At 68.1% G+C, this 109485-nt stretch carries 115 protein-coding genes, 2 tRNA genes and 1 pseudogene (1 of these 118 running past the window's edge); 59 read left to right on the top strand and 59 right to left on the bottom strand.

Translation table 11 applies throughout. The features are described from left to right. Positions 1-83 precede the first annotated feature (83 nt). Both tig and GGR46_RS03280 read right to left on the bottom strand, forming a co-directional pair. The gene (tig, locus tag GGR46_RS03285; RefSeq protein WP_183994528.1) at positions 84-1676 is read right to left on the bottom strand and encodes a trigger factor; all 1593 of its coding nucleotides are present in this window, start codon (positions 1674-1676) and stop codon (positions 84-86) included. 71 nt (positions 1677-1747) lie between these two features. Further along, positions 1748-1832: transfer RNA gene (locus GGR46_RS03280), tRNA-Leu, on the bottom strand. Between the two features lie 112 nt (positions 1833-1944). On the opposite strand from GGR46_RS03280, the gene GGR46_RS03275 reads away from it, so the two are divergent. The 3 genes from GGR46_RS03275 to GGR46_RS03265 are packed head-to-tail and all read left to right on the top strand — an operon-like array spanning position 1945 to position 3053. Continuing rightward, entirely contained in the window at positions 1945-2124 is a 180-nt protein-coding gene (locus GGR46_RS03275; protein ID WP_183994526.1) for a hypothetical protein, read from the top strand. 13 nt (positions 2125-2137) lie between these two features. Then, the gene (locus GGR46_RS03270) at positions 2138-2320 is read left to right on the top strand and encodes a hypothetical protein (protein ID WP_183994524.1); all 183 of its coding nucleotides are present in this window, start codon (positions 2138-2140) and stop codon (positions 2318-2320) included. Positions 2321-2348: 28 nt separating this feature from the next. After that, positions 2349-3053, top strand: a complete 705-nt coding sequence (locus GGR46_RS03265; RefSeq protein WP_246425881.1) for a Crp/Fnr family transcriptional regulator — start codon at positions 2349-2351, stop codon at positions 3051-3053. Between the two features lie 81 nt (positions 3054-3134). Here GGR46_RS03265 and GGR46_RS03260 read toward each other — a convergent pair whose 3' ends face one another. From GGR46_RS03260 to GGR46_RS03220, 9 genes are all read right to left on the bottom strand, one after another. Continuing rightward, positions 3135-3728, bottom strand: a complete 594-nt coding sequence (locus GGR46_RS03260) for a hypothetical protein (RefSeq protein ID WP_183994520.1) — start codon at positions 3726-3728, stop codon at positions 3135-3137. Positions 3729-3730: 2 nt separating this feature from the next. Continuing rightward, positions 3731-4909 carry a M48 family metallopeptidase gene (locus GGR46_RS03255; RefSeq protein ID WP_183996692.1) on the bottom strand — a complete coding sequence of 393 codons (1179 nt, stop codon included), beginning with the start codon at positions 4907-4909 and terminating at the stop codon, positions 3731-3733. Beyond that, positions 4909-5679 carry a hypothetical protein gene (locus GGR46_RS03250; RefSeq protein WP_183994518.1) on the bottom strand — a complete coding sequence of 257 codons (771 nt, stop codon included), beginning with the start codon at positions 5677-5679 and terminating at the stop codon, positions 4909-4911. The genes GGR46_RS03255 and GGR46_RS03250 overlap by 1 nt, the downstream gene beginning before the upstream one ends. A gap of 151 nt (positions 5680-5830) precedes the next feature. Next, a complete protein-coding gene (locus GGR46_RS03245) occupies positions 5831-6451 on the bottom strand; it encodes a peptidylprolyl isomerase (protein ID WP_183994516.1) in 621 nt (206 codons plus the stop codon). A gap of 49 nt (positions 6452-6500) precedes the next feature. Beyond that, a complete protein-coding gene (locus GGR46_RS03240) occupies positions 6501-7091 on the bottom strand; it encodes a hypothetical protein (protein WP_183994514.1) in 591 nt (196 codons plus the stop codon). A 24-nt stretch (positions 7092-7115) separates the two neighbouring features. Further along, the gene (gene gatB / locus GGR46_RS03235) at positions 7116-8621 is read right to left on the bottom strand and encodes an Asp-tRNA(Asn)/Glu-tRNA(Gln) amidotransferase subunit GatB (protein WP_183994512.1); all 1506 of its coding nucleotides are present in this window, start codon (positions 8619-8621) and stop codon (positions 7116-7118) included. Between the two features lie 122 nt (positions 8622-8743). Then, positions 8744-10228 carry an Asp-tRNA(Asn)/Glu-tRNA(Gln) amidotransferase subunit GatA gene (gatA, locus tag GGR46_RS03230; RefSeq protein WP_183994510.1) on the bottom strand — a complete coding sequence of 495 codons (1485 nt, stop codon included), beginning with the start codon at positions 10226-10228 and terminating at the stop codon, positions 8744-8746. Beyond that, complete coding sequence (gene gatC, locus GGR46_RS03225) at positions 10228-10515, bottom strand: Asp-tRNA(Asn)/Glu-tRNA(Gln) amidotransferase subunit GatC (RefSeq protein WP_183994508.1); 288 nt, start codon at positions 10513-10515, stop codon at positions 10228-10230. Before gatC ends, gatA begins: the two co-directional genes overlap by 1 nt. Positions 10516-10557: 42 nt before the next feature. Further along, positions 10558-12354: a DUF4153 domain-containing protein gene (locus tag GGR46_RS03220; RefSeq protein WP_183994506.1), complete on the bottom strand. Its 1797-nt coding sequence runs from the start codon at positions 12352-12354 to the stop codon at positions 10558-10560. A gap of 173 nt (positions 12355-12527) precedes the next feature. Between GGR46_RS03220 and GGR46_RS03215 the strand changes: the two genes are divergently transcribed. Both GGR46_RS03215 and ruvX read left to right on the top strand, forming a co-directional pair. Further along, positions 12528-13637 carry a DUF3089 domain-containing protein gene (locus GGR46_RS03215; RefSeq protein ID WP_183994504.1) on the top strand — a complete coding sequence of 370 codons (1110 nt, stop codon included), beginning with the start codon at positions 12528-12530 and terminating at the stop codon, positions 13635-13637. Positions 13638-13744: 107 nt separating this feature from the next. Next, positions 13745-14206, top strand: a complete 462-nt coding sequence (gene ruvX / locus GGR46_RS03210) for a Holliday junction resolvase RuvX (protein WP_183994502.1) — start codon at positions 13745-13747, stop codon at positions 14204-14206. Here the strand turns inward: ruvX and GGR46_RS03205 are convergent. Continuing rightward, entirely contained in the window at positions 14203-15024 is an 822-nt protein-coding gene (locus tag GGR46_RS03205; protein ID WP_183994500.1) for a hypothetical protein, read from the bottom strand. The genes ruvX and GGR46_RS03205 overlap by 4 nt on opposite strands. Positions 15025-15129: 105 nt before the next feature. Here GGR46_RS03205 and GGR46_RS03200 point away from each other — a divergent pair, with 105 nt between their 5' ends. Together GGR46_RS03200 and GGR46_RS03195 are read left to right on the top strand one after the other, a co-directional pair. After that, on the top strand, positions 15130-16119 hold the full coding sequence (locus GGR46_RS03200) for an aspartate carbamoyltransferase catalytic subunit (protein ID WP_183994498.1): 990 nt from the start codon (positions 15130-15132) through the stop codon (positions 16117-16119). 118 nt (positions 16120-16237) lie between these two features. Continuing rightward, the gene (locus GGR46_RS03195) at positions 16238-17428 is read left to right on the top strand and encodes an amidohydrolase family protein (RefSeq protein WP_183994496.1); all 1191 of its coding nucleotides are present in this window, start codon (positions 16238-16240) and stop codon (positions 17426-17428) included. Between the two features lie 130 nt (positions 17429-17558). Here the strand turns inward: GGR46_RS03195 and GGR46_RS03190 are convergent, their stop codons facing one another. Continuing rightward, positions 17559-18179 carry a DJ-1/PfpI family protein gene (locus GGR46_RS03190; protein ID WP_183994494.1) on the bottom strand — a complete coding sequence of 207 codons (621 nt, stop codon included), beginning with the start codon at positions 18177-18179 and terminating at the stop codon, positions 17559-17561. Between the two features lie 88 nt (positions 18180-18267). Between GGR46_RS03190 and GGR46_RS03185 the strand changes: the two genes are divergently transcribed. Continuing rightward, positions 18268-18666: a hypothetical protein gene (locus tag GGR46_RS03185; protein ID WP_183994492.1), complete on the top strand. Its 399-nt coding sequence runs from the start codon at positions 18268-18270 to the stop codon at positions 18664-18666. Between the two features lie 71 nt (positions 18667-18737). On the opposite strand, the gene GGR46_RS03180 is transcribed toward GGR46_RS03185, so the two are convergent. From GGR46_RS03180 to GGR46_RS03160, 5 genes are all read right to left on the bottom strand, one after another. After that, the gene (locus GGR46_RS03180) at positions 18738-19130 is read right to left on the bottom strand and encodes a DUF1801 domain-containing protein (RefSeq protein ID WP_183994490.1); all 393 of its coding nucleotides are present in this window, start codon (positions 19128-19130) and stop codon (positions 18738-18740) included. Beyond that, complete coding sequence (locus GGR46_RS03175; RefSeq protein WP_183994488.1) at positions 19127-19312, bottom strand: hypothetical protein; 186 nt, start codon at positions 19310-19312, stop codon at positions 19127-19129. The genes GGR46_RS03180 and GGR46_RS03175 overlap by 4 nt, the downstream gene beginning before the upstream one ends. A gap of 144 nt (positions 19313-19456) precedes the next feature. Beyond that, the gene (locus tag GGR46_RS03170) at positions 19457-20860 is read right to left on the bottom strand and encodes an SPOR domain-containing protein (protein ID WP_183994486.1); all 1404 of its coding nucleotides are present in this window, start codon (positions 20858-20860) and stop codon (positions 19457-19459) included. A gap of 11 nt (positions 20861-20871) precedes the next feature. Beyond that, positions 20872-21459 carry a hypothetical protein gene (locus GGR46_RS03165; RefSeq protein WP_183994484.1) on the bottom strand — a complete coding sequence of 196 codons (588 nt, stop codon included), beginning with the start codon at positions 21457-21459 and terminating at the stop codon, positions 20872-20874. Further along, the gene (locus GGR46_RS03160) at positions 21459-22172 is read right to left on the bottom strand and encodes a ParA family protein (protein WP_183994482.1); all 714 of its coding nucleotides are present in this window, start codon (positions 22170-22172) and stop codon (positions 21459-21461) included. The genes GGR46_RS03165 and GGR46_RS03160 overlap by 1 nt, the downstream gene beginning before the upstream one ends. Before the next feature lie 176 nt (positions 22173-22348). Here GGR46_RS03160 and GGR46_RS03155 point away from each other — a divergent pair, with 176 nt between their 5' ends. Continuing rightward, positions 22349-23287 (top strand): SPOR domain-containing protein, encoded by a 939-nt coding sequence (locus tag GGR46_RS03155; RefSeq protein ID WP_183994480.1) that lies wholly within the window; start codon positions 22349-22351, stop codon positions 23285-23287. 217 nt (positions 23288-23504) lie between these two features. Further along, entirely contained in the window at positions 23505-24296 is a 792-nt protein-coding gene (locus tag GGR46_RS03150; protein ID WP_183994478.1) for a MipA/OmpV family protein, read from the top strand. A gap of 53 nt (positions 24297-24349) precedes the next feature. On the opposite strand, the gene serB is transcribed toward GGR46_RS03150, so the two are convergent. Continuing rightward, complete coding sequence (gene serB, locus GGR46_RS03145; protein WP_183994476.1) at positions 24350-25228, bottom strand: phosphoserine phosphatase SerB; 879 nt, start codon at positions 25226-25228, stop codon at positions 24350-24352. On the opposite strand from serB, the gene miaA reads away from it, so the two are divergent. The 6 genes from miaA (at position 25221) to GGR46_RS03115 (ending at position 31066) form a co-directional block, all read left to right on the top strand. Further along, positions 25221-26150 (top strand): tRNA (adenosine(37)-N6)-dimethylallyltransferase MiaA, encoded by a 930-nt coding sequence (gene miaA / locus GGR46_RS03140; protein ID WP_183994474.1) that lies wholly within the window; start codon positions 25221-25223, stop codon positions 26148-26150. The two genes, serB and miaA, sit on opposite strands and share 8 nt — an antisense overlap. Positions 26151-26230: 80 nt before the next feature. Beyond that, the gene (ilvB, locus tag GGR46_RS03135) at positions 26231-27982 is read left to right on the top strand and encodes a biosynthetic-type acetolactate synthase large subunit (RefSeq protein WP_183994472.1); all 1752 of its coding nucleotides are present in this window, start codon (positions 26231-26233) and stop codon (positions 27980-27982) included. 4 nt (positions 27983-27986) lie between these two features. Further along, on the top strand, positions 27987-28502 hold the full coding sequence (ilvN, locus tag GGR46_RS03130) for an acetolactate synthase small subunit (RefSeq protein WP_183994470.1): 516 nt from the start codon (positions 27987-27989) through the stop codon (positions 28500-28502). A gap of 165 nt (positions 28503-28667) precedes the next feature. Then, positions 28668-29687 carry a ketol-acid reductoisomerase gene (gene ilvC, locus GGR46_RS03125; protein ID WP_183994468.1) on the top strand — a complete coding sequence of 340 codons (1020 nt, stop codon included), beginning with the start codon at positions 28668-28670 and terminating at the stop codon, positions 29685-29687. A gap of 92 nt (positions 29688-29779) precedes the next feature. Beyond that, the gene (locus GGR46_RS03120) at positions 29780-30394 is read left to right on the top strand and encodes a YceI family protein (protein WP_183994466.1); all 615 of its coding nucleotides are present in this window, start codon (positions 29780-29782) and stop codon (positions 30392-30394) included. 69 nt (positions 30395-30463) lie between these two features. Continuing rightward, positions 30464-31066 carry a TMEM175 family protein gene (locus GGR46_RS03115; protein ID WP_183994465.1) on the top strand — a complete coding sequence of 201 codons (603 nt, stop codon included), beginning with the start codon at positions 30464-30466 and terminating at the stop codon, positions 31064-31066. Positions 31067-31352: 286 nt separating this feature from the next. On the opposite strand, the gene GGR46_RS03110 is transcribed toward GGR46_RS03115, so the two are convergent. Beyond that, a complete protein-coding gene (locus tag GGR46_RS03110) occupies positions 31353-34034 on the bottom strand; it encodes a TonB-dependent receptor (RefSeq protein ID WP_183994463.1) in 2682 nt (893 codons plus the stop codon). A 232-nt stretch (positions 34035-34266) separates the two neighbouring features. Here GGR46_RS03110 and folE point away from each other — a divergent pair, with 232 nt between their 5' ends. From folE to GGR46_RS03090, 4 genes are read left to right on the top strand one after another with little or no spacing between them, the layout of a single operon-like run. After that, positions 34267-34887: a GTP cyclohydrolase I FolE gene (gene folE / locus GGR46_RS03105; RefSeq protein WP_183994461.1), complete on the top strand. Its 621-nt coding sequence runs from the start codon at positions 34267-34269 to the stop codon at positions 34885-34887. Then, on the top strand, positions 34887-35651 hold the full coding sequence (locus GGR46_RS03100; protein ID WP_183994459.1) for an SDR family oxidoreductase: 765 nt from the start codon (positions 34887-34889) through the stop codon (positions 35649-35651). The genes folE and GGR46_RS03100 overlap by 1 nt, the downstream gene beginning before the upstream one ends. After that, positions 35644-35997, top strand: coding sequence for a dihydroneopterin aldolase (locus GGR46_RS03095; protein WP_183994457.1), 354 nt, complete (start codon positions 35644-35646; stop codon positions 35995-35997). Before GGR46_RS03100 ends, GGR46_RS03095 begins: the two co-directional genes overlap by 8 nt. A gap of 24 nt (positions 35998-36021) precedes the next feature. Beyond that, on the top strand, positions 36022-37149 hold the full coding sequence (locus GGR46_RS03090) for a zinc-binding dehydrogenase (RefSeq protein ID WP_183994455.1): 1128 nt from the start codon (positions 36022-36024) through the stop codon (positions 37147-37149). A 24-nt stretch (positions 37150-37173) separates the two neighbouring features. Here the strand turns inward: GGR46_RS03090 and GGR46_RS03085 are convergent, their stop codons facing one another. The 3 genes from GGR46_RS03085 to GGR46_RS03075 form a co-directional block, all read right to left on the bottom strand. Further along, positions 37174-38997 (bottom strand): PI-PLC domain-containing protein, encoded by a 1824-nt coding sequence (locus GGR46_RS03085; RefSeq protein ID WP_183994453.1) that lies wholly within the window; start codon positions 38995-38997, stop codon positions 37174-37176. A gap of 91 nt (positions 38998-39088) precedes the next feature. Further along, positions 39089-40747 (bottom strand): 2-isopropylmalate synthase, encoded by a 1659-nt coding sequence (leuA, locus tag GGR46_RS03080; RefSeq protein ID WP_183994451.1) that lies wholly within the window; start codon positions 40745-40747, stop codon positions 39089-39091. Between the two features lie 163 nt (positions 40748-40910). Then, positions 40911-41147, bottom strand: a complete 237-nt coding sequence (locus GGR46_RS03075; protein ID WP_183994449.1) for a hypothetical protein — start codon at positions 41145-41147, stop codon at positions 40911-40913. Between the two features lie 284 nt (positions 41148-41431). Between GGR46_RS03075 and GGR46_RS03070 the strand changes: the two genes are divergently transcribed. Further along, positions 41432-41689, top strand: coding sequence for an SWIB/MDM2 domain-containing protein (locus tag GGR46_RS03070; RefSeq protein WP_183994447.1), 258 nt, complete (start codon positions 41432-41434; stop codon positions 41687-41689). An 86-nt stretch (positions 41690-41775) separates the two neighbouring features. Beyond that, the gene (locus GGR46_RS03065; RefSeq protein WP_116840469.1) at positions 41776-41955 is read left to right on the top strand and encodes a hypothetical protein; all 180 of its coding nucleotides are present in this window, start codon (positions 41776-41778) and stop codon (positions 41953-41955) included. Positions 41956-41967: 12 nt separating this feature from the next. Here the strand turns inward: GGR46_RS03065 and GGR46_RS03060 are convergent, their stop codons facing one another. Beyond that, on the bottom strand, positions 41968-42378 hold the full coding sequence (locus GGR46_RS03060) for a hypothetical protein (RefSeq protein ID WP_183994445.1): 411 nt from the start codon (positions 42376-42378) through the stop codon (positions 41968-41970). A 76-nt stretch (positions 42379-42454) separates the two neighbouring features. On the opposite strand from GGR46_RS03060, the gene GGR46_RS03055 reads away from it, so the two are divergent. Next, complete coding sequence (locus GGR46_RS03055) at positions 42455-43618, top strand: BaiN/RdsA family NAD(P)/FAD-dependent oxidoreductase (RefSeq protein WP_183994443.1); 1164 nt, start codon at positions 42455-42457, stop codon at positions 43616-43618. Between the two features lie 232 nt (positions 43619-43850). Next, positions 43851-45239 carry a methyl-accepting chemotaxis protein gene (locus GGR46_RS03050; protein WP_183994441.1) on the top strand — a complete coding sequence of 463 codons (1389 nt, stop codon included), beginning with the start codon at positions 43851-43853 and terminating at the stop codon, positions 45237-45239. Between the two features lie 148 nt (positions 45240-45387). Here the strand turns inward: GGR46_RS03050 and GGR46_RS03045 are convergent, their stop codons facing one another. Further along, positions 45388-45777 carry a winged helix-turn-helix transcriptional regulator gene (locus tag GGR46_RS03045; RefSeq protein ID WP_183994439.1) on the bottom strand — a complete coding sequence of 130 codons (390 nt, stop codon included), beginning with the start codon at positions 45775-45777 and terminating at the stop codon, positions 45388-45390. A gap of 82 nt (positions 45778-45859) precedes the next feature. Here GGR46_RS03045 and GGR46_RS03040 point away from each other — a divergent pair, with 82 nt between their 5' ends. The 6 genes from GGR46_RS03040 (at position 45860) to GGR46_RS03015 (ending at position 53368) form a co-directional block, all read left to right on the top strand. Further along, positions 45860-46705, top strand: coding sequence for an SDR family oxidoreductase (locus GGR46_RS03040; RefSeq protein ID WP_183994437.1), 846 nt, complete (start codon positions 45860-45862; stop codon positions 46703-46705). A gap of 296 nt (positions 46706-47001) precedes the next feature. Next, positions 47002-48735 (top strand): DEAD/DEAH box helicase, encoded by a 1734-nt coding sequence (locus GGR46_RS03035; protein WP_183994434.1) that lies wholly within the window; start codon positions 47002-47004, stop codon positions 48733-48735. Next, positions 48732-49181, top strand: a complete 450-nt coding sequence (locus tag GGR46_RS03030) for a YaiI/YqxD family protein (protein WP_183994432.1) — start codon at positions 48732-48734, stop codon at positions 49179-49181. Before GGR46_RS03035 ends, GGR46_RS03030 begins: the two co-directional genes overlap by 4 nt. 58 nt (positions 49182-49239) lie before the next feature. After that, the gene (locus GGR46_RS03025; RefSeq protein ID WP_183994430.1) at positions 49240-51702 is read left to right on the top strand and encodes an aminotransferase class I/II-fold pyridoxal phosphate-dependent enzyme; all 2463 of its coding nucleotides are present in this window, start codon (positions 49240-49242) and stop codon (positions 51700-51702) included. Then, positions 51699-52766: a glycosyltransferase family 2 protein gene (locus GGR46_RS03020; protein ID WP_183994428.1), complete on the top strand. Its 1068-nt coding sequence runs from the start codon at positions 51699-51701 to the stop codon at positions 52764-52766. The genes GGR46_RS03025 and GGR46_RS03020 overlap by 4 nt, the downstream gene beginning before the upstream one ends. Before the next feature lie 101 nt (positions 52767-52867). After that, on the top strand, positions 52868-53368 hold the full coding sequence (locus GGR46_RS03015; RefSeq protein ID WP_221262539.1) for a cupin domain-containing protein: 501 nt from the start codon (positions 52868-52870) through the stop codon (positions 53366-53368). Between the two features lie 21 nt (positions 53369-53389). Here the strand turns inward: GGR46_RS03015 and GGR46_RS03010 are convergent, their stop codons facing one another. Then, positions 53390-53971, bottom strand: a complete 582-nt coding sequence (locus tag GGR46_RS03010; RefSeq protein WP_246425880.1) for a DUF308 domain-containing protein — start codon at positions 53969-53971, stop codon at positions 53390-53392. Positions 53972-54064: 93 nt separating this feature from the next. Between GGR46_RS03010 and GGR46_RS03005 the strand changes: the two genes are divergently transcribed. Next, positions 54065-54643 (top strand): TetR/AcrR family transcriptional regulator, encoded by a 579-nt coding sequence (locus GGR46_RS03005; protein ID WP_183994426.1) that lies wholly within the window; start codon positions 54065-54067, stop codon positions 54641-54643. A 34-nt stretch (positions 54644-54677) separates the two neighbouring features. On the opposite strand, the gene GGR46_RS03000 is transcribed toward GGR46_RS03005, so the two are convergent. The 6 genes from GGR46_RS03000 to GGR46_RS02975 all read right to left on the bottom strand — a co-directional run bounded on the left by GGR46_RS03000 (position 54678) and on the right by GGR46_RS02975 (position 58704). Beyond that, on the bottom strand, positions 54678-55691 hold the full coding sequence (locus GGR46_RS03000; protein WP_183994424.1) for an inorganic phosphate transporter: 1014 nt from the start codon (positions 55689-55691) through the stop codon (positions 54678-54680). A 15-nt stretch (positions 55692-55706) separates the two neighbouring features. Further along, a complete protein-coding gene (locus GGR46_RS02995; protein ID WP_221262538.1) occupies positions 55707-56807 on the bottom strand; it encodes a DUF47 family protein in 1101 nt (366 codons plus the stop codon). A gap of 249 nt (positions 56808-57056) precedes the next feature. Further along, a tRNA-Arg gene (locus GGR46_RS02990) sits at positions 57057-57133 on the bottom strand. A 34-nt stretch (positions 57134-57167) separates the two neighbouring features. Next, positions 57168-57626, bottom strand: a complete 459-nt coding sequence (locus tag GGR46_RS02985; RefSeq protein WP_183994422.1) for a DUF1178 family protein — start codon at positions 57624-57626, stop codon at positions 57168-57170. Positions 57627-57641: 15 nt separating this feature from the next. Beyond that, positions 57642-57899: a glutaredoxin 3 gene (grxC, locus tag GGR46_RS02980; RefSeq protein ID WP_183994420.1), complete on the bottom strand. Its 258-nt coding sequence runs from the start codon at positions 57897-57899 to the stop codon at positions 57642-57644. Positions 57900-57933: 34 nt separating this feature from the next. Next, positions 57934-58704 carry a ComF family protein gene (locus tag GGR46_RS02975; protein ID WP_246425879.1) on the bottom strand — a complete coding sequence of 257 codons (771 nt, stop codon included), beginning with the start codon at positions 58702-58704 and terminating at the stop codon, positions 57934-57936. Between the two features lie 42 nt (positions 58705-58746). Here GGR46_RS02975 and GGR46_RS02970 point away from each other — a divergent pair, with 42 nt between their 5' ends. From GGR46_RS02970 to GGR46_RS02960, 3 genes are all read left to right on the top strand, one after another. Further along, positions 58747-59592, top strand: a complete 846-nt coding sequence (locus tag GGR46_RS02970; RefSeq protein ID WP_246425878.1) for a methyltransferase domain-containing protein — start codon at positions 58747-58749, stop codon at positions 59590-59592. Positions 59593-59930: 338 nt separating this feature from the next. Next, complete coding sequence (locus tag GGR46_RS02965; RefSeq protein ID WP_183994416.1) at positions 59931-60842, top strand: hypothetical protein; 912 nt, start codon at positions 59931-59933, stop codon at positions 60840-60842. After that, the gene (locus tag GGR46_RS02960) at positions 60839-61096 is read left to right on the top strand and encodes a hypothetical protein (RefSeq protein ID WP_183994414.1); all 258 of its coding nucleotides are present in this window, start codon (positions 60839-60841) and stop codon (positions 61094-61096) included. The genes GGR46_RS02965 and GGR46_RS02960 overlap by 4 nt, the downstream gene beginning before the upstream one ends. A gap of 22 nt (positions 61097-61118) precedes the next feature. Here GGR46_RS02960 and GGR46_RS02955 read toward each other — a convergent pair whose 3' ends face one another. Further along, positions 61119-61526: a (deoxy)nucleoside triphosphate pyrophosphohydrolase gene (locus tag GGR46_RS02955; protein ID WP_183994412.1), complete on the bottom strand. Its 408-nt coding sequence runs from the start codon at positions 61524-61526 to the stop codon at positions 61119-61121. 94 nt (positions 61527-61620) lie between these two features. On the opposite strand from GGR46_RS02955, the gene GGR46_RS02950 reads away from it, so the two are divergent. From GGR46_RS02950 to GGR46_RS02940, 4 genes and pseudogenes are all read left to right on the top strand, one after another. Then, positions 61621-61776, top strand: coding sequence for a Flp family type IVb pilin (locus GGR46_RS02950; RefSeq protein WP_425506512.1), 156 nt, complete (start codon positions 61621-61623; stop codon positions 61774-61776). 131 nt (positions 61777-61907) lie between these two features. Next, positions 61908-62075 (top strand): Flp family type IVb pilin, encoded by a 168-nt coding sequence (locus GGR46_RS02945; RefSeq protein ID WP_183994408.1) that lies wholly within the window; start codon positions 61908-61910, stop codon positions 62073-62075. Positions 62076-62155: 80 nt separating this feature from the next. Continuing rightward, a pseudogene (locus GGR46_RS25910) lies at positions 62156-62326 on the top strand (Flp family type IVb pilin). 67 nt (positions 62327-62393) lie between these two features. Beyond that, positions 62394-62546 (top strand): hypothetical protein, encoded by a 153-nt coding sequence (locus GGR46_RS02940; RefSeq protein WP_183994406.1) that lies wholly within the window; start codon positions 62394-62396, stop codon positions 62544-62546. 136 nt (positions 62547-62682) lie between these two features. Here GGR46_RS02940 and GGR46_RS02935 read toward each other — a convergent pair whose 3' ends face one another. The 4 genes from GGR46_RS02935 to GGR46_RS02920 form a co-directional block, all read right to left on the bottom strand. Then, entirely contained in the window at positions 62683-63630 is a 948-nt protein-coding gene (locus tag GGR46_RS02935; RefSeq protein ID WP_183994404.1) for an acetyl-CoA carboxylase carboxyltransferase subunit alpha, read from the bottom strand. Positions 63631-63707: 77 nt separating this feature from the next. Then, a complete protein-coding gene (locus GGR46_RS02930) occupies positions 63708-64640 on the bottom strand; it encodes a tyrosine-type recombinase/integrase (protein WP_281396480.1) in 933 nt (310 codons plus the stop codon). After that, a complete protein-coding gene (locus GGR46_RS02925) occupies positions 64637-66454 on the bottom strand; it encodes a hypothetical protein (protein ID WP_183994402.1) in 1818 nt (605 codons plus the stop codon). Before GGR46_RS02925 ends, GGR46_RS02930 begins: the two co-directional genes overlap by 4 nt. Beyond that, positions 66435-66572 carry a hypothetical protein gene (locus GGR46_RS02920; protein WP_183994400.1) on the bottom strand — a complete coding sequence of 46 codons (138 nt, stop codon included), beginning with the start codon at positions 66570-66572 and terminating at the stop codon, positions 66435-66437. The genes GGR46_RS02925 and GGR46_RS02920 overlap by 20 nt, the downstream gene beginning before the upstream one ends. A 75-nt stretch (positions 66573-66647) precedes the next feature. Between GGR46_RS02920 and GGR46_RS02915 the strand changes: the two genes are divergently transcribed. Together GGR46_RS02915 and aroB are read left to right on the top strand one after the other, a co-directional pair. Further along, positions 66648-67187 carry a shikimate kinase gene (locus GGR46_RS02915; RefSeq protein ID WP_183994398.1) on the top strand — a complete coding sequence of 180 codons (540 nt, stop codon included), beginning with the start codon at positions 66648-66650 and terminating at the stop codon, positions 67185-67187. Continuing rightward, complete coding sequence (gene aroB, locus GGR46_RS02910) at positions 67184-68272, top strand: 3-dehydroquinate synthase (RefSeq protein ID WP_183994396.1); 1089 nt, start codon at positions 67184-67186, stop codon at positions 68270-68272. Before GGR46_RS02915 ends, aroB begins: the two co-directional genes overlap by 4 nt. 120 nt (positions 68273-68392) lie before the next feature. Here aroB and GGR46_RS02905 read toward each other — a convergent pair whose 3' ends face one another. Beyond that, positions 68393-70321, bottom strand: coding sequence for a TonB-dependent siderophore receptor (locus GGR46_RS02905; RefSeq protein WP_183994394.1), 1929 nt, complete (start codon positions 70319-70321; stop codon positions 68393-68395). Positions 70322-70464: 143 nt separating this feature from the next. Between GGR46_RS02905 and GGR46_RS02900 the strand changes: the two genes are divergently transcribed. The 3 genes from GGR46_RS02900 to GGR46_RS02890 all read left to right on the top strand — a co-directional run bounded on the left by GGR46_RS02900 (position 70465) and on the right by GGR46_RS02890 (position 75423). Further along, the gene (locus GGR46_RS02900; protein WP_183994392.1) at positions 70465-71325 is read left to right on the top strand and encodes a LytR/AlgR family response regulator transcription factor; all 861 of its coding nucleotides are present in this window, start codon (positions 70465-70467) and stop codon (positions 71323-71325) included. A 107-nt stretch (positions 71326-71432) separates the two neighbouring features. Continuing rightward, positions 71433-73448: an ATP-binding protein gene (locus tag GGR46_RS02895; protein WP_183994390.1), complete on the top strand. Its 2016-nt coding sequence runs from the start codon at positions 71433-71435 to the stop codon at positions 73446-73448. Positions 73449-73539: 91 nt separating this feature from the next. Continuing rightward, positions 73540-75423, top strand: a complete 1884-nt coding sequence (locus GGR46_RS02890) for a M1 family metallopeptidase (RefSeq protein ID WP_183994388.1) — start codon at positions 73540-73542, stop codon at positions 75421-75423. 97 nt (positions 75424-75520) lie between these two features. On the opposite strand, the gene GGR46_RS02885 is transcribed toward GGR46_RS02890, so the two are convergent. The 8 genes from GGR46_RS02885 to radA form a co-directional block, all read right to left on the bottom strand. Then, on the bottom strand, positions 75521-76177 hold the full coding sequence (locus GGR46_RS02885) for a class I SAM-dependent methyltransferase (RefSeq protein ID WP_343057966.1): 657 nt from the start codon (positions 76175-76177) through the stop codon (positions 75521-75523). Next, positions 76141-76479 carry a DUF423 domain-containing protein gene (locus tag GGR46_RS02880; protein WP_183996678.1) on the bottom strand — a complete coding sequence of 113 codons (339 nt, stop codon included), beginning with the start codon at positions 76477-76479 and terminating at the stop codon, positions 76141-76143. The genes GGR46_RS02885 and GGR46_RS02880 overlap by 37 nt, the downstream gene beginning before the upstream one ends. After that, complete coding sequence (locus GGR46_RS02875) at positions 76479-78260, bottom strand: monovalent cation:proton antiporter-2 (CPA2) family protein (RefSeq protein ID WP_183994386.1); 1782 nt, start codon at positions 78258-78260, stop codon at positions 76479-76481. The genes GGR46_RS02880 and GGR46_RS02875 overlap by 1 nt, the downstream gene beginning before the upstream one ends. Further along, a complete protein-coding gene (locus tag GGR46_RS02870; RefSeq protein WP_183994384.1) occupies positions 78260-78685 on the bottom strand; it encodes an iron-sulfur cluster assembly scaffold protein in 426 nt (141 codons plus the stop codon). Before GGR46_RS02870 ends, GGR46_RS02875 begins: the two co-directional genes overlap by 1 nt. A 42-nt stretch (positions 78686-78727) precedes the next feature. Beyond that, the gene (locus tag GGR46_RS02865; protein ID WP_183994382.1) at positions 78728-79300 is read right to left on the bottom strand and encodes a CvpA family protein; all 573 of its coding nucleotides are present in this window, start codon (positions 79298-79300) and stop codon (positions 78728-78730) included. Between the two features lie 93 nt (positions 79301-79393). Next, on the bottom strand, positions 79394-79957 hold the full coding sequence (locus GGR46_RS02860; RefSeq protein ID WP_183994380.1) for a lipocalin family protein: 564 nt from the start codon (positions 79955-79957) through the stop codon (positions 79394-79396). Positions 79958-79999: 42 nt separating this feature from the next. Beyond that, the gene (locus tag GGR46_RS02855) at positions 80000-80551 is read right to left on the bottom strand and encodes a hypothetical protein (RefSeq protein ID WP_246425877.1); all 552 of its coding nucleotides are present in this window, start codon (positions 80549-80551) and stop codon (positions 80000-80002) included. Positions 80552-80638: 87 nt separating this feature from the next. After that, a complete protein-coding gene (radA, locus tag GGR46_RS02850; protein WP_183994378.1) occupies positions 80639-82009 on the bottom strand; it encodes a DNA repair protein RadA in 1371 nt (456 codons plus the stop codon). Between the two features lie 93 nt (positions 82010-82102). Between radA and GGR46_RS02845 the strand changes: the two genes are divergently transcribed. Continuing rightward, positions 82103-83245 carry a glycosyltransferase family 4 protein gene (locus GGR46_RS02845; RefSeq protein ID WP_183994376.1) on the top strand — a complete coding sequence of 381 codons (1143 nt, stop codon included), beginning with the start codon at positions 82103-82105 and terminating at the stop codon, positions 83243-83245. Between the two features lie 33 nt (positions 83246-83278). Here the strand turns inward: GGR46_RS02845 and GGR46_RS02840 are convergent, their stop codons facing one another. The 3 genes from GGR46_RS02840 to ubiM form a co-directional block, all read right to left on the bottom strand. After that, entirely contained in the window at positions 83279-83602 is a 324-nt protein-coding gene (locus GGR46_RS02840; RefSeq protein ID WP_183994374.1) for a DUF2218 domain-containing protein, read from the bottom strand. Positions 83603-83673: 71 nt separating this feature from the next. Then, on the bottom strand, positions 83674-84264 hold the full coding sequence (locus GGR46_RS02835; protein ID WP_425506511.1) for a PadR family transcriptional regulator: 591 nt from the start codon (positions 84262-84264) through the stop codon (positions 83674-83676). Between the two features lie 279 nt (positions 84265-84543). Beyond that, positions 84544-85716 carry a 5-demethoxyubiquinol-8 5-hydroxylase UbiM gene (gene ubiM, locus GGR46_RS02830; protein WP_183994372.1) on the bottom strand — a complete coding sequence of 391 codons (1173 nt, stop codon included), beginning with the start codon at positions 85714-85716 and terminating at the stop codon, positions 84544-84546. A 106-nt stretch (positions 85717-85822) separates the two neighbouring features. Here ubiM and GGR46_RS02825 point away from each other — a divergent pair, with 106 nt between their 5' ends. Genes GGR46_RS02825 through GGR46_RS02810 form a run of 4 tightly spaced genes read left to right on the top strand, consistent with a single transcriptional unit; the run spans position 85823 to position 88577 of the window. Continuing rightward, the gene (locus GGR46_RS02825; RefSeq protein ID WP_183994370.1) at positions 85823-87151 is read left to right on the top strand and encodes a replication-associated recombination protein A; all 1329 of its coding nucleotides are present in this window, start codon (positions 85823-85825) and stop codon (positions 87149-87151) included. Then, the gene (locus GGR46_RS02820) at positions 87148-87369 is read left to right on the top strand and encodes a DUF7336 domain-containing protein (RefSeq protein WP_183994368.1); all 222 of its coding nucleotides are present in this window, start codon (positions 87148-87150) and stop codon (positions 87367-87369) included. Before GGR46_RS02825 ends, GGR46_RS02820 begins: the two co-directional genes overlap by 4 nt. A gap of 3 nt (positions 87370-87372) precedes the next feature. Then, positions 87373-87720 (top strand): hypothetical protein, encoded by a 348-nt coding sequence (locus tag GGR46_RS02815; protein WP_183994366.1) that lies wholly within the window; start codon positions 87373-87375, stop codon positions 87718-87720. Beyond that, a complete protein-coding gene (locus GGR46_RS02810) occupies positions 87663-88577 on the top strand; it encodes a hypothetical protein (RefSeq protein WP_343057964.1) in 915 nt (304 codons plus the stop codon). The genes GGR46_RS02815 and GGR46_RS02810 overlap by 58 nt, the downstream gene beginning before the upstream one ends. Before the next feature lie 31 nt (positions 88578-88608). Here GGR46_RS02810 and GGR46_RS02805 read toward each other — a convergent pair whose 3' ends face one another. The 4 genes from GGR46_RS02805 to GGR46_RS02790 all read right to left on the bottom strand — a co-directional run bounded on the left by GGR46_RS02805 (position 88609) and on the right by GGR46_RS02790 (position 91384). Further along, positions 88609-89259: a DsbA family oxidoreductase gene (locus GGR46_RS02805; RefSeq protein ID WP_183994363.1), complete on the bottom strand. Its 651-nt coding sequence runs from the start codon at positions 89257-89259 to the stop codon at positions 88609-88611. A 59-nt stretch (positions 89260-89318) separates the two neighbouring features. Continuing rightward, entirely contained in the window at positions 89319-89660 is a 342-nt protein-coding gene (locus tag GGR46_RS02800; RefSeq protein ID WP_183994361.1) for a hypothetical protein, read from the bottom strand. Between the two features lie 140 nt (positions 89661-89800). Further along, positions 89801-90769: a quinone oxidoreductase family protein gene (locus GGR46_RS02795; RefSeq protein ID WP_183994359.1), complete on the bottom strand. Its 969-nt coding sequence runs from the start codon at positions 90767-90769 to the stop codon at positions 89801-89803. A gap of 48 nt (positions 90770-90817) precedes the next feature. After that, positions 90818-91384, bottom strand: a complete 567-nt coding sequence (locus GGR46_RS02790; protein ID WP_183994358.1) for a TetR/AcrR family transcriptional regulator — start codon at positions 91382-91384, stop codon at positions 90818-90820. Positions 91385-91465: 81 nt separating this feature from the next. On the opposite strand from GGR46_RS02790, the gene GGR46_RS02785 reads away from it, so the two are divergent. Further along, positions 91466-92704: an MFS transporter gene (locus GGR46_RS02785; RefSeq protein WP_221262536.1), complete on the top strand. Its 1239-nt coding sequence runs from the start codon at positions 91466-91468 to the stop codon at positions 92702-92704. A gap of 40 nt (positions 92705-92744) precedes the next feature. On the opposite strand, the gene GGR46_RS02780 is transcribed toward GGR46_RS02785, so the two are convergent. Continuing rightward, positions 92745-93191, bottom strand: a complete 447-nt coding sequence (locus GGR46_RS02780; protein ID WP_183994354.1) for a DUF1348 family protein — start codon at positions 93189-93191, stop codon at positions 92745-92747. A gap of 189 nt (positions 93192-93380) precedes the next feature. On the opposite strand from GGR46_RS02780, the gene GGR46_RS02775 reads away from it, so the two are divergent. From GGR46_RS02775 to GGR46_RS02765, 3 genes are all read left to right on the top strand, one after another. Next, positions 93381-94421, top strand: coding sequence for an alpha/beta fold hydrolase (locus GGR46_RS02775; protein ID WP_425506509.1), 1041 nt, complete (start codon positions 93381-93383; stop codon positions 94419-94421). A gap of 5 nt (positions 94422-94426) precedes the next feature. Continuing rightward, positions 94427-94960 carry a cytochrome P460 family protein gene (locus tag GGR46_RS02770; protein ID WP_183994352.1) on the top strand — a complete coding sequence of 178 codons (534 nt, stop codon included), beginning with the start codon at positions 94427-94429 and terminating at the stop codon, positions 94958-94960. 122 nt (positions 94961-95082) lie between these two features. Next, positions 95083-95739, top strand: coding sequence for an NADPH-dependent F420 reductase (locus GGR46_RS02765; protein ID WP_183994350.1), 657 nt, complete (start codon positions 95083-95085; stop codon positions 95737-95739). Positions 95740-95753: 14 nt separating this feature from the next. On the opposite strand, the gene GGR46_RS02760 is transcribed toward GGR46_RS02765, so the two are convergent. The 4 genes from GGR46_RS02760 to GGR46_RS02745 all read right to left on the bottom strand — a co-directional run bounded on the left by GGR46_RS02760 (position 95754) and on the right by GGR46_RS02745 (position 98816). Further along, positions 95754-96110 carry a hypothetical protein gene (locus tag GGR46_RS02760; RefSeq protein ID WP_183994348.1) on the bottom strand — a complete coding sequence of 119 codons (357 nt, stop codon included), beginning with the start codon at positions 96108-96110 and terminating at the stop codon, positions 95754-95756. A 183-nt stretch (positions 96111-96293) separates the two neighbouring features. Beyond that, positions 96294-97082, bottom strand: a complete 789-nt coding sequence (locus GGR46_RS02755; RefSeq protein ID WP_183994346.1) for an alpha/beta fold hydrolase — start codon at positions 97080-97082, stop codon at positions 96294-96296. A gap of 25 nt (positions 97083-97107) precedes the next feature. Next, entirely contained in the window at positions 97108-97518 is a 411-nt protein-coding gene (locus GGR46_RS02750; protein ID WP_183994344.1) for an organic hydroperoxide resistance protein, read from the bottom strand. A gap of 26 nt (positions 97519-97544) precedes the next feature. Beyond that, a complete protein-coding gene (locus GGR46_RS02745) occupies positions 97545-98816 on the bottom strand; it encodes an alpha/beta fold hydrolase (protein WP_183994342.1) in 1272 nt (423 codons plus the stop codon). Between the two features lie 192 nt (positions 98817-99008). Between GGR46_RS02745 and GGR46_RS02740 the strand changes: the two genes are divergently transcribed. From GGR46_RS02740 to GGR46_RS02710, 7 genes are all read left to right on the top strand, one after another. Next, positions 99009-100118: a redoxin domain-containing protein gene (locus GGR46_RS02740; RefSeq protein WP_183994340.1), complete on the top strand. Its 1110-nt coding sequence runs from the start codon at positions 99009-99011 to the stop codon at positions 100116-100118. A gap of 12 nt (positions 100119-100130) precedes the next feature. Next, a complete protein-coding gene (locus GGR46_RS02735; RefSeq protein WP_183994338.1) occupies positions 100131-100964 on the top strand; it encodes an oxidoreductase in 834 nt (277 codons plus the stop codon). Between the two features lie 254 nt (positions 100965-101218). Beyond that, positions 101219-103963, top strand: coding sequence for a winged helix-turn-helix domain-containing protein (locus GGR46_RS02730; protein WP_183994336.1), 2745 nt, complete (start codon positions 101219-101221; stop codon positions 103961-103963). Positions 103964-104047: 84 nt separating this feature from the next. Then, positions 104048-104425: a BlaI/MecI/CopY family transcriptional regulator gene (locus tag GGR46_RS02725; protein ID WP_183994334.1), complete on the top strand. Its 378-nt coding sequence runs from the start codon at positions 104048-104050 to the stop codon at positions 104423-104425. 2 nt (positions 104426-104427) lie between these two features. Continuing rightward, positions 104428-106077 carry a M56 family metallopeptidase gene (locus tag GGR46_RS02720; RefSeq protein WP_183994332.1) on the top strand — a complete coding sequence of 550 codons (1650 nt, stop codon included), beginning with the start codon at positions 104428-104430 and terminating at the stop codon, positions 106075-106077. 92 nt (positions 106078-106169) lie between these two features. Then, complete coding sequence (locus tag GGR46_RS02715) at positions 106170-107120, top strand: hypothetical protein (RefSeq protein ID WP_183994330.1); 951 nt, start codon at positions 106170-106172, stop codon at positions 107118-107120. Positions 107121-107150: 30 nt separating this feature from the next. Then, positions 107151-109199, top strand: coding sequence for a TonB-dependent receptor plug domain-containing protein (locus GGR46_RS02710; RefSeq protein ID WP_183994328.1), 2049 nt, complete (start codon positions 107151-107153; stop codon positions 109197-109199). A 232-nt stretch (positions 109200-109431) separates the two neighbouring features. On the opposite strand, the gene GGR46_RS02705 is transcribed toward GGR46_RS02710, so the two are convergent. Then, a protein-coding gene (locus GGR46_RS02705; RefSeq protein ID WP_183994326.1) for an Nramp family divalent metal transporter crosses the window boundary here: on the bottom strand, positions 109432-109485 show its 3' portion. 1266 nt of this gene lie beyond the right edge of the window; the window shows 54 of its 1320 coding nt (coding positions 1267-1320); the start codon falls outside the window, past its right edge; its stop codon occupies positions 109432-109434.

Genomic DNA, 109485 nt, shown 5'->3' with positions numbered 1-109485 from the left:
GTTTCGACTGCAATTTACGGACAAAAGCAAAGGCCCCCGCTCCGCGGGGAGCGAGGGCCTGAACTTGTCCGAAGTGGAAAGCCTCAGTCGGCCTTCTTCTTCGCCGGAGCCTTCTTGGCGGGCTTGGCCTCGGCCTCGGCCTCGGCGTCGTCCGCCTTCTTGGCAGCGGCCTTCTTGGCGGCCGGCTTCTTGGCCGGCTCTGCCTCGGCTTCCGCAGCCGGCTCGGCATCGGCCTTCTTGGCCTTGGCCGGCTTCTTCTCGGCCTTGGCCTCGCCGTCCTCGGCCTTCTTCGACTTGCGCGGCTTGTGGTTGTCGTGATCGTGGCTGTGCGTGCCGGTTTCGAATCCGTCATCGCTCTCGATCGCAGCTTCCAGCTCGTCGCGGGTCACTTCGCGATCCGAGATCTCGGCCTTGTCGAACAGGAAGTCGACCACCTTGTCCTCGAACAGCGGCGCGCGCAGCTGAGCGGCAGCCATCGGCTCGTTGCGGACATACTGGTAGAAGCGCTCGCGATCGTTCGGGCTGTACTGGGCAGCAGCCTGGGCGATCAGCTGGTTCATCTCGTTCGAGGTGACCTCGACGCCATTGGCGGTGCCGATCTCCGACAGGAGCAGGCCCAGGCGCACGCGGCGCTCGGCGATCTTCACATAGTCTTCGCGCTCGGCTTCCAGCTCGGCCTTGGCAGCGGCCGGGTCGGCCTCGTGCTCGGCTTCGTGCTGGAGCTGGTGCCAGATCTGGTCGAACTCGGCCTCGACCATCGAGGGCGGAACCTCGAAGTCATGGCCGGCGGCGAGCTGGTCGAGCAGCTTGCGCTTCATATAGGTGCGGGTCAGGCCGTTGAGCTGCTGCTCGAGCTGGCCCTTCAGCAGGCCGGTGAGCTGCTCGAGGCTCTGCAGGCCCAGCGTCTTGGCGAAATCGTCGTCGATGACCGTTTCACCAGCCGTCTTCACCGCGGTGATCTTGAGCGCGAACTGCGCCGGCTTGTCGGCCAGGTCAGGGACGCCGTAGTCCGCCGGGAAAGTGACGTCGATCGTCTTCTCGTCGCCGGTCTTCACGCCGACGAGCTGGTCCTCGAAGCCCGGGATCAGGCGGCCCGAACCGATCTCGACCGACATGCCCTCGCCGGTGCCGCCGTCAAAGGCGACGCCGTCGACGGTGCCGACGAAGTCCATGGTCACCTGGTCGCCCTCGGCGGCCTTGTGCTTGGCCGGGGCGTCGGTGAATGCCTTCTGCTGGCCGGCGAGCTGCTTGAGCTGCTCGTTCACTTCGTCCTCGCTGACCGGAACGGTCAGGCGCTCGAGCTTCAGGCCGTCGATCGCGGGAGTCGGAACGTCCGGCAGGACTTCCAGCTCGACCTTGATCTCGGCGTCGCCGCCGGGCGCATACTCGCCTTCCAGGCTCACCGACGGCGACACGGCCGGGCGCAGCTTGTGGTCGGCGATCAGCTTCTGCACGCCTTCCTGGATCGAGTTGTTGAGCGCGTCCTGCGCGATCGCCTCGCCGTGCATCTTGCGGACCAGATTGGCCGGCACCTTGCCCGGGCGGAAGCCCGGCATGCGCACCTGCGGGGCGACCCGCTTGACCTCGGCATCGACCTTCTTGTCGATGTCCTTGGCAGTGATCTTGAGCGTGTAGGCGCGCTTCAGGCCCTCGTTCAACGTCTCGACAGTCTGCATTTTTCTCAGGCTTCCAAACTTCAAGAATAGGAGTCGCGGCGTCCGGTGACGCGGGAAACGAGCGGCGATGCTGGTGCGGGCGAAGGGACTCGAACCCCCACACCTTTCGATACCAGAACCTAAATCTGGCGCGTCTACCAGTTCCGCCACGCCCGCACAGGGCACCGCCGGTCGGCGGGCTCTATAGCAGTCAGGTGCTTCATCGCAAGGGTCGAGGCAACTTCATTGCAACACGAGGCGTTGTCCTTCCGAAACAAGGAGACCGAACGTGCCCGTTGAGCCGCCCGTCCAGCCGACCGTGCCACCCGCCGAGCAGCCCCCGGCGCCGCAGCCCGGCCAGCCGACGAGCCCTCCGCCGGAGCTCGATCCGCCCGCTCCGGACATCGACGTGCCGGCACCCCAGCCGGCCATGCCCGATGTTCCCGCGCCGGGCCAACCCATCGCCTGAAAGGAGAGAGAGGATGAACGACGACAAGCGTGAAGACCCGCGCTCCGATCTCCAGCAGATCGTCGAAGCGCGCGCCGATGCCGTCAAGCGCGGCGAAGGCGGCAGCGGCCATTCGCCGCTGGACGATCCCGGCGCCTCGGACGGCGTCGGCGGCACCGCCGGCGACGTGAAGAACCAGGACGCGGACGCGCAGTAACCCCCGGCCGCCCATGATCGACAAACATATGAAAAAGCTCCGGCTGCGCTGCGAAGTCAGCGCGTCGGAGGAGGAGGCGCTGCGCGCCGTGCTCCAGGGCCCGTTCGACCATCAAGCCGAACAGGTGATCGTGCGGCGCGGAGAGCGGCTGAACAGCTCGATCCTGCTGCTCGAGGGGCTTCTCGCGCGGTACAAGGACCTGAGCGACGGCCAGCGCCAGATCACCCACATCCATGTGCCCGGCGATTTCGCCGACCTGCATGGCTATACCTTGGGGTATCTCGACCACAATCTGATCACCCTCACCCCGTGCCGCATCGCGCGCGCGCCGCACACGGGGCTGCTGGCGATCACCAACCGCTTCCCCCACCTAACCCGCGCCTTCTGGTTCTCGACCAATCTCGATGCGAGCATCCACCGCGAATGGGAAGTCTCGCTTGGCCGGCGCAAGGCGATCGAGCGTGCCGCGCACCTGCTGTGCGAGCTCCAGTCGCGCCTGCTCGTGGTCGGCGCGGCGGAAGGCGACAGCTTCCGCCTGCCGATCACCCAGAATCAGTTCGCCGAATGCCTGGGCCTGACCGGCGTGCACGTGAACCGGGTTCTGCGGGAGCTGCGCGAAGCGGGCCTGGCCGATTTCCGCGGCGGTCGGGTGACGATCCACGACCGACCGGGACTGGAAGGGCTGGCCGAGTTCGACCCGCTCTATCTGTATCTGGACCGGCCGGCGAATTAGCCAGGCAATCAGGAAGCGTCTCGGAAGCACTGTCGCCATCCCCGCTCGGCGGGAATGGCGACATTCTCCGCTCGCGGCTTCCTACAGCTTCGCGCTGTCCATGATCTTGCGCACTTCCTCGACGCTCGTCGGGAAATAATGGATCGCCGGCCCAGTGAAGTTGATCAGGTAGAGCTGACCGTTGATCACCGCCGCACGCGCCTCGCCGTTGCGGCGCAGATCGTCGCCCTGCACCGAATAATGATAGGTGAAGCGCACGCCCTGGTGCCCCGCGAGTGTTGCCGGCTCGACATTGTCGATCTCGAACAGCGAGGTGTCGAGCGTGATGCGCCAGGTCGCCTCGAACAGCTGGACGATCTCCGGCGCGAGCATCTGCGCCTTGAAGGTCGGCAGCGGCCTGTCCTTCTTCTTGCGGTCCTTGAGGATCGTCTCGCCCGGCGCGATGCCGGCGAAGAAGCTCAGCTCATTGAGCTGCAGTCCGTCGAGCGTCCACATCTCGCCCTTCTTGGACGGCCGGGACGAGGACCGGTTCCAGTTCTGGCCCGGGGTGACCGTGAGGGCGCTCTTCGCGACGGCGACCGGCGCCCCCGCGGCCATCACCTTCCAGCCCGCCACGGCTGCGGTCGGTGCGGCAAGCAGCGCCGCGGCGATCAGCAATTTCATGGAACCGCGCATCTTCAACCTCCAGCAAGCATCGTGATCATGGACTTGTCCGGCGCCTGGGGCCGGATCTCGAGATAATGGCGGAGCGCCTGCCGCCCCTCTTCGGCGCCGCTCGTGCGCAGCAGCGACAGCCCCAGCCCGCGCCAGGCTTCGGCGACCGGTCGCTCGGTCGCCAGCGCACCGCGGTAGAAATCGACCGACTTCTCGAAGTCGCCCGTGCCCGCCCGCGTCCGATAGAGTTCGCCGCGCGCGTAGAGCAGCTCGCTCGTCCAGCCATGTTCGGCCAGCCGGCCGAGCAGGAATTCGGTGCCGCCGAAGTCGTTGAGCTTGACCTGGTCGTCGATCAGCGAGGCCCACCAGTCGGTCATCGCCATACGATAGGGCTCGACACCTTCGATCCCCGGCCCCGCCGCGCCGACCGGCGCCTTGCGCGCCAGCTCGCCGAGATAGGCCATGCGATCGGCGGTCGCCGGATGCGAATCGAGGAATCCCCCGCCCTGGTGGCGCCGCTTCTTCTGCTGACGGGCGAGTGCGGTGGCATCGCCCTCCGCGATCACCTGGGACCAGACCGCCGAGGCCGCACCGGGCGTGTAGCCGCCGCTGCGCATGTAATCGAGCGAGGTCACATCCGCCTCGCGCTCCATGTCCTGGCCGAAGCTGAAGATCGAACCGAGGATGCCGATATTCGCCAGCGCCCCGAGCAGCCCGAAGAAGGAAAGCCAGGCCATCGCATCGGTCTTGCCACGAAAATTGCGGAAGTTCTGCAGCGAGTGCTTCTTCTCGAAATGCGCGAACTCATGGCCCAGCACCGCGGCGAGCTGCGCCTCGTTGCGGAGCCTCAGCAGCGTGCCGGTCCAGAGCTGGAGCGCCCCATTGGGCATCATGGTCGCGTTGAAGTGCGGGGTGCGGATGATGTAGATGCGTACCGCCGCGCAGCGGTCCTCGCCGACCTCGCGGCACAGCACGCCGCGCACATAGGCGTTGAGCGCCGGGTCGCGCACCACGAAGCGCGAGGTCTTCAACGCGCGCTCCGCCTCGTCCATCTCCATCCACAGCCCGCGCTCTTCCGCCGATTCCGGCTGGTACGCAGCCGGGATCGGCTTCACCTGGGCTTGCTGTGCCTGTGCCGCGATCGGCGACAGAACCAGCGAGGCGGCGGCGAGCAGCGCAGGGCAACGCCCGCGCGGCGACATCACTTGGTCGCCGGCGCGGGAACAGCGGCGGGCACGGCGCCCGCGCGGGCCGGGAAGTCCTCGAGCAGCTGGCCGATGCGCTTGTCGGCACCATCGGCCTCGCGCACGTCGCCGCCCATCTTCACATCGGCATTGATCCAGACCAGCTCGCCGGTCTTCAGATCGACCAGCCCTGCATAGCCCATATGGACGCCCGAACTGATGCCGACGCCGAACATCGCGCCGAAGATCTGCGCTGCCTTGCGTCCGGCCGAACCGTAGCTGTCATAGGTATAGACGAACAGCGCATAGTCCGCTGGCGCGCCCGCGCCGCCGGCATCGCGCAGCGCGCTCACCCCATCGCCCAGCGTCCAGTTGAAGTCGGCGCGCTTGGTCGGCAGGCGGTTGCCCGCGAACAGCTTGTGGGCGATCACCGAATTGGCGACCGCACGGAACAGGCCGCGATAATCGGCGAGCAAGGTCGCCTTGTCGCCTTCCAGCTCCGGCATCATCACCAGCTCGTTCGCACGCCTGGTCTGCGCGGAGGAAAGCGCAGCGGCGAGCAGGGTGCGCGCCTTTTCGGTCCATTCGGCATTGGGCTCGTTCATGCCGCCAGTCGATTGCTCGCCGACCGAAACGTCGGGGCGGAAGACCAGGATCTTTACCGCGCCATCTTTCGGGAAAGCGAAGCCGCTCTTGGAGGCCGATGCCTCCGCACCGAACTGGGCATGCGCAGCAGGCGCGCACAACAGCAGCATGCCGGCAAATGCCGACACCAAAAGCCGAAGCATTGGACATCCCCCCATTTCACCGAATCCCCCGATTCGGCTTCCCCTTTTCGGGAGATTAACCAAGCAATTCGCGGGAGCAAGGACCGGTGACTATTTTATGTCCGATCCGGATGTTCCAATTCGGGCAGCGATCCCCGCAAGATCTTGTGAACTAGGGCTTCACCCGCCGCGCGCTCAGGATCTTCACGGGTGCCGCCGGGATCTCGCCCTTGAAGAACCCGCCCAGCGTGGCGCTGGGCGAGTTGGGGGCGTCGAAGATCTTCACCACCACGTCCTTGCCGTCCACGACATGTGCGAAGGCCGCATAGCCGAGATTGTCGCCCGGCTTGCTCGGGTCGGCGTCGAACGAAGGCTGGTCGCCCAGCACGATGGTGAAGTCGCCGCTCGCGGTGCCGGGCGCGCGGCGCGGAGTCGAGAGGGTGAAGTCGGTATGCTTGATGCCGGTCAGCGTGGTCGGCTCGTGCTTGATCGGCGGCAGCACCTTGCCGCGCGCATTGTTCACCCCGAACTGCACGAAGCCGAAATGGTCGATCACCTTCACCACCCGGTAGAAGGCGGTGCCGTCGAGCCGCTTCTGATCGACATAGCGCAGGAAGTTGTTGCCGCTGATCGGCGCGCGGACATTGTCCACCTCGACCGTGACCGTCCCCGCCGACGTGACGATAGCGACGCGCGGCAGCGGGACGGCGGGGCTCGGTGCAGGCGCTGCAGTCTGAGCCAGGGCCGGAGCAGCCCCCAGGGTAAACAGAAAGGCCAGCACGGTCCTGATCATCGGAAACCTCCAGAGTTTCGGACGATCCTACCGGGCGCCGCGCGAAATTCTAGCTTCCCGCCTTGCCCGCCGGGCAGGAATATGCCTGGCTATAGGGTTTGTCCCAGCAGCGCAGCAGCCGGTCGAGCACGTTGAGGTTTAGCGGCCAGCTGATCCGCCAGGGCTTGCCGTCGGGCATCAGGATCGGCTTGCCGTCCGGCCCCTTCGCCTCTTCCTCGAAATCGGCCGGGCGCGGCAGGGCGGCGAGCCTGGCCCGCTCCGCTTCCAGCCCGGCGCGGTCGCGGCGCAGGAATGCGATGCTGCCGTCCACATAGGGGCGCCAGCTGCCGCCATGATCCTGGTCGGCCGGCTTGTACGACTGGCGGAACAGCGCGATCGCCGCATCGGTCTCGCCGATTTCGGCGCGCAGCTGGCCCTCGTGCCAGTAGAGGATCATGCTCTCCGCCTTGTGCGCCAGGCGCCAGTCGCGGATCAGGTCGGCCGCCTCGCGCCCGCAGCCCCTGGCCGACAAGGCCCGCCAGCCACCCTGCAGATCCTGGTCGAAGCTGTTCTCGTCGAGCGCGAGCAGCGCCGCGCGGTCATGCCCGCAATCCGGCTCGGGCGAGGGAAGAAATAGCAGCGCGAAAGCAAACCCGATCATCTTCCCCTCCCCCTCGGCGCCGGCTTAGCCCGCCAGCGCCTTCTTCAGCAGCTCGTTGACCACCGCCGGATTGGCCTTGCCGGCCATCGCCTTCATCGTCTGTCCGACGAAGAATCCGAACAGCGCTTCCTTGCCGCCGCGATACTGTTCGAGCTGGCCGGGGTTCTTGGCGAGGATCTCGGCGATCACCGCCTCGATCGCGCCGGTGTCGCTGGTCTGCTTGAGCCCGCGCTCCTCGACGATCTTGCCCGCGGCGTCGCCGGTCTCGAGCATGATCTCGAACACCTGCTTGGCGAGCGGGCCCGACAGCGTGCCGTCGGCGGCCAGCGCCAGCAGCTCGGCACCCTGCTCCGGGCTCACCGGGCTGGTGTCGAGATCCTTGTTCAGGCGGTTGAGCGCGCCGTACAGGTCCGACAGCAGCCAGTTCGCCGAAGCGCGCGCGACTTCGTTCTCGCCCTTCTTCTGGATGCGCGCGCCCTCGGCGAGCAGCGCCTCGAACCAGCGGGCGGTATCCGCATCGGCGGTCAGCGTCGCGGCGTTGTAGGCCGAGAGCCCCAGCTCCTGCTCGTAGCGGCGGCGCTTGGCGTCGGGCAGCTCGGGCAGGCTGGCACGGCATTCCTCGAGGAAGGCATCGTCCAGCTCGAGCGGCAGCAGGTCGGGATCGGGGAAGTAGCGATAATCGTGCGCATCTTCCTTCGAGCGCATCGACCGGGTCTCGCCCTTGTCCGGATCGAACAGGCGCGTTTCCTGGACGATCTTGCCGCCGGCCTCGATCACCTCGACCTGGCGCCGCGCCTCGATCTCCACCGTCTGCATGACGAAGCGGACCGAGTTGACGTTCTTGGTTTCGGTACGGGTGCCGAACTCGGCGCCCGGCTTGCGGACCGAGACGTTCACGTCGGCACGCATCGAGCCCTGGTCCATGTTGCCGTCGCACGAGCCGACATAGCGCAGGATCGCACGCAGCTTGCTCAGATACGCACCGGCTTCTTGCGGCGAGCGCATGTCCGGCTTCGACACGATCTCCATCAGCGCCACGCCGGCGCGGTTGAGATCGACGTACGAGCGCGTCGGATGCTGGTCGTGCATCAGCTTGCCGGCGTCCTGCTCGACATGGATGCGCTCGATGCCGATCGTCTTGACGTTGGCCTCGGGGTCCTTGTCGTCCAGGCTGATGTCGATCTGTCCCTCGCCCACCAGCGGGTGGAAGAGCTGGCTGATCTGATAGCCCTGTGGCAGATCGGCGTAGAAATAGTTCTTGCGGTCGAAGCGCGACCATTTGTTGATCACCGCGCCGATCGCCATGCCGGTGCGCACCGCCTGGCGGATGCACTCCAGGTTCGGCGTCGGCAGCATGCCCGGCATCGCCGCGTCGATCAGGCTCACCTGGCTGTTCGGCTCCGCGCCGAAGCTGGTGGCCGCCCCCGAGAAGAGCTTGGCGTTGGACGTGACCTGGGCATGGACTTCGAGGCCGATCACGACCTCCCATTCGCCGGTTTCGCCCTGGATGCGGTAGGTAGACTCAATCATTTCTTCGATCCGTATGCCTTGCGCCGCTTGGCGCGTGTGCATTTGCGTTCCAGCGCATGCTGGAAAGGCCAGGTGAGAAGCTCGAAGATCACTTCGAAGACTATCTCAACCAGCCACGGCATTTACCACCATTGCTCCGGCCGCGCCGTGAACCCGGCGCGCTGCTCGATCGCAAGGCCCGCGCCCAGCACGCCCTGCTCGTCGAGCGGCTTGCCGATGATCTGCAGGCCAAGCGGCAGTCCGGCGCTGTCGAGCCCGGCGGGCACGCTCATCGCTGGCAGGCCGGCCAGGCTGGCGGGCACGGTGAACACGTCGTTGAGGTACATCGCCAGCGGATCGGCCGACTTCTCGCCCAGCGCAAACGCCGCGCTCGGCGCCGTCGGGGTCAGCAGCAGGTCGCACACCGTGAACGCATTCTCGAAATCCTGCGCGATCAGCGTGCGCACCTTCGATGCCTGGGTGAAATAGGCATCATAGAAGCCCGCCGACAGCACATAGGTGCCGATCAGGATGCGGCGCTGCACTTCGGGGCCGAAGCCCGCCGCGCGGGTGGCCGCATACATGTCCTGCAGGTTCTGGCCGTCAGCCAGCTCACGCAGGCCGTAGCGCACGCCATCATAGCGGGCGAGGTTCGACGAAGCCTCAGCCGGCGCGATGATGTAATAGGTCGGCAGCGCATATTTGGTGTGCGGAAGGCTCACTTCCACCACTTCGGCGCCGGCGTCCTTCACCCAGGCGATGCCCTGGTCCCACAGCGCCAGGATCTCTTCCGGCGTGCCGTCGAGGCGATATTCCTTGGGAATACCGATCTTCTTGCCCTTGAGGTCGCCCGAAAGCAGCTCTTCCCACTTCGGCACCGGCAGGTTCAGCGAAGTCGAATCCTTCGCATCGAAGCCCGCCATGTTCTCGAGCAGGATCGCGCAGTCCTTCACGTCGCGCGCCATCGGCCCGGCCTGGTCCAGCGACGAAGCGAAGGCAACCACGCCCCAGCGCGAGCAGCGGCCATAGGTCGGCTTGATGCCGCTGATGCCGGTGAAGGCCGCGGGCTGGCGGATCGAGCCGCCGGTGTCGGTGCCGGTGGCACCGGGCACCAGCCGTGCCGCGATCGCCGCCGAGCTGCCGCCCGACGAGCCGCCCGGTGCCAGCGGAGCATTGTCGCCGCCGCCACGCCGCCAGGGCGAGATCACATTGCCGAAGTAGGACGTCTCGTTCGACGAACCCATCGCGAACTGGTCGAGGTTGAGCTTGCCGAGCATGCCGGCACCCGCATCCCACAGCTTCTGCGAGACGGTCGATTCATAGACCGGCTTGAAGCCTTCCAGCATGTGGCTGGCGGCGGTGGTCTGCACGCCCTTGGTGGCGAACAGGTCCTTCATGCCGATCGGCACGCCGGCGAGCGGCTTGAGCGCCTCGCCCTTGGCCAGCGCCTCGTCGGCCGCAGTGGCAGCGGCGAGCGCATGCTCGGGGGTTTCGACGATGAACGCGTTGAGCGCCTTGGCCTTGCTCACCTTGACGATGAAGGCATCGGCGACTTCGCGCGCCGAGAAGGTGCCGGCGCGCACGCCGTCACGAAGGGCGGCAACGCCCAGATCGGTAATCTCGCTCATTATTCGACCACCTTCGGCACGGTGAAGAACCCGTGCTCGCCCTGCGGTGCGTTCTGCAGCACGGCGTCGCGCTGGTTGCCCTCGGTCACCACGTCCTCGCGGAGGCGCAGCTTGTTCGGGATCACGGCGGTCATCGGCTCGACCGACGAGGTATCGACCTCGCCGAGTTGCTCGATCCAGCCCAGGATGTTGTTGAGCTCGGGCGCGAGACGCTCGGCATCGGCATCGCTGATCGCGATGCGAGCCAGGCTCGCCACCTTCTTTACGGTTGCGGTATCGACGGACATGGGAGGCGCCTAACAGGGGCGCCTCCCACCTTCAAGCATCGGTTACTTGAAAGGCCGCCCCTGCGGCTTGTCGCCGATGAAAACCTGCCGCATCTCGACCTTGCGCACGACGACACCGCCACCCGAAATCGCACCATATTCGCGCTCGAGCATGGCCCGTTCCTCGGCCCCGGGTGTTTTCTCGGGCACCGGCTTTGCTTCCGGATCGACAGGTTCGCTGAGGTCAGAAAGATCGCGCCACCCCTCCCCCGTGAGCAAATAGGTGCGGACGTCGGTCAAGCATTTCGCCTTGGGGTCAGTCCGCTTCTCAGGTGGCAGCTTGATGCAGTCATCGTCGATCACGGTCACGGTCTTCGCGTCGTGCACATACACTCGGCATAGATTGTCATCCTCGCAAGCGTGCTCGCTCAGGATCTTCTCCTTCAGCCCCTCGGGGAGCGCCATTCCGGCCGGATGCAGGTCATAGGCTCCAGCGAACCGCCTCCGATCGTTCTCGCGCAACTCGAACGTATAGGGACTCTCGGCCTTGCCCACGTCGATCGCGCGTGCCCGGATCACGGCATTGCCCGAGTTCTTCAGCCGAGCGAGAGCTTCACGCCCCGGCTTGCCAAAGTCGAAGGCCAGTGCCCGCCAGTCGAACTTCTCGACATTGGTCTTCCCCGATTCGAGCCGGGCGACCTGGTCGCGCGTCGAGATCGCATTGAAATTGATCAGCGGCGTCGCCAACACCAGCCCCAGCACGCACACCGCGCATGCCAGTACGAGATTCGCCCGGCGCACCAGCCGCGTCCAGCCGAGCCGGCGGATCGCCAGGGCACCGAAATAGGCCAGCCCCCAGCAGAGCGCGACACCGACGAACACCACTGCCCATAGCCGCTCGGGGGTATAGCCGTACTGGCCGATGCGCAGCCCGGTCGCCACCGCGGCGAGTATGGCGAGCGGTAGTATCACCGCCGCCAGCACCATCGCGCTGTAGCGCAGCAGCGGGTTGCGCCGTTCGTCCGCCTCCCGAGCACCGATCACGTCATTGGCGAGGATCAGCGCACCGGCCGCACAGGTCAGCAGCAGCGGCGTGGTCGCCGAGGTCGCGTCCCACAGCGCCTGCACCCCGGTGAAGGGCAATGCGAGCAGGAACAGCCCCAGCCCGATCGCCAGCACAGGTGCCAGCACCGCGAGCAGGGTCGTCACCACCTTCTGGAGCAGGCGCACGATCGCGTCATGCTCGCGCAGCAGCCCCAGCGCCGATCCGAAGGCAAGCCCGGTCAGCGCATGGACGAACCAATCCTTCCCCAGCAGCTCGCGCAGCAAATGGATCTTGATCAACTCGAACAGACCGCCGAGCAGCCATGCCATCAGCCACACGAGCAGGACGAACAGCCAGCAGGCGCACCACAGCACCACATTCGCCCAGGCATAGTCGTGGACCGCCGGATAGCCTGCGCGGGGAGCCCCTTCGTCGCGGGCGGCCTGGAACAGCGGCGCGGCGATCGCCACGGCGAGCAGCAGGCTGAACGTCCGCCAGACATCGGTGACGTTCCACCCGCCCGGCGCACCGTTCCACCAGGTGACGAAACCGCCCGCCACGCCGACCACCGCCGCGAACACGATCGAGGCCCACCAGCGCTGCCGCTCGATCGTGAACCCGATCATCGCCGCGCCCAGCGTCACCGCCATCAGCAACGCCGCCTGCAGGGCGGTCCACTCCACCTTGTAGAACGCCCCTTCGCCCGCGATCAGATAGGTCACGACGCCCGTCGCCAGCCCCAGGCCGGCGAGCAGCAGCGGGCGCCAGGTCCAGCCCCCGGCCTCGCCCGACGCGGCAGTTTCGGTCTCGTCCATGGAAATCTCCCCTTCGCTCACATGCTCTCGCATCGGGTCCGGGCGGTAAAGTGGATTTCCGGTGCAGAACGCCCCGGACCGCAATCGCGGTTGCATCCGGAGAAATCGTGCCCGATGGGAATGCGATTGCAACAAAGCGGCCCTATGCTGCATTGCACAATGGAGAGTGGGGCTTGGCCCGTAAATTCCTCTACGTCATCGTAGGACTTATCGTGCTCGCAACAGCCGCCACCTTCGCCTTCCGCTTCTGGGGCGCGGAACTGCTCCGCCAGGCGCTCGTCCCCATGACCGACGTGGCGCAGCTTTCGGCGCCCGGGGACTATTCGAAGCCGGACCTCTGGCTCGCCCGCCCGGACAAGCCCGGCAACCCGGCGCTCTGGACGCCGCATGGCTTCGCGCCGGCCGAAAACCCGCCCGCGGCGGTGTTCTTTATCCACCCGACCTCGTTCCTCGACCGCACGCAGTGGAACGCGCCGCTGAACGACGTGGCGGCCAATGCCCGGGCGGAGCTGTTCCTGCGCGGCCAGGCCAGCGCGTTCAATTCCTCCGGCTTGGTCTGGGCGCCGCGCTATCGCCAGGCGACCTTCGGCGCCTTCCTGACCAGCAAGACCCAGGCCCAGCAGGCACTCGACTTCGCCTATCGCGACGTGGCCGCGGCGTTCGACCGGTTCCTCGAGGAAGCCGGCAACCGCCCGATCATCCTCGCCGGCCATTCGCAGGGCGCGCTCCACCTCACCCGCCTGCTCGTCGATCGCGTCGCCGGCAAGCCGCTCGCCAAACGGATCGTCGCGGCATACGTCGTCGGCTGGCCGGTCTCGATCACCGCCGACCTGCCGAAAATGGGCCTGCCCGCCTGCACCGGTCCCGACGACAGCGGCTGCATCCTCTCCTGGCAGAGCTTCGCCGAGCCCGCCGATCCGTCGCTGATCATCGACACGTTCGACCAGACCAACGGCTTCACCGGCCAGCCGCGCAAGGGCACGCCGATGGTCTGCACCAACCCGATCACCGGCAAGCCGAACGACAGCGCTCCGGTCGAAGCCAATCTCGGCGGCCTGATGCCCAGCCGGGACCTGACCAGCGCGGTGCTCCAGAAGAACCTCGTCCCCGCGCGCTGCGACGGCCGCGGCTTCCTGATGATCGGCACCACCCCGCCCGACCTCGGCCCCTATGTGCTGCCGGGGAACAACTATCACGTGTTCGACTACAGCCTGTTCTGGGCGAACGTCCGCGCCGACGCCGAACGCCGGCTCAAGGCGCGCCGGAAATTCTGGCCGTTCTGACAAGAGCCGTCATCCCGGCGAAAGCCGGGATCTCAGGCGGCTCTTTCCCCGCCATCGCACGAGATCCCGGCTTTCGCCGGGATGACGATTGGGGCTAGAGGATAGGCGTGATCACCACCGCCTCCGCAGACTTCCGCGCCGCGCTCCCCGCCGGCGGCCGCCTGATCGGCCTCGATGTCGGCACCAAGACGATCGGCACCGCGCTCTGCGACGCCGGCTGGAGCTTCGCCAGCCCCGCCGAGCTGGTCCGCCGCACCAAGTTCTCCAAGGACAAGGCCGCGCTCCAGGCGCTGATGACCGCGCAGCAGGTGAAGGGCATCGTCATCGGCCTGCCGCTCAACCTCGACGGCACCGACAGCCCGCGCACCCAGTCCACCCGCGCCTTCGCCCGCAACATGGACGATATCGGCCTGCCGATCCTGCTGTGGGACGAGCGCTGGTCCACCGTCGCGGTCGAGCGCACGCTGATCGAGCAGGACTTCAGCCGCGCCCGCCGCGCCGAGATGATCGACAACATGGCCGCCGCGCACATCCTCCAGGCCGCAATCGACGCCCTGGTGAACGTCTAGCCCCGGTCGAACCGCGCGATCAGCGCATCGAGCGACCGCGCACCCCGCTCGCCCCGCGCCCGCATCTTGTAGGCAACGTCGCCCGCGTCCGCCGGCTGCAGCCGCGCGCAGAAGCGCCGCACATCGGCACCCAGCATCGCCACGTCCGCGCCGATCCGGTCCAGCTCGTCCCGTGCAACCTTGCGCGCTCGCCGGCCCAGCGCCCGCTCCAACCGCCCGCGATGATCCCCCGCCACCTCGACGAAACCGTCGGCCAGCGCCTCCATCTCGGCGACATAGGACAGCGAGACCAGCTGCGCCGGCGCATAGCCCAGCGCATCGTCGCCATGCACGGCGTTCGCGCCTACCCGCACCGTCGCCTGGCCGAGATAGAGCCGTGCCAGCCCCGTCAGCGTCCGCTCGGTAAGCTCGACCAGCGCCGCGGTGTCGGCAAGCAACGCCGCGTGTCGCGCATCCACCGCCGGCGCATAGGCCGACATCACCCGCCCGAACCGCGCCCCGCCCGCCTGCTGCGCCTCGATGGCCCGCCGCGCCCGGGTCAGCCGTTCGAGCGGCGCGCCCTCATTCTCCCGGAAGAACTGCCGCGACAGCGCCACGACATTCTCCCCGCAATCGCGGTGCGCCTGCAGCGCGGCGAATGCCAGCATGCGCCGCATCGGCCGCCAGCGCGCCCGCTCCACCCGCGCCAGCCACCAGGGCAGCAGCACGAGTACCAGCACCAGTCCCACCATGAAGAAGAACGCCCCCGCCTGGAACGCCGCCCACCAAATGGGGTCGCGCGTCATCCAGCCGAGAAACGCAGTCCAAAAGCCCTGCACGAACGCTCCCCCCGAAACGCTAAGCGGCGCATTAGCTATCTGCGTTTTGCGGCAGGCCCGAGACTCCTTGCGCCCGCGCTTCGGCAGGTCTAGGCGACGGCTTTAATGCAAGCCTCCGATCATCGCCCCGCGGCCCAGATACAGGGTCGCGCCGTCTTCCCGCACCGGCACCTCACCGGCATTGCGGGTCTCCAGCCCCATGAGATCATGTTCCTGCTCGACGAAGCGGAACAATGGATCGAAGCAAACCGGACGCGCGCGCGCAACGACCGCCGGCTGGAGGGCATCACCCAGATCAACGCCTTTTTCGAGAACAGCACCCGCACGCTCCTCTCCTTCGAGATCGCGGGCAAGCGGCTGGGCGCGGACGTGGTCAACATGCACGCCGCGCAAAGCTCGGTGAAGAAGGGCGAGACGCTGATCGACACGGCGGTGACGCTCAACGCGATGCGCGCCGACGTGATCGTCATCCGCCACATGGCCTCGGGCGCAGTGCAGCTGATCGCCGACAAGGTCGATTGCCCGGTGCTCAACGCCGGCGATGGCTGGCACGAGCATCCCACCCAGGCGCTGCTCGACGCGCTCACCATCCGCCGCCGTCGCGGCTCGGTTGCCGGTCAGCGCGTGGTGATCTGCGGCGACCTGCTCCACAGCCGCGTCGCCCGCTCGAACATGCTGGCGCTGACCGCGCTCGGCGCCGAGGTCCGCGTCGTCGCCCCCTCCACGCTGATGCCGCCGGCGATCGAGGGGCTCTACGTCACCCCCTTCACCGATTTCGACGCCGCGCTCGAGGGCGCCGACGTCGTGATGATGCTCCGCGTCCAGAACGAGCGCATGGCCGGCGGCTTCATCCCCTCGACCCGCGAGTTCCACGCCCGCTACGGCCTCACGCCGGAGCGCCTCGCCCGCGCCCGGGAAGACGCCCTGGTCATGCACCCTGGCCCGATGAACCGCGGCGTCGAGATCGACAGCGCCATCGCCGACCATCCAGAGCGCAGCGCGATCACCGAACAGGTCGAGATGGGCGTTGCGGTCCGCATGGCCTGTCTCGACGTGCTCACCCGAGCCGAACGCGGCGTGGAGGGCTGGGCATGATGCATTTCCGCCTTCACTCCTATTCCGTCATCCCGGCGAAAGCCGGGATCTCGTGCCGTAGCGTGGGACAGGAGCCGCATGAGATCCCGGCTTTCGCCGGGATGACGGGAGTAGACGCGTGACCCGCCTATTTGAAAACGTCCGCGTCGTCGGCGGCGCCACCAGCTTCGCCTTCTCCGGCGAAACCATCACCGCCGACACCGCGAATGCCGAGCGCATAGACGGCAAGGGCCTACACCTCGCCCCCGGCATCGTCGATCTCGGCGTCTTCGCGGTCGACCGTGCCGCCTGCCGCGCCGGCGGCATCACCCGCGTCGGGCTGATGCCCGATCAGTCGCCGATCCTCGACGATCCCGGCATCATCCGCCGCGCCGCGCTGATGGGCAAGCCGGACCTCTGGGTCCATCCCCTTGCAGCTGCCACGCGCGGGCTCGAAGGCACAGACCTGGCCGAGATGGCGATCAACGCCTCGGCTGGCGCAAAGGCCGTCGCCACCGGCCGCCGCTGGATCGCCGACGCCGGGGTGATGCGCAAGGTCCTCGCCTACGCCAGGGATTGCGGCCTCACCGTGATCGCCCATGCCGAGGACGGCAACCTGGCGCGCGACGCCGTCGCGACCGAAGGCCTCACCGCTACGCTGCTGGGTCTGGCGGCGGCCCCCGCCATCGCCGAGGCGCTGGCGATCGCCCGCGACACGATGCTCGCCGAGGATACCGGCGCCCGCATCCATTTCCGCCAAGTCACCACCGCCGCGGGTCTCGACCTGATCCGCCAGGCCAAGCGCCGGGGCGTCCAGGTCACCTGCGGCGTCACGCCGGCACACTGGCTGCTGTCGGACATCGATATCAGCGACTATCGCACCTATGCCCGGCTCTCGCCGCCGCTGCGCAGCGACAGCGATCGCCAGGCGGTTCGCGCCGCGCTGGCGGACGGCACGATCGACGTGATCGCCTCGGGCCATGATCCGCGCGGGCCCGAGGGCAAGCGCCTCCCCTTCATCGATGCCGACGAAGGCATGTCGGGCGCCGAGACGCTGCTCGCCCTGTCGCTCGGCCTGGTCCGCGACGAAGTCCTGACCATGGAGCGCCTGTTCGAGCTGCTCGCCGCCAACCCGGCGCGCATCCTCGGCCTCGACGCCGGCACGCTGGAAGCCGGCAAGCCCGCCGACTTCATCCTCTTCGCCCCCGACACGCCCTGGGCGATCGACGCAACGAAGATGAAGGCCCGCGCCGGCAACACTCCGTTCGACACGCTGCCGGTCCAGGGCAAGGTCCACCGCGTGTTCAAGGGCGGCCGGGAGATCGAGTAGGCTTGCCCCGCCATCCGGCGCGCAAGACCGTCATCCCGACCACAATCCGTCATCCCGGCGAAAGCCGGGATCTCAGGCGAAGGCGCTGGGAAGGAGCCGCACGAGATCCCGGCTTTCGCCGGGATGACGATCAGGCGGCAACACTCTGTGTCCGAGCCACAAACGCCCCGATCACCCCCATCGCGCGCTCGACGTACAGTTCCTTCTCCCCCACCGGTGCGACATAATGGATCGCCGCCTCGGCATCGGCCAGCGATGCGCCGCGCGCGATCAGCCAGCTCGCCAGATATTGCGAGGCCAGGCACCCGCCCGCCGTCGCGACATTGCCGTGCGCCACGAACGGCGCGTCGATCACGTCGACACCTGCCTCGATCACCCAGGGCTTGGTGGTCAGGTCAGTGCAGGCCGGCAGGCTGCCGATGAGCCCCAACTTCGCGAGCAGCAACGTCCCCGAACATTGCGCCCCGATCAGCTGGCGCGCCGGATCGAGCCGGATCCGCGCGAGCATCTCGGCATCAGCGGCGATCTCGCGGGTGCGGACACCGCTGCCGATCAGCACCGCATCGGCCTCGGCGGCGAACTCCAGCGGCTTCTGCCGGCTGATCGTCACGCCGTTCATCGAGGTGACCTGCTCGCTCGGGCAGGTGATGTGCGCCGCCCAACCCTTCGGCTTGAGCCGGTTGAGGATCCCCGCCGCGACGAAGCTGTCGAGCTCGTTGAACCCGTCGAACGTCAGCACCGCGATCTGCACCTGGAACCTCCTATGAACTCACGCTCGCGCTCTATCAGGCGGCGCGCGGTGCAACCATGCATTAATCTGCACGGGCCTAGGCAGGGCCATGGCTATTCCTATAAAATTTCCGGTGTCGGCGACGGCCCTGCTTCTCGCTACGGGATGCACCTCCGCCCCGGCAGAGGGACTGAACCCGAAGAACGACGTGCACTGCGCGGTCGCGCTCGGAGTCGCCGGCCAGGATGCCGAGCGCACCAATGCCCCCGCCGAGCAACGGCGCACGCTTTTCGTCGGCAATTCCTGGTACAGCCAGCTGGTGCCGCAGGGCGCGCTCGCGACGCCGGAAGCACGCGAGGCCGTCGCCCTGGCCAGGCAGGACCTCCCCGCTCTCGAACCGATCCTCGCGGCCTGCATCAAGCGCGCATCAGGCAAGGCCGGCTTTAGCGGATTCCGCCGCAGGATCGGCGCAGCCTATGACGAAGCCGACGCCGCGCGGCGGCAGTGAAGTCTGAAATCCAATTTAATCGTCATCCCCGCGAAGGCGGGGATGGCGAAGGAGTGCGGGCGGATCGCCCCCTACTTCCTCCCCCGCGCCGGCTTCGGCAGATTCGCCTCCACCGCCGCGTGGATCAGCGCCTTGAGTGCCTCCGCGTCGATCGTCTCGCCTTCATGGATGTCGATCGCCCGGCGGACATTCCCGTCCAGGCTCGAATTGAACAGCCCGGCCGGGTCGCTGAGCGCCGCGCCCTTGGCGAAGGTCAGCTTCACCGCCGCCTTGTAGGTCTCGCCGGTGCAAAGGATCCCGGCATGCTCCCACACCGGCACGCCGCGCCACTTCCACGTCTCCTCCACCTCGGGATCGGCCTCGTGGATGATCGCGCGTACCCTGGCGAGCGCCTCGCCGCGCCAGTCGTCCAGCGCCGCGATGCGGGCGTCGATCTGCTCGGCTGCGGTCTTGTCCTCGCTCATGCGTTCCTCGCGAAATAGGGCCGCGCGAACATGTAGAGCCCCGTCGGCAGCAGCACCAGCAACGGGAGCACCGCGAGCAGCCCGAGCCACTGGGCATTGGCCTGCAGGATCACCGCGACGATGTTCACGATCGCCATGATGCTGAAGATGAAGCCGCTCCAGCGGTGGACCTGACGTAGCATGACACGCTCTCCCTCAAATGCATAACCGTTTGGCTATGCATTTCCCATAACCAGCCAGTTATGCGTTCGTCAAGCGCGAAGAAAAAGGCCGGAGCGTCGCCGCCCCGGCCTTTCCTATTTCCCGATGGGAGTGGGAAAACTCGTTCAGCGCGAAGCCATGCGCACGCCCGGCTTCACCCAGGCGGCGGTCGCATCGCCCGCACCGGCGCGGACGAAGCAGGTCTGGCCGCTGGAGCGCACCTGGCGGCACAGCGCATCGGCGCCGCTGCGGTCATAGCCGCCGACCGAAAGGCGATAGAAACTGCCCGCCTTGGTCGAGACCTTGGCGCCGTACGGGGTCTGGCCCGCCAGCGCCGGCACGCGGTCGTCCATGCGGTTCCACGCGTCGCGCGCCACCGCCGGGCTCACATAGGCGCCGAGCTGGACGTAGAAATTGCCGCGCGAGGGCTTGGCCGAGACGGGCTTCTCGATCGGCGCGGGCGCGCGGGCGCTCAGCGAAACCTTGGTGACGGCGACCGGCGCGCGGACCGCGGCGGCCGGGACCAACTGCACCACTTCCGTGCGCGGGCCGAACACGACGCCGGCATTGGTGCCGGCCACCGGCGCGGCCTCGGCCAGGGCAACCGGCGCGGCTTCGGCCAGGGCAACCGGCGCGGCTTCGGCCGCAGGCGCGGTTACGCTCGCTTCGGCGGCAACCGCCTCGGCATTGGCGGGCACGCCCGGCATATAGGTGTCGACCGCATCCTGCGCCGGCACGGTCTGCACCGGCTGGGTCGCGGCGGCGGCGAGCATGACGTTCTGCTGGGCCAGCGCCAGCTGCACCGGCTGGCCGGCGTCCTGCACCGGCGTGACGTTGAGCAGCGCGGCGACCTGGTCATAGGCGTTGGTCGGGCGGGCGAAGCTCACCCACTGCATCATCCGCGCGTTGATCTGGTCGGGCGCCACGTCGACCGAGGCGACCTGCTTGGCTTCGGCCCAGCGGCCCGAAAGCGCGAGCGCGAGCGCCAGGTTCTGGCGGGTCTTGGCGGTGGCGTCCTCGGCGCGTGCGGCCGGGCCCAGTATCTCCACGGCCTTCACCGGATCGCCGGCCAGCGCGAAGGCCAGGCCGCGATCGGCGGCGGCGATCGTGTCCTGGTGGCTGTCGAGCATCGCCCGCGCACCCGCCCAGTCGCCGCCGGCGATCTTGGCCAGCACCTGGTTCAGCGCAACGCGCCCGTCGCCCGGATTGAGCGTCAGCGCATCGCCCAGCGCCTGGTTCGCCGAGGCGAAGCGGCCGGCGAGCAGATAGGCCTGGCCGAGCAGCGCGCGATAGTCGGCATTCTGCGGATCATTGGCCACCGCAGCCTCGGCATGGGCAACCGCGTCGCCCGCCTTGCGCTTGGCGATGGCCTTGCGGGCCGCACCGGCTTCCTGCGCCGCCTTCTTGGCGTTGGGCGCGTCGGTCGCGAAGGCCGAGAGCGCGAAGCCCTGGGTCGCGATGCCGGCTGCCAGCGTACCGCCGGCGCAGAGCGCCGACAGGCCGATCACGAGCTTGCTACGGGTCTTCATCATCCGTTCCTTCAACGGTTCCCGGCCGGGACCTGGCGCGCGAGCGCCTCGACCTCGGTCAGCGATTCGAGAAAGGCGTCGAGCGCCTCGGTCACGATCTGCTGCGCCGAACGATTGGTGACCGCCGATGCGAGGCGCAGGCGCAGATGCCGGTCATTGTCGAGGCGGAGCGTGAACGCCGCCTTGGATTTCTTGGCCACTTCCCGGGCGAGCCGCTCGGCGGCAATCGGCGGCAGCGCCTGGCGCTTCGCCACCGGGGCGGGCGCGGGAACCGGCTGCGGCTCGGCCGCCGGCTGCGCGACCACGGACTGCGGAGCGCCCTGCTGCGGCGCCGGCTCGGGCTTGCTGAACCGCTCGTCGAGCTGCTCGATCTGGCGGAGCACCTGCGGCTTGGGCACCGGGTGCTGGATCGGCTGGGGCTCGGGCACGAAATGCTGCGCATGCGCGTCGTCGCCCATGTCGTTCCAGCCGAGATCTTCCTGGGCGGTCGCCGGGTTGAGGCCAACGAAACCCTGGGGGCGCATCGCCGGACGCGCCTGGCCCTTGCGGGCGAGCAGGCTCGAGGAGAGCGACGCGGTGGGCTTGGGGGTGCCGAACATCAGCTCACCACCCTGCGGCCGAAGCCGCCATTGGCGCGCGGTGCGCCGAACTGGTTGACCGGGGTCGGCGGCGCGAACACGGTGCGGCGGAAGTTCTTCTCGAGCCGGTCGTTGATATAGGTCCACAGCGCTTCGACCTCGGCGGCCGAGCGACCCTTGGGATCGACTTCCATCACGGTGCGGCCGTCGATCATCGACGCGGCGAAATCGGTGCGGTGGTGCAGCGTGATCGGGGCAACGGTGCCGTGCTGCGACAGCGCGACGGCGGCCTCGCTGGTGATGCGCGCCTTGGGGGTGGCGGCGTTGACCACGAAGATCAGCGGCTTGCCCGCGCGGTCGCACAGGTCGACCGTGGCGCCCACGGCGCGCAGGTCGTGCGGGCTCGGGCGCGTCGGGATGACGATCAGCTCGGCAACCGCGATCACGCTCTGGATCGCCATGGTAATTGCCGGCGGGGTATCGATCACCGCCAGCTTGAAGCCCTGCTGGCGCAGGATCTCGAGGTCCGAGGCGAGCCGCGCGACCGTGGTCTGCGCGAAGGCCGGCAAATCCGTCTCGCGCTCGTTCCACCAGTCGGCGAGCGAGCCCTGCGGATCGATGTCGATCAGCACGACCGGGCCACAGCCGGCCCTTTCCGCCTGAACGGCCAGATGGCCCGACAAGGTCGTCTTGCCGGATCCGCCCTTCTGCGATGCCATCGCGAGAACGCGCATGAACCCCCTCGAAATACCAGTTACCCGAGCGTGGAGATGCCATGCGGTCGTCTAAGAATGCGTTAACGGCGTTCCGCCCCGGGATTCCCCTGAGGAGATCGGGCTAAGGATTTCTTTCCCAAAGGATGGTAAACGGGCATTTATCCAGTGTTGCCGGGGTGGGAGTCGAAGGTCGCATGAAGTTTCTTGGGTTGGTCGCTGCTGCGGGGATCGCGCTCGCCGCACCGCTTGCGCTCGCACAGGAAAACCCGGTCAAGGCCGGGGTCGAGGCTTGGGAGCGTGGCGACTACAAGGGCGCCGTCGATCGCTGGCGCGGCCCTGCGACGAAGGGCGATGCCGACGCGCAGTTCAATCTCGGCCAGGCCTACAAGCTCGGCCGCGGCGTGCCCGCCAATCTCGACCAGGCCGAGCTCTGGTACAGCAAGGCCGCCGGCCAGGGCCATGAGCAGGCCGAGGCGAGCTATGGCCTCGCCCTCTTCGCCAATGGCAAGCGCGACAAGGCGGCGCCCTGGCTCCAGCGCGCCGCCGGCCGCGGCGATCCCCGCGCCCAGTATGTGCTGGGCACGATGTATTTCAACGGCGACGTGGTCCAGAAGGACTGGGTCCGCGCCTATGCGCTGGTCACCCGCTCCTCGCAGTCGGGCCTCGCCGAAGCCTCGGGCGCGCTCGCCCAGATGGACAAGTACATGACCGTGCAGGACCGCCAGGCGGCCCTCACCCTCGCCCGCAAATATGAGCAGGAGGCGAACCGCGCGCCCCTGCCCGGCACGGCACCCCCGATCGAAGTCGCGAGCGCCCAGCCGCCCCGCGTCCCCCCGGTCCGCACGCCGCCGCGCGCCACGCCAACGCCCGCGCCCGTCCGCACCAGCCCGGCGCCTTCCCCGGCGAGCAGCGCGATCCGCGATGGCGGCTGGCGCCTCCAGCTCGGCGCGTTCGGCGATCCCGGCAATGCCCGCAAGCTGTGGGGCCAGGTCGGCGGGCGCTTCCCGGGCCGCTCGGTCAGCTATGTGAAGGCGGGCACCCTCACCAAGGTGCTGGTCGGCCCCTTCGCAAGCCGCGCCGAGGCGGCGGGCGCCTGCCGCGGCGTCAGTCCTTGCGTGCCGGTGAGCAACTGACGCCTTTCCTACTTTCCATTCCTTCTATCCGTCATCCCCGCGCAGGCGGGGATCCAGAGCCAAGCAGCACATCGCTCTGCCACCCTGGATCCCCGCCTTCGCGGAGATGACGAGAATATTTGGGAGGCGCCACCTCACCCTCGTTCCGGCGCAAACCTCCCCCATTTCGATCATATCGCAGTTGCAACAAATTCCGGATCGTGGCGTTAGGGACGCCATGATCCGCTTCCTCGCGCTCGCGCCGTTGCTCGCCCTCGCCCTCCCCGCCCATGCGCAGGAGGGGGAGAGCAAGCCGCCCAAGCGCTACCGCATCTCGCTCGGCCCGCAAGTCTCGCCCAATTATCCGGGTTCGGACCAGGTGCAGCTGAGTCCGCTGGTCGATGTCGCGATCGCGCGCGGAAACGAGCCCTTCGCCTTCGAGGCCGCCGATGACAGCTTCGGCTTCCCGGCGCTCAAGACCGGCGGGTTCGAATTCGGCCCCGCCGCGAACTTCCAGGGTTCGCGCAAGCGCAGGGAATCGCATGCAGCGATCGACGAGGTCGGCACCACGGTCGAGCTCGGCGGCTATGCGCAATATTGGCTGGCCAAGTCGCTCCGCCTCCACACCGAGCTGCGCAAGGGCGTCAACGGCCACAAGGGCCTGATCGGCAGCGCCGGGCTCGACTACGTGATGCGCGACGGCGACAAATGGCTGGTCTCGATCGGCCCGCGCGTGACGCTGTCGGACACCAAATATCGCCACGCCTATTTCGACGTCTCCCCCGCCGCGGCCGCCCGCACCGGCCTCCCCGTCTATCGCTCGGACGGCAGCGCGGTGAGCGCGCTGGGCGTCAGCAGCACCACCACCTGGCAGTTCAGCAAGCATTGGGGCCTGTACGGCTATGCCCGCTACGACCGCCTGACCGGCGACGGCGCCGACTCCCCGCTGACCCATGGCGCCTATGGCAGCCGCGACCAGCTCTCGGGCGGGCTCGGGCTCAGCCTCACCTTCGGCAAGGGCGTTCGGTAACTTCTAAAGCCCTCTCCCGCTTTTGCAGGAGAGGGTTGGGTGAGGGCCTTCTTCTAAGCCCCCACCCACTCCCCGCGCGCAATCCCCTGCGCATAGAGCAGCGCTGTCAAATCCCCATGGTCCACCCGCACGCCGGCCGCCGCCGCCACGATCGGCTTGGCATGATAGGCCACGCCGAGCCCCGCCTCGCGGATCATCGCCAGGTCGTTGGCGCCGTCGCCCACCGCCAGTGTGTCCGAAGCACCCAGCCCCAGCTCGCCGCGTACCGCCCGCAGCGTATCCAGCTTCGTCGCGCTGTCGACGATCGGCCGCTCGACCGTGCCGTCCAGCGCGCCATCCGCGATCACCAGCCGATTGGCGATCACCGTATCGAACCCGATCTCAGCCCCCACCGGCTCGGCGAAGCGGGTGAACCCGCCCGAGACCAGCACGCAGGTCGCGCCCCGCGCGCGCATCGTCTGCACCAGCGCCTTGGCGCCCGGCATCAGCTTCACCCGCTCGGCCAGGCACTGCTCGATCGCGCTTTCGGACAGCCCCTTCAGCAACGCCACCCGGGCATCCAGCGCCGCGCCGAAGTCCAGCTCGCCGCGCATCGCCCGCTCGGTGACCTCGGCGATCTGCGCCTTGATCCCGGCATAGTCGGCCAGCTCGTCGATGCATTCGACGGTGATCATCGTGGAATCCATGTCGGCGACGAGCAGCTTCTTCGCTCGCCCCTCTGCCAGCTGCACCGCGACATCGGTTGCCGCGAAGGCCCCCTCCAGCGCGCCGCGCGCCGTATCGGGATGCATCGCGAATTCCAGGTCAGCCGCGCGGCCCTCGTCGATCCAGCGCCAGCTTCCGGGAGCGCACTGCACCGAAGCCAGCCGGTCGGCCGCTTCCGAAAGCTGCCCTGCGGTCAAACCGTCTGCTATAAGCGTTGCAATGAACATCGGATCCCCTGACCTGCCTTTGGTGGCGCTCATCGCAGGGCCGACCGCGAGCGGCAAGTCCGCGCTCGCCCTCGCGCTCGCCGAAAAACACAATGGCACCGTGATCAACGCGGATTCGATGCAGGTCTATGCCGATCTCCGCGTGCTCACCGCTCGCCCGCCCGTCGAAGAAGAGAAGCGCGCGCCACACCGCCTGTTCGGCCATATCGACGGCGCAGAGGCGCATTCCGCCGCGCGCTGGGCGGCCGAGGCCCGTGCCGCGATCCATGAGGCGCATGAGGAGGGCCGCCTGCCGATCCTGGTCGGCGGCACCGGCATGTATCTGCGCACGCTGCTCGAGGGCATCGCGCCGGTGCCCGAGATCGATTCCCTGATCCGCGCCGAGGTCCGCGCCCTTCCCGTCGAGGAGGCCCGCGCCGAGCTCGCCCGGCTCGATCCCGAGACCGCCGCTCGGCTCGGCCCGATCGACAGCCTTCGCATCTCGCGCGCGCTCGAGGTCGTCCGCTCCACCGGCAAGTCGCTGCGCGACTGGCAGGAGGAACGCCATGGCGGGATCGGCGGCGAGGTCCGCGTCGCCGCGACGATCCTGCTTCCCGACAAGACCTGGCTCGCCGACCGGATCGACCGCCGCTTCCGCCACATGGTCAAGGTCGCCCAGGGCGAGGTCGAGGCGCTGCTCGCCCGCACCGACGTGCCCGATGACGCCCCCGTGCTCCGCGCGATCGGAGTGCGCGAGATCGGCCTCGCGCTCTCGGGGGAAAGCAATCTCGACGAAGCGCATTTCGCCGGCTCGCTCGCGACCCGCCAATATGCCAAGCGCCAGTACACCTGGTTCCGCCGCCAGCCGCCGCCCGAATGGGAGCGCACGGATGAGACACAAACGAACAGACTCGTTGAGCAATTCGAAACAAAATTACTATAATACGGCTTGACGCGTAGTTTTCGTGCGGGTAGCAGCGCCCTTCGGCGGTGTTTCCCGCACCGCAACAAACGGAGGCCGATGTGACGACCGAGAAGAGTGGAGCAGACATCCTGATCGAGACGCTGAGCGATCTCGGTGTGGAAGTCGTGTTCGGCTATCCCGGCGGTGCCGTGCTTCCGATCTATGATGCGATCTTCAAGCAGGACCGCATCAAACATATTCTTGTCCGCCACGAACAGGCGGCGACGCATGCGGCGGAAGGCTATGCCCGCGCCACCGGCAAGCCCGGCGTCGTCCTCGTCACCTCGGGTCCGGGCGCGACCAATGCGGTCACCGGGATTACCGATGCGCTGATGGATTCGATCCCGATGGTGGTCATCACCGGTCAGGTGCCTACGGCGCTGATCGGCACCGATGCGTTCCAGGAAGCGGACACGGTCGGCATCACCCGCCACTGCTCGAAGCACAATTACCTGGTGAAGGACCCCGCCCGGCTCGAGCCGACGATCCGCGAGGCCTTCTACATCGCCACCTCGGGCCGCCCGGGCCCGGTCGTGATCGACATCCCCAAGGACGTCCAGGTCGCCACCGCGCGCCGCGGCGAGAACGGGCCGATCTCGCACAAGACCTATCGCCCGCAGACCGAGCCCGACGCGACGTCGATCGAGAAGGCGGTCGACATGCTGGCCGCGGCCGAGCGCCCGATCTTCTACACCGGCGGCGGCATCATAAACTCCGGTCCCGAAGCGGCGCGTCTGCTGCGCAAGCTCGCCGATGTAACGGGCGCGCCTGTTACATCGACCCTGATGGGCCTCGGCGCCTTCCCCGCCAGCGACGACAAGTGGCTGGGAATGCTGGGGATGCACGGCACCTACGAGGCGAACCTGGCGATGAACCAGGCCGACCTGATCATCGCGCTCGGTGCCCGTTTCGACGACCGCGTCACCGGCCGGCTCGATGCCTTCGCGCCCAACAGTGCGAAGATCCACGTCGATATCGACCGTTCGAGCATCAACAAGAACGTCCGCGTCGACCTGCCCATCGTGGCGGACGTCGGCCGGGCGATCCAGGCGATGATCGATGCGTATGAACGTCGCCAACATCCCCGTCCGGACCTGTCCGAATGGTGGAGCCGCATCAACGGCTGGCGCCAGGTCGGCTGCCTCGAATTCCAGGAGAGCGATCCCAAGGTCATCATGCCCCAGCGCGCCATCCGCGCGCTGTGGGAGGCGACCAGGGACAAGGCCCCGATCATCACCACGGAGGTGGGCCAGCACCAGATGTGGGCGGCCCAGCACTTCCACTTCGAAGACCCCAACAAGTGGCTGACCTCGGGCGGTCTCGGCACGATGGGCTATGGCCTGCCGGCGGCGATCGGCGCGCAGATGGGCAATCCCGATGCGCTGGTCATCGACATCGCCGGCGAAGCCTCGATCCAGATGAACATCCAGGAGCTGGCCACGGCGACCCAGTACCGGTTGCCGGTCAAGATCTTCATCTTGAACAACGAGTACATGGGCATGGTCCGCCAGTGGCAGGAGCTGACCTACCAGTCGCGCTATTCGGAGAGCTACAGCGACGCCCTGCCCGACTTCGTCAAGCTGGGCGAGGCCTATGGCTGGAAGGGCATCCGCATCGAGACGCGCGACCAGCTCGACGCCGGCATCGCCGAGATGCTCGCCTATGACGGGCCGGTGATCGTCGATTGCCGCGTGGCCAAGCTCGCCAACTGCTTCCCGATGATCCCGTCGGGTGCCGCCCATACCGAAATGCTGCTCCAATCGGCCGAAGTCTCGGGCGAGATGGACGATGAAGCCAAGGCGCTGGTCTGATCCCATGCACATCAAGGAAGAATTCAAGGAGCGGCACACGCTCGCCGTCATCGTCGACAACGAGCCGGGCATCCTCGCCCGGATCGCCGGCCTGTTCACCGCGCGCGGCTACAACATCTCGTCGCTCACCGTGTCCGAGATCAGCGACGACGACCTGATCAGCCGGATCACCATCGTCACCGAGGCATCGGCCGCGGTGATGGAGCAGATCATCGCCCAGCTCGAGCGGCTGGTGCCGGTGCACAAGGTGACCGACCTCACCGCCTTCGGCCCGCATGTCGAGCGCGAGCTGGCGCTGGTGAAGGTCGCGGGCACCGGCGACCACCGGATCGAAGCGCTGCGCCTCGCCGAGGTCTACCGCGCCCGGGTAGTCGATGCGACCACCAGCAGCTTCGTCTTCGAAGTGACGGGCGGCACCGAGAAGCTGGACAAGTTCGTCGAGCTGATGCGCGACCTCGGCCTGGTCGAAGTCGCCCGCACCGGCATCGTGGCAATTGCGAGAGGGGCCGAGGCGGCCTGACATTTTCACCCCTCTCCCACCGGGAGAGGGAGGGGCCCATGCGAAGCATGGGAGGGTGAGGGCGAATGTCCTCGAGCCCCACCACCCTCACCAACTCCGACTAGCCAGCAAGCTGGCAAGTCTCCGTATCCTCTCCCACCGGGAGAGAAGAAAAGGGATAGAGAAATGCGTGTCTATTACGATCGCGACGCCGATCTGAACCTGATCTCGAACAAGAAGATCGCCATCCTCGGCTATGGTTCGCAGGGCCACGCCCATGCGCAGAACCTGCGCGACAGCGGCGTCAAGGAAGTCGCGATCGCGCTGCGCCCCGGCTCGGCCTCGGCCGCCAAGGCGGAAGCCGTCGGCTTCAAGGTGCTGCCGAACAAGGAAGCGGCCGCCTGGGCCGACATCCTGATGATCCTGGCGCCCGACGAGCACCAGGCCGCGATCTACGAGAACGACATCAAGGGCAACCTCCGCCCCGGCGCCGCGCTCGCCTTTGCCCATGGCCTGAACATCCATTTCGGCCTGATCGAGGCCCCGGCCGACATCGACGTGATCATGATCGCGCCGAAGGGCCCGGGCCACACCGTGCGCAGCGAATATGCGCGCGGCGGCGGCGTGCCCTGCCTGATCGCGATCCACCAGGACGCCTCGGGCAACGCGCACGACATCGCCCTCGCCTATGCCTCGGGCGTCGGCGGCGGCCGTTCGGGCATCATCGAGACCAATTTCCGCGAAGAATGCGAGACTGACCTGTTCGGTGAGCAGGCCGTGCTCTGCGGCGGCGCCACCGCGCTGGTCCAGGCCGGCTTCGAGACGCTGGTCGAGGCCGGCTACGCGCCGGAAATGGCCTATTTCGAGTGCCTGCACGAGCTCAAGCTGATCGTCGACCTGATGTACGAGGGCGGCATCGCCAACATGCGCTACTCGATCTCGAACACCGCCGAGTACGGCGACATCAAGACCGGCCCGCGCATCATCACCGAAGAGACCAAGAAGGAAATGAAGCGCGTCCTCGCCGACATCCAGTCGGGCCGCTTCGTGAAGGACTTCGTGCTCGACAACCGCGCCGGCCAGCCCGAGCTGAAGGCCAGCCGCATCGCCGCCAAGCGCCACCCGATCGAGCAGGTCGGCAGCGAACTGCGCGCGATGATGCCGTGGATCGGTGCCAACAAGCTGGTCGATCAGACTAAGAACTAAGCCTTTTCGGAAACCATGCGTTGCCGGCTTCGGGATTTCGTCCCGGGGCCGGCATCGCCACACATGGGCTCTTCCCCCACAGAGGAGTTTCCATGCGCGTCCTGTTCGCAGTTGCTTTGCTTGCCACCACCCCACTCGCTGCCGTCGCCGCCCAGCAGGCGGCCCAGCTTCCCGGCCAGCCCGATCCCGCCCGTATCGCGGCCGGCACCTATGCCGTCGACGGCGGCCACACCCAGGTCAGCTACACGGTCGATCACTTCGGCTTCAGCAAGTTCACCGGCCAGGCCGGCGGCGCCACCGGCACGCTCGCCATCGATCCGAAGAAGCCCGCCGATGCCAAGCTCGACGTGACCATCCCGGCCTCGGGCATCGTCACCACGGTCAAGGCGCTGGACGAGCATCTCGGCACCGCCGACTTCTTCGACAGCGCGAAATATCCGGACATCCGCTTCGTATCGACCAGCGTGGCCGTGAAGGGCACGACCGCGAAGATCACCGGCAATCTCACGCTGCACGGCGTCACCCGCCCGGTGGTGCTGGACACCAGGTTCGTCGGCGCGGGCGACAATCCGATGAGCAAGAAGCTCAACTTCGGCTTCTCGGCCACCGCCAAGATCAAGCGCAGCGACTTCGGCATGGACAAGTATGTCCCCTTCGTCTCGGACGAGGTGGCGCTCGAGATCAACGCCGCCTTCACCGCCCAGTAACTCGAACGGGGCTTCCCCTCGCATGCGATCCCGACAAGAATGCAGGAAGCGCATGCGAGGGGTATTGGAATGAGTGAGACCGAAGAAGGCCGTGGCGGCGTCAACCGGGTGGAAGCCTTTTCCGACGGCGTGATCGCGATCATCATCACGATCATGGTGCTGGAGATGAAGGCGCCGGAGGAGCACGGCCTCGAGCATCTCTGGGCGATGTGGCCGATCTTCATCGCCTATGTGCTCAGCTATGCCTATGTCGCGATCTACTGGGTGAACCACCACCGGCTGTTCGCGCATGCCGCGCGGATCAGCAACGCGCTGCTCTGGGCCAATATCGCCCTGCTCTTCACCCTGTCGCTGGTGCCCTTCGCCACTGCCTATCTCGGCGAGCAGCATTTCAGCCACGACGCTACGCTCGTCTATATGTGCGTGATGATGCTGCCGAGCTTCGCCTATGTGTGGCTCCAGTCGGTGATCCGCCGCACCGGGCGCCAGGATGCCGCCGCGCAGGACTATCACCAGCATTCGCTCCGCAAGGGCATGGTGGCCTCGGCCATCTATGCCAGCGGCATCGCCCTCACCTTCGTCTCGCCCTGGGCCGGCCTGGCCTGCGCCGCGCTGGTCGCGATACTCTGGTTCCTCCCCAAGGGCCCGATCGACGCGCTGTTCGGGGGATGATCCGCTATCCCTCTACCGCTTGCGGGAGAGGGAAGCCGAGCGCAGCGAGGCAGGGTGAGGGTCTGTAAGGGAGGCGAGCGCATTGCATGCGGCCCGCACGCACCCTCACCCTTCCGCCGACTGCGTCGGCTCCCTCCTTCATCAGGTAAACAGCGCCCCGCGCTGTTTAGGCCATGCTGGGAGCATGCCCGACCTGACGAACCCGCAAGCGGGAGAGGGAAATCCCCCAAAGAAAAAGGCGCCCCGGTTTCCCGGAGCGCCCCATCCCCGCCCGAAGGCGCCGGTATCAGAAGCCGAAGCGCAGGCGCGCGCCGTAGAAGCGCGGGTAGCCCGGATAGCCGTTATAGTTGCCGGTCTGCTCGGGCACCGCGAAGCCCGAGATGAAGTAGAAGGTGTTGGTGATGTTCTCGACGAAGAACTCGCCGCGGATCTTGCCGTCGTTCGTCTGCAGGCCGATCGCGCCGTTGAGCAGGCCATAGCCCTCGTTGCGGATCGCGGTGCGGCCGGTGATGGGGTCGGGGTTGCTCGACGGGATGTTGACTTCGCTGTTGTAGCGGAAGTCGAGGTGCACCAGGCCCTTCAGGTTGCTCGCGACCCGCGGCTCCCAGGTCACCGCGCCGGTCACCGTGTGCTTCGGCTGGTTCTGGAACTGCCGGCCCTCCTGGCCCTGCAGCGGCGTGCCGGCGAAGTTGTTCGAGTCGGCATATTGCGCGTCGATATAGCTGTAGCCGAGCTGGAAGGTCAGGTTGTTCGCCGGCCGGATCTGCGCTTCCGCCTCGACGCCCTTCGAAATGCTCTTGTCGACGTTCTGGACGACGAAGTTGTTGCCGGAGAACACCAGCGACTGCAGGCCGTAGAAGTTCATGTAGAACGCCGCGACGTTCAGCGAGAAGGCGCGGCTCGGGCTCGCCTTGAAGCCGATCTCGAACGCATCGTTGGTCTCCGCCCCGAAGCGCAGGTCGCGGCCCTGCGCGCCGTTGCCGCCGAGCAGCACCGAATCGAAGGTCGCCTGGTCGAGATTGTAGCCGCCCGACTTGTAGCCGTGATCGTAGCTGCCATAGACCATCAGGTGCGGCGAGAACTTGTACGCCAGCTTGACGGTGCCGGTGATCTCGTCGTCGGTGAAGCTGTCGGTATAGTTGCCGTTGAACTCGGTGTTCACGGCCGGGTTGCAGCTCAGCAGGAACAGGTTGTTGAACAGCCCCGGCACCTGCTTGAGGACATTGGCATAGGCCACCGCCGCAGCATTGCCCGCACGCACCTGGTTGAAGAAGGTGCAGCTGCCGGTGTTGCTGTTGATCGACGCGTTCATCGTCTTGCGCTCGTGGTTCCAGCGCGCGCCGAGGGTCAGCGACAGATTGTCGGTGACGTTGACGATGTTGTGGGTGAACAGCGCGATCGCGTCGGTCTTCACGCCGAACACGTCGTTGTTGTTGCCCTGGCCGGCGGTTGCGCCCGGCAGCGGGTTGGCCGCCAGCGCCGCGAGGCCCGGGATCGGCGTGGACGGGAAGCCCGGGATCACGCAGAGGCTGCCCGGCGCCGTGCCCGCCTGGGCGCGGAAGCAGCCGACCAGCGGGGCGAGCGTGGCGCCATAGACCGCCTGCAGTGCCGGCAGGCTGTTCGGCACCGCCGGGTTGAGCAGCGCGCCGCCCAGCGTCGGCACCGTCGGCCCGAGCGAGCCGTAGAACTGCAGCGGCGTGCCGAAGGCCGCGCCGAGCTGGCCCGCGAAGATCGTGTCGACATAGCGGTTGGCGTCGTTGCCGAAGCGCACCGTGTCGGTCAGGTCGTTCTTCTCGTTCAGGTAGAAGCCGCCGATCAGCCAGTCGAGCTTGCCGTTGAACGCCGAGCCCTGGAGGCGGAGTTCCTGGGTGAAGTCCTTCAGCTCGGTGCGATAGCCGTCACGATAGGCGCGATCGATGCCCGAGAAGTCGATGTCCTGGCTGCGCAGCGCGCGCCAGTCGCGATAGGCGGTGATCGAGGTCAGCTTGACGTCGCCCAGGTCCCAGTTGAGCTCGCCCGAGAAGCCCCAGTCCTTCACCTTCTCGCCATAGTTGCGGTTGGGCGAGGCGGCCTGGATGCGGTCGCTGGGCGGGCCGGTGTAGATGCCGGTGCGGCCCTGCGAGGCGGCGATGCTCTGGATCACCGGGGCCAGCGGGCCGCGCACCACCGACACGGTGGCGCAGCAGACTTCGTCGGTCTGGTAGTAATCGGCGATCAGGCGGAAGGTGATGTCGCCCTTGTCGAGCAGCGCCTGGCCACGCAGCGCCCAGCGGTCGACGTCGTTGAAGCGACGGCTGCTGTTGGCGTCCTTGATGTACCCGTCGCGCTTCCGGTAGCTGCCGTCGAGGCGCAGCGCGAGGGATTCGCTGACCGGCCCGGTGATCGCGCCCTTGACGCCGTAGGCGTTGTAGTTGCCGTAGGAGCCCTCGACATAGCCGTGCGTCTCGAACTGCGGCAGCGCGGTGTAGATGCTCAGTGCGCCGGCCGAGGTGTTGCGGCCGAACAGCGTGCCCTGCGGGCCGCGCAGCACTTCGACGCGCTCCAGCTCGGGCAGCTCGGAGATGGCGACGCCGGCGCGGGCGCGGAACACGCCGTCGATGAACACGCCGACCGCCGGCTCGAAGCCGGGATTGTCGCCGCCGGTGGTGATGCCGCGCAGATAGATGGTGGTGCCGGTCGCCGAGGACTGGCCGGTCGAGCTCTGGATCGACGGCGCGAGCTGCTCGAGGTCGCGGATATTGTCGACGCCGGCGTTCTGCAGCTCCTGCGCGCCGATGGCGGTGATCGCGATCGGCACGTCCTGCACGGTCTCGTTACGGCGGGTGGCCGTCACGATGATCTCGTTGGAGGACTGATATTCCTGGCCGGTGGTGTCGTCCGACGTCGGCGGCGTGGTCTGCTGGGCAAAGGCTGGCGTCGCGAGGAACAGCGTGAGCGCAGTCGCCGCGAGCAGGTCGAGCTTCTTCATCTGGTGCATCCCCTCCTCTGGGCGCCGATGCCGGCTGATACCGGTCACGGCGTTGCTTTTATCGCCAGCGAAACTAACGCTGCATTTTTCAGCCCGTCAACGGGGATAAGGGCCGGAACATCGCGGTTTTCGGCCATTTTTCCCGGGGAGATACAGTTGAGCCACACCCGGTTTCTGCAAGAAACGCAGATGCCGTAGCGTAAAGCCCGCAAGCGGCTAGGAAGAGACGAAAATGGTGCATGATCACGACGGCCCCGAAGACGGCGACATCGTCGCGCCTTCGCCCAAGATTCCGGTTCCGCAGGAAGTATCGGACGCGATCCGCACCCTGATCCGCTGGGCCGGCGACGACCCCAGTCGCGAAGGCCTGCTCGACACGCCCCAGCGCGTCGCCCGCGCCTGGAAGGAATATTGCCAGGGCTATACCGAGGACCCGGCGCACCACCTCAACCGCGTGTTCGAGGAAGTCGGCGGCTATGACGACATCGTCCTGCTGAACGGCATCCCCTTCCAGTCGCACTGCGAGCACCACATGGCGCCGATCACCGGCAAGGCCTCGATCGCGTACCTCCCCAAGGACCGCGTCGTCGGCATCTCCAAGCTCGCCCGCGTCCTGCACGGCTTCGCCAGCCGGCTCCAGGTGCAGGAGCGCCTAACCGCCCAGGTCGCAGACTGCATCTGGGAGCGGCTGAAGCCCCAGGGCGTCGCGGTGGTGATCGAGGCGACGCATGGCTGCATGACCGCGCGCGGCGTGCGCACCCCCGGCGTCGGCATGGTCACCAGCCGCATGATGGGCGTGTTCCGCGACGACGAGCGCAGCCGCCAGGAAGTGCTCAAGCTGATGGGCTATTGATGCGAATACTCGTGACCGGCGGCGCGCGGCGGATCGGCGCGGGCATCGCCCGCCGCCTGGCCCTGCGCGGCCACCAGGTGGCGATCCACCACCACCACGCGCCCGAGGACGCCGAGGCGCTCGCCGCCCAGATCGCTGCCGAGGGCGGCACCGCCTGTGTGGTGACCGGCGAGCTGGCCGAGGCGGAAACCGCCCCTGCCCTGCTCCACGCCGCGCGCGAAGGGCTTGGCGGCCCGATCGACGGCCTGGTCAACAACGCCTCGCAATTCGCCTGGGACGCCCTGCCGCTCACCGATTTCGCGCTGCTCGACCGCCACATGCGGGTGAATTGCGGCGCCCCAATCGCCCTCGCCTCGGCGCTGGCGGCGCAGGACGACCTGGATCAGGGCGCAGTGGTAAATCTGCTCGACCAGAAACTCGCCAACCTCAACCCGGACTTCCTCACCTACACGCTGAGCAAGGCCGCGCTCGCCACCGCCACCGAGCTGCTCGCCCGCGGCCTCGCCCCGCGCATCCGGGTCAACGCCGTCTCGCCCGGCCTCACTTTGCCCAGCCTCGACCAGACCGCCGAGGAGTTCGCCGAGCATGCCCGGCAGAACCTGCTCCAGCGCCCGGTCGCGCTGGGCGACATCGCCGCCACCGTCGAGATGCTGCTCGTCACGCCCAGCATCACCGGCCAGAACATCTTCGTCGATTGCGGCCAGCGCTTCCTGCAGCGCGACGGCGACGTGATGTTCGAAGGCCGGGAGCGCCCGCATGGCTGAGTACACGATCCTGCTCGACGGGCTCGAGGTCGCGATGGGCCTGGGCATCCATCCCGAGGAGCGCGCGGCGCCACAGCGAGTGACTCTCCACGTCGCAATGACCTGCCGCTATGCTGCCCGGCCCGAGGACCGGATCGACGCGGTAGTCGATTACGACTTCCTGCGAACCGGTATCCGCAAGCTGGTGGAATCCCGCCATTTCGAGCTGCAGGAGACGCTCTGCGAAGCAGTCGCCGCGCTGGCGTTCGAAGACGAGCGCGTGGCCAGGGTCACCGTCCGCTCGATGAAGCTCGACATCTATCCCGATGCCCGCATCGGCTGCGAGATCGTCCGCAGCCGCGACTGACCTGTGATTGAAGGAGAGAGTGCAATGGCAAACCCGCTGACTGGCCTCGAACTACGCTCGACCGTCTCGAGCGACGGCAATCTCACCCTCTCGCTGGAGCCGGTGACGCTCGCTGCGCCCGGTCCCGACGAAGTCATCGTCCGGGTCGAGGCGGCGCCGCTCAACCCGTCCGATCTCGGCCTGCTGCTCGGCCCCGCCGACATGGCGACGCTCAAGGCCGGCGGCACCGCGGAGCACCCCACGCTCACCGCCGCGATCCCGTCCGCGCGCATGCCGGCGATGAAGCCGCGGCTCGACCAGTCGATGGCGGTCGGCAACGAAGGTGCCGGCACCGTGGTGCTGGCCGGCGAGAATGTCGCCGGGCTGCTCGGCAAGAAGGTCGGCATGCTCGGCGGCGCGATGTACGCCCAGTATCGCAAGATCGCGGCGCGCGACTGCATCGTGCTGCCCGAAGGCGCCACCGCCGCAGATGGCGCATCGATGTTCGTCAACCCGCTCACCGCCCTGTCGATGGTCGAGACGCTGCGGATGGAAGGCCATAAGGCGCTGGTCCACACCGCCGCCGCCTCCAACCTCGGCCAGATGCTCAACCGCATCTGCATCGCGGACGACGTGCCGCTGGTGAACATCGTGCGCAGCGAAGCCCAGGCGCAGATCCTGCGCGACATCGGCGCCAGGTACATCGTCGACAGCAGCGCCCCCGATTTCCGCGAGAAGCTGACCGACGCGATCGCCGAGACCGGCGCCACCCTCGCCTTCGACGCGATCGGCGGCGGGAAGATCGTCAACACGATCCTCCACGCGATGGAAGCGGCGGCCAACCGCACCGCCACCGCCTATAGCCGTTATGGCTCGTCGACCTGGAAGCAGGTCTATGTCTACGGCATGCTCGATACGTCGCCGATGGAACTCGATCGCGGCTATGGCCTGGCCTGGGGCGTCAGCGGCTTCCTGGTCACGCCGTTCCTGATGAAGCTCGGGCTGGAAGGCACGCTGCGCCTGCGCGCGCGCGTCGCCGCCGAGCTGACCACCACTTTCGCCAGCCACTACACGAACACCATCTCGCTCGCCGAAGCGCTCGATCCGGCAGTGGTGGCCGCCTATGCCAAGAAGGCCACCGGCGAGAAGTATCTGATCGACCCCAGCCGATAGGGCTGGCGAGCCGACAGGACTGGCTCAGCTCCAGTCCTGTCGGCACCCGGTCATCGCCTGCGACAGCGTGACATTCGCATAGACCCAGTCGTCCTGGCCGCCCGGCTGCGCATATTCGCCGCTATAGTCCGAAAGCAGCGCGCCATCCTTGATCGTCCAGGATTCTACCTTGTGGTCGCCATACAGGCCCAGCGCGGAATCGCTCTTGCGCAGCGACAGATAATAGCCGTCATAGTCGCCGCCCGAGACCATGTAGAAGAACCTCGGCCCCGGCTCCATCCGCAGCCGGAACTGGAGCGCGTCGCTCGGCGCCGTGGTGTAGCGCACCCAGCCACCATCTTCGCCGAGATAGGAGGTCCCACTCCCGGATCCGAAGGCGATCCGGCAATAGCATTGGTCGAGGAAGCTGCTGGCCGGCGCATATTCCGCGCTGAACTTGCCGGCCGGGATGGCCTTCAGCCGGGCGACGATCTGGTCGGTCAGGCTGCCATTCTCGACATAGTCCATCGTCATCACATTGGGCCGGAACACGCCCATGCCCCAGTCCAGGCCGCCCATCCACTCGACGAACATCGCCGCGTTGAGATGGTTGTTGTAGACCGCCGAGCGCTCGGCTTTGCTGAAATAGACCGGCACGCCCATGTCGTTCCAGTTCCCGTTGCAGACCTGCATCTGCGCCTGGGCGACGAAGAAGCGCGCCGCGACCATTCCCTGCCAGAAGCACAGGTTGTTCGTGTGATACAGCTTCCAGCGATCGGTCAGCGCGGTCGGGACGCCATCTTTCCCCGCCGGCCCCTCATCGGCGAGCGAGCTGCTCTCGTCGTCCCAATAGGGATCCCACAGGCGGATATATTCCGAGAGGCCCTTCTGGTCCCCGGCGGTCTTGTACGCCGCGATATTCCCCCAATTGCCGCCCGGCTCGCCCGGCTTCCCGGCATATTCGCCAATATTCTCGTAGAAGATCGCCGCCTTGCCCCGCGCATCCTTGAGGGACAGCCCGGCGAGATCGTTGACGTCGAGCACGTCCAGATAATGGTTGAGCAGCCAGCGGAAATGGTCATGGTCGTCGGCGTCGAAATCCTGCCCGGGCACGGCATTGAAGGTTTGGAACTTCAGGATCACGAACTCGCCGGGATTGTCCTGCAGAAACCTGTGCAGGTCGAGCAGGATGCAAGGCCAGCCGTTGAGAGGGTCGTTGTTCCCCTGCTCCCACCGGGCGAAGGGATTGGCGCTGGGGAAGGTGTGGTGGGTGTAGAACAAGCCATCGTTCACCTGCACCCGGAAGTCGAAGAACCGGATGCCGAGTTTCAGCTGTTCCGCGATCGTGCAGTTCTGCGTGCGGCCGGCGAAGTTCATCCCATAGGTGCCCGAGTCATGCGATCCGGCGAGCGGGAGCTGGATCAGCGGGAGATCTCCGAACTCGGGGTGAAGTGCGCTTATGTCGGTCAGCCACGCGGAATGGTCGCTCCACGGCCATTCGAACGACACCTTGGCCGGCGTGCCCGTGGACGCCATGGTCGGCATGGCGTCCGACAAGACGAGAAAGCGCCCGTTGCCCCGCTCGTCCTGGAGCGACGTGCCGAGGAGCGACCAGCGCCAATCGGAAGCGCCGTCCACCCGCTCGAGCGTGGTATCCGCGCCGACCAGATTGTCGCCGTCGTCCCGCCCGCCCAGCCGCGCCAGCGCGAAAGAGGCGTCATTGCCCTCACGGCGAAACCATTTGGCATCCGCCTTGTCCGTGGTGGTGCCGACCTTGCCGTCTTTGTCCAGCGTCAGATAATAGCCGCCGTCCAGCGCCATCACGCACGCGCCGGAAAAGCCCAGATTGATGCCCATCACGAATCCCATCGGTTTGGAAAGCCCGATGGGAATGTGGTCTCCCGCCGCGGAGCAGGTCCAGCGGCGGGGATGGTTACGGCACCATAACGGTGCCGAAAGTTCAGGCCCGGTTGGCTGCGCTCAGCACCGCACGTACCGAAGCGGTCGCGATGTCCGCGTCGATGCCCACGCCGAACACCGTGCGCCCGTCCGGCGTGCGACACTCGACATAGGCCGCCGCCTGCGCATCGGCGCCGTGGCCGATCGCATGCTCGCTGTAATCGACCACGTCGAGCGCCGGGCCGGTGGTGCCGGCAAGCGCGTCGATCACGCCCGAGATCAGGCCGTTGCCGCGCCCGGAGATCGAACGCGTCTCGCCGTCCACCGCTATACGGCCGACGAACACGCGGCTGCCGGCGGCGCCGGTCTCCTCATAATCCTCGAGCACGAAGCGATCCTTGTCGCCCGGCAGATAGGTCTGCTCGAAGCGGCCCCAGATGTCCGCGGCGTTGAGCTCGCGGCTGGTCTCGTCAGCCAGCGCCTGTACGTGGCGCGAGAAATCTGCCTGCATCCGCTTGGGCAGCTTCAGGCCCTTGTCCTGCTCGATCACCCAGGCGACGCCGCCCTTGCCCGACTGCGAATTGACGCGGATCACCGCCTCGTAATCGCGGCCCAGGTCCTTCGGGTCGATCGGCAGATAGGGCACGTCCCAGAACTCGTCGTTGCGCGCTTCCTGCGCCGCGAAGCCCTTCTTGATCGCGTCCTGGTGGCTGCCCGAGAACGCCGTGAACACCAGGTCGCCGGCATAGGGATGACGCGGGTGGACGGGGATCTGGTTGCAGTACTCGACCGTCTGGATGACCTCGTCGATGTCCGAGAAATCCAGTCCCGGATCAACGCCTTGCGTGTACATGTTGAGGGCCAGCGTCACCAGGTCGACATTGCCGGTGCGCTCGCCATTGCCGAACAGGCAGCCCTCGACGCGGTCCGCGCCCGCGAGCAGGCCCAGCTCCGACGCGGCAACGCCGGTGCCGCGGTCGTTGTGCGTGTGCAGGCTGATGACGACCGTGTCGCGGCTGCGGATGTTGCGGCAGAACCACTCGATCTGGTCGGCATAGATGTTCGGCGTCGCGGCCTCGACCGTTGCCGGCAGGTTGAGGATCAGCGGGCGCTCGGTGGTCGGGCGCAGGATGTCCATCACCGCTTCGCAGACCTCGACCGAGAAATCGAGCTCGGCGGTCGAGAAGGTCTCCGGCGAGTACTCGAAATGCCAGTCGGTATCGGGCTGCTTGGCCGCCTCGTCGCGCAGCACCTTGGCGCCTGCGATGGCGATCTGCTTGATCTCCTCGCGGCTCATCCCGAACACAATGCGGCGCCACGCCGGCGAGACCGCGTTGTAGAGGTGGACGATCGCCTTCTTCGCGCCCTTGAGGCTCTGGAAGCTGGTCTCGATCAGGTCCTGGCGCGACTGGGTCAGCACCTGGACGATCACGTCGTCGGGAATCTTGTCCTGCCGGACCAGGCCCGAGATGAAGTCGAACTCGGTGGCGCCGGCGCTCGGGAAGCCGACCTCGATCTCCTTCACGCCCACCTTGCAGAGCAGCTCGAAGAAGCGGGTCTTCTTCTCGGCGTCCATCGGGTCGATCAGCGCCTGGTTGCCGTCGCGCATGTCGGTCGACAGCCAGCGGGGCGCCTTGGTGATGGTGCGGCTCGGCCATTGGCGGCCGGGCAGGTTTACCTGGGGGAAGGGACGGTACTTGATGGACGGATCGCGCAACATGACAGCTCTCTCTCGGCTGGAGACTTCGATTTCAATTGTGAAGTGCCCTTAGGGGCGCGCGCATGTGCGTCCTGCCCCTAAGGGCGGATAAGTCGCAGGCCGAGAAGTGCGCGGGTCATCATGTTGGGCATGCCTTTAGACAAGCCCGCGCAGCCTTGTCCACTCACATTACGTTTGTGACTGCCGTAGCGTCGCTATTGCTGACCGCTTCGTCGGTCGTCGCGGCCGCATCCGCCGCATTGGTCACGGCCTCCTCGGCCGCGGGCGTCTCGCTCGCCTTGGGGCTCGGGGTGGCGACGATCTCGGCCATGGGGGGCGGATCGGAATAGTTGGTGCCGGTGGTCCCGCCACCGCCGCAGCCGGCCAGAATCACCAGTCCGCCGAGCACCAGAACGCGCATCCCGCTCTCCCCTTCCTTCGTGAAAATCCCCCTTAGCATGGCCTTTTCCCCTCTCCTACCGGCCGTTTAACCCGACTTATCCCCAAAATGTCGCTCTCCGAGGGCGTCTCGGCGCATCTGCTCTCTAGACAGACGCGATTTGTGTCGATCAAAGGGTTGCAGGTGAGAGGAGTAACACTCTCATCGCGGTACATCGTAGGCGCGAAAGGCGGCGGAAGGGTTCGCACACGCCGCTGGCGCTAACGAAGGCATAGCCCGTCCAGGGCAGGAACAGGAGAAACATTATGGCCGAGACCAAAGCACGCGGCGGCATCGCCAAGCCGGTGACCCCTTCGCCCGAGCTGGCCAAGATCGTCGGCACCGCGGATCTCCCGCGCAGCGAGATCGTCAGCAAGCTGTGGGAATACATCAAGAAGAACAACCTGCAGAACCCGGCGAACAAGCGCGAGATCATCGCCGACGACCTGCTGCGTCCGATCTTCGGCGCCGACAAGGTGACGATGTTCGAGATGAACAAGCACATCGCGAAGCACGTCAAGTAAGCCGGGCCGGGGCGATGCGCCCCGCCGCTGAAAACGCGAAGGGCGGGTTCCCCACGGGGCCCGCCCTTTTGCTTTAGGAGACCCCAATGGCCGAGAAGTTCGAACGTCACCGCCAGCCCTGGCGCGCCGACGAGATCCAGAAGCTCCACACGCTCGCCAAGAAGGGCATGGCGCTGAAGGCGATCGCGAAGGCGCTCACCCGCAGCGAGGAATCGGTGAAGGACCGCGCGAAGCTCGACGGGCTCAGCATCGCCAAGCTCCACTAGGGCCACGCTCCATTAGGGCTTCGGCGCCGGACGCATCTCGATCTGCAGGATCCGCCCGACATGGGCGCGCTCGCTGCCGCTTTCCTCCAGGTCGAACACCAGCCCGCCGCCGGTCACCACGGCGCGCTCGAGCCCGGGCCATTTCGCGCCGGGCGCGATCGTCGCCCCGGGCAGGCACGCCGCAATCCGCGCCGCCATGGTCTCGTGCGTGATCTCGGCAGGCAACAGGGTGCGGTGGCAGAAATAGCCCTCCGCCCCGCGGTGGCAGGACATCGGCAGGTGCGGCACGAAATCGCTCTTGCGGAGCGCCTCATAGCCGCCCGGCTCGGCAATCGCGGCGGACAGCCGCCGCACGTCCGCGCAGATCGGATCGTCCTGGACGAAAGACGCGCCGAGCAGCGCCATCCCAAGCAGAAGATGCATCCCCAATCTCCTTCCGGATGCGCAACGTCCGTCACGCCCGCTTGCCGCAGGCTGAACAACTGCTAGGCGCTGGCCAATGTACGACGCGATCATCCTTGGAGCCGGCGCCGCGGGGCTGATGTGCGCGCTCACCGCCGGCCAGCGCGGCAAGCGCGTGCTGCTGGTCGATCACGCCGACGCCCCGGGCAAGAAGATCCTGATCTCCGGCGGCGGCCGCTGCAACTTCACCAATATCGGCACCGCGCCGGATCGCTACCTCTCGCAGAACCCGCACTTCATGAAGTCCGCGCTCGGCCGCTACACCGCGCAGGATTTCCTCGACCTGGTCGAGCGCCACCGCATCGCCTGGCACGAGAAGACGCTGGGCCAGCTCTTCTGCGACGGTTCGGCCCGCCAGATCGTCGACATGCTGCTCGACGAATGCGCACAGGGGAAAGTCGAGATCTGGCTCGGCCACGCCCCGCAGGTCGAGCATGCCGATGCCCGCTGGCGCGTCACCTGCGGCGCGCGTATCGCCGAGGCCCCGGCCCTCGTCCTCGCCACCGGCGGCCCCTCCATCCCGAAAATGGGCGCCACCGGCTTCGCCTATGACTTCGCCCGCCGCTTCGGCCTGAAGATCGTCGAGCCCCGCCCCGCCCTCGTCCCGCTGACCCTGAGCGGCGAGGAAGCCCTGTTCCGCGAACTGTCCGGCGTCTCGACCGACGTCACCGCCCGCGCCGGCAAGGCAAGCTTCCGCGAGGCGGCGCTGTTCACCCACCGAGGGCTATCGGGCCCCGCCATCCTCCAGGTGTCGAGCTACTGGCGCCACGGCGAGCCCATCGGCATCGACTTCCTCCCGCAAGCCGAGCCCGGCTGGCTGCTCGCCGCCAAGCGCGCCCGGCCCCGCGTCACCCTGCGCAAGCTGCTCGGCGAGGCCCTGCCCGCCCGGCTCGCCGATGCGCTGGCCGAGAAGCTCGCGCTCGCCACCGAACTGGCCAACACGCCGGACCGCGCGCTCGACGAAGCCGCCCGCCGGCTCGCCGACTGGCAGTTCCTGCCCAACGGCACCGAAGGCTATGCCAAGGCCGAAGTCACCATCGGCGGGATCAGCACGGCGGAACTCAGCTCGCAGACCATGGAGGCCCGCAAGGTCCCCGGCCTCTACGCGATCGGCGAGGCGGTGGACGTCACCGGCTGGCTCGGCGGCTACAATTTCCAATGGGCCTGGGCGAGCGGCCGTGCGGCAGGGCTGGCGCTCTAGCCAGATTTCGCAGGAACGACCACTAAGCCGTTGCTTTCCGGTTTTCCTGCATTTCCATGCACTTGCACCATTTCGAAGTAATCGCTTCCGTAAATCCCCGTATTGAATTTGGTGCAGCTGCGAACGTTTCGCGTCTGAGCCGCCTAAAAAGGGCTTGTCCAACGGGTTCTCTACCCCGCGGGCGCCAGGTTTCCCGGGCGCGTACCTCCCGGGGCCGCTCAGGAGGACTTCGATGCACTGGTTTCAGGCCACCGCGCCCATACGTCTCAAGCTCTATGTCGCCTTCGCTTCGCTGATCGGTGTCATGACATTGGTCGCGCTGGTCGCCTTCCTCGCGCCCACCATGATCGCCCTGCCCCTCGTCGCGCTGCTGATCGGCGGCGCCGCGGTCCAGTGCGTCCGCTATCGCGCCGCGATCGCCGATCCCTATGTCTCCACCGTCATCCGCATGGAGGCACTCGCCGCCGGCGACCTGAACAGCCCGATCGAGTTCACCAACTATCAGGACTGTGTCGGCCGCATGACCAAGGCGATGCACACTTTCCGCGACAACGCCGTCGAGCAGATCCGCCAGGGAGAGGAACAGGCGCACGCGGTCACCCGTCTCGGCTCCAGCCTCGAACGCCTCTCGCATGGCGACCTCACCGCCGAGATCGGCAGCGACTTCCCGCAGGGCTATGCCGGGCTCCGCACCAACTTCAACGCCGCGCTCACCGCGCTGCGCGGGCTGATCGGCACGGTGATGGAAAGCACCGCCGCGATCCAGACCGGCTCGGGCTCGATCGCCGAGGCTTCCGAGGACCTGTCGCGCCGCACCGAGGCGAACGCCGCGAGCCTCGAGGAAACCACCGCCGCGGTCTCCCAGATGGACAATCGCCTCAAGGCAACCGCCGCAGCGGCCAGTCGCACGGTGGAACGCGCCGATGGCGCCATCGCCACCGTGTCCGATGGCCGGGTGATCGCCGAAGAGGCCGTGGAGGCGATGACCCGCGTGGCCGACAGCGCCAAGGGCATCGACAGCGTGATCGAAGGTCTCGACAAGATCGCCTTCCAGACGCGCGTCCTCGCGATGAACGCCGCGGTGGAAGCGGGCCGCGCCGGCGAGGCGGGCCGCGGCTTCGCGGTCGTCGCCGACCTGGTCTCCGCCCTGGCCATGCGCGCCGAGGAAGAGGCCGGCCGCGCCCGCGACCAGCTTACCCATACCCAGGCCGACATCATCACCGCCGTCGCGATGGTCCAGAAGGTCGATGGTGCCTTTGCAGGCATCTCGAGCGACGTCGGTGAGGTCCATGCGCTGCTCAGCCAGATGGCTGGCGACAATCAGGCCCAGGCCACCGCGATCACCCAGATCAGCGCCGCGATCGGCACGATGGACCAGGCGACCCAGCAGAATGCCGCGATGGTCGAGGAATCCACCGCCGCAGCGCGCAGCCTGGCCAGCGAAGTCACTGCGCTCAGCGAGCAGGCGTCGAAGTTCGATGTCGGCGCCGCGGCCCGCACCAGCCTGCCCGCGCGCCCGCAAAAGCCGGGCAAGCCACGCGGCTATGTCTCCCCGGTCAAGCCGCTCGCCGCCCCCGTCGCAAAGGCATCGAAGCCGGTGGAGGATTGGGCAAGCTTCTGAGCTGAATTCCCTCTCCCATTGGGAGAGGGAGGGAGCTGCCGAAGGCAGCGGAAGGGTGAGGGTCGTAAGGTAAGGCTACCCTCACCCTTCCCACTCGCTACGCTCGCGGGCCCCTTCCCGCTCCCAGAGGGAGCGGGAGAAATGCGCCTTACGCCGCCACCCGTGCCGCCTGCGCATCGCAGATGTCCGGCAGCCGGACTTCGATCCAGTCGGCCAGCGCGCGGATATGCCCGGCCGCCTCGCGCCCGATCGGGGTCAGGCTGTATTCCACATGGGGCGGCACCACCGGATAGGCGATCCGCTCGACCAGCCCGTCGCCCTCCAGCCATTGCAGCGTCTGCGCCAGCATCCGCTCGCTCACCCCGTCGACCTTGCGGCGCAGCTCGCTGAAGCGGTGCGTGCCGCCTTCCAGCACGATCAGGATCAGCACGCCCCATTGGCTGGTGACGTGCTTCAGCACCTCGCGCGACGGGCAATTGCGCTCCAGCACCGCGCCACGGCGCACCCGGGTCGAGAAGGGTTCGAGATCTTTTTCCATACTTACCTCGATGTATGTACTTACGAATAGTAAGCAAGGCCAATATCTGGATGTCCGTCACCCGCCAAGAAGGAACGGACACATGACCATCGCCATCACCGGAGCCACCGGCCAGCTCGGCCGTCTCGTCATCGACAAGCTCAAGGGCAAGCTGCCCGCCGACCAGATCGTCGCCCTGGCCCGCAGCCCGGAAAAGGCCGCCGACCTCGGTGTCGCCGCGCGCATCTTCGACTATGACCGGCCCGAGACGCTGTCGGCCGCCCTCGCCGGCGTGGACACGCTGCTGCTCATCTCGTCGAGCGAGGTCGGCAAGCGCGAAGCCCAGCACGCGGCGGTGGTCGAGGCGGCGAAGCAGGCCGGCATCGGCCGCATCGTCTACACCAGCCTGTTGCGGGCCGACACCAGCGCGCTCAGCCTGGCGAGCGAGCATCTCTTCACCGAGAAGCTGATCCTCGCCTCGGGCATCCCCTACACCTTCCTGCGCAACGGCTGGTATGTCGAGAATTACGCCGCCAGCGTGCAGGGCGCGCTCGCCCATGGCGCGCTGATCGGCGCCGCCGGCCAGGGCCGCATCGCCGCCGCCGCGCGTGCCGACTATGCCGATGCCGCGGTCGCGGTGCTGGCCGGCGCGGACCATGCGGGCAAGATCTACGAGCTGGCCGGCGACACCGCCTTCACCCTCGCCGATCTCGCCGCCGAGCTCTCGCGCCAGACCGGCCGCGACATCCCGTTCCAGAACCTTGCCCCGGCCGACTATGCCGCCGCCCTCACCGGCGCCGGCGTCCCCGCCCCCTTCGCCGAGATGCTCGCCGGCTGGGACGTGGAAATCGCCAAGGGCGCGCTGTTCGACGACGGCCACACCCTGTCGCGGCTCATCGGCCGCCCGACCGTTAGCCTGGCGGATGGCGTCAAGGCGCTGATCGGCTGATCTTCCGCTCCCCCTCCCCGCAAGGGAGGGGGAGTGAAGGCTGGCAAAATAGGATTTCGTCTGATCTACCCTCGGAGATGCAATTCCAGCCCGAGTCCCTTGCCCCGCGCGCACGAAGGCGATTCAAGGGATTCAACGTTTCCGTTGTAAAGAATTTACAAGCGACAACCGAAAACCGCCGGAATCCGCCATTTAGTTGCTCAACCACCGGCTTCGACGACACAAAGCGACGCCGCTCGCCGTCAACCCTCTTTTCCCTTGCGGTAAGGGCCCTTCGAGCCCATGTGCGGGGTCTCATGTCATTTGCTGAACTCCCTGCGCTTCTCGCCGAAGCGCTCGCAGCGCGTGGTTACGCCGCGCCCACGGCCGTCCAGGCCGCCGTCATCGCCCCCGAAGCCGTGGGCCGCGACCTCATCGTCTCCGCCCAGACCGGCTCGGGCAAGACCGTGGCCTTCGGCCTGGCCATGCATCCCGAGCTACTCGGCGAAGATGGCAAGATCGCGCCGACCCGCGAACCGCATGCCCTCATCATCGCACCGACCCGCGAACTCGCCCTGCAGGTCAGCCGCGAGCTGATCTGGCTCTACGGCCCCACCGGTGCGCGCATCGCCACCTGCGTCGGCGGCATGGACGCTGCCAAGGAGCGCCGCCAGCTCAACTATGGCGCGCACATCGTCGTCGGCACCCCGGGGCGCCTGCGCGACCATCTCGAGCGCGGCGCGCTCGACCTCACCGCGCTGCGCGCCGTCGTCCTCGACGAAGCCGACGAGATGCTCGACATGGGCTTCCGCGACGATCTCGAGGCGATCCTCGACGGTGCACCCGACACCCGCCGCACCCTGCTCTTCTCGGCGACCATGCCGAAGCCGATCGTGGCGCTGGCCAAGCGCTACCAGAACGACGCGCTGCGCATCTCGACGGTCGGCGAAGACCGCGGCCACGGCGACATCAGCTATCAGGCCGTCACGGTCAGCCCGTCGGACATCGAGCATGCAGTGATCAACCTGCTGCGCTTCCACGAGGCGGAGACGGCGATCCTGTTCTGCGCGACGCGCGACAATGTCCGCCACCTCCACGCCACGCTGGTCGAGCGCGGCTTCTCCGCAGTGGCGCTGTCGGGCGAGCATAGCCAGAACGAGCGCAACCACGCCCTGCAGGCGCTGCGCGACCAGCGCGCCCGGGTTTGCGTCGCCACCGACGTCGCCGCCCGCGGCATCGACCTGCCGACGCTCACCCTGGTGGTTCACGTCGAACTGCCGCGCGACGCCGAGACGCTCCAGCACCGCTCGGGCCGCACCGGCCGTGCGGGCAAGAAGGGCACCGCGGTGCTCATCGTCCCCTATCAGCGCCGTCGTCGCGTCGAGATGATGCTCAAGGGCGCGCGCATCCCGGTCGAGTGGGTCGACGTGCCCAGCGCCGAGGCGATCCGCGAGCAGGACCGCGAGCGCCTGATCACCGCGCTGCTCGCGCCGGTCGAGATCGACGAGGAGGACGCCGCCATCGCCGAGCGCCTGCTCGCCGAGCGCTCGCCCGCCGATATCGCCGCCGCGCTGGTCCGTGCACACCGCGCTGCGCTGCCGGCGCCCGAGGAGCTCAGCAGCCAGGGCGATCGCCGCGAGGAGCGCCAGGCCGGCCAGCACCGTCCGGGTTTCGACGACGTCGTCTGGTTCCGCATGGACATTGGCCGCCGTCAGAACGCCGATCCGCGCTGGGTGCTGCCGCTGATCTGCCGCCGCGGCCACATCACCAAGAACGAAGTCGGCGCGATCCGCATCGGGCCGAACGAGACTTCGTTCCAGATCCCGCGCGCGCTGGCGAGCAAGTTCATCGCCGCCGTCGCCCGCACCACCGAGGGTGAGGAAGACGTGCGCATCGAGCAGTCCGATGCGCCGCCGGCCCAGGGCCAGGGCCAGGGTGCCCGGCCGCAGCGTGGCGGTCCGAACCGTCCGGCGGGTGGCCCCGGCGCCCCGCGTCACCAGGCCAAGCCCTATCGCAAGGCGCCGCCGGCCCGGGGCCCGTCGCACCGGTGAGGGTCCTCGTCGACGCCGACGCCTGCCCGGTGAAGGACGAGATCTACAAGGTCGCCTGGCGGCACGAGGTGCCGGTGGTGATCGTGAGCAACAGCTGGCTCCGGGTGCCGCAGCACCCGCTGGTCAGCCGGCAGGTGGTCAGCGACGGCTTCGACGCCGCCGATGACTGGATCGCCGAGCAGGCCGGCGCGGACGCGGTGGTAATCACCGCCGACATCCTGCTCGCCGACCGGGCCTTGAAGGCCGGCGCGAAGGTGCTGGCGCCGAACGGCAAGCCGTTCACCATGAGCTCGATCGGCGACGCGATCGCCACCAGGGCGATCATGGCCGACCTGCGCGCCGGCGGCGACCAGATCGGCGGCCCCCGCCCCTTCTCGGCGGCGGATCGCTCGGCGTTCCTGCAGGCGCTGGACCGCGAACTGGTGGCGTTGAAGCGGCTTACCTAATCTTAGTAGACGTGCAGGCATAATTTCCGGATTGGGGACGAGGGACCTTGCCGGGGACATGCACAAGCTACCGCTGATCGCGCCGCAACCGCCGCGCCTGAGCGAAATGACCGAGGCGCTGCGGGCCATCGAGGCACGCGGCATCTACAGCAATGGCGGCCCGGTCGTCCGCGAGTTCGAGGCCCGGGTCGTCGCCGAGCTTTTCGGCGGCGTGGGCGCAGCGCTGGCGGTGAACAACGCCACCATCGGCCTGATCCTTGCGATCCGCCAGGCCGCCCAGGGCCGCAAGGGCAAGTACGCGCTGCTCCCCAGCTTCACCTTCGCCGCCACCGCCCATGCCGCGATCTGGGCCGGCCTCACCCCGATCCTGGTCGACAGCGACCCCAATGACTGGGCCGCCAGCGCCGAAGCCGAGGAGGCCGCCCTGGCCCGCCATGCCGGCGAAGTCGCGGTGCTGGTCCCCTACGACACCTTCGGCACCTGCATCGACCTGGCCCGCTATGCCCGCCTCTCCGAGCAGCACGGTGTCGGCGTGGTCGTCGATGCCGCCGCGTCGCTGGGCAGTCTCGACGCCGAGGGCCGTGGCTTCGCTACCGGCGCCAATTTCGCCAACGTCTTCTCGATGCACGCCACCAAGACCTTCGCCACCGCCGAAGGAGGCCTGATCTACAGCGCGGACGCCGATCAGGTGGAAGCGTTGCGCCGAATGCACAATTTCGGCTTCGGGGCGCCCCGCTCGGCGACCGAGCCCGGCACCAACGCCAAGCTGCCCGAGATCCTCGGCCTGCTCGCCCTCGCCAAGCTCGACGAGATCGACGCGGTCGCCGGGCACCGCGCTGCACTCGACAAGGTCTATCGCACCAGCCTGGGCGATACCGTCACCTTTCAGGCGACCAACGCCCGGCGCCAGGTCGCCCAGTTCATGCCGATGCTCCTCCCCGAGGGTAGCGACCGTGCCGCGGTGATGGCGGAACTCGCCGCACGGGGCATCGGCGCCGGCCATTATTTCGCGCCGCACCTCGCCCAGCAGCCCTATTTCCAGCGCGAGTGCCTGCGCACCTCGACCCCGGTGGCCGACGACCTGGCCGCCCGGATGCTGTCGCTACCGATCACCGATGCGATGACCGAGGCCGATGTCGCCACCATCTGCGATGCGCTCCACGCCGCGCTGCGCAAGCCCCGGATCGTGGTGCCGGCCGCGCCGCAGAAGATTCTCTCCACCGTCCTGATCGGCGGCGGCCCCGCCGGCATCGCCTTCCTCATCTCGGCGAGCAAGAAGGGCAAGCTGCGCGAACTGGGCGCCAGCCTCGCCGTGGTCGAGCGCGGCCCGAGCCTCGGCGCGGGCGAGCTGCCGGGCTATGCGATCACCTCCGACAGCACCGCCGAGACCTTCCTCAGCGCCGTGAAGGACAATCCCGAGCCCGCAATCGCCGCGCTGACGGATCACCCGGCCGCACGCGAGATCGCCCAGTATGTCGGCAAGCTCGGCGTACCGCTCCACCGCACTGCCCCTTTCCTCGAGGCGATGGGCGAGCGCGTCGGCGCGGTCGTTGCCGAGGCTGGCGGCCATGTCCTGACCGGCCACGAAGTGCTCGACAGCCGCCGCACTCCGGCTGGTCTCTGGCAGACCCGCATCCGCAACCGCGCCACCGGCGCCGAGCGCGACCTGCTTTCCGAGAACATCGTCATCGCCACCGGCGGGTACCAGTCGGAGAGCAACGTCACCGCGGCCTCTGTCGCCGGCGCCCCGCTCGGCGAGCAGGTCGGCACGCGGCTGATGCTGTGCGACGACATGCTGCGGACCGGCGGCATCGACCGCCTTCGCGAGCGGATCGCCGGCAAGCGCGCCCCGCGCATCGCGATCATCGGCGCCTCCACTTCCGCCATCGCCTCCGCTGTCCTCCTCCTCAAGTCCGACATTCCGTTCGGCGCCGAGAGCCTGGTCCTGCTCCACCGCGAGGACCTTCGCCCCTGGTACCCCTCTGCCGAAGCCGCCCATGCCGACGGCTTCACCGATTTCGGCCCCGACGACATCTGCCCGCTCTCGGGCTTCGTCTATCGTCTGGCCGGCTTCCGGCTCGAGGCGCGCGAGCTGGTGCTGCGCATGCTCCGCATCGGTGGCCGCACGCCGGATCCGCGGGTCCGTCTCCACCAGCTCGCCGGTCCCGATCCGGAGACCGCGAAGCTCCTCGCCGAAGCGGATGTCGTCGTCGCCGCGCTCGGCTATCGCCCCCATGCCCTGCCGCTGCTCGACGCTACGGGCAATCGCATTGCGCTCACCGCCCATGCCCCGGGCCGCCCGCGCCTTGCCGACCAGCTCTGCCGCGTCACCGACGCCGAGGGCCAGCCGATCCCCGGCGCCTATGGCATCGGGCTCGCCGCCGGCTTCGTCCCCGAAGGACGGCTGGGTGGCGAGAAGAGCTTCAAGGGCAAGGCCAACGGCCTGTGGCAGTGGCAGAACGATGTCGGCCAGCTGATCGTCGACCAGTTGCTCGGCCAGAGCGTGAGCCTCGCCGCATGAACGGCCTGCCCGCCCCCACCGTCTCGGTCATCATGCCTGCCTATAACGGCGCGGCCTGGATCGGCGCGACGATCGACAGCGTCCTCGCCCAGGACTTCACCGACTGGGAGATGGTGATCGTCGACGATTGCTCGACCGACGACACCCGCACCCTGCTCGCCACGCTGACCGATCCGCGCATGCGCGTCCTCCATGCCGGCGTGAACGGCGGCCCGGTCGTCGCCCGCAACATCGGCTTCGCGGCTGCCCGCGGGCGCTACATCGCCGGGCTCGACCAGGACGATCTCTGCAAGCCCGGCCGCTTCGCCGCACAGGTCGCCTGGCTCGACGCCCATCCCGGCACCATGCTCGTCGCCACCGCCGCCGAGCTGCTCGAGAATGGCCAGGTCACGCCCTGGCCTGCCGACCGCCCGCTCACCCCGGCGATGATCGACTGGCTGATCCTGACCCAGAACCCGCTGGTCTGGTCGACCGTCATGTTCCGCGCCGAGGCTGCACGACTGCTCGATCCCTTCGAGCGCCCTCAGGTGCGCTATGCGGAGGATTTCGACCTCTATCACCGCCTCAGCCGCTTCGGGCAGATCGCCCGGCTCGACGAGGCGCACCTGCTCTATCGCTGCCACCCCGGCGGGGCCTCGAAGAAGTTCGCGGACACCATGGCCGCCAGCGCGGCGCGAGTGCTCGCGGAGCGCTACCAATCGGTGTTCGGCGACGAGAGCCAGGGCAATGCCGAGCTGGTCGTGCGCTATTTCATGCAGCGCGACCCGGCGCCCGACCTGGACACGCTTGGCCGCCTCTCCCGTATCCTGGCGGCGCTCCATGCCGATCATGTCGCCCGCACGCCGCTCACGCCGCAGGAACGGATCGAGGTGGATGGCGAGCATGCCCGGCTATGGTGGCTGGTCGCCCGGCCCGCGCTGCGCCAGGGGGCGGTGACAATGCGCCAGGCGATGGCGGTGCTGCCCGAGGGGGTGAACCTGCCTGGCAACGATCCGGACCGCCTGATCTCCCCGCTGATCGGCCGGGTACGCGCGATCGGGCGCGGGCTGGGCGTGGCACTCTAGCGGAGCCGACACCAAGGTCTCGGCGATACCATCGTCCAATCGCGCACCGGCGCCGGACGCGACACTTTGGAGCGGTTCAGCAACCGACCAGAGGAGGTTTCATGGAGACCAGGACTCGTCCGGACCGCCGGGCCGTCGCACCCGTGGCAGGCATTGCCCTCCTCGTCGCGACGTCCGCGGCGGCGCAGGAGCTTCCCCCGAAGCAGGTCGGCTCGGTCCATGCGGAGGCGATCGGCTTCGCGCCGTTCGATGCCTTCCCCGCTGGCGCTCTGCTCGCCAAAGTGGTCGGCGATCCGACCAAGCCAGGTCCCTATGTAGTTCGCGTCAGGGTGGCCGACGGCGTGAAGCTACTGCCGCACATCCACCCGGAGGACCGCGTCTACACGGTCATTTCCGGCGTCTTCTATATCGGCTTCGGCAAGGCGTTCGATCCCGCCAGGCTGACTGCCTATGGTCCCGGCAGCGTGGTCATCCTGCCCGGCAACACGCCCCATTTCCACTGGGCCAGGTCCGGCGAATATATCACCCAGGTGACTGGCACCGGTCCGCTGGGCATCGAATATGTGCACCGCGACGACGATCCGCGCGTCCATGCCCATTAGGCCGGACGCGCCGTGTTCCGTTCACCCCTTACGGCTGAAGGTCAGCCAGATGGTCGAGACCAGGAAATAGAAGGCACCGAACGCCGCATAGGGCGCGATGTCGACGATGCCCGGCAGATGCGATCCCAGCGAACGCGAGATGAAGAAGCCGCCGGCCAGCGCAGATTGCGCACCGCTCAGCACCATCGCCCATTGCGCGCCATAGCTCTTCCAACGCCGCACGCCGGTGCCCAGCTGGAGCAGGCCGGCGAAGATCGCCCAGCCGCCATAGATGCCGAGCACCGCGTGCATGTCGCCGATCCGCGCGGCGACCGCCAGGGCGGTGGCGAGGCTGACCAACGTATTGAGCGCCTGGGTGCGATTGCGCGCCAGCCCGCCGCTTCCAGCTGCGTCGAGCAGATTGGCCACCGCATCCCAGGCCGGATAGACGATCAGCAGCAGCGCGGCGACCCAGCCGAGATCCTTGCCGACCGTGAAGGCGGCGGCAACCCACACTGCCGAGACGACGGCGCGCAGGAGATAATAATTGCGAAGCCGAATGGCCTCGCCCGCAGGTGCCTGCGACGCGACAGTGGCGGCATCACGCTCGATGACTCGGGACATTGCGATTCCTTAAATCTACCTTCCAGTTGGTAGGTCGTTAGCCCCTTGCCGCTCGCACCGCAAGCGAATACCTACCTATTGGAAGGTAGAAAAATGACACGAAGCACGGCCGAGCAGATCGTCGACCAGGCGCGCCACCTGATCATGACGCGCGGATATAACGGGTTCAGCTATGCCGACATCGCCGAGGCGATCGGCATCCGGAAGGCGAGCATCCATCACCATTTCGCCGGCAAGAGCGACCTGGCCAAGGCGGTAGTCGATCACTCGCGGTCGCTGATCCATGCGCAGGTGGAGGCGCTCGCGCAGGCCGAGCCCGATGCCGGCGCCCAGCTGCGCGCCTATGCGCTCTATTGGGAGCGCTGCATCCTCGACAACAGCGCGCCCTTCTGCGTCGCCGCGATGCTAGCCGCCGAGCTGCCGAGCCTGCCTGAGGATGTCGCGGTGTCGGTCCGTGCCCATTTCGCCGAGCTGACCAGCTGGCTGGCACAGCTGCTGGCACTTGGCGTGCGCCAAGGCAGTGTGACGCTGGTCCGCTCGCCGGCGGAAGAAGCTGACGCGTTCATGTCCGCAGTCTATGGCGCGATGCTGTCCGCCCGCGCATTCGGCGAGCCTGCCCGGTTCGGCGTGATCACCGAGACGTTACTGTCGCGCACGCTCGCGCTGCATTGAGGCGAAAAGGGGGCGCGACGCCCCCTCCCCCGGATCAGAACAACAGGGTCAGCGCGTAGAACAGCGCCCCCACCGCCGCGGATGCGGGGATGGTGATGATCCAGGCGGTGATGACATTGCCTGCCACGCCCCAGCGCACCGCCGAGGCCCGCCGCGCCGTGCCCGCGCCGATCACCGCACCGGTGATGGTGTGGGTGGTCGAGACCGGGATGCCGAGCAGCGATGCGCCGAACAGTACGATCGAGCCGGCCAGCGAGGCGCTGAAGCCTTGGTGCTGGGAGAGCTTGGTGATGCGCGATCCCATCGTCTCGATGATCTTCCAGCCGCCGCTCAGCGTACCCAGCGCGATGGCGATATAGCAGGAGATCGCCACCCAGTGCGGCACATGGAACTCGCCGTGCAGATAGCCGGTCGAATAGAGCAGCACGGTGATGATCCCCATCGTCTTCTGCGCATCGTTGAGGCCGTGACTCAGCGAATAGGCGCCCGAGGAGACGAGGTGCAGCATGCGGAAGCTGCGCTCGGCGGCGCGCGAAGTGGCGCGCATGAACAGCCAGCTGGTGATCAGCATCACCAGCATCGCCAGGATCATGCCGATCGTCGGCGAGAGCACGATGGCGATCAGCGTCTTGTTGAGGCCGGTCCACTTCACCCCGGTGAGGCCGGCATGGGCGACACCCGAGCCGATCATCCCGCCGACAAGGGCGTGCGAGGACGAAGACGGAATGCCCTTGAGCCAGGTGACGACGTTCCAGAACATCGCGCCGACCAGCGCACCGAAGACCACCGCGGGGGTGATGAAATTCTTGTCGATCAGGCCCTGACCGATCGTGTCCGCCACCTTGTGGAGCGCGGGGAAGGCAATGGTGAGGAAATAGGCGGCGAAGTTGAACGCCGCAGCGAAGGCGACGGCATGGACCGGCTTGAGCAGCCGCGTCGCCACCACGGTGGCGATCGAGTTGGCGGCGTCATGCAGGCCGTTGAGAAAATCGAACGCGAGCGCGACGATGATCAGGCCAATGAGCAGCGGTAGGGCGAGTTCGTGCATCGCTCTGGGCCTCTATCAGGCGTGGTCGATCACGATGCCGTCGATCTCGTTCGCGACATCCTCGAACGCGTCGACGATGCGCTCGAGATGCTTGTAGACTTCGCGCTGGACCGAGAAGTTGAGCGCGTCGACGGGCCCGAGCTCCTTGAAGGCGCGCTTCAGGCCGTCGCGATGAATCTCGTCTGCATGGCTCTCCATGCGGACCAGGCGCTCGGTGAGCTCGTGCAGGCGTTTGGCGTTGCGGCCGACGTCGCGCAGCAGCGGCATCGCCTCGACGACGAGGCGCGAGGCATCGACGATGATCGCCACCATGTCCTGCATCTCGCGCTCGAACTTGGCGACTTCGTACAGGTCGATTGCCTGGACCGCGGCCTGCATCTCGTCGATCGCATCGTCCATCGAGCCGATCAGCGAGGTGATCGCGCCGCGGTCGAACGGGGTTAGGAAGGTTTCGCGCACGGTGCGCAGCATCTCGCGGATGATCTCGTCGGCATCGTGCTCGCGCTCGATCACTTCGAGGACATGGTCGCGGTTGCCGTCCTGCACCAGGCGGGAGAGCGCCTCCGCGCCCGCCGCAACGGTGACTGCATGCGCCTCGAACAATTCGAAGAAATTGCCCGTCTTGGGCAGGAGGCGCTGGAACCAGGCGAACATGGACTTCACTTTCGATTTTTCGGCGACAGCGGCGAGGATGCCGATGCGCTGGGTGGCTGCCTTGAATTCGGACGGGCCGAAGGAACGGATGAGGTCGCGCAGGTCCTCCTCGTCGACCGCCTCGGCGGCCTCGGCGAGGCTGAACCAGCGGCGTTCGCGTTGCGACTGTTCCTTCCAGGACGACAGCTCGGCGCTGACCGCCAGGGGAAAGACCTCGACGTCGAACATCAGCGAGGCCCCGTTGGGGCGCTTCTTGCGATAGCGATAGGTGCCCAGAGGCGTCGGGCAGACGAGGCCGAGCACGCCCGCCTCTTCCTTCGCCTCGAGCGCGGCGGCGCTGTGCAGGGTGATGCCGCTGGGCGGATTGCCCTTGGGAATCACCCAGCGCCCCGTCTCGCGCGACGTCACCAGCATGACGCGCACGGGCGCATCGATCGTGGTGCCCTCGGTGCGATAGGGCAAGGCGGCAATCTGGCGAATGACAACGGCTCCCGAGGGGACAAGCGTGCGCGTTACAGGTTTATGACATGCACCCGCAAGGGCGCTGATCGCGAAATGCGGCGCGATCGCGCGGCGAAATGGCCGAAAATGGTGCCCCTAAGGTAGCGGCATCGAACCCGTCAGGGTTCGCAAGGCCGAACGGCCGCCCGAGCCTATGCGAGGATAGCCGAGCGGGCGGATGCCCGTGCCGGCGCTTGAGGCAAACAAAAATGGTGCCCCCGGCGAGATTCGAACTCACGACCTGCGGTTTAGGAAACCGTCGCTCTATCCTGCTGAGCTACGGAGGCACGGGCGGCGTGGTATCGAGCCCGGCCCGGCGGGTCAATTGCAGGCTTCGGGCGGCACCACCGGCAGCGGCAGCGGCGCGACGGGCACGCCTTCCTCGATCAGCGCCTTGGCCTCGGCCGCGCTGGTCTGGCCGTGGATCGGAGCGGCAGGCGCCTCGCCCAGATGCATCGCGCGGGCCTTGTCGGCAAAGCCGGTGCCGACCCATTGTGACCCCTCCAGCGCCCTGGCCTGGAGCGCGGCGAGCGTCGCGATCGCTTCCTTGATGACTTCCGGCGCGATCGGCCCCTCTCCCGAAGGCCCGGCAGCCGGCGCCGGCGCCTGGTTGCCCTTCGCCCCGACGTTCGGCGCCATCACCGCCTTCTCGACCTCGACGCTTCCGCACATCGGGCAGGCGACCAGCCCGGCGGCGCGCTGGCCTTCCCAGGCCGCACTCGACCCGAACCACGCCTCGAAGACATGGCCCTGGCCGCATTTGAGGTCGAAGACGATCATCGCACCCGCCCGCCCTCAGGCGGCGAGCAGCGGATCGAGGCCGCCACGCGCATCGAGCGCCGCGAGATCGTCGGACCCGCCGATATGCTTGTCGGCGATGAAGACCTGGGGAACCGTGGTGCGGCCATGCGCGCGATCGATCATCTCGGCGCGGCGTGGGCCGCCCATCGAGATGTCGATCTCCTCATAAGCCGCGTTCTTGCGGTCGAGCAGCATCTTGGCGCGGACGCAATAGGGGCAGAAGGCCTTGGTGTAGATTTCGATCTTGGGCATTGCTCCTTACACCTGTGGTCGCCCGGGGCGCTTGTCAATCCGGGCTTTCCTCTCCCTCCAGAACGCGCGCCCAGCACAGAAGGATCACTTTCGCCGCCCCGCCGCGCTTGAGCAGCCGCGCACAGGCATCGCCGGTGGCGCCGCTGGTATGGACGTCGTCGACCAGCACCACCGTCCTGCCCGCCAGTCTCTCCCGCGCGCCCGGCGCCAGCGCGAAGGCGCCCGCCACCGCCCTTGCCCGCGCCCGCGCGCCGAGCCCGCGCAGCACCGGCGTCGCCTTCACCCGGCGCAGCAGCTCCGCCTCGAGCGGCACGCCGTGTGCCCGCGACAGCGCCGCGCCGATCAGCACCGACTGGTTGAACCCGCGCGACCACAGCCGCCAGCGATGCAGCGGCACCGGCACCAGCAGCTCCGCCTCGCCCGGCATCAGCCGCGCCATCGCCCGCGCCATGGTCTCCGCACAGGCCAGCCGCCCGGCATATTTGAGCTTGAGCGCCACCCCGCGCGCCACTTCGCCATAGGCCACCGCGGCGCGGATCCCGTCATGCGGCGGCGGCGCGGCGATGCAGGCGGCGCAACACGCCCCCTCCCCCCGGTCATGCCCGAACGGCAGATGGCAGGCCGCGCACCAGGGCGGGCCGAGGAACGCCAGGCTCCCCCAGCAGGCGGCGCAGAAGCGATGGTCGGCCGGGGTGATCGCGCCGCAGCCCGGGCAGCGCGGCGGCAGCGCCAGATCGGCGATCCGCGCGAGCGGCCGGGCGACCGGCCATGCCAGCGGACGCCCCAGGGGCAGATTCCACGCCATCCCCGCCTTGTCCCCGGCGGCACGCGGGCGCACAAGCGCGCCATGCCCCAGAATGGACCGACTGATTCTGCCGAGATCTTCGACCGCGCCCTGCGCCGCAAGCGCCGCGACCGCGCCGCCCGCCGCTACGAGGGCTTTGTCCGCGAGCACATGCTCGAGGGGATCCACGACCGGCTGGTCGGCGTGAAGCGCGACTTCCGCGACGTGCTCGACCTGGGCAGCTTCGGCGGCGGCTTCACCCTGCCCGACACCGCCATCACCCGGATCGACGCGGGCGCGGCCTTCGCCGCCCAGGCCGGCGGCGTCCATGCCGACGAGGACCGCCACCCCTTCCCCGAGGCGAGCTTCGACCTGGTGGTGAGCATCGGCGTGCTCGACCAGATCAACGACGTGCCGGGCGCCCTCGCCCTTGCCCGCCGCGCGCTCCGCCCCGACGGGCTGTTCCTCGGCGCCTTCCTCGGCGCGGGCACGCTGGCGACCCTGCGCAGCGTCTTCCTCAAGGCCGAGGGCGAGCGCCCGGTGGCGCGCTTCCACCCCCAGATCGACGTGCGCGCCGCCGGCGACCTGCTCAGCCGCGCCGGCTTCGCGCTGCCCGTGGCCGATGTCGAGCCGCTGACCGTGCGCTATTCGAGCATGTTCTCGCTGCTGAGCGACCTGCGCGGCATGGCGGCGACCAACCTGCTGCCGGGCACCCCGCCCCTGACCCGCGGCACCCTGGCCCGGGCGGCGGAAGGCTTTGCCGAGCGCGCCGACCCGGACGGCAAGACCGCCGAGCGCTTCGAGATCGTCTACCTGACCGGCTGGGCACCGGACGAATCCCAGCCCAGGCCGGCGCGACGCGGGAGCGCTACGGTGTCGCTGGCGGAGGCTTTGAAGGGGAAGCAGTGAAGGTCAGCCTCGACCTGCCGAGCAAGATCTAGCTCCGGTTCGGAGCGAACTGCGCTTGTATTGTTGGAAAATGTTCTTGAAATGTTCTCGTCGCATTGACGAAGGGCGACGCAATGAACACTCCAACGAAGGATCGACGGACGGCGTTTTCGGTCTGGCTACGGACGGGGCGATGGCCACGCGCCGAAGTCGCACGAAGCGTCGAGGTAAAGTTCAATCCGTGGCACGATCCTCGGAACGGGCGCTTTACATTCGGGCCGGGAGGCCCCCGATCCAAGGGTCAGGACAAACCGGCTCCGAAGAAGAAAATATTCAAAATAGATTCCAGACTACCGCAGATGACTACCATTGCGGAACTGGATGCCTGGAAAGAGAACCTGCTTAAGAAGCATGGACACTGGCAAGGTTACCCCGAGGCCATAGAAGAAAAATATCAAGAATTTAGAAAAAATCTTCCAGCCTCTGCCTCGCCCAAAAATGCCCTCAGTAACGTGAAGGACTTCACCACTGGATTCGGAGAAGGTGTTTATGATGTCACAAAAGGGGCGGCAGAGGGCCTATACTCGCTGGCGACAACTAATCCAGCCATCACGATCAGGAACCTTGAAACCGCCGCGGCTGGCTTAGTCGACGCGGCGATCAAAGCCGAGGACACGCCCGGCTACATCCAGCTTGAACGTGCCAAAGCCTCCGTGGCCCATGCTTCGGCCAAGGACTGGGGCCATGCTACCGGAGCGGTTGCCGGCAACGTTACCTTAGCAGCGATCCCGGGAGCGATTACCGCGAAGATCTCGACCGTGGCGCGTGCGGGCGAAATCGAAGCTATTATCGTTCCAAAAGGACCACCCAAGGTCACCTGGGTGGACGAAACACCAACCTTCAGCGGCCCAACGAAAGTACAAGCAAGAGCTTATAACGACTCTGCGACGGGAGCACGATCCAGCGCTCTTAAAAAGAAGGGGCAAGCGCCGGCAATTGAACGGACAATGCCCGATAGCACAAAGCGGCCGGTCAAATTCGACGGAACAGCTTTCGATAGCATTTACGGTCATGTTATGATTGATCGAAAATGGTCGATAGTTACAAGAAAGAATCTAAAAGATCAGGCCATTAGACAATCCCAGGCATTAAAAGATAACAATCTTATTGGGATTTGGGAAGTTCCCACAAAATCCAAAATGCTACGAGCAATTAGACTTCTAGACGAACTTGGAATATCTAATATTAAGGTGAGGATCGTAAAGCCATGATGATCGATCAGATCGCACGCGTTCTTGCTAACCTTAGTCTCGCCCTAGACTATTCTGGAGAGATCATCGACTCGGATGAAATTGTAAGGATTCAGGAGATCATGGGCGCGGATATGCAGGCCCTGGACCCAGAATCGCGCAAAATGTTGAGCGACGCTTTCCGCAGGATTGCCCCAGAATATGATGGGATTTTCCGCGAAGCCGTTGAGAACATGCCCGAAGATTTCGGTCTCGAAGACGAGGACCTGGACTAGCTTCAAGCCAGCACAATTCGCCTCACCTCATCCCCACCAACGCCTCCACCAGCGGCACATCCGCCGGCGGCATCGGCAGGTCGCGCATCGCTGCCGGGGCCACCCAGCGCAGCTCGGTCGCGTGATGGGCCTCCGGCTCCCCTTCCCAGCGCCGAATCGTGTAGAGCAGCAGCAACAAATGGCGGCCGGCCAGGGGTTCGCTGGCGAAGGCGATCGGCCTCAGGTCTTCCACGCTAAGGGTTATTCCCAGTTCCTCGTGCAGCTCGCGCGCGAGTGCCGCCTCGGGGCTCTCGCCGGGCTCGATCTTGCCGCCCGGGAACTCCCACAGCCCCGCCATCGGCTTGCCCGGCGGGCGCTGCTGGAGGAGCACCCGCCCCTCCCCGTCGATCAGTGCGGCCGCGACGACGAGCAACATCCCAGAAGCATCCATCAGCTTTTCGTTAAGCCTCTTTGGCTAGATTCCGGGCGATTCTGGAGAAGAAATGCCCCCGATGCGAGCCCTTGTACGCACAATCCGCGATGTGATGCACGACCGCCGCGCGGCGACCGCGGTGGAATATGGCTTCATCCTGGCGCTCATCGTCCTTGCGATGATGGCCAGCCTGGGCAGCGTGGCGAACCAGACCACGGGCATGTGGGGCAATGTCTCCAACAAGGTGCAGACGGCCACCGGATCCTGATCATGGTTACGGCTGCGTAACACTTGCCCTTAGGCGTTTCTTTACTTCCCGCCGGTAATTTCAACGTGCCGAACCGGAGTCTCCGGGGAGGCCGGGTGAATGAAGCAATTGTTGAACACTGGAGACCGGTTATGATGAAGATCCGCAACTTCCTGAAGAATTCCAAGGGCGCCACCGCGATCGAGTACGGCCTGATCGCCGCTCTGATCGCCGTTGCCGCCATCGCTGCGATGCAGGGCCTCGGCAACTCGCTGAAGTCGACCTTCACCAACGTTTCGTCGAACATGAAGGCTGGCTAAGCCTAGTCCGACAAACGGAACGAAATCGGGCGGCGGGACTTACGGTCCCGCCGCCCTTTTTCATGTCCGGACCGAGACTTATGCTTAACAGCTTCCTGACTCTGCTGCGCGAATCGCGCGCCGCCACCGCGATCGAATAGGGCCCGATCGGCGCGCTGATCGCGGTAACCGCCATCGCCGCGATGCAGGGACTCGGCAATGCGCTCAGGAAGACGTTCACCAACGTCTCGTCGAGCATGAAGACCCAGTAGTTTTCCTGAACCCCGCCGAACGGCATGCTTCACCCGGCGTACAGGCCGGCCCTTCTATAAGGAGAGGATGAAGCAGATTATCCCCCACAAGGCCGTACGGCCGATGGAGCTGGCGCTGGTCGTGTTCCTCGCGATCTGCGCGGTGCTGGCAGTCGTCCAGGGCCTGGGCATGCTAGGCGCGGGCATCGCCGCCTCGGAACACAGCGCGCCGGTTCGCTGAACCGGCACGTTTTGTTTTACGGCGCCAGCCCGCTCCCCCACCCGGCCACCCAACGGCAGTATTCTATGGGTGGCCGGGTAGGGGAGCGGGCTGGTACCGCCGGAAATGCGCCCTTCCGCGCATTTCCCAAAAAGGCCTAGATCCGGCCCATCGCCAGGAACTTGGCGCGGCGGGCCTGGCGCAGGCTCTCGGGCGACATGCCGTCGAGCTTGGCCAGCGATTCCTCGATCGCGTCGCCCAGCGCGTGGACCGCAGCGCCGGCATCGCGGTGCGCGCCGCCCAGCGGCTCGCTGACGATCCGGTCGATCACCTTCAGTTCCTTGAGATGCTGCGCGGTGACCTTCATCGCCTCCGCCGCATCGGCCGCCTTGTCGGCGGTGCGCCACAGGATCGAGGCGCAGCCTTCGGGCGAGATCACCGAATAGACCGCATGCTCCATCATCAGCACGGTGTTGCCCGCCGCGAGCGCCACCGCGCCGCCCGAGCCGCCCTCGCCGAGGATCGAGGCGACCAGCGGCACGCCCAGGTTGAGGCAGGCCTCGGTCGAGCGCGCGATCGCCTCGGCCTGGCCGCGCTCCTCGGCCTGCACGCCGGGGAATGCGCCCGAGGTGTCGACCAGGGTGATCACCGGCAGGTTGAACTTGTTGGCGAGCGCCATCAGGCGGATCGCCTTGCGATAGCCCTCGGGCTTGCCCATGCCGAAATTGTGCTTGAGGCGGCTGGCGGTGTCGTCGCCCTTCTCATGGCCGATCACCATGACGCGGCGCCCGCGGAAGCGGCCGAGGCCGCCCTGGATGGCATTGTCGTCGGCGAACGCGCGGTCGCCGCCCAGCGGCATGAACTCTTCGATCAGCCCGGCGACATAATGCTTGAAGTGCGGGCGCTCGGGATGGCGGGCCACCTGGGTCTTCTGCCAGGGCGTGAGCTTGGCATAGGTGTCCTTGAGGAGCTTTTCCGCCTTGGCCTGGAGCGGGGCGATCTCCGCGTCGATGTCGACGGCGCCGCCCTGGGCGGTCTGGCGCAACTCGTCGATGCGGGTCTGAAGCTCGGCGATCGGCTTCTCGAAGTCGAGGAAAGTGGTCATCGCTGCGGGGGCTAACCTTGCCGTGGGGCTACGTCAACGAGCGGGTGGGTTCCGGCGATCCCGTTGTGAGGCTTTGGCTAGGGCTTGGAGAGCGCCTCGCCCAGCGGATGCCGCTGGTTGACCAGCTCGACCAGCCGGCGGCTGTCCACATGGGTGTAGATCTCGGTGGTGGCGATATCGGCATGGCCGAGCATCGCCTGGAGCGCGCGCAGGTCGGCACCGCCCTCGAGCAGATGGGTGGCGAAGGCGTGGCGCAACACGTGCGGGCTGACCCGGTCGGGCGGGATGCCCGCCTCCCCCGCCAGCGCGCGGACCAGCTGGTAGAGCCGCACGCGCGAGAGGTGCCCCTTGCCCGAGGGGAAGAGGAAGGGCCGGCCCGAATCGACATGCGCGCGCCAGGCGGAAACCGCGGCGCGGGCGCGGTCCGAGATCGGCACCAGCCGCTCGCGCCCGCCCTTGCCCTTGAGGATCAGATAGGGCCGGTCGGGCGCCACGGCGTTCCTCGGCAGCGAGACCAGCTCGGTGGCGCGCAGGCCCGATCCGTAGAGCAGCTCGATCAGCGCCTGGAGCCGCAGGTCGTTGGGATCGGGCGGCACGCGGGCGAGGCGATCGGCGATCGCGGCGAACATCTTGTCGACGTCCTCGACACTCAGCACCTTGGGCAGCCCGCGGGCGGTTCCGGGGCGCGGCAAGGCGGCGCTGGGGTCGTCGGCGCGCAGCTTCTCGTCGGCGAGGAAGGCGTAGAAGCGCCGCAGCGCCGCGGACTTGCGCGCGACGGTGGCGCGGGAGAGCGCCTGCCATTCGCCGCCGAGCTTCTCCAGCTCCGGCCGCCCCGCCCCGCCCAGCCCGCCGCCGAGGAACTCGGAGGCGAGGCGCAGGTCGGTATGGTAGGCGGCGATCGTGTTGGCGGCAGCGCCCGCCTCCGCCCGCATCATCTCGAGGAAACGCTCGATCAGCGCGCGGTCTTCGCCCGCCGCGCCTTGCGCGGCACTACTGCCAAGCCTGGTCAAGCGGTTCGCGTGACCGCCTCCACGGCGATCATCCGCGCATAGCTGGTCATCCCCGCCGCGCGCATCGCCGCGACGATGTGGAACAACGCCTCGGGGGTCACATTGTCCCAGACGCGCGACTGCATGCCCACCGCGGCGAGCAGCGCGACCATGCCCGAATCGCCGCGCCGGCCGGCCGCGTCGATCGCGCGGGTCCAGTCGTTCTGCGCGCCGACCGCCACGTTCAGCGCCTGGGCGCCGCGCTGCGCATCGCTCGATTCGAAGCGGCCGAGCCCGGCGAGCCCGGCAAAGGCGAGCTGCGCGCGGCGCTGGCCGGCGGCATCCTTGAATGCGTCGAAATCGCCATAGGCGACAGGTCCCTGAGCACCAGGATCGCCGAGCGCGAGCAGCGCCCAGCCGATGCTGCCGCGCGGCACCACGTTGCGCCACTCCATCGCCTTGGTCTCGTAGCCGGCGGAGAGCATCGAGGCGATCAGCTTCTCGGGCTCCTCGATCTTGGCATCGGCCGGGATCCAGGAAGCGGCGCGCGCGGTGAGGATCAGCCGGGCGTACTGGGTGCGCGGCGTCGTCGCCTCGTTCCACAAGGTCTGGATCGCCTTGAGCCGATCGGCGACCTGGACGTCGACATAGGCCGTGCGCAGGTCGCGGGCGACGCCGCCCTCGGTGCTGTTCGCGTCCTCGCTCTCGGCGATCTCGCTATAGAGATCGACCAGCCCGGCGCTGGAGAACACCCCTGCCGTGGCGGCCAGCTCGGCGGCGGCGGCGCGCTGGCGCGGCGTCAGCTGCGGCGCCAGCGCCTGCCAGTAGCGGACCTGCGGGCCCGCACTGTTGTAGAGCGACGCCGGCACTTCCTGCCCGGTCGCGGTGGCAAGCCCCCAGCGCCAGGCATTCAGCCGGGTGATCCCGCTCCATTCGAGCGTGACCGCGCGGCGGCCCTGCGCGCCGGTGCCGAGCACCTTCTCGGCGAGGAGGTTGTCGATGTCGCTGGCGGGGGTGCCCCCGCGCGCCTGGTCGAGCAGCTGGCCCGCCTCGTTCGGCTTGCCGGCCAGGCCCGCGCACATCGCCCGGGCGAGCGCCCAGCCGCGCTGGTGGACATATTGGTTGCCGCGCTCGGCGATCCCGCACAGCCCGCCCGGATCGGCCGAGGCGAGTGAGGACTGCATCGCCACCTGGAGCAGCCGCGTGGTATAATTGTCCACGTCCACGTCGTTGATCACCGCGCGGGCGGCATTGGCCTCGCCCATGCGCAGCAGCAGCCAGGCGCGCTCGGCGGCGAAATCGGCGCCGTTGATGTGCTTCGGCGTGTCCAGCGGCGACATCAGCGCGCGGCGCAGCGCGATCGACACCCAGCGCGAGGCGACCGGGGCGCTCAGCCGCTGCATCAGCACGCCGAGCGTGCGACCGTCGGTGGCGCCGAACGCCTTGGCGGGGAACGGCGCATTGCCCGCGGCGAGCACGCCGGTGCGGTTCAGCGAGTGCTTGGCGAAATCGGGCAGCTCGTAGCGCGAGAGATCGACCGGCCCGCTGGGCAGGGTCTCTTCGGCCGCGGCGGTGTTCGAGAGCGCACCGTCGCCGCTCAGCACCGGCACGCTGGTGATCGGCGCGGCACCGGGCGCCGGGCTCGCGGCAGGCGCGGTCGCAGCCGGAACGGGCACGGGGCGCGGCGCGGGAGCCGGCGTCTGCTCGGGCTGGTCGAAGCCCGGCGGCAACAGCGATTCGGGCTTGTCCTGCTGCCCCAGCGCGGGCACGGCCGCGCCAGCGAGCAACAGCGCCCCAAGGGCGAGGTTGCGGCCCTTACTTCGCGAGATTTTCAAGCGGGACCACCTTCTCCATGCGCACCGGCTCCTTCTTCGTCTCGCGGCCAGCGAGGAAGAACAGGCCGCCGACCAGGACGACGAGAATGACGATCAACGCAACGATCAAGCGGGACATGAAAACTGGTCCGGAAATTGTGAATTCGCAGGCCTTTTGCCCGACGACCGCCCTCGCTGTATAGCCCCTGCGAACATGTTACAAACTCAGGCAACGAATACCGCATGGACGGGCAAGGCGATCGTGCTGATCGGCCTCATGGGCGCAGGCAAGACCACGGTCGGCCGGCGCCTGGCGCAGCGCATGCGCCTGCCCTTCGTTGACGCGGATCATGAGATCGAGGCGGCTGCGGGGATGACCGTGGCCGATATCTTCGAGCGTTTCGGCGAGGCGCATTTCCGGGATGGGGAGCGGCGGGTGATCGCCCGGCTGGTCGATGGCGCGCCCAAGATCATCGCCACCGGCGGCGGCGCCTTCATGAACGAGCATACCCGCACGCTGATCCTGGAGCATGCCATCGCGGTGTGGCTCGATGCCGAGCCGGCGGTGCTCGCCGACCGGGTCCGCCGCCGCGATACCCGCCCGCTGCTGCGCGGACGCGATCCCGAGGTGGTGCTCACCGAGCTCGCCGCGCTGCGCAATCCCTATTACGCGCTTGCACCGATCCGGGTGCCCAGCATAGCAGCGCCGCACGACACCACCGTCGACGCGATCCTGAAGGCCCTGAATCCGTGACAAATGTCCCCGTCGCGCTTGGCGACCGCAGCTATGACGTCCGCATCGAAGCCGGGATCCTCGCCCGCGCAGGCGAAGCGCTCGCCCCCTTCGACAAGGGCCGCCGCTGGGTGATCGTCACCGATGAGAACGTCCTGCCGCACCTCGCCACGCTGCAGGCGAGCCTGGGGCCGAGCGACGCGATCGTGCTCAAGCCCGGCGAGGGCACCAAGAGCTGGGGCCAGCTCGAGGCGCTGCTCGACCGGCTGCTCGAGCTGGGCGTCGAGCGCAGCGACCATATCATTGCGCTGGGCGGCGGCGTGATCGGCGACCTGGTCGGCTTCGCCACTTCGATCCTCAAGCGCGGCTGCAGCTTCGTCCAGGTGCCCACCACCCTGCTCGCCCAGGTCGACAGCTCGGTCGGCGGCAAGACCGCGATCAACACCCGCGCCGGCAAGAACCTGGTCGGCGCCTTCCACCAGCCGAGCGTCGTGCTGATCGATCCGCGGGTGCTCGACACCTTGCCCGCCCGCGATCTCCGCGCCGGCTATGCCGAAGTCGTGAAATACGGGCTGATCGACGATTTCGCCTTCTTCGAATGGTGCGAGGCCAATGCCGCCGCGCTGATGGCCGGGGATCCGGCCGCGCGCGAACATGCCATCGCCCATTCGGTCGGCGCCAAGGCGCGGATCGTCGCGGCGGACGAGCGCGAGACCACCGGCACGCGCGCGTTGCTCAACCTCGGCCACACCTTCGGCCATGCGCTGGAGGCCGAGGCGGGCTTTTCCGACAAGCTGCTCCACGGCGAGGGCGTCGCGGCGGGCATGGCGCTGGCGTTCGGCTTCTCGGCGGCCAGGGGCATCTGCCCCGGCCAGGACGCCGAAAGGGTTGCCGCGCACCTGGCTGCTGTCGGCCTGCCAAACGGGCTGAAGGCGGCGGGGATCACCGCCTCCGGTGCGCGGCTCGTGGAGCACATGCTCCACGACAAGAAGATGAGCGCCGGGACCCTGCCCTTCCTGCTCGCCCGCGGGATCGGGCAGACCTATCTCGACAAGACTGTCGACCTCGCCGAGGTGGCCGAGTTCCTGGACACGCAGCCGAGGTAAGCTTCCCTTCTTCTTTCCCCGGCGAAGGCCGGGGCCCAGACTTGAAAGTTACGCGCCTTGGCGCGTCTGCGACGCGCACTGCTTAGTCTGGACCCCGGCCTTCGCCGGGGAAAAGCTTACCTAGATCTCCCCCGTCAGCGTAAGCGTAAGCGTCCGCGGCAGGATCGGCGTGATCAGCCCAGAGTTCGTCGGGTTCCAGGCGAACTTGTCCGTCAGGTTGGTCACCCGCGCGCGCAGCGTCACCGGATGGCCGTCCAGCTCGAAGGCCTGGCGCAGGCCGAGGTTGAACATCGCATAGCCCGGCAGCGACACCCGGTTCTCGCGATCGGCATAGCGCTCGCCGCGCACATTCACCCCGCCGTCCACCGTCAGCCCTTCCACGCCGGGCACCCGCCAGGTGAGATTGGCCAGCGCCGTCACTTCCGGCCGGCCGATCGGGCGCGTGCCGATCACGCCCCGGTCCACCAGCTCGCCCTCGATCTTCGCATCCAGATAGGTCGCCCCCAGCACCGCGCTCAGCCTGGGGGTGATCGGGCCCGCCAGCGACAGCTCGGCACCGCGATGGCGCACCGTGCCGACAAAGTCGAACGCGCCGCTCGCATCCAGCCCCGGTGTCGGCTTGGAGAGGTCGAACAATCCGGCGATCAGCGTCGGCCCGCCCTCGAACCGGTACTTCACCCCCAGCTCGGCCTGGCGCGAGATGGCGGCGGGCAGCACCGCGCCGCGATTGGTCGCATTGGCGGGCGCGACGCCGGCTTCCTCCAGCCCCCGCGCATAGCTGGCGAAACCGGTGAGCCGGTCGCTGACCGCCACCGACAGCGCCCCGCCATAGAGCCAGGGCCGCGTCGTCTGCTCGGTCACCCGCCCATCCACCCCGCGGATGCGCTTGGCATAGTCGACCCGCTGCGCATCGAGCCGCAGCTCGGCCAGCGATCCGATCGACAGGCGATAGCCGAGCCCGCCGGTCCATTGCCCGACATCGTCGCGCATCCGCGCCGTGCCGCGCGCGATCGCCGGCGCGGCGATCTCCGGGATGTCGTTCACATCCGCATAGGTGCCCAGCGCATAGGGAATTCCCGGGTCGCTCCGCACCATCGAATCGCGCCGACGCGCCATCGCGATGATCCGGTGGGTGAAATTGCCCGTGGTGAACTGCTTCGCGGCAGTCACCTCGCCCGAGACCGACGCCCGCGTATCCGCGCCATAGATCTGGCCGCTCTGCTGGGCCTCGCGGCCATTGCCGGTGAAGCGGAGCAGGTTGAACACGCTGCGCGAATAGGGAAGCGCGTTGCGGAACAGCGAAGCCCCGAATTTCCAGCCATCCCCCGCATCGACATCGGCAAAGGCGCCGACCAGGTCGGATTCATTGTAGCCGCGCATCCAGCGCTGGGTCCGGTTGGTCCAGCGTTCGATCTCGCGCGGGGCGCCGGCGGGATTGGCGAAGAAGGTATCGCCTTCGCGCGGGAACCAGTTGTGGCTCCATAGCCCGGTGATCTGCACGCCCGGCGCCGGCGACCAGCGCGGGACCAGGCCGACAGCAATGAAATCGCCGCCCGTCCCGTCGGTATAGCGCTGGCCGATGCCGAGCTGCAGGCCGCCGGCGAGCGAGACCTTGTCGGTCCCAGCAGCCCCGCGCAGCATTGCCACCGGGCCCGATCCGCCCCACCAGCCGGCCTCGAGCGACGCCCGCGCGCCCGCACCACCGGCCGGCAGCGTGTACTGCACCACGCCCGAGGGTGCGGCGAAATCGGTGCGCAGGCCATTGGCGCCGACCCGGATCGCGGTGCCGCCATTGAGCGGCTGGAGCATCCCCGCGACGCGGACATAATAATGGTCCTCGATCCGGTAGTTGCCCGCTGCCTGCAGATCGAAGCCGCGCACCTCGCCTTCCGAATAGAGCCCGACCTCCTCGATCCCCACGCGTCGGCCAAAAGCATCGTCGGCGGCGCGGACCACATCGCCATTGGCCGGCGGCTGGGGTGGCCTGGCGGTCTGCGCATGAACGGCGGGCGCCGCGAGAAGCGATAGACAGAATACCGAATGACGCATGACTGGAACCCTCTTCCCTGACACCCCTGTCGGCGCGGATTTGCCGCCTGGCAGGGCGGCGCGTGGAGCGGGCTGGGACGAACGGCGCATGGATGTGACGAACGGCAGTTCGCGCGCGCGCGTTCGCGGGTTATCCTGCGTGCATGGAGAGGGCGGCCAACGAGTCGATTTGGGACATTCGGGTCCCGCTGAGCGCAGCGGCGGCGCTAGCGCTGTTCACCTTCCTGCTCGGCTTCGGCATGGGCGGGATGCAGTCCGGTGCCGACAGCTTCGCCACCCAGCATCCGGACGAGGCGCGGCTCGCGCGCCTGCTCGTATGGGGCGCGATGCTCACCATTGCCTGGGCCAGCCGCAAGCCGGTGCAGGAGATGCTCCAGGCGCCCCGCCAGTCGCCGCTGCTGCTCGGTGCGCTCGCCTTCGTGCCGGTGACGCTCGCCGAGCTGGCCAGCTCGCGCTTCGCCTTCGCCATCCTGCCCTATGAGCTTTGCGGACCGCATGGCCCTGCCCTGCCGCCGTCGCTGATCAGCTTCCTGCCGCGCTCGGCGATCCTCGGCTCCACTGCGCTGCTGACGCTGATGGCCTGGGGCCGCCACCTCGCCGATCGCCGGCGCGTTCCGTACGAAGACGATTACGCCGAACCTCTGCCGATCCTGATGCCGCAGGCCATTGCCCGGTCCGAAGGCGAGCAATGGCTCGACCTGCCCGAGGCGCCGTTCCTCCGCGTGCGCGCCTGCGACGTCGCGCAGATCCGCTCGGCGGGGAACTACAGCGAGATCCTCGCCCATGGCCGCGTCCACCTGGTCCGCGCGCCGCTCTCGGAACTGGCCGATCGCTTCGCCGGGCTCGGCTTCGTCCGGGTGCACCGCCAGGTGGTGGTGAACCAGCGCCATGTCTCGCAGATCTACCGCGAGGCGGGTGGCCGCCCCGCCGTCCAGCTCCGCTGCGGCGCGATCGTGCCCCTCGGCCGCAGCTACCGGACCGCGCTCGCCGCTTTCGGCCACTGACCCGCGCTTTTCCACGGTTTTCCGGGAGCAGAATGACGCGCCCCGCGTTGGTGCATGCAACGGGCTCGATTTCGCCTGCGCAACGATAGAATCTCTTCGGGAACCGCATGGCCACCGCGATCGCACCAGCCACCACGTTCGACGCCTTTGGCGAACTGGGCCGGCTGACGTCCGCGATCAGCGACGACTCTCCCCTCGGCTCGGTCTGCTCCTGGTCGAACGCGCTCACCGCGGCAGTGCGCCTGATGCTGCCCTCGCATGCCGAGATCGTGATGTTCTGGGGCCCGGAATTCTGCGCGCTCTACAACGAGGCCTATGCGCCTACGATCGGCGACAAGCATCCGCGTGCGCTGGGCCAGTCGGCGAAGACCTGGTGGGGGGAGCTGTGGGGCGATCTGGGGCCTTTGCTCCAGGGCGTTCGCGACACCGGCGAGCCCTTCTGGGCCAAGGACCGGCCCTTCTATATCGAGCGCGACCAGGGGCGCGGCGAGACGGTCTATTTCGACATCAGCTATTCGCCGGTGTTCGACGACGACGGATCGGTCGGCGGCGTGCTGTGCATCGTCAGCGAGACCACCGCGCGCGTCCTTTCCGAGCGTGAGGCACTGGCCGACCGCACCCGGCTATGGACGCTGGCCCGCGATCCCTTCCTGATCGCCGACACCCAGGGCATCTGGCGCAACGCCAGCCCGGCCTGGACCGAGATACTCGGCTGGAGCGAGGGCGAGCTCGTCGGCCGCACCTCCGAATGGATCGAGCATCCCGACGATCGCGACCGTACCCGCGCCGAGCTCGAACGGCTCCAGCAGGGCGAGCCGACCTGGCGCTTCGAGAACCGCCTGCGCGCCCGGGACGGCAGTTATCGCTGGTTCAGCTGGACGACGGTGCCCGAGGGCGACCTGCTCTACTGCGTCGCCCGCGACATTACCACCGAGCGCGAGGCGGCGGAGGCGCTGGAGACCGCGGAGGAAGCGCTGCGCCAGTCGCACAAGATGGAGACCGTCGGCCAGCTCACCGGCGGCGTGGCGCACGACTTCAACAACCTGCTCCAGATCGTCACCGGCAATCTCGACATCCTCCAGCGCAACCTGCCCGGGGACCAGCCCCGGCTGGCGCGGGCGGCGGGTGCGGCGATGAACGGGGCGCAGCGCGCGGCGGTGCTCACCCAGCGCCTGCTCGCCTTTTCGCGCCGCCAGCCGCTGGTGCCCGAGCGGGTCGATCCCGACCGGCTGATCGTCGGCATGTCCGATCTGCTCCACCGCAGCCTGGGCGAGACGATCGAGGTGGAGATCGTCCAGGCCGGGCGGGTCTGGCCGGTCGAGGTCGATGCCAACCAGCTCGAGAACGCCCTGCTCAATCTCGCGATCAACGCGCGGGACGCGATGCCGGGGGGCGGCAAGCTGACGATCGAGACCGCGAACACCCATCTCGACAGCCATTACACGGCCCGCGACGTCGAGGTGACGCCCGGCCAATATGTGCTGATAAGCGTTTCCGACACCGGAATTGGCATGGATGCGGAAACGCTCGCTCACGTTTTCGAACCCTTCTTCACAACCAAGGAAGTCGGCCGCGGTACCGGGCTCGGCCTGTCGATGGTCTATGGCTTCATCAAGCAGTCGGGCGGGCATGTCCGCATCTATTCGGAGCCCGATCACGGCACGAGCGTGAAGATCTACCTGCCCCGCTTCCGCGGTACGACCGGGACGGCGGCACCCCAGGCGCCGGTCGAACTGGTGCCGCAGGGCAGCGTCCACGAGACGGTCCTGGTGTGCGAGGACGACGAGAATGTCCGTGCCTACACGGTCGAGGTGCTGCGCGAGCTCGGCTACCGGGTGATCGAGGCGGGCGACGGCCCCGCCACCCTCGCCGCGCTCGATGCCGAGCCGGGCAGGATCGACCTGCTGTTCACCGATGTCGTCCTGCCCCGCGGCATGACCGGCGCGGTGCTCGCCGCCGAGGCCCAGGCCAGGCGGCCCGACATGAAGGTGCTGTTCACCACCGGTTATGCCCGCAACGCGATCGTCCATCACGGCCGTCTCGATCCCGGCGTGCAACTGCTGGCCAAGCCCTTCACCTATACCGACCTGGCGGCAAAAGTCCGGGACGTGCTCGACGCGTGACCCGACGGGCGCCGACCGGCTTCGTCTATGCCTGGGCCGGCGTCGTCCACACTCAGTTGCCGTTCATCGCCGATCCGCTTAGCACTCCGCCATGCGTATCCTTCCCGCCCTCGCCGCCGCGATCGTGATCGCCGCACCCGCCGCCGCCCAGACCGGCAAGCCCGCCCCGATCCTCACCACGCCCGAAGCCAGGGACGTGTGGACCCATGCCGAGCCCGAGGCGGCGCGCGTCACCCATGTCGACCTCAACCTCGACGTGGATTTCGCGACCAAGACCCTGTCCGGCGTCGCCACGCTCGACGTGCTGGCGGCGAAGGGCGCGACCGAGATCGTGCTCGACGTCGACTATCTCGACATCGTCTCGGTCACCTGCCCCAAGGGCAAGCCGCTCCCCTACAAGATCGGCCCGCGCGAAACCGAGATCGGCCTCGGCTCGGCCCTGACCGTGCAGTTCGAGGGCAACAAGCAGATCCTGGTCCGCTACAAGACCAAACCCGGCGCCAGTGCGCTCGGCTGGCTCCCGCCCGAGCTGACCGCCGGCAAGCAGAAGCCCTATCTGTTCAGCCAGGGCCAGCCGATCAACAACCGCAGCTGGATCCCCACCCAGGACAGCCCCGGCATCCGCCAGACCTGGTCGGCGACGCTCACCGTGCCCGACGGCTTCGTCGCGGTGATGAGCGGCGATCGACTCGACGGCGACAAGGGCGAACTGGTCCCGCACCAGAAGCGCAAGTTCCGCTTCAAGATGGACCGGCCGGTGCCGCCCTATCTGATCGCGTTTGCGGTGGGCGACCTCGCCTTCAAGGCGACCGGCCCCCGCTCGGGCGTCTGGGCCGAGCCGAGCCAGCTCGATGCCGCCGCGCACGAGGTCGCCGATGTCGAGAAGATGATCGACGCGGCCGAGGCGCTCTACGGCCCCTATCGCTGGGGCCGCTACGACATGCTCGTCCTGCCGCCGAGCTTCCCGTACGGCGGCATGGAGAACCCCACCCTCACCTTTCTGACCCCGACGATCATCACCGGCGATCGTTCGAATACGGACGTGGTCGCGCACGAGCTGGCGCACAGCTGGTCGGGCAACCTCGTCACCAACGCGACCTGGTCGGACAGCTGGCTAAACGAAGGCTTCACCACCTATTTCGAGAACCGGATCATGGAGGCGGTCTACGGTAAGGAACGCGCCGCCATGTACGCCGATCTCGACTGGGACGGGCTGGTCCGCGACATCAAGGATGCCGGCGGCAATGACGCCCCGACCACCCGCCTGCACGGCGAGCCGGGCGCGACCTTTGGCCAGCTCGACTATTTCAAGGGCTCGACCTTCCTACGCACGATCGAGGCGGCAGTCGGCCGGGCGAAGTGGGACGCCTATCTGCGCTCCTATTTCGATCGCCATGCCTTCCAGCCGCAGACCACCGCCGGCTTCCTGGCGGACCTGCGCACCAACCTGATCAAGGGTGACAAGGCGCTCGAGGCGAAGCTCGAGCTCGATCGCTGGGCCTATCAAGCCGGCCTGCCCGACAATGCGGTACACGTCACTTCGGCGACGCTCGCCGCAGTCGATGCCAAGCTCGCCGCATTCAACGCCGGCGGCCCTGCCAGCGCGGTGCAGCCGACCGGCTGGGCGACCCAGCAATGGCTGCGCTTCCTCAACGGCCTGCCCCGCCAGCAGACTCCGGCCCGCCTCAAGGAGCTGGACGAGACGCTCGGCCTGTCCGCGTCGAACAACGCCTATGTCCGCTCGGCCTGGGCGGAGCTGGCGATCGCCAACCGCTACGAGCCCGCGCTGCCGAGCATCGAGGCGTTCGTGAAACGGGTCGGCCGCGGCCTGCTGATCTACCCGATCTACAGGGACCTGATGGCCCAGGGCGACTGGGGCAAGCCGATCGCGGTCCGGTTCTACGAAGGCGCCAAGGCAGGGTACCACCCGAACGCTGCAGCCGGCGTGGCGAAGATCGTGGGGGCGAACGACTGACCCTTAAACGTCATCCCCGCGAAGGCGGGATCCAGGGTAACTAAACGACGTCCATCGTGACTCTGGATCCCCGCCTTCGCGGGGATGACGATAAAATCTAGTCAAACGCGAACACCTCGCTGACCCGCAGCACGCCGCTATCCGTCTCGGCAAACCGGTACTCCGCCAGCCCCCGCAGCCTCTCCACCGGCAGCGGCGCCCGGCGGGGATCGCCGACCAGCACTGCCACGCCCGCCGCCCGGCAGCGCGTGAGAAACGGCGTGACCCGTGCCGCCGGCTCGGGATCGTAGAACACATCGCCCGCCAGGATCAGCTCCACCTCGGGCACCGGCCCCTCGGTCAGGTCGCCATGCACCAGCTCGACCGCTACGCCATTGGCCGCGGCGTTCAGCTCGGTCGCCCTAACGGCATAGGGATCGACATCCGCCGCCACCACGCTCGCCGCCCCGGCCCGCATCGCGGCGATCGCCACCAATCCCGATCCGCAGCCCAAGTCGAGCACCCGACGCCGGCGCACCGTCTCCGGCCGGTCCAGCACGAAGCGCGCCAGTGCCAGCCCGCCCAGCCAGTAATAGGCCCAGTAGGGCGAGCCGAACGCCGCGTCCTCCGCCGCCAGCCGGCCGAGCCTGCTGGCAGGCACCGCCTTGTGCAGCGCTATCTCGGGAATCCCGGGTACCGGCAGCAGCGGCAGCCGCTCCCGGATGAACGCCGCGATGTTCAGGCGGCCCGCCTCCACGCCGTCAGCGCCATGCACAGCCACCCCGCGATCAGCGCCACGCCGCCGATCGGCGTGATCGCCCCGAACCAGCGCGGCCCGCCAAAGGCCATCGCATAGAGCGTGCCGGCAAACAGCGCGCCGCCCGCCACGAACAGCCAGGGCGAGATCCGCTCGCCCATCCGCACCGCGACCAGCGCCGCGACCGCATGAATCAGCTGGTACTGCCCGCCGGTCTTGAGCCATTCGGCCGCCTGCCCGCTCGCGCCATGCGCCGCGAAGGCCCCCGCCGCCACGGCGATCGCCCCCGAAAGCGCCGCCAGCACCGTCACCAGACGCATCATCCCGAACTCTCCAGATCCACTTCGATCGCCGCCGCCCTGCTGGCATGGGTGATCATCCCGTCGATGCCGGCACGCAAATCGCCAGTCTCGCGCTGCACGTCGAGCCGGGCGTTGTCACGCTTGCGATACTCGGCCTCGGTCTTGTCGATCTCGCGCTGGTCGACGCCGACCGCCTGCATCGCCTGGCGCGCCATCATCACCGCGCTCTCGAGCAGCTCGCGCACCACGCCACCGACCGGCGCACCCTTCATCTTGATCACGCTGCGCCGGTCATAGGCACGGACGAATACCGTCGCCTTGGGGAAGGCATAGTGCACCGCCTCGAGGAATTCGGTGTCGATCTTGTCGCCGTCGTTGCAGAACAGCACCAGCTCGGCCTCTGCAGCACCCGCCTGGCGCAGCATGTCGATGCGCAGGCCGTCGCCATAATAGACCTTCATGCCGAAGTCGTTGGCGGTCTGGATCATCTCGACATCGGTATCGATGATGGTCACCGGAATGTCCTGCGACAGCAGCATCTGCGCCACGGTCTGGCCGAACCGGCCATAGCCGATGACCACCGCGTTCGAGCCCTCGTGCCGCGGCAGGTCAAGACCCGCCGCGCTCGGCGCCGGCTCGGTGCGCAGCTTCTTGGTCGCCATCATCAGGAACGGCGTGGTGGCCATGGAGAGCGTGACGATCGCGCCGAAGATGCTCGCCGCCTGCCCCTCCACCAGCATCGCCGATTGGGCCTGGGCGAACAGCACGAAGCCGAACTCGCCGCCCTGGCTGAGCAGCACGCCCAGCGCAAAGGCCTGGCGTCGCGGCATGCCGAACAACATGCCCAGTCCCATGATGATCGCGGCCTTGGCGGCGATCAGCGCCAGCGCCATGCCGATCACGAAGAAGGGCCGCTCGGCGATCGCGTGCAGGTTGAGCGTCATGCCCACCGCAAGGAAGAACAGGCCGAGCAGGATCGAGCGGAACGGCTCGACATCGGCCTCCAGCTCGTGCCGATAGGGCGAGTCCGCCAGCATCACGCCGGCGATGAAGGCGCCCAGCGCCGCCGAAAGTCCCAGCATCTCCATGATCGCAGCAGCCGCGATCACGGTGAACAGTCCGGCAAAGATGAACATCTCGCGCTCGCCGAGATTGCCGATCAGCCGGAACAGCGGGCGCAGCAGGTAGCGGCCGGCCAGGATCAGGCCGATGATCGCCGCCACCGTATAGACGCCGAGCAGCCACCCCGGCGGTCCGCCCTGGTCGTGCGGGTTGCGGGAGAGCGCGGCGACGATGGTGATCAGCGGGACGATCGACAGGTCCTGGAACAGCAGGATTGCGAAGGCGCGCTCACCGAAAGGGGTACGCAGCCGCCCCGCCGATTGCAGCAGCGGCAGCACCTGGGCGGTGGAGGACAAGGCAAGCGGCAGACCCAGGGCCAGCGCCGCGCCCATCGAGCTGCCGGTCGCGAACCACACCATGGCGGCGACCATCAGTCCGCAGATCGTCACCTGGAGCAGGCCGAGCCCGAAGATGTCGCGCCGCATCCGCCACAGCCGCCCGGGGCTCAGCTCCAGGCCAACGAGGAAGAGCAGCAGCGCGATGCCGAGCTCGGCAATGCCCATCTTGCTCTCGGCATCGCCGACCAGCCCGAGCACTTGCGGCCCGACGACCGCGCCCGCGACGAGATAGCCGAGCGTTGCACCGAGCCCCAGGCGCCGGAACAGCAGCACGAACAGCAGCGCAAAGCCGAGCAGCGGTACATATTCGCCGAGTAGCGAGGCTTCCGAATGCTCCATCAGCCCTGCGCCTTTCGCGCCGCGTCGGCCACCGCTTCGAAGGCGAGCCGGATCGCGGCATGGCGGCCGCGATGCTCGAGCGCGGGGGTGAACAGGTCCAGGCCGGGCCAGTCGGGCGGCGTCGCCCGCTCGCCGGCGAGCCACGCGGTCAGGCCGTCACGCGCCGCTTCCAGCTCCGCGAGCGTGCGGCCCGGCGCATGCGCCTCCATCAGCGCCGCGGATGCCTGGCCCAGCGCGCAGGCACGCACCACCATGCCGATCGCCGCGATCCGGCCGGCATCGTCCAGGGTCACGTCAACGGTGACGCGGCTCCCGCAGACCGGGGATCGCTTCTCGGAAGAGGCCATCGCCTCCTCCAGCCGCGCATCGAACGGCACGGAGGCCGCCAGGCGCAGGATTTCGGTGTTGTAGAGGGGCGCGTTCATTCCGCTCCCGACTTAGGGGACCGGGCCGCGATGCGCGACCCCCTATCGGGTAGAATTTGCCTCTACGCGATTGGCGACGCTGCCATTGTCGCTTTTGTCGCCGAACACCGGCTCGCCCTTGCGGCGGCGATCGACGAAATCGGCGATGCTCGCGCTGGTCGCGTTGAGCAGCGGATAGGTGGTCGACTTGGTGATCCATTGCGGCCGGTTGGCCGGGCCGCCGCTCACCGTGTCGAACAACAGCACGATCAGCAGGAAGCCGATGCTGACCAGGATCAGGCCCTTCAGCGCACCGAAGCCCAGGCCCAGCGCGCGGTCGATCGGGCCGAGGAAGCTCTCGCGGGTGCGCGATCCGATCGCGCGGGCGAGCAGCCGCCCGCCGAAATAGGTGACGCCGACCAGGATGACGAAGGCGAGTACCGCACCGCCCTGCTCGGTGCCGACCATCCCTGCCAGTCCCGCGGCGAGCGGGGTGTGGAACAGCTTGAGCGCCAGCACGATCAGGAGCCAGGCGACCAGCGCCAGCACCTCGGTGACGAACCCGCGGATGAAGCCCAGCACGGCCGACCCGCCGATGGCGAGCAGCACGATGATGTCGAGCCCGGTCAAAGTCATTGGAACACGTCCCTCCCGCGACGGGCTATGCCTCAAGCCGATCGAGAGCGGAAGCCATTCTCCCTCTCCCGCTTGCGGGGGAGGGAGAATGGCTCACCCCTGCCGGGTGATGCGCAACGCCCAGCGGTCATAGCCGAGTTCCTCGACCCGCTTCATGATCGCCTGCGCTGTGGCCGAGGAAGGCACAGCCTCGCGCGACAGCACCCAGAGGTACCGTCCGCTCGGCTCGCCGACGATCGACCATGCATAGTCGTCGCCATGGTCGAGCACCCAGTAATCGCCGGTGTAGAGCGGCCCGAAGAACGAGACCTTGAGCTTGGCGTTGGTCGCTTCGTCGGCGACGATCGCCTTGCCTTCCGAGACGCTGCGGTCGCCGTCCGGCCAGTTGTGCGTGCCGCTGTTGGTCACGCTGATCTTGCCGTCCTCGAGCAGCGCATATTCGGCGGTCACCGCGTCCAGGCCCTTCTCGAAGCGGTTCTCGTGGCGGGCGAGCTCGTACCATTTGCCGAGGTAGCGGCTCAGCTCGACCGGCTTGGCCGGCTCCGGCACCTTCTTGTTGATCACCGGCGGTCGCGTGGCGCGCGAATAGAGGAAGATGCCGCCGATCGCGGCGACTGCGACGCCCGAGGCGATGGAAATGGCAGTGGAACGCTTCATGGCCCGCACTCTGCGGCGTAAGTAGCGGAAAGGATAGCCCTCTCAATGATAGGGCTTGCAGATGCGCTCCCTGTCTTTCCACAGCGGCATGATCCGCACCCGGCGCTTGCCATAATAGCTGAGGTCCATCCACGCGCGCACCGACGCGCCCGGGCGAGTGTAGATGTCCTGGTCCCCCCAGCGCTCGTTGCCGGTCTCGCAATGCACCCAGCCCCGGCGCTGCAGGGCCTCGACCAGCCGGTAGATCTCCTCCTGCCCGCCATTCTTCCACAGAGTGAGATGGTCGAAGCCCCCCTGCCCCCTGCTGCCGATCAGGTCGACGGCGGCTTCGTACGGGCCTTGCCCCATCACGAGGACCGGGTCACGGCGGCAGCGCGCGCGGAACGCATCGATCTTGACGCATTTGGTGAAGCCGGCGCGGCGTGCATCCTCCGCGGTGCCGCTGACCGGGAGCCCGGCAAAGGCGAGCGACGATGGCGGCGTAAGTGCAGGCTCGCGGCCAGCCACGAGGATCGCCGCCATGAGCACAACGGCACACAAGGTCGGCACCAGCATTCCGGGGCGCGCCCAGTCGGCGGCCAGTTCTCGCAGCATCACGGGCTCCGGCAGTCTCTCCTGGAGACGATATTCCATCACGCCGTAAGCGATTACAACCCTATAGCGGCCAGCCGAAGCCGCGCCTCACCGCCCCAGCAGGTGATCGACGAACTGGACGAGCGACTTGAACCCGGCGAGTTGCAGCCCGCCCTTGTCGTTGACCTGCGCCATCGGGGCCAGCGCGCGGCCGAAGCCCAGCTTGGCGGCCTCGCGGCAGCGCAGCGCGCCATGCGCTACGGGGCGCACTTCGCCCGAGAGCGCGATCTCACCGAACACCACCGCATCCACCGGTATCGGCCGCTCGGACAGGGCCGAAACCAGCGCCGCCGCCACCGCCATGTCCGCCGCCGGGTCCTGCACCCGGTAGCCGCCGGCGATGTTGAGATAGACTTCGCAGGTCGAGAAGCTCAGCCCGCAGCGCGCTTCCAGCACCGCGAGGATCATCGACAGCCGGGCCGAATCCCAGCCCACCACCGCGCGCCGCGGCGTCGCCCCGCTCGCCAGCCGCACGGTGAGCGCCTGCACCTCGACCAGCACCGGCCGCGTCCCCTCCAGCGCGGGGAAGACCACCGTGCCGGTGACGTTCTCGTCGCGGGAGGTGAGGAACAGGGAGGAGGGATTCGAGACTTCCTCCAGCCCCTCGGTCTGCATCGCGAATACGCCGATCTCGTCGGTGCCGCCGAAGCGATTCTTCACCGCGCGCAGGATGCGATACTGGTGGCTGCGCTCGCCCTCGAACGCCAGCACCGTATCGACCATGTGCTCGAGCACGCGCGGGCCGGCGATGCTGCCGTCCTTGGTGACGTGGCCGACCAGCACCACCGCGGTGCCGCGCTCCTTGGCGAAGCGGATCAGCTCGCCCGCGCTCGCCCGCACCTGGCTCACCGTGCCCGGCGCACCCTCGATCAGGTCCGAATGCATGGTCTGGATCGAATCGATGATCAGCAGCGCCGGCGGCGCGCCCTCGCCCACCGTGGTGAGGATGTCGCGCACCGAGGTGGCCGCGGCGAGCTGCACCGGTGCCTTGCCCAGGCCCAGCCGTCGCGCGCGCAACCGCACCTGGTCCGCCGCCTCCTCGCCCGAGACATAGGCGACTGAGAGCCCGCGCAGCGCCACCTTGGCGGCAGCCTGCAGCAGCAGGGTCGACTTGCCGATGCCCGGGTCGCCACCGATCAGCGTCGCAGACCCTTCGACGAACCCGCCGCCGAGCGCACGGTCGAGCTCGGCGATGCCGGTCGCCATGCGATCGGGCAGCGCGATGTCGGTGTTGAGCCCGGTGAGCATGATCGCCCGACCGCCCGACTGGAGGTTATGCCGGGCCGTGAACGGCGTCACATTGGCATTGGCATCCTCGACCAGCTGGTTCCACTCGCCGCAATCGCCGCATTGCCCCGCCCATTGCGCGGTGACCGAGCCACAGGCCTGGCAGACATAACGCTTCTTCGGTTTCGCCATGGCGCGAGACCTAGCCCGAGAACAGGACGAGAACAAGCCTTCAAATCCTCACCGCAGGTTGCTCCTCGCGCGCGCGGAATGTATGCGCCCGCCATGAAGCCCACCGACCTCCGCGTCGCGCTGTTCAGCGGCAACTATAATTATGTCCGCGACGGCGCGAACCAGGCGCTCAACCTGCTCGTCGGCTACCTCCTCTCGCGGGGGGTGGCCGTCCGCGTCTATTCGCCGACCACCGGTACGCCCGCCTTCACGCCCACCGGCGATCTGATCAGCGTCCCGTCCTGGCCGGTTCCCGGCGGACGCGAGGAATATCGCTTCGCAACCGGCCTGCCGCGCAGCACCCAAGCGGACCTGGAGGCCTTCGCGCCCAATATCGTGCACCTCTCGGCGCCGGAGTTCCTCTGCCACGGCGCGCTCAAATGGGCGCAGCGCAACCAGATCGCGACGCTCGCCTCGCTCCACACGCGCTTCGAGACCTATCCGGCCTATTACCATCTCGGCTTCCTGGAGAAGCCGCTGATCCGCCTGCTCACCCGCTTCTACAATCGCGCCGATCACGTCGTGACCCCGGGCAAGTCGACCGCCGACCTGATCCGCAGCTGGGGCGTCACCACGCCGATCACCACCTGGGCACGCGGCGTGAATCACGCGCGGTTCAACCCGGGCGCACGCAGCCTGGAATGGCGGCGCTCGCTCGGCATCGGCGACGAGGAAGTCGCGGTCGGCTTTCTCGGTCGGCTGGTGCTGGAAAAGGGGCTCGACGTGTTCGCCGAGGTGATCGGAGCGCTCCGCGAGCGCGGCGTGCCGCACCGGGTGCTGGTGATCGGCGAAGGCCCGGCCCGCCAATGGTTCGCCGAGCGCGTGCCCGAAGCGGTGTTCACCGGCTTCCAGGGCGGCGACGATCTCGGCCGCGCGGTCGCCTCGATGGACGTGTTCTTCAACCCGTCGCTCACCGAGACCTTCGGCAACGTCACGTCGGAGGCGATGGCCAGCGGCGTGCCCGTGGTCGCCGCCCGCGCGACCGGGGCGATCGACCTGGTCGAGGATGGCGAGAACGGTTTTCTCGTCCCCCCGCGCGACGTTGTGGCCTATGCCGATGCGATCGCCCGCTTTGCCGCCGATCCCGAACTCCGTCGCCGCGCCGGCGCCGAAGGCCATGCCCGGGCCCGCGCGCTGATCTGGGACGACGTCAACCAGAAGGTGCTCGACGCGTATCTGGGGCTGATGGATCGCTAACTCCCTCTCCCCGCAGGCGGGGAGAGAGAGAACCTACTTCCAGTCGTACTTCAGACCTTCCTCGCGGAAGGCAAAGCGGTCGAGATGTCGCTCCACCGCGCCCTTCAGCCCTTCGAGCTGCTCGGTCGAGCTGGCGTCGATGCGGATGTCGAGCCCGGTCTCGGCGACGTTGAAAGTGACCACCGCATCGCCAGGATGATCGGCGCCGCGCGCATCCTTCGGGAAGATCACCGTGCCGTTCTCCGGAGTGAACTCGACCTGGAGATTGTGCTCCCAATGCTTGCACAGCTGCTGGAGGTAGCGGCTGGCATGGTCGGTCGGCGCCAGCGTCTCGGCCGAAAAGGTCGTGAGGGTCATGGATATCTTCTCCCTCGGCGACGGCACGATCCCGAGCCGCCGCCGCAGTAGTTCAATGCGCGGCACCGCGCTTAGAGCCGCTCGATCTTCCGCGCCGCCTCGTCGAGGATCTCGGCGACGTCGTGCAGCATGTCGGCACTGATGCCCTCCGCCGCAAGCCGCTCCTGGAGGACGGTGCGCAGATTGCCCATCGCCCGGCGGATCGGCCCGCCATCGGCGCGCTCGCGCGCCCCGGCAAGCTGCTTGAGCCGCTCGAACAGCGCCTCCACTTCCTCGGTCCGCTCGGCGAGATGCGCCGTGCCGTCCGCGGTGATCGCGAACTGCTTCTTGGCGCCTTCGCTCCGGGTTTCCTCGATCAGCCCCATCTCGTCGAGCATGCTGAGCGTCGGATAGACCACGCCCGGGCTGGGGGCATAGGCGCCACCCGAACGCTCCTCGATCTCGCGGATCAGGTCATAGCCGTGGCGCGGCTGCTCCTCGATCAGCTTGAGCAGGATGAGGCGGAGCTCGGTGCCGTCGAACATGCGGCGACGGCCGCCGCGCTCGCCATGGCCGAAGCCACCGCGCCCGCCAAAACCGAACGCCATGGCGAAATCCGCCCCGCCAAAGCCGCCGCGGCGGCCGAAATGCATGCCACGCTGGCCGCAATGATGATGTCGCATAATATCTCCTGTGCGAATCTTGATGCGCACAAGATATATCTTGAAAGGGTTTTGGCAAGAGGCGGGTTTGGAGAAATCGCTTTCTCCATGTCACCGCGCCAACTTCATCGTCGTTCCCATTTCCCGTCATCCCCGCGAAGGCGGGGATCCAGGGTAGCTTGGGACGAGCGACCCAATCGGGCACATGCTCGCCGGAAACGGCAAGGCGAGCCGAACGGCCGTCGCACCTGGCCCTGGATCCTCGCCTTCGCGGGGATGACGCGTATTGGATGCCCCGCCCTACCGCGCCATCAACATCCCCCGAACGCCCGAGCGGAACAGCGGCAACCGTGCACCCAGCCGTAGTCCCGCATGGCGCACCGCCCGGGCGAGCGGGCGTTCGTCGGTGTAGAGCCTCACCAGCAGATTGGTGCCGAGCCAGAGCGGCCGTGCGGCGGCGCGGTGCGCTTCCTCATAGGCGCGGATACCCCGCTCGCCGCCCGGATCGCGCCCGCGGCGCGCCGCCTCGCCTACCACCGCGGCGAGCAGCGCCTGCCCGCTCAGCCCCAGGTTGAAACCATGCGCGGTCACCGGGTGCATCCCCACCGCCGCGTCGCCGATCAGCGCGGCCCGCCGTGCCCCGAAATGCTTCGCCCAGGTGGTGACCAGCGGATAGACGTGCCGCGATCCCGCCACTTCCCCCGCCACTTCCATCGTCCCGAGCAGGTTCGCCGATCGCCGGGTCAGCTCCGCGCCCAGTGCCGCGTCGGGCAAGGCGGCGAGCTGCTCTATCTCGCGCTCGGGCAGAGTGAGCACCACCGAGGACATGCCGTTGTTTAGCGGCAGCAGCGCGATCGTCTGGCCATGGCCGAACCATTCGGTCGCCACCTGCTCGTGCCATTTCGAATGAGCGACCCGGCAGACCAGCATCGAGCGGCCGAGCCGGTTCACTTCCGCCGCGATGCCGAGCTGGTCCCGCAGCGGCGACATCCGCGAGTCCGCCGCGACCAGCAGCCGTCCACGCACCGTCTCCCCGGTCGACAGCGCCACCTCGGCAAAGCGCCGCCCAGTCCGCGCGGAGGCCAGGCTGGTCCCGCAGGCGAGCCGCAGGCCCGGCTGCCCGGCCACGGTCTCGAACAGGGCGCGCCGGATGTGATGATTGGGCACCAGCCAGCCCAGCGCTTCCCCCGCCGGCCCGGGCTCGAAGTCGAGCGCAAAGGCCGATCGCCCGTTGCGCACCCGCGCAGCCTGGAGCGGCGCGATCTCGGGCAGGCGCTCCCACGCGCCCAGCCGCTCGAGGATCGCGCGCGAGCCATGGGTCAGCGCGATCTCGCGCCCGTCATAGGCCGGGTCGGCGAGCGCCGCATAAGGCTGGCGCTCGACCAGCAGCGTCTCGAGCCCCTGGTCGTTCAGCGACCGCGCAAAGGCCAGCCCCGCCGGCCCACCGCCCACGATGATGACGTCATAGTCCACCGTCCGTCTCCTTCGCCGGACAGGATGCACCTTCGCGCGGCTGCGCCAATTGCGTTCGATCAAAGCTTGGGATGCAGAAATCGTCCGCTGCGCCTATCTTGGCGGAATGGCCGACCTTTTCGCCGCCCAGGAACCGAGTTTCCGCCCCGAAGCCGCGCCGCTCAATGGCCCGCTTGCCGATCGCCTGCGCCCGCAGCAGCTCGCCGATGTCGTGGGACAGGAGCATCTCACCGGCCCCGAGGGCGCGATCGGCCGCATGGTCGCAGCGGGCAAGCTCAGCTCGATCATCCTCTGGGGCCCGCCCGGCACCGGCAAGACGACGATCGCCCGGCTGCTCGCCGATGCCGTCGGGCTGCGCTTCGTCGCGATCAGCGCGGTGTTCTCGGGCGTCGCCGACCTCAAGAAGGTGTTCGCCGAGGCGAAGGAATATGCCCGGCTGGGCCGCAAGACGCTGTTGTTCGTGGACGAGATCCACCGCTTCAATCGTGCCCAGCAGGACGGCTTCCTACCCTATGTCGAGGACGGCACCGTTACCCTGGTCGGCGCCACCACCGAGAACCCCTCGTTCGAGCTCAACGCCGCGGTGCTCAGCCGCGCCCAGGTGCTGATCCTCCACCGGCTCGATCCTGCAGCGCTGACCCGGCTGCTCGACCGCGCCGAGGCCGCCGAGGAGCGGCCCCTGCCCCTCACCCCCGATGCGCGCGACGCGCTGGTGGCGAGCGCGGACGGCGATGGCCGCTTCCTGCTCAACCAGGCCGAGACCTTGTTCTCGGTGCAGTTCGAGAAGCCGCTCGATCCCGCCGCGCTCGGCGACTTCCTCCAGCGCCGCGTCGCGGTCTACGACAAGGATCGCGAGGGGCATTACAATCTGATCTCCGCGCTCCACAAATCGGTGCGCGGCAGCGATCCCCAGGCGGCACTCTATTATCTCGCGCGCATGCTGACCGCCGGCGAGGAGCCGCTCTACGTGCTGCGCCGGCTGGTGCGCATGGCGGTGGAGGACATCGGCCTCGCCGACCCGAACGCGCTGGTGCAATGTCTCGCGGCCAAGGACACCTATGAGTTCCTCGGTTCGCCCGAGGGCGAGCTGGCGATCGCCCAGGCCTGTCTCTACGTCGCCACCGCGCCCAAATCGAACGCGGCGTACATGGCGCAGAAGGCTGCGTGGCGGAGCGCGAAGGAAACCGGCTCGCTGATGCCGCCGCAGAACATCCTCAACGCCCCCACCAAGCTGATGAAGCAGATCGGCTATGGCGCAGGCTATACCTATGACCATGATGCCGAGGGCGGCTTCTCGGGCGACAATTACTGGCCCGAGGAAATGGCGCCCCAGACTTTCTACACCCCCACCGACCGCGGCCACGAGAAGCGCATCGCCGAGCGGCTGGCCTGGTGGAACGAGATGCGGGAGCGGCGGCGGAGTGACGGCGAATGAGCGAGGTGTTCCTGCTCTGGCACTCGCGAGAACTCGGCAATGACGAGACCGACGACAAGCTGGTGGGCGTCTATAGCAGCCATGCCGAGGCGCAGGCGGCGATTGCCCGGAAACTCGCCTTTCCCGGCTTTCGTGACCATCCGGACGGCTTCCTGATCGATCGATCTGAGCTAGACCGGGACGCGTGGAGCGAAGGCTTTGGTCTTGGGGAGGACTGACGCGTGAAGAACTGGGACGATGCCACGGCCTTTGCCCGCACCCTGCCCGATGTGGTGATGGAGAGCTGGTGGGGCACGCCCTGTCCCAAGATCAACGGCAAGGGCCTGATGTCCCCCGGCCGCGAGCAGGGCAGCTTCGGGCTGATGGTCACCCACCCCGAGAAGGAGATCCTGTTCGAGACCGATCCGGACACCTTCTGGCAGACCGACCACTATGCCAATTATCCGATGCTGCTGGTCCGCTACGGCACCGACAGCCGCGAGCGGATCGAACTCTACATCCAGCGTGCCTGGTGGGACCGCGCCAAGAAGCCCCAGCGCATCGCCGCGGGAATGGCGGAACGCCCCTGAACTTCACCGATTTCATCGCGATCGACTGGTCCGGCCAGGCGGTCGAGCGCCCCAGAGGGCTGGCCGTCGCGCGCGCCACGGCGGGCACCGCTGCGCCTGTGCTGGTCGAGCGCAACTGGTCGCGCCAGGGCATCGAAGATTGGCTGGCCGCGCTGGCGGACAAGGGGACCCGCGCGCTGATCGGGCTCGACCTGTCCCCCGCCTTCCCGCTCGTTGATCAGGGCGCATACTTCCCCGGGTGGGACCTTTCCCCACCCGACGGCCCCGCGCTGTGGAAGCTGGTGGATGCACTCTCCGCCGACGATCCGCACCTCGCCGCGACCAGCTTCGTGCAGCATCCGGATGCCCGCCGCCATTTCCGCCAGATGGGCGATTGCGGCGACCTGTTCCCGCCCGGCCGCGGCCGCTTCCGGGTGTGCGAGCATGGCCAGGCGGCGATGCGCCTGTCGCCGTACAGCTGCTTCAACCTGGTCGGCGCGAGCCAGGTCGGCAAGTCGAGCCTCACCGGCATGCGCGTGCTGCACCGGCTGCGGGGCAAGCTGCCGATCTGGCCGTTCGATCCGCTGCCGGAGAGCGGCCCGGTGCTGGTCGAGATCTATACCGCGCTGGCCGCCCGTGCCGCGGGCATGCGCAAGGGCATCTCCAAGATCCGCGACGCGGCGACGCTCGATGCAATGCTCGCGGCGCTGGGCTCCGAGCCCGCCGCTCCCCTCAGCCGGCACGACGACCACGCCACCGACGCGATGCTCAGCGCCGCCTGGCTCCGCGCGGTGGCGCACCGGGCGGAGCTGTGGGCGCCCAAAGGCCTGACGCCGGAACTGGCGCGCACCGAGGGTTGGACGTTCGGAGTGGGTTAACTCCCTCTCTCCGCTTCGGGGAGAGGGAGAGTTACGCCACCTCCGCCGCGATCTGGCGGAGGGCATTCTCGAAGGCCTCGGGCGGCTGGCCGCCGGAGATCAGCCATTTGTCCTCGATCACGATCGCCGGCACCGAGCGGATCCCGCGGCTCTGCCACAGCTGCTCGGCCGCGCGGACCTCTTCCGTGTAGCGGCCCGAGGCCAGCACCTCGCGCGCGGCCGCGCCGTCGAGTCCGGCCTTCTCCGCCGCCGCGACCAGCACGTCCTGGTTCGACGGGTCCTTCTGCTCGGTGAAATAGGTCTCGAACAGCGCGTGCTTGAGCGCCGCCTGCTTGCCCTCGACCTCGGCCCAATGGAGCAGCCGGTGCGCGTCGAAGGTGTTGTAGATCCGGCTTTCGGCCGAGCTGTTCATCGTGAAGCCCAGCGCCGCCGCGCGGTCGCGGATCATCTGGCGGTTCGCCGCCGACTGCTCGGGCGTCGAGCCGTACTTCTTCGCGATGTGCTCGCCGATATTCTCGCCCTCGGGAACCATGTTCGGATTGAGCTCGAAGGGCTGGAAATGGATCTTCGCGTCGACCACGCCCTCGGTCCGGGCCAGCGCCTCTTCCAGGCCCTTGAGCCCGATGATGCACCAGGGGCAGGAGACGTCGGAGACGAAATCGATCTTGAGGGGACGGGGCATCGGGAATCCTTTGTCGGTGTTCCCGGCAAGATGGGGACAGCCCGCCCCGATGCAACGCTCTATGCGACCTTCGCCGCCTCCGCGCGGCGGAGATATTCGTCCGCCATCTCGAAGCGGATGCGCCGCACGGCCGGATCGTCGCTGTTCGACGCGCGCGCCCGCTCCTCCCGAGCACGGCGCTGCAGATAGGCGGTCTCGTCTTCCTCGGGCTCGGGCTGGAGCTCCGGCACCTGTACCTTCGCCTCGCGCGGCGACTCCTCCGGCTTTTTCGGCTCGGTGGCGAGCGCCTCGTACATGGCGGCAAGCGTCAGATACTGCTCGCGGGCGGAACCGCTCAGTTGCTCGGCCATCTCGCGCTGGCGCGCGGCACGGGCCTGATAATAGTCGTGCTGCTTGTTCATCGACCCAATCCCCGCGTCGCGGGTTCATATTAGGAGACGTCGCACAAAAGCGAAGATTCGATACGCAGCAACGGTCGCTCGCCGGCGGCGGTCCGTCGCATATCATGGACCGCCGCCGGCATTTTGCAAAGAGCCGAAGCTCAGGGAATGAGCAGCAATTTGCCGGTGGTCGCCCGACTCTCCATCGCCGCATGCGCCTCGGCCGCATCGGCCAGCGCATAGTCGGTCGCGGGGGCGATCCGCAGCTTGCCCTCGCGCACCCAGTCGAACAGCCGGGCGGTGCGTGCCCGCAGCAGTTCGGGCGTGTGGATATGGTCGAAGAACACCGCATAGCCCAGCTTGATGCTGCGCGGCAGGCTCATGATGTCGATCCGGCCGGGCCCGCCCAGCACCGGGCCGAACCAGCAGAAGGTGCCCGAGCGGCGCAGCGAGGCCAGCGACCCCTCGAAGGTCGCCGGTCCCGAGCCGTCATAGACGACGTGCACGCCCTCGCCCCCGGTGAGCCGCAGCACCTCGGCAGCGAAATCACCCTCGGCATCGACGATGACATGGTCCGCGCCCGCCGCCTTGGCCGCCGCGACCTTGGCCTCGCTGGAGACCCGGCCGATCACCGTGCCGCCGCGCAGCTTGACGATCTGGGTGAGCAGCTGCCCCAACCCGCCCGCCGCCGCGTGGACCAGCGCGACGTCGCCCGGCTGGACGGGGTAGAAGTCGGTGGCGAAATGGCTGGCGGTAAGGCCCTGCATCATCAGCGAGGCGGCGGTGCGATCGTCGATATCGCCGGGGATCGGCACCAGCGCGGCCGCCGGGATGGCGAGGCGCTCGGCATAGCTGCCCGGCGCATAGACCCAGGCGACCCGCTGGCCGACCGCCAGATCGGCCACGCCCTCGCCCAGCGCCAGCACCCTGCCTGCCCCCTCGACACCCAGGGCGCGGGGCAAGGGCATCTCGTGCCAGGCCATGCCGTTGCGTACGCCGATGTCCATGAAGTTCACACCGGCGGCGGCGATCTCGACCAGCACCTCCCCCGGACCCGGCACGGGCTCATGAAACTCAAGTATCTCAATAACTTCCGAGCCGCCAACCGCGGTCATGGCAATGGTCTTCATGCACTTTACTCCTAATTGAATGATCGTTCCAGAATTGGTCAAAAAAAATCAGCGCAGGGCGCGCATCGCAAGATCCACCAGGGCGGAGAGCTGCGCCGGGCCCGCCCCGCCGCGCGCGGCGAGGCGGATGCTGGCGATGGTGGCGATCAGGAAGGCGGCCAGGCTGTCCATGTCGAGATCCGCGGCGATATCGCCCTGCTCCCGGGCAAGCGCGAGCGCCGCCTTGACCGCGCGGACGAGCGTGGCGCCGGACTCCTCGCGCAGCTTGACCAGGTCCGGCCGGCCGCAGCCGAACTCCACCGTGGAGCTGACGCCCAGACAGGCCCGGTCCGCCTCCGCCACCACCCGATCGAACATCGCGCGGATGCCCTCGATCGCCCGGTCGCGGCTGGTCAGCAGCTCGGCGTGGGTGCGCACCTCGTCCTGCGAATAGCGTTTCACCGCAGCGAGATAGACCCCCCATTTGTCACCGAACGTGTCGTAGAGGCTCTGCCGCCCGATCCCCATCGCATCGACGAGCATCTGCGCCGACGCGCCTTCGAAGCCATGCGCGCGGAAAACCTCCACGGCAGCCTGGACGGCGGTATCGATGTCGAATTCGCGGGGTCGTGCCATGCAGGGGAGATAATGTACTGGAACGATCGTTCAAGATGTGGTTCAGGAAGAAATGGACACCGGAACGTTCGTACACCGATGATGGCACCGCGCTGGTATCGCGACCTCGATCCGAACGGCCGGCGGGCGTTCGCCTCCACCTATGCGGCGTTCAGCATGGATGCGATGAACATCCAGCTCTACTCGTTCATATTGCCCGTGCTGCTGACGCTGTGGCAGCTCTCGCCCTCGGCCGGCGGGCTGCTGGCGACGGTGACCCTGGTCGCCTCCGCCGCCGGTGGCTGGCTGGCGGGCATGCTCTCCGACCGGCTGGGCCGGGTCCGCGTGCTCAAGGCGACGATCCTGTGGATGGCGCTCTCGACCATGGCCTGCGGCCTGGCGCAGAGCTACGAGCAACTGCTCGTCGCGCGGATCGTCCAGGGCGTGGGCTTCGGCGCCGAATGGGCGGTCGGCGCCGTGTTCATGGGCGAGATCGCCGCGGCGGCGACGCGCGGCCGGCTGGTCGGCACCGCACAGAGCGCCTGGGCGGTCGGCTGGGGGCTTGCTGCCCTGAGCGCCACCTTCGCCACCGCGCTGCTGCCCGCCGAGCCCGGCTGGCGCGCGGCCTTCTTCCTGAGCCTGCCGGCGGCCGGTGCCATCTTCCTCGTCCGCAGGCGTCTGGAGGAATCCCCCACCTTCCTCGCGGCTTGCCCGGCGGGTTCCGGTCCCCGCGCACAGGACTGGCACCGGATCTTTGCACGACCGCTGCGCGGAAACACCCTGCGCGGTTCGCTGCTCGCGATCGGCACGCATGGCGGCTATTGGGCATTGGCGACCTGGTGGCCGACCATGCTGAAGCTCGAGCGCGGCATGACCACGGCGCAGGCGGCGACGCACATGGCGATGCTCGTCGGGGGATCGCTGGCGGGCTATGCGATCGGCGCCGCGCTCAGCGACCGGATCGGCCGCCGGGGCACGCTCGCCTTGTTCGCGGCGGGCGGGATCGTCACGGTCCTGCTCGCCACCGAACTGCCGCTGTCCGACGACGCGCTGCTCGCGCTCGGCGCCCCGCTGGGGCTGTTCGCCATGGGCCTCTACAGCGCGATCGGCCCAGTGCTGAACGAGCTTTACCCCACCCGGCTGCGCGGTTCGGGGCTGGGCTTCTGCTACAATGTCGGGCGCGGCGTGGCCGGGCTGGCGCCGTTCGCGGTTGGGGGCAGCATCGCGACCCATGGGATCGCGCATTCGATCGGGATCTATGTGTCGGTGGCCTATGTGCTGGTGCTGGTGGCCGCGCTGCTGCTGCGCGAGACGCGGGGGATGGAGCTGGTGGCGGCGTAGCCTCTCTCCCTCTCTCCGCTTGCGGGGAGAGGGAGAAGTCCTAGAACCCCAATTCCGTCAGGCTCGGATGGTCCGCCGGCCTTGGTCCCTCCGGCCAGCGCAGGGCGCGTTCGCGTTCCTGGATGGGATGCTCGTTCGCGGCGGTGAGCCTGCGCCGGATCAGGCCGGCATGGTCCAGCTCGATCTCCTCGCTGCCATAGACGCGGAACCAGGTGCCGCTGTCGGTGTGAAACTCGGCGGCGTGACGGATGCTCAGCCGGCCATCGCCTTCCGACCAGGGCTCGAGCAGGACCCGCAGATCGAGCTCGCGGCGGAACTGGCGATCGAGGAACCCGCGGATCTGCTCGCGCCCCCACAGGAAGGTCACCCGGTTGCGCCACTGGCAATCGATCGTGTGGCTGAGCAGCAGCCCATCCAGGTTGCGCAGGTTCCAGGCATTCTCGGCATCGCGGACATGCCATTCCGTCGCCGGACTGAATCGGAGCATCGGGTCTTCCAGCCTTCCAGGGTATCTCCGCGCATATGGCGCGCGGGCCCGGCTACCCGCCAGTTAGGCGCTGTTAGTTCCCGATCGTCGCGAACCGCCCCTCACAGCAGATCATAGCGATTAACGAGCGGTCGCCGCCGGTCCGGACTATCTCGGAATCGTACCCACGCTGCCCCGAAAGGACCGATCATGTCGAACCTGATGCCCGAAACCGTCACCGATCGCCGCGGCTTCGTCCATGGCGCCGCCGCCATCGCCGCCCTGCTCGGCGGCGCCGCCACTGCCCAGGCCGCCGGCGCCTCGCGCGGTGCCGCGCCCGCCCCTGCCGGCTTCGGCCCGGTCAAGCAGGTCGATGCCGGCCCGCTCAGCATCGGCTATGTCGAGATGGGCCCGGCGACCGGCCCGGTGGTGCTGCTCTTCCATGGCTGGCCTTATGACATCCACGCCTTTGTCGAGGTCGCGCCGCTGCTGGTCGCGCGCGGCTACCGCGTGATCATCCCCTATCTGCGTGGCTATGGCAGCACCGTCTTCCGCTCGGCCGACACCTTCCGCAACGCGCAGCAGGCCGCGGTCGCGCTGGACGGCATCGCGCTGATGGACGCGCTGGGCATCAAGAAGGCGATCGTCGCCGGGTTCGACTGGGGCGGCCGCACCGCCGACATCATGGCGCTGCTCTGGCCCGAGCGCTGCATCGCGCTCGTCTCGGTCAGCGGCTATCTGATCGGCAGCCAGGCCGCCAATGCCGCGCCGCTGCCGCCGGCGGCCGAGCTGCAATGGTGGTATCAGTTCTACTTCGCCACCGCGCGCGGCGAGGCCGGCTATGCCAAGAACACCGATGCGTTCAACAAGCTGATCTGGCAGCTCGCCTCGCCCAAGTGGCAGTTCGACGACGCGACCTTCGCGCGCACCGCCGCCTCCTTCACCAACCCGGACCATGTCGCACTGGTGATCCACAATTACCGCTGGCGCCTGGGCCTTGCCCAGGGCGAGGCAAAGTATGATTCGATCGAGGCGAAGCTGGCGACCACTCCGCCGATCACCGTGCCGACGATCACGATGGAAGGCGACGCCAATGGCGCGCCGCACCCCGCGCCCGAACAGTATCGCAGCAAGTTCACCGGCCCCTATGAGTTCCGGCTGATCAGCGGCGGCATCGGCCACAACCTGCCGCAGGAAGCGCCGGCCGCCTTCGCCAAGGCAGTGCTCGACGTCGCCAAGATGGCGGGGTGAGGGCGATGGAGATCAAGCGTCTTTCCGCCGCCGGCCTGGCGATCGCGACCCTGGTCTTCGGGGTCGCGGCCACCTGGCCGAAGCAGGAGGTGCAGCGCTCGCCGATCTATGGCGTGGAGCTGCCCAAAGGCTATCGCGACTGGCAGGTGATCAGCGTCGCGCACGAGGCCGGCAAGAACAACGACATCCGCGCCATCCTGGGCAACGACATCGCGATGAAGGCCTATCGCCAGAACATCCGCCCCTTCCCCGACGGCGCGATCATCGTCCGCGTGGCGTGGCAGTATGAATCGTCGCCGCGCAACGACAGCGTGTTCCCCGCCCCCCAGTCCTTCGTGGCGGGCGCGCCGACCAATGTGCAGGTGAGCGAGAAGGACTCGAAGCGCTTCGCCAAGACCGGCGGCTGGGGCTATGCCCAGTTCGAGAAGGGCGTGGCCGACCCGAGCGTGCCGCTGATCCAGTCCTGCTATGCCTGCCACATCAAGCTGGACGCGATCGACAAGCAGGCGGACCTGGTCTTCACCAACTATTCGGAATGAGGTTTGCCGGCGCCCGGGTTCGCGGGCCCGGGCGCCGATCAATTCTATTTCGCCTCCGGAATTGTGGATCAGCCGGCGCTGCCTATTTGCCCAGGTCCAAACCCAGCATCCGGAGAGAGTGGTTGAAGATCGGGATCATCGGCGCAGGCAATATCGGCCAGGCAATTGCGCGACTGGCCGTGGCGAACGGACACCAGGCCATACTCAGCAACTCGCGTGGCCCCGAAACGCTCGGCGCCTTGGCGCAGGCGATCGGCTGCGATGTGGCATATGCGGTGGACGTGCCCGCGGCCAGCGACGTCGTGGTGCTCACCGTGCCGCTCACCGCTGTATTCGCGCTCTCCCCGGCGCTGCTCGACGGCCGCATCGTCATTGACACCAACAACTATTATCCCGACCGGGACGGCAGGATCGACGCCCTCGACCAGCGCCGTACGACGACCAGCGAGATGGTCGCCGCCCACTTCCCCCGCGCGACCATCGTCAAGGCGTTCAACGCCATCCTCGCGAAGGACCTACTCGATCCGGTCACGCTTCCGGGCGGGAACCGGCGCGCGCTGCCGATCGCCGGCGATGACGCCGCCGCCAGGTCCCGGGTGGCAGCGCTGCAGGCCGATTTTGGCTATGATACCGTCGATGCCGGACCGCTCGCCGACAGCTGGCGGTTCGAGCGCGCCAAGCCGGCCTATTGCATCCCGCTCGACCAGGCCGGGCTCCGCTCCTCACTGGATGCGGCGAAGCGCGACGAAGAACTGCCCGAGGGGTCCTGGCGAAGATAGGGCCGGCCCCGCCCTCACTGATAGCGCAGCATCTTCTCGAACCCCTCGTTCGCCTTGGTCATCTTGGCGATCTTGCGGAGGTGCGCGCGAACGTGCCGCTCGAACTTGGTATCGTCATAGATGCCGGTCGCCCGATATTCGTCCTGGGCGATCAGTTCCTTGATGCGCTTGGCCAAGGCGGCCTGATCGTCGGTGCAGTCCGCAGATTGCAGCGCGCGGCAGACCCATTCCTCGGCAGCGGCCTTGTCGTAATCGTCCTGGGCCTCATAGCCGCGCCGGTCCGCCGCCGCCTGGTCGAGCCGCGAGACCTCGAACCGGCGCTCGAGCCATTTCCGGACCTGCGCGCCGTCCCATGGCTTTGGTGAAGTCATCCGCATCCCTTTCTTCCAGAGCGACGCGCCATGCCCGAATGGACGCGGAAGGGACAGCGGCCGTGTGCGATCGCGGATGCATCTCGCCCGGATACGAAGGTGCCCACGGCCGGCGACGCTGGTAGCCGACCGTGGGCATGGGGCGCCGGCGCAGGGGGCGCTGGGGACCGCCGGCGCCTCAACTCATTGCGCGGTCGCCGCCTTTTCGATCTGGCTGGCCACCGCCGGCGCGTGCGAGACCATCACCACGTGCGAGGCGCCCTTCACCACCACCGTGGCGCGCGACCTGGCGCGATCGGCCATGAACGCCTGGGCGGCGGGCGGGATGTTCTTGTCCGCGTCGCCATAGATGAACCAGGACGGGATGTGCTTCCACGCCGGCGCGGTGCTCGCCTCGCCCAGCGCCGTATCGGCGATCGGGCGCTGGCCGGCGGCCATCAGCTTCGCATCGGCCAGGGGCACGTCCGCCGCGAACTGGTCGTGGAACTTCGCCTGGAGGATGTAGAGGTCGTTGCCGCCGCCGCTGAGCTTGACCGGCGGGGCGAGCGTCGGCGGCAGGGTGCTGCCCGGGAACTTGCCGGTGAGGGCCAGCGCGCTCTCGCCCGCTTCCGGCGCGAAGGCGGCGACATAGACGAGCGCCTTGACGTTCGCGGCACCCTCGGCCGCCTCGCTGATCACCGAGCCGCCATAGCTGTGGCCGACGAGCACGACCGGGCCATCGATGCTCTTGAGCAGGTCGGCAACCGAGTCGGCGTCGCCGCGCACGCTGCGCAGCGGGTTGGCTGCGGCGATCACGGTATAGCCGTCACGCTCGAGGATCTTGATCACGCCGTTCCAGCTCGACGAGTCGGCAAAGGCGCCGTGGACCAGGACGACCGTGGGCTTGACCGGCGCGGCCCTGGTCTGGGCCTGCGCGGCGGGCGCCAGCGCGGTGGCGGCGAGCAGGAGCCCGCCGGCGATGAGCTTCTTCATGATGATTCTCCCAACAGCGCCGCGCTCAGACGAGCGCGACGACGGCATCGATATTGCCCTTGATCGCCTTCGAATAGGGGCAGGTGCGGTGCGCGGCCTCGATCAGCTGGCGGGCGATCTCCGGCTCCACGCCGGGGACGCTGACGTTGAGGCGGGCGGCGAGCGAATAGCCGTCGTCGCCGTGGCGCAGGTCGACCTCCGCATCGATCGCGAGGTCGGCCGGCAGGGTGATGCCCTTGGCCTTGGCGGCGATGCCCATCGCGCCCTCGAAGCAGGCGGACCAGCCGGCGGCGAAGAGCTGTTCCGGATTGGTGCCCGCGCCGGCGCTGCCGGGCACGGCGAGTTGGATGTCGAGGCGTCCGTCCGAGCTGCGGGCGGCGCCTTCGCGGCCACCGGTCACATGGACATTGGCGGTGTACAGGGTCTTGTCGGACATGGATGTTCTCCTTGGGATCGGGTGTTTCAGCGCAGCGAGCGGAAGGCGGCGCGGACTTCCTCGGCGAAGATCCGGGGCTGTTCCCAGGCCGCGAAATGGCCGCCGTTGCTGGCTTCGTGGAAGTAAGTGAGGTTGGTGTAGCAGCGCTCGGCCCAGCTCTTCGGCGCGCGGAAGATCTCGCCGGGGAACACGCTCACCGCCACGGGCAGGTCGATCACGCCGCGGGCGTTGAAGTTGTTGGTGTGGTCTTCCCAATAGATGCGCGCGGCAGAGGCGCCGGTCTGGGTCAGCCAGTAGAGCGACATGTCGTCGAGGATCGCGTCGCGGCCCAGCACGCCCTGGGGATCGCCGGCGGGATAGGTCCACTGGCCGATCTTCTCGTACATCCAGGCGGCCATGCCGACCGGCGAGTCGACCAGCGAATAGCCGATCGTCTGCGGCCGGGTGTTCATCATCGCCGCATAGGCCGAATTGTCGCGGTAGAAGGCGACGAGCTGGTCGAAGGCGAAGCGCTCCTTCTCCGACAGGCTCGCCGGCGCCGGATCGCCGGCGGCGAGGATGTGCGCGATCTCGGCGGGGACGACCGCGGGCATGGTCAGATGGATGCCGATCAGCCCCGGCACGTGCTGGAGCGCCATGCGCTGCGAGATCACCGAGCCGCAATCGCCGCCCTGGCTGACGAAGCGGTCATAGCCCAGGCGCCGCATCAGCACGCTCCAGGCGCGGCCGATATGGTCCGAGCCCCAGCCGGGCATTGTCGGGCGGGCCGAGAAGCCGAAGCCGGGAATCGAGGGGACCACGACGTGGAACGCGTCCTCCGCCTTGCCGCCATGCGCGGTCGGGTTGGTCAGCAGGTCGATCACGCCGAGGAACTCGATGATCGAGCCCGGCCAGCCATGCGTCAGGATCAGCGGCATCGCCTTGTCGTGGCGCGAGCGGACATGGATGAAATGCACGTCGAGCCCGTCGATCTCGGTGAGGAACATCGGCAGCGCGTTCAGCCGCGCCTCGAACTTGCGCCAGTCATAGCCCTGGGCCCAGTAGCGCATCAGCGGCTCGAGCTCCTGGCGGCGCACGCCCTGGCTGTCATCGGCGACCGGTTGGGCATCGGCCCAGCGCGTCTCGAGGATCCGGCGCTTCATCGCGCGGACGTCCGCCTCGGGGATCGCGGCCTTGAACGGGCGGACCGCGTCGCTGCCCGCCTGGGCGAACACCTGCGACGGGATCGCGCTCACCGCTCCCGCGATGGCGGCGCCGACCACGAACTGGCGGCGTGTCGCTTCATTGTCTCCGAACACTTTTGCACTCCCTCCAAACTGATGGGGCACAGATAGGGAAATGGCGGCGCGACGCTCGTTAAGAGGAGTGATGCGGCGTTAGCGCGCGTGGGCGGCGGCTTTCAGGAACTAACGCGCGCCCGGCGAGGGCTAACGGGCGGCGGCGCGCAGGCGGCCTACATCGGCGTTCAACCGCAAGAGGAGGCAGGCATCATGAACCAGAAACGCTCCCTAGGCTTCGCCGCCGCCGCAGTCGTGGCCGCGGCCGCCACCACCGCCATCTGCTTCGGCGACGCGCTCGGCCTGGTCCGTTCCGCCGCCAAGCCGGTCGAAACCATCGGATCGGCGCCCTTCGGCACGACCTCGCGCCCGATCGAGGTGCTGCAGGACGCATCGCCCTGGCTGACCCCCGTGCCCGGCAGTCCCAAGGCGCTGCGCGGCAAGGTCGTGATCGTGAACTTCTGGACCTATTCCTGCATCAACTCGCTGCGCGCCCTTCCCTATCTGCGCGCCTGGAGCGAGCGCTACGGCGCGAAGGGCCTGGAAGTGGTCGGCGTCCACGCCCCCGAGTTCGGCTTCGAGAAGGATCCGGCGAATGTCCGCCTGGCCACCAGCCAGCTGAACGTGCGCTACGCGAACCTGCAGGACAATGACTATGCCGTGTGGCGCGACTTCGCCAACCAGGGCTGGCCCGGCATCTATTTCATCGACGCCAAGGGCAAGGTGCGCGGCTACCGGCTCGGCGAAGGCAAATATGCGGAAGGCGAGCAGCTGATCCGCACCTTGCTGGCCGAAGCCGGCCAGGACGTGTCGGGCATCCCCCTCGCCCCGATCGAGGCGAAGGGCGTCGAGGCACAGGCCGACTGGGCCGATCTCCGCTCGCCCGAGGCGTATATCGGCTATGACAAGGCCGTGGACTTCGCCTCCCCCGGCGGGCTGAAGCAGGACAGGTCGCATGGCTACAGCTCGGCGACGGACCTCTCGCTCAACCAGTGGGACCTGGCCGGCAGCTGGAAGGTCGACGGCGAATATGCGCTGCTGGAAAGCGGTCCCGGCACGATCCGCTTCCGCTTCCATGCCCGCGACACGCACCTCGTGCTGGGCGGCGCACAGGACGGCCAGCCGGTACGCTTCCGCGTGACGATCGACGGCAAGGCACCCGGCGCCAGCCACGGCGTCGATGTCGATGCGGCCGGCTGGGGCCAGGTCAAGGAGGACCGGCTCTACCAGCTCGTCCGCCAGCCCGGCGCGATCACCGACCGCACCGTCACGATCGAGTTCGCCCGCCCCGGCGTGCGCGCCTATGTCTTTACCTTCGGCTGATGGAGTGAAACCATGACACGGACCTGGCTGGTCACCGGCAGCTCGCGCGGCTTCGGGCGCGCGCTGTGCGAAGCGATCCTCGATGCGGGCGACAATCTGCTGGCGACGGCGCGCGATCCCGAGCAGCTCGCCGGGCTGGGCGACGGCCGCCCCGGCAGGCTCGCCACCGCCCGGCTCGACGTGACCTGCGAAGAGGACGCCGCCGCCGCGGTGGCGGCCGCGATCGAGACGTTCGGCACGCTCGACGTGCTGGTCAACAATGCCGGCTACGGCGATGTCGGCTCGGTCGAGGACACGCCGCTCGCCTCGTTCCGCCGCCAGATCGCCACCAATCTGTTCGGCACGATCATCATGACCAAGGCGGTGATCCCGCACATGCGCGCGCGGGGCAGCGGCCATATCGTGCAATTCTCCTCGGTCGGCGGCCGACTCGGCGCGCCGGGCCGCGCGCCCTATTCGGCGGCGAAATGGGGGGTGGAGGGCTTCTCCGAAGTGCTCGCCCAGGAAATGAAGCTGATCGGCGTGCGCGTGACGATCATCGAGCCGGGCGGCTTCCGCACCGATTTCGCCGGCGCCTCGACCACGCTGGAGACCGGCCGCGCCGAATATGACGCGGTGGTCGGCAATGCCGCGCGGATGCAGGCGGCCTATCACGGCAGGCAGCCGGGCGATCCGCGCCGCGGCGCCCAGGCGATCCTGCAGGTCGTCGCTTCGGACGAGCCGCCGCTCCGCTTGCCGCTGGGCAGCGACGCGATCGGTGCGATCGAACGCAGCGACAAGGCGCGGCTGGAAGAGCTGGAGCGCTGGCGCGCCCTCAGCCTGTCCACCGATTTTCCGAGGGAATAGGCTCACGTCCTACGTCGTCGTCCCCACACCCTACCCCGTCATCCCCGCGAACGCGGGGATCCAGAGTCACGCAGGACAGCGCTTTGCCACCCTGGATCCCCGCCTTCGCGGGGATGACGGAACGGGGGGATGACGGCACGACCAAAGAGAGGCCTCGAACCGCCTGAACGCAAAGAATAGTACTTTGGTAGGATTGAGGTGCGCCACCCCGCGCGGCATGGAACGCTCGACCGTAAATGGGGTAATGGCAGATCGTGGCGGACGTGGATCAACAGCTTGGCGAACGCATGTGCTTCGGGCCCTTCTGCCTGTCGCCGGGCGAGCGACTGCTGACGAAACATGGTGAGCCGGTGGAGATCGGCGGCCGCTCCTTCGACCTGCTGGTCGTCCTGACCGAGCAGCCCGGCCGGGTCCTGTCCAAGCGCGAGCTGCTCAAGCGGGTCTGGTCCGACGTGGTGGTCGAGGACGGGAGCCTCCGCTTCCACATGGCCGGCCTGCGCAAGCTGCTCGGCGACGGCACCGATGGCGCCCGCTACATCGCGACGCAGGTCGGCGTCGGCTATGCATTCGTCGCGCCGGTCGAGCGCCAGGGCGGCTCTGCGCCGCGCCGTGCCGCCGACGAAGCCCTGAAGGCACCGGTCAGCACCACCAACCTGCCCGCTCGCCTGCCCCATCTGATCGGGCGCGAGCGCGACGTCGAGTTTCTGGTCGATCGCGTCACCGACACGCCGCTCTTCTCGATCGTCGGCGCGGCGGGCGTCGGCAAGACCTCGCTCGCCATCGAGATCGGCCACCGGCTGGCGCCCGCCTTCGCGGACCAGGTTGCGTTCGTCGATTTCAGCATGCTCGAGAACATGACGGTGGTGCCGTCGATGATCGCCGGCGCGATGGGCATCGCGGTGCAGAGCGAGGATCCGCTCGCGGTGATCCTCGGCCATGTCCGCGAGCGGCCCTTCCTGCTGATCCTCGACAATTGCGAGCACGTGATCGAGCCCGTCGCCAGCGTCGTCGAGCGCCTTGTCGAGGAGGCTCCCCATGTCCGCGTGCTGACCACCTCGCGCGAGCCGCTGCGCGTACGCGCCGAGCATGTGCTGCGGCTGGACGCCCTGGCCTATCCCGAGGAGCTGGATGGCCTGACGGTCGATCAGATCCTCGCCTATCCCGCCGTGCAGCTCTTCCGCGAACGCGCCATGGCGGCGGACATCGCGCTGGTGATCGATGCGGAGGCCGCCCGGCTGATCGCCGAGATGTGCCAGCGCCTGGGCGGCATGGCGCTGCCGATCGAGCTCGCCGCAGTCCGCGTGGCGACCCATGGCATCGAGGCCACCGCCCGCCAGCTCGGCGAGCGCTTCAGCCTGGGCTGGTCGGGCCGCCGCACTGCCCAGCCGCGGCAGCAGACGCTCCAGGCGACGCTCGACTGGAGCTACGACCTGCTCCCCGCCGTCGAGCGGATCGTGCTCGAGCGCCTGTCGATCTTCGTCGGCCCCTTCTCGATCGACGCCGCGCTCGACGTGGTGGCGGATGCCGAGATCGGATCGGACGAAGTCGCCTTCGCGCTGGACGAGCTCGTCTCCAAGTCGCTGATCTCCCCCGATCGCTCGCGCCGCACCGGCACCTATCGCCTGCTCGAGATGACCCGCGCCTATGCGCGCGAGAAGCTGCTCGCCCGCGGCGTCGAGGCGCGTGCCGCCACCGCCCGCCGCCACGCCGCCTATTTCCTCGCCGAGCTGGAGATGGCCGAGCAGGACGAGGGCGTGCTGCAGGACGCCCGGCCGCTCCGCCTGCAGCTGGGCAATATCCGCAGTGCGCTCGACTGGTGCTTCGGCCCGCAGGGCGATCGGCGGATCGCCGTGCGCCTGGCCGCCGCCAGCGCGCCGGTGTTCCTCAACCTCTCCCACCTGATCGAGTGCCGCACCTGGTGCGGCCGCGCGCTGACCGAGATCGAGGAGGGCCAGCGCGGCACCGCGATCGAGCTCGAGCTGCAGGCGGCGCTGGGCATCACGCTGATGTTCACTCGCGGCAACAGCGAGGCGGCGGGCAACGCGCTCGCCCGCGCGCTGGAGATCGCCACCGCGCTCGAGGATCGCTGGAACCAGCTACGCCTGCTCGGCCGCCTCCATATCTTCCATGAGCGGATCGGCGAATATGCCACCGCGACGGGCCATGCCCGGCACGCGGTGCAGGTCGCCGAGCAGATCGGCGCGCCCGAGGCGCTCGGCGTGGCCTATTCGCTGCTCGGCATCTCCCACCATCTCGGCGGCGACCAGAAGAGCGCGCGGCGCGAGCTGGAGCTGTCGCTGCAGAACAGCCCGCCCTCCGCGCGCAGCCGGACGATCCATTACGGCTTCGACCATCGCAACCGCTCCGGGATCGCACTGGCGCGGACCCTGTGGCTGTCGGGCCATGCCGAGCAGGCCGCCCGCCAGGCGCGCCAGACGATCCGCGAGGCGGCGCAGCTCGATCATTCGGTGACCTATTGCATCGCGCTGATCTGGTCCTGGGCGGTCTATATCTGGATGGAGGACTTCCCCGCCGCCGAGGAGGACCTCGCCGCCTTCACCGCCTGCGCCGAAGTCAATGCGCTCGGCCCCTATGTCGCGGCCGCGGCGGGCTTCCGCGGCGAGCTGGCGATCGCCCGCGGCCAGGGTGGCGAAGCGCTGGGTGCGGTGGAGGAGAGCCTCTCGCGCCTGCGCGCCGCCCGCTACGAGCTGCTGACCACGCCCTTCTCGATCGCGCTCGCCCGCGGCCTGGTACTCGACGGGCGTTGCCCCGAGGCACTCGACCTGATCGATGCCGCCCTCGCCCGCTGCAACGCCAATGGCGAGCGCTATTCGGTGCCCGAGCTGCTCCGCCTCAAGGCCGGCATCCTGGCGCGCTGCGACTCGGCGCCCGGGGCGGGCCGTGCGGTGCTGGAGGATGCGCTGGCACTCGCCCGCGAACAGGGCGCACATGCGTGGGAGCTGAAGGTGGAAGCGGACCTGGCGGCGCTCACGGACTGACCCGAAACCACTCTCGCGCAACATGGCACTTGCGCGCGCTACAAATGTAGCGCATAACTACAAATGTAGCTTAGAGAGATTCCCATGCTGAACAACCTGCCGCCCCGTGAACGCCAGATCGTCGACCTGCTCTATGTGCACGGCGCGATGGCCGTGTCCGACGTCTGCGATGCCCTGCCCGACAAGCTCTCCGCCTCGGCGGTGCGCGCGATGCTCACCCGGCTCGAGCAGAAGGGCGCGGTACAGCGCACGATGAGCGAGCGCGGCTATCTCTTCTCGCCGGTCGAGGCCGAAAGCAAGGCGAGCGTCACCGCGCTCGGCCATGTCGTGCGGACCTTCTTCAACGGATCGACCACCCATGCCGCCAGCGCGCTGCTCGGCATGAGCGAGAAGCTCGACGACAACGACCTCGACGAGCTGGAGGCGATGATCGCCGCGGCGCGCGCCAAGAAGGGAGCCTGATCGTGACCGTATTGCTCGGCCTCGTGCTCAAGTCGCTGGTGATCGCCGGCATCACCCTGCTCCTGCTGCGCCTCACCCGCGGCCGCTCGGCGGCGGAGCGCTCTCTGATCGCGCATCTCGGCCTCGCCGGGCTGGTGATCCTGCCGCTCGCCACCCTGCTGCTGCCGTCGATGCCGCTGCCGGTGCCCGAGTTCGTCCAGAGCCGGCTCGAGGCCCCCGCCACGGATAGCGCCGCGCTGCCGAGCACGACCTTGCCGGCACGCCAGGTCGCCGCGCTCAGCACGACGATGCCGGTAGCCACCGCCGCCGACGCCGGGCCCTGGTTCACCCTGCCCGAGGGCTGGGAGCGCTTCGCCTATGCGCTGCCGGTGCTGGCGCTGCTGCTGCTCACCGCCGTGGCGCTGCTCCGCCTGGTGCGCCTGCGCGCCGGTGCCGAGGTGCTGGTCGATCCGGTCTGGCTGAGCGCGCTCGCCCATGCCCAGCGCCGCATGGGGATGAAGAGCGGCACCGCGCTGCTGGTCAGCGACGCCCTGCCCTCGCCGATCTCCTGGGGCCTCGCCCGCCCGACCATCCTGCTCAGCGCCGATGCGCTGGCGGCGACCGACGAGGCGGAGGCGATCATCGCCCATGAGCTGGCGCACGTCTCGGCGCTCGACTGGGCCAAGCTGATGCTCGCCCGCGTCGCCACCGCGATCCACTGGTTCAACCCGCTCGCCTGGCGCCTGGCCCGCGAGGCGCACCAGCTGCGCGAGGAAGCCGCCGACGACGCGGTGCTCGCCGCCAATATCGACGCGCCGGACTATGCCCAGCTGCTCGTCCGCGTCGCCCGGCACGAGGCCAGGGGCCTGCTGCTCGGCGCGCACGGCGTCGCCCCCGGCAAGGGCAGCCTGAAGCGCCGCGTCGGCCGCGTGCTCGACGCGACCCTGCCGCGCGGCCGCGCCCAGGGCTCGTGGGTGGCGGGCTTCGGCGCCGGCATGCTGGTGATGGCCGCCCCGCTCGCCGCGCTCACCGTCGGCGCCACCGAGCGCCACGCGGAAACCAGGACCACCGTCGCGGAAAGCGCGAGCCTGGGCGCCGGCACCACCGATACCCCGGCCACGCCCGCCCGGGCACGCCCCGTCGCCGCTGTGCATGCCGCCGATCCGGCAGCCCCCGCTCCCGCGGCCACGCCGGCCTCGCCCCAGGACCGCCGCGCCGATCGCGAGGACCACCAGAACCGCGAGCTGGATGCGATCATCGGTGCCAAGGCGGTCGGCGTCACGCCCGACTATATCGAGGGCCTGCGCCGCGCCGCCCCGCAGCTCGGCATCAGCCTGGACACCGCCACCGGTGCCCGCGCCCTCGGCGTCACCCCGGAATATGTCCAGGCGATGATGGCCACCGGCCTGCGCATCCGCTCGTTCGACGACATCATGGGCGCCCGCGCCGTCGGGGTGGACCCCCGCTATGTCCGCAGCATCAACGCCGCCGGCTTCCGCGGCGACCTGGACGACTACATCGCCCTCGCCGGCATGGGCGTCACGTCCGACGATGTCCGCCGCCTGAAGCGCGCCGGCATGCCGGTCGGGGTCGATAGCCTCGCCCTCATCAAGCATGGCGGCCGCCGCGGACCGGATCCCGATCCGTCGCCGGACCCGGATCCCAACGACTAACCCCGCCTAACCCGACCCCCAATCGCCGAAAAACAACACCCCCGCCGGGGTGAACGCCCCCGGCTTGCCTTTTTGCACCCAGGAGAAATGCCATGAACCGCACCATCGCCGTCATCGCCTCCCTCGCCCTCTTCGCCACCACCGCGATCGCCGGTGACCGGGCCCGCGACCGGGATCCCGTCACCGCCTCGAGCCCGATCAGCTTCCGCCTCCAGCTGGAAGCGAGCGGCAGCCGCTTTGAGATCAAGCTGTCGATGGGCTCCCGCAGCAACATGAACACCCAGATCAAGGCCGAGCAGCTCGGCCTCGACACCGGCGCGCTCAAGGCCGACGGCCCGCTGCGCTTCGCCCTGGCCCGCGAACCCGGCCAGCTCGATTGCGCCGGCAGCACCGAAAGCCGCGTCGCCACCGGCAAGTGCAGCTTCACGCCCGACGACGGCTTCTCGCGCTATCTCGCCAGCCGCGGCATCGGCACGCCCAGCTTCGAGCAGTCGTTCGACCTGGCGCTGACCGGCGCGAACAAGGCGCTGGTCGATGCGCTCGCCGACGCCAAATACCCCAAGCCGACGATCGACCAGCTCGTCGCGCTCTCCGCGCTCGGCACCACCCCGACCTATATCGCCGACCTCGCCCGCCAGGGCATCCGCCCCGATGACCTGGAGGATCTGATCGCCTTCACCGCGCTCAAGATCGACGCGAACTATGCCGGCGAGATGCTCCGCGCCGGCCTGGGCGAATTGCGCCCGCACGACCTGATCCAGCTCAAGGCGCTCGACGTCTCGCCCGATTTCCTCGCCGGCATGAAGCAGGCCGGCCTCGGCAAGCTCAGCGCCGACGACGCGGTGCAGCTCAAGGCCGTCGGCGTCACCCCAGCCTATGTCCGCGAGATCGCCACGCTCGGCTATCCGAACCTGCCGGCGAACAAGCTCGTCGAGCTGCGCGCCGTCGGCGTCACCGGCGAGGACATCCGCCGCGCCCGCAAGATCGGCATCGAGAACCCCAGCGCAGAGCAGCTCGTCCAGCTGCACGTGCTCGGCCACTGATCGCAAGCGCGCCAGGAAAGCCCCCCATCGATGCGTCTCGCCGCTCTCTTCCTCGCGGGCACCGCGCTCCTCCCCTGGAGCGCGGCAGCCCAGACCGCCCCCGCGGCAGCCACCGCCAAGCAGGTCCATGCGCCCGCCGACTATGCCCGGTTCGCGCCCAAGACCGCCTATGACATGCTCGTCCAGCTCCCCGGCTTCACCATCCGCGAGGCCAGCCAGGAGCGCGGGCTCGGCCAGGCATCGGAGAATGTCCTGATCAACGGCGAGCGCATCGCCAACAAGACCGGCGGCGCGATCTCCGAGCTTCAGCGCATCGCCTTCGACAATGTCGATCGGATCGAGATCGTCGACGCCTCCAGCCTCGGCATCGCGGGCCTCGCCGGCCAGGTCGCCAACATCATCCTGAAGAGCGCGCGCAAGGCCGGCGGCCAGTTCGAATGGCGCCCGGACTTCCGCGCCCATTATTCCCGCCCCAACCTGTTCCGCGGCAGCCTCAGCTATTCGGGCAAGACCGGCGGGATCGACTATACGCTCTCACTGGAGGACCAGGCCGGCCGCGGCGCGATCGGCGGCCCCGAACTGTTCTACGGTCCGGACGGCAAGCTGATCGAGCGGCGCGAGGAAGTATTCCACCAGGAATCGGACACCGTCACCGCCAAGCTGCGCCTGGCGTTCGATGGCCCGGGCACCGCCAAGGGCAACCTCACCCTCGGCTATTCGCCCTATTGGAACCCGGTCTATGATTTCGAGCAGCGCTTCCGCGCCGACGGAAATAACGGCACCCGCCTGCGTCTCCAGAAGCTCGACGGCTGGATGTACGACATCAACGCCGATTACGAATTCGCCTTCGGCCCCGGCCGGCTCAAGGTGATCGGCCTCAGGCATTTCGATCACGAGCCGCTGGTCTCCACCCAGGTCGACAGCTTCGCCAGCGGCGCGCCCGACCAGGGCACGCGCTTCTCGCGCAACTCGCACGTCACCGAGACGATCGCGCGCGGCGAATATCGCTGGAAGATGGGCAGGAACGACCTGCAGGTCTCGCTCGAGCGCGCGGTCAACGGACTCGACCAGCGCGGTTCGCTCGCCACGCTCGATCCCCGGGGCGCGTTCGTCCCCGTCCCCTTTCCCGGCGGCAGCGGCATCGTCCGCGAGGTCCGCTATGAGGGGATGACCACGCTCAGCCGCCCGCTCGGCTCGGGCTTCAACCTCCAGTTCGCCGCCGGCGGCGAGACCAGCACGCTGGAGCGCGTCGACGGCGACCTCGCCCCGCGCCGCTTCTTCCGCCCCAAGGGCAGCCTCACGCTGGGCTGGCAGCCGGACAAGAACTGGGATCTCAGCCTGAAGCTGCGCCGCCGCGTCGGCCAGATCAGCTTCTATGATTTCCTCGCCCAGCCCAATCTCAAGTCCGAGCGGCAGAACAGCGGCAATCCGGATCTCGTCCCGCCGCAGAGCTGGGAAGTCGAGATGGAGGTCGGCCGCTCGCTGGGCGCCGCGGGCAAGACCCGGCTGCGCAGCTATTATTACGCGGTCGAGGACATCATCGACATCGTGCCGATCGGCGCGGACGGCGAAGGCGTCGGCAACCTGCCGCATGCCACGCGCTTCGGCATGGAGAGCACCAGCACGATCCAGTTCGCGCCCCTGGGCCTGCCGGGCGCCAAGCTCGACGCCAGGCTCGGCTTCGAGATCGCCCGGGTCCGCGATCCGCTCACCGGCGAGATGCGCCCGATCAGCGGCGCGCAGGACCGCTGGGCCGAGCTCAACTTCCGCCACGACATCCCGAAGAGCGACTTCGCCTGGGGCGCCTCGGCCAGCCTCTATCACTATGCGAAATACGTATATCTGACCGAAGTGAACCAGGAGAATGAAGGCCCCTGGTTCGTCAACGCCTTCCTCGAGCACAAGGACGTGTTCGGCCTGACCCTGCGGGCCCAGGTCGGCAACATCTTCAGCGCCCGGCATTATTTCGACCGCGCGGTCTATGCCGGCCGCCGCAACGCCAGCCCGCTGGTCTTCCGCCAGCGCAACGACCAGCTGATCGGGCCGATCTTCACGTTCACGGTGCGGGGGAGTTTCTAGGTCCTTCTCCCTCTCCCGCCTGCGGGTTCATCAGGTCGGCCATGCCCCCGGCATGGCCTAAACAGCGCGGGGCGCTGTTTACCTGATGAAGGACGGTGACCCCGGCGAAGGCCGGGGGAGCCAGGGTGAGGGTGAGCAAGGGAGGCGCGCACGTCGCTCGCGGCCAACTCACACCCTCACCCTTCCGCCGCTTCGCGGCTCCCTCCCTCTCCCGCAAGCGGGAGAGGGAACTTCACCCAATCCACCGCCAGATCAGCCACAGATTCGCCCCGACGATCAGCCCGAA

Source organism: Sphingomonas kyeonggiensis (genome assembly GCF_014196745.1).
Classification (GTDB): Bacteria; Pseudomonadota; Alphaproteobacteria; order Sphingomonadales; family Sphingomonadaceae; genus Sphingomonas; species Sphingomonas kyeonggiensis.
The sequence above is the reverse complement of the archived record's forward strand: the minus strand, read 5'-3'. Positions and strand labels throughout refer to the sequence as shown.

Bases quoted from the DNA above. Each gene is read 5' to 3' on its own strand.
- tig (WP_183994528.1), bottom strand. From the start codon at position 1,676: ATGCAGACTGTCGAGACGTTGAACGAGGGCCTGAAGCGCGCCTACACG.
- GGR46_RS03270 (WP_183994524.1), top strand. From the start codon at position 2,138: ATGAACGACGACAAGCGTGAAGACCCGCGCTCCGATCTCCAGCAGATC.
- GGR46_RS03265 (WP_246425881.1), top strand. From the start codon at position 2,349: ATGAAAAAGCTCCGGCTGCGCTGCGAAGTCAGCGCGTCGGAGGAGGAG.
- GGR46_RS03260 (WP_183994520.1), bottom strand. From the start codon at position 3,728: ATGCGCGGTTCCATGAAATTGCTGATCGCCGCGGCGCTGCTTGCCGCA.
- GGR46_RS03255 (WP_183996692.1), bottom strand. From the start codon at position 4,909: ATGTCGCCGCGCGGGCGTTGCCCTGCGCTGCTCGCCGCCGCCTCGCTG.
- GGR46_RS03250 (WP_183994518.1), bottom strand. From the start codon at position 5,679: ATGCTTCGGCTTTTGGTGTCGGCATTTGCCGGCATGCTGCTGTTGTGC.
- GGR46_RS03245 (WP_183994516.1), bottom strand. From the start codon at position 6,451: ATGATCAGGACCGTGCTGGCCTTTCTGTTTACCCTGGGGGCTGCTCCG.
- GGR46_RS03240 (WP_183994514.1), bottom strand. From the start codon at position 7,091: ATGATCGGGTTTGCTTTCGCGCTGCTATTTCTTCCCTCGCCCGAGCCG.
- gatB (WP_183994512.1), bottom strand. From the start codon at position 8,621: ATGATTGAGTCTACCTACCGCATCCAGGGCGAAACCGGCGAATGGGAG.
- gatA (WP_183994510.1), bottom strand. From the start codon at position 10,228: ATGAGCGAGATTACCGATCTGGGCGTTGCCGCCCTTCGTGACGGCGTG.
- gatC (WP_183994508.1), bottom strand. From the start codon at position 10,515: ATGTCCGTCGATACCGCAACCGTAAAGAAGGTGGCGAGCCTGGCTCGC.
- GGR46_RS03220 (WP_183994506.1), bottom strand. From the start codon at position 12,354: ATGGACGAGACCGAAACTGCCGCGTCGGGCGAGGCCGGGGGCTGGACC.
- GGR46_RS03200 (WP_183994498.1), top strand. From the start codon at position 15,130: ATGCAAGCCTCCGATCATCGCCCCGCGGCCCAGATACAGGGTCGCGCC.
- GGR46_RS03185 (WP_183994492.1), top strand. From the start codon at position 18,268: ATGGCTATTCCTATAAAATTTCCGGTGTCGGCGACGGCCCTGCTTCTC.
- GGR46_RS03180 (WP_183994490.1), bottom strand. From the start codon at position 19,130: ATGAGCGAGGACAAGACCGCAGCCGAGCAGATCGACGCCCGCATCGCG.
- GGR46_RS03175 (WP_183994488.1), bottom strand. From the start codon at position 19,312: ATGCTACGTCAGGTCCACCGCTGGAGCGGCTTCATCTTCAGCATCATG.
- GGR46_RS03170 (WP_183994486.1), bottom strand. From the start codon at position 20,860: ATGAAGACCCGTAGCAAGCTCGTGATCGGCCTGTCGGCGCTCTGCGCC.
- GGR46_RS03165 (WP_183994484.1), bottom strand. From the start codon at position 21,459: ATGTTCGGCACCCCCAAGCCCACCGCGTCGCTCTCCTCGAGCCTGCTC.
- GGR46_RS03160 (WP_183994482.1), bottom strand. From the start codon at position 22,172: ATGCGCGTTCTCGCGATGGCATCGCAGAAGGGCGGATCCGGCAAGACG.
- GGR46_RS03155 (WP_183994480.1), top strand. From the start codon at position 22,349: ATGAAGTTTCTTGGGTTGGTCGCTGCTGCGGGGATCGCGCTCGCCGCA.
- GGR46_RS03150 (WP_183994478.1), top strand. From the start codon at position 23,505: ATGATCCGCTTCCTCGCGCTCGCGCCGTTGCTCGCCCTCGCCCTCCCC.
- miaA (WP_183994474.1), top strand. From the start codon at position 25,221: ATGAACATCGGATCCCCTGACCTGCCTTTGGTGGCGCTCATCGCAGGG.
- serB (WP_183994476.1), bottom strand. From the start codon at position 25,228: ATGTTCATTGCAACGCTTATAGCAGACGGTTTGACCGCAGGGCAGCTT.
- ilvN (WP_183994470.1), top strand. From the start codon at position 27,987: ATGCACATCAAGGAAGAATTCAAGGAGCGGCACACGCTCGCCGTCATC.
- ilvC (WP_183994468.1), top strand. From the start codon at position 28,668: ATGCGTGTCTATTACGATCGCGACGCCGATCTGAACCTGATCTCGAAC.
- GGR46_RS03120 (WP_183994466.1), top strand. From the start codon at position 29,780: ATGCGCGTCCTGTTCGCAGTTGCTTTGCTTGCCACCACCCCACTCGCT.
- GGR46_RS03115 (WP_183994465.1), top strand. From the start codon at position 30,464: ATGAGTGAGACCGAAGAAGGCCGTGGCGGCGTCAACCGGGTGGAAGCC.
- GGR46_RS03110 (WP_183994463.1), bottom strand. From the start codon at position 34,034: ATGAAGAAGCTCGACCTGCTCGCGGCGACTGCGCTCACGCTGTTCCTC.
- folE (WP_183994461.1), top strand. From the start codon at position 34,267: ATGGTGCATGATCACGACGGCCCCGAAGACGGCGACATCGTCGCGCCT.
- GGR46_RS03100 (WP_183994459.1), top strand. From the start codon at position 34,887: ATGCGAATACTCGTGACCGGCGGCGCGCGGCGGATCGGCGCGGGCATC.
- GGR46_RS03095 (WP_183994457.1), top strand. From the start codon at position 35,644: ATGGCTGAGTACACGATCCTGCTCGACGGGCTCGAGGTCGCGATGGGC.
- GGR46_RS03090 (WP_183994455.1), top strand. From the start codon at position 36,022: ATGGCAAACCCGCTGACTGGCCTCGAACTACGCTCGACCGTCTCGAGC.
- GGR46_RS03085 (WP_183994453.1), bottom strand. From the start codon at position 38,997: ATGGGATTCGTGATGGGCATCAATCTGGGCTTTTCCGGCGCGTGCGTG.
- leuA (WP_183994451.1), bottom strand. From the start codon at position 40,747: ATGTTGCGCGATCCGTCCATCAAGTACCGTCCCTTCCCCCAGGTAAAC.
- GGR46_RS03075 (WP_183994449.1), bottom strand. From the start codon at position 41,147: ATGCGCGTTCTGGTGCTCGGCGGACTGGTGATTCTGGCCGGCTGCGGC.
- GGR46_RS03070 (WP_183994447.1), top strand. From the start codon at position 41,432: ATGGCCGAGACCAAAGCACGCGGCGGCATCGCCAAGCCGGTGACCCCT.
- GGR46_RS03065 (WP_116840469.1), top strand. From the start codon at position 41,776: ATGGCCGAGAAGTTCGAACGTCACCGCCAGCCCTGGCGCGCCGACGAG.
- GGR46_RS03060 (WP_183994445.1), bottom strand. From the start codon at position 42,378: ATGCATCTTCTGCTTGGGATGGCGCTGCTCGGCGCGTCTTTCGTCCAG.
- GGR46_RS03055 (WP_183994443.1), top strand. From the start codon at position 42,455: ATGTACGACGCGATCATCCTTGGAGCCGGCGCCGCGGGGCTGATGTGC.
- GGR46_RS03050 (WP_183994441.1), top strand. From the start codon at position 43,851: ATGCACTGGTTTCAGGCCACCGCGCCCATACGTCTCAAGCTCTATGTC.
- GGR46_RS03045 (WP_183994439.1), bottom strand. From the start codon at position 45,777: ATGGAAAAAGATCTCGAACCCTTCTCGACCCGGGTGCGCCGTGGCGCG.
- GGR46_RS03040 (WP_183994437.1), top strand. From the start codon at position 45,860: ATGACCATCGCCATCACCGGAGCCACCGGCCAGCTCGGCCGTCTCGTC.
- GGR46_RS03035 (WP_183994434.1), top strand. From the start codon at position 47,002: ATGTCATTTGCTGAACTCCCTGCGCTTCTCGCCGAAGCGCTCGCAGCG.
- GGR46_RS03025 (WP_183994430.1), top strand. From the start codon at position 49,240: ATGCACAAGCTACCGCTGATCGCGCCGCAACCGCCGCGCCTGAGCGAA.
- GGR46_RS03020 (WP_183994428.1), top strand. From the start codon at position 51,699: ATGAACGGCCTGCCCGCCCCCACCGTCTCGGTCATCATGCCTGCCTAT.
- GGR46_RS03015 (WP_221262539.1), top strand. From the start codon at position 52,868: ATGGAGACCAGGACTCGTCCGGACCGCCGGGCCGTCGCACCCGTGGCA.
- GGR46_RS03010 (WP_246425880.1), bottom strand. From the start codon at position 53,971: ATGTCCCGAGTCATCGAGCGTGATGCCGCCACTGTCGCGTCGCAGGCA.
- GGR46_RS03005 (WP_183994426.1), top strand. From the start codon at position 54,065: ATGACACGAAGCACGGCCGAGCAGATCGTCGACCAGGCGCGCCACCTG.
- GGR46_RS03000 (WP_183994424.1), bottom strand. From the start codon at position 55,691: ATGCACGAACTCGCCCTACCGCTGCTCATTGGCCTGATCATCGTCGCG.
- GGR46_RS02985 (WP_183994422.1), bottom strand. From the start codon at position 57,626: ATGATCGTCTTCGACCTCAAATGCGGCCAGGGCCATGTCTTCGAGGCG.
- grxC (WP_183994420.1), bottom strand. From the start codon at position 57,899: ATGCCCAAGATCGAAATCTACACCAAGGCCTTCTGCCCCTATTGCGTC.
- GGR46_RS02975 (WP_246425879.1), bottom strand. From the start codon at position 58,704: ATGGCGTGGAATCTGCCCCTGGGGCGTCCGCTGGCATGGCCGGTCGCC.
- GGR46_RS02970 (WP_246425878.1), top strand. From the start codon at position 58,747: ATGCCCCAGAATGGACCGACTGATTCTGCCGAGATCTTCGACCGCGCC.
- GGR46_RS02965 (WP_183994416.1), top strand. From the start codon at position 59,931: ATGACTACCATTGCGGAACTGGATGCCTGGAAAGAGAACCTGCTTAAG.
- GGR46_RS02960 (WP_183994414.1), top strand. From the start codon at position 60,839: ATGATGATCGATCAGATCGCACGCGTTCTTGCTAACCTTAGTCTCGCC.
- GGR46_RS02955 (WP_183994412.1), bottom strand. From the start codon at position 61,526: ATGGATGCTTCTGGGATGTTGCTCGTCGTCGCGGCCGCACTGATCGAC.
- GGR46_RS02950 (WP_425506512.1), top strand. From the start codon at position 61,621: ATGCACGACCGCCGCGCGGCGACCGCGGTGGAATATGGCTTCATCCTG.
- GGR46_RS02945 (WP_183994408.1), top strand. From the start codon at position 61,908: ATGATGAAGATCCGCAACTTCCTGAAGAATTCCAAGGGCGCCACCGCG.
- GGR46_RS02940 (WP_183994406.1), top strand. From the start codon at position 62,394: ATGAAGCAGATTATCCCCCACAAGGCCGTACGGCCGATGGAGCTGGCG.
- GGR46_RS02935 (WP_183994404.1), bottom strand. From the start codon at position 63,630: ATGACCACTTTCCTCGACTTCGAGAAGCCGATCGCCGAGCTTCAGACC.
- GGR46_RS02920 (WP_183994400.1), bottom strand. From the start codon at position 66,572: ATGTCCCGCTTGATCGTTGCGTTGATCGTCATTCTCGTCGTCCTGGTC.
- GGR46_RS02915 (WP_183994398.1), top strand. From the start codon at position 66,648: ATGTTACAAACTCAGGCAACGAATACCGCATGGACGGGCAAGGCGATC.
- GGR46_RS02905 (WP_183994394.1), bottom strand. From the start codon at position 70,321: ATGCGTCATTCGGTATTCTGTCTATCGCTTCTCGCGGCGCCCGCCGTT.
- GGR46_RS02900 (WP_183994392.1), top strand. From the start codon at position 70,465: ATGGAGAGGGCGGCCAACGAGTCGATTTGGGACATTCGGGTCCCGCTG.
- GGR46_RS02895 (WP_183994390.1), top strand. From the start codon at position 71,433: ATGGCCACCGCGATCGCACCAGCCACCACGTTCGACGCCTTTGGCGAA.
- GGR46_RS02890 (WP_183994388.1), top strand. From the start codon at position 73,540: ATGCGTATCCTTCCCGCCCTCGCCGCCGCGATCGTGATCGCCGCACCC.
- GGR46_RS02880 (WP_183996678.1), bottom strand. From the start codon at position 76,479: ATGCGTCTGGTGACGGTGCTGGCGGCGCTTTCGGGGGCGATCGCCGTG.
- GGR46_RS02875 (WP_183994386.1), bottom strand. From the start codon at position 78,260: ATGGAGCATTCGGAAGCCTCGCTACTCGGCGAATATGTACCGCTGCTC.
- GGR46_RS02870 (WP_183994384.1), bottom strand. From the start codon at position 78,685: ATGAACGCGCCCCTCTACAACACCGAAATCCTGCGCCTGGCGGCCTCC.
- GGR46_RS02865 (WP_183994382.1), bottom strand. From the start codon at position 79,300: ATGACTTTGACCGGGCTCGACATCATCGTGCTGCTCGCCATCGGCGGG.
- GGR46_RS02860 (WP_183994380.1), bottom strand. From the start codon at position 79,957: ATGAAGCGTTCCACTGCCATTTCCATCGCCTCGGGCGTCGCAGTCGCC.
- GGR46_RS02855 (WP_246425877.1), bottom strand. From the start codon at position 80,551: ATGCTGCGAGAACTGGCCGCCGACTGGGCGCGCCCCGGAATGCTGGTG.
- radA (WP_183994378.1), bottom strand. From the start codon at position 82,009: ATGGCGAAACCGAAGAAGCGTTATGTCTGCCAGGCCTGTGGCTCGGTC.
- GGR46_RS02845 (WP_183994376.1), top strand. From the start codon at position 82,103: ATGAAGCCCACCGACCTCCGCGTCGCGCTGTTCAGCGGCAACTATAAT.
- GGR46_RS02840 (WP_183994374.1), bottom strand. From the start codon at position 83,602: ATGACCCTCACGACCTTTTCGGCCGAGACGCTGGCGCCGACCGACCAT.
- GGR46_RS02835 (WP_425506511.1), bottom strand. From the start codon at position 84,264: ATGCGACATCATCATTGCGGCCAGCGTGGCATGCATTTCGGCCGCCGC.
- GGR46_RS02825 (WP_183994370.1), top strand. From the start codon at position 85,823: ATGGCCGACCTTTTCGCCGCCCAGGAACCGAGTTTCCGCCCCGAAGCC.
- GGR46_RS02820 (WP_183994368.1), top strand. From the start codon at position 87,148: ATGAGCGAGGTGTTCCTGCTCTGGCACTCGCGAGAACTCGGCAATGAC.
- GGR46_RS02805 (WP_183994363.1), bottom strand. From the start codon at position 89,259: ATGCCCCGTCCCCTCAAGATCGATTTCGTCTCCGACGTCTCCTGCCCC.
- GGR46_RS02800 (WP_183994361.1), bottom strand. From the start codon at position 89,660: ATGAACAAGCAGCACGACTATTATCAGGCCCGTGCCGCGCGCCAGCGC.
- GGR46_RS02795 (WP_183994359.1), bottom strand. From the start codon at position 90,769: ATGAAGACCATTGCCATGACCGCGGTTGGCGGCTCGGAAGTTATTGAG.
- GGR46_RS02790 (WP_183994358.1), bottom strand. From the start codon at position 91,384: ATGGCACGACCCCGCGAATTCGACATCGATACCGCCGTCCAGGCTGCC.
- GGR46_RS02785 (WP_221262536.1), top strand. From the start codon at position 91,466: ATGGCACCGCGCTGGTATCGCGACCTCGATCCGAACGGCCGGCGGGCG.
- GGR46_RS02780 (WP_183994354.1), bottom strand. From the start codon at position 93,191: ATGCTCCGATTCAGTCCGGCGACGGAATGGCATGTCCGCGATGCCGAG.
- GGR46_RS02775 (WP_425506509.1), top strand. From the start codon at position 93,381: ATGTCGAACCTGATGCCCGAAACCGTCACCGATCGCCGCGGCTTCGTC.
- GGR46_RS02770 (WP_183994352.1), top strand. From the start codon at position 94,427: ATGGAGATCAAGCGTCTTTCCGCCGCCGGCCTGGCGATCGCGACCCTG.
- GGR46_RS02760 (WP_183994348.1), bottom strand. From the start codon at position 96,110: ATGACTTCACCAAAGCCATGGGACGGCGCGCAGGTCCGGAAATGGCTC.
- GGR46_RS02755 (WP_183994346.1), bottom strand. From the start codon at position 97,082: ATGAAGAAGCTCATCGCCGGCGGGCTCCTGCTCGCCGCCACCGCGCTG.
- GGR46_RS02750 (WP_183994344.1), bottom strand. From the start codon at position 97,518: ATGTCCGACAAGACCCTGTACACCGCCAATGTCCATGTGACCGGTGGC.
- GGR46_RS02740 (WP_183994340.1), top strand. From the start codon at position 99,009: ATGAACCAGAAACGCTCCCTAGGCTTCGCCGCCGCCGCAGTCGTGGCC.
- GGR46_RS02735 (WP_183994338.1), top strand. From the start codon at position 100,131: ATGACACGGACCTGGCTGGTCACCGGCAGCTCGCGCGGCTTCGGGCGC.
- GGR46_RS02725 (WP_183994334.1), top strand. From the start codon at position 104,048: ATGCTGAACAACCTGCCGCCCCGTGAACGCCAGATCGTCGACCTGCTC.
- GGR46_RS02715 (WP_183994330.1), top strand. From the start codon at position 106,170: ATGAACCGCACCATCGCCGTCATCGCCTCCCTCGCCCTCTTCGCCACC.
- GGR46_RS02710 (WP_183994328.1), top strand. From the start codon at position 107,151: ATGCGTCTCGCCGCTCTCTTCCTCGCGGGCACCGCGCTCCTCCCCTGG.